Source organism: Mucilaginibacter sp. KACC 22063, from assembly GCF_028736115.1.
GTDB lineage: Bacteria > Bacteroidota > Bacteroidia > Sphingobacteriales > Sphingobacteriaceae > Mucilaginibacter.
In genome coordinates this window covers 115,343-230,685 of record NZ_CP117877.1, presented here as the reverse complement: position 1 = coordinate 230,685, position 115,343 = coordinate 115,343, and the positions used below count along the sequence as shown (strand labels likewise).

Annotated in this window: 113 protein-coding genes and 1 tRNA gene (2 of these 114 running past the window's edge); 70 read left to right on the top strand and 44 right to left on the bottom strand. The window is 42.7% G+C overall.

Annotated elements, in window-relative coordinates; all coding sequences use genetic code 11:
* The 6 genes in view from PQ461_RS01100 to PQ461_RS01075 are tightly spaced (at most 32 nt apart) and all read left to right on the top strand, a layout consistent with a single transcriptional unit that may run on beyond the window.
* On the top strand, window positions 1-256 hold the 3' portion of the coding sequence (locus PQ461_RS01100; RefSeq protein ID WP_274207774.1) for a (2Fe-2S)-binding protein. It extends 386 nt beyond the left edge of the window; only the last 256 of its 642 coding nucleotides appear in the window; its start codon lies off the left edge, out of view; the stop codon is at window positions 254-256.
* Complete coding sequence (locus PQ461_RS01095; RefSeq protein WP_274207773.1) at window positions 253-1,233, top strand: FAD binding domain-containing protein; 981 nt, start codon at window positions 253-255, stop codon at window positions 1,231-1,233. Before PQ461_RS01100 ends, PQ461_RS01095 begins: the two co-directional genes overlap by 4 nt.
* A gap of 9 nt (window positions 1,234-1,242) precedes the next feature.
* On the top strand, window positions 1,243-3,396 hold the full coding sequence (locus tag PQ461_RS01090; RefSeq protein ID WP_274207772.1) for a xanthine dehydrogenase family protein molybdopterin-binding subunit: 2,154 nt from the start codon (window positions 1,243-1,245) through the stop codon (window positions 3,394-3,396).
* A gap of 11 nt (window positions 3,397-3,407) precedes the next feature.
* Window positions 3,408-4,538, top strand: coding sequence for an XdhC family protein (locus PQ461_RS01085; RefSeq protein ID WP_274207771.1), 1,131 nt, complete (start codon window positions 3,408-3,410; stop codon window positions 4,536-4,538).
* A 2-nt stretch (window positions 4,539-4,540) separates the two neighbouring features.
* Window positions 4,541-5,128, top strand: a complete 588-nt coding sequence (locus PQ461_RS01080) for a nucleotidyltransferase family protein (protein WP_274207770.1) — start codon at window positions 4,541-4,543, stop codon at window positions 5,126-5,128.
* A gap of 32 nt (window positions 5,129-5,160) precedes the next feature.
* Window positions 5,161-5,715, top strand: a complete 555-nt coding sequence (locus PQ461_RS01075; RefSeq protein ID WP_274207769.1) for a histidine phosphatase family protein — start codon at window positions 5,161-5,163, stop codon at window positions 5,713-5,715.
* Here PQ461_RS01075 and PQ461_RS01070 read toward each other — a convergent pair.
* Window positions 5,712-6,935, bottom strand: coding sequence for an alkaline phosphatase family protein (locus PQ461_RS01070; RefSeq protein ID WP_274207768.1), 1,224 nt, complete (start codon window positions 6,933-6,935; stop codon window positions 5,712-5,714). The two genes, PQ461_RS01075 and PQ461_RS01070, sit on opposite strands and share 4 nt — an antisense overlap.
* Before the next feature lie 151 nt (window positions 6,936-7,086).
* Here PQ461_RS01070 and PQ461_RS01065 point away from each other — a divergent pair, with 151 nt between their 5' ends.
* Window positions 7,087-7,431: a TfoX/Sxy family protein gene (locus PQ461_RS01065; protein WP_274207767.1), complete on the top strand. Its 345-nt coding sequence runs from the start codon at window positions 7,087-7,089 to the stop codon at window positions 7,429-7,431.
* A 48-nt stretch (window positions 7,432-7,479) separates the two neighbouring features.
* Here PQ461_RS01065 and PQ461_RS01060 read toward each other — a convergent pair whose 3' ends face one another.
* Window positions 7,480-8,343, bottom strand: coding sequence for a sigma-70 family RNA polymerase sigma factor (locus PQ461_RS01060; protein ID WP_274207766.1), 864 nt, complete (start codon window positions 8,341-8,343; stop codon window positions 7,480-7,482).
* A gap of 418 nt (window positions 8,344-8,761) precedes the next feature.
* Between PQ461_RS01060 and PQ461_RS01055 the strand changes: the two genes are divergently transcribed.
* The 5 genes from PQ461_RS01055 to PQ461_RS01035 all read left to right on the top strand — a co-directional run bounded on the left by PQ461_RS01055 (window position 8,762) and on the right by PQ461_RS01035 (window position 12,798).
* Window positions 8,762-9,580 carry an alpha/beta fold hydrolase gene (locus PQ461_RS01055; RefSeq protein ID WP_274207765.1) on the top strand — a complete coding sequence of 273 codons (819 nt, stop codon included), beginning with the start codon at window positions 8,762-8,764 and terminating at the stop codon, window positions 9,578-9,580.
* 60 nt (window positions 9,581-9,640) lie between these two features.
* Window positions 9,641-9,928: a hypothetical protein gene (locus PQ461_RS01050; RefSeq protein WP_274207764.1), complete on the top strand. Its 288-nt coding sequence runs from the start codon at window positions 9,641-9,643 to the stop codon at window positions 9,926-9,928.
* Between the two features lie 35 nt (window positions 9,929-9,963).
* Window positions 9,964-11,229 (top strand): NAD(P)/FAD-dependent oxidoreductase, encoded by a 1,266-nt coding sequence (locus tag PQ461_RS01045; protein WP_274207763.1) that lies wholly within the window; start codon window positions 9,964-9,966, stop codon window positions 11,227-11,229.
* Window positions 11,230-11,232: 3 nt separating this feature from the next.
* Complete coding sequence (locus PQ461_RS01040) at window positions 11,233-11,502, top strand: UBP-type zinc finger domain-containing protein (protein WP_274207762.1); 270 nt, start codon at window positions 11,233-11,235, stop codon at window positions 11,500-11,502.
* A 420-nt stretch (window positions 11,503-11,922) separates the two neighbouring features.
* Window positions 11,923-12,798, top strand: a complete 876-nt coding sequence (locus tag PQ461_RS01035; protein WP_274207761.1) for a Cif family virulence factor — start codon at window positions 11,923-11,925, stop codon at window positions 12,796-12,798.
* 71 nt (window positions 12,799-12,869) lie between these two features.
* Here PQ461_RS01035 and PQ461_RS01030 read toward each other — a convergent pair whose 3' ends face one another.
* Together PQ461_RS01030 and PQ461_RS01025 are read right to left on the bottom strand one after the other, a co-directional pair.
* Window positions 12,870-13,838 carry an AAA family ATPase gene (locus PQ461_RS01030; protein WP_274207760.1) on the bottom strand — a complete coding sequence of 323 codons (969 nt, stop codon included), beginning with the start codon at window positions 13,836-13,838 and terminating at the stop codon, window positions 12,870-12,872.
* A gap of 1 nt (window position 13,839) precedes the next feature.
* The gene (locus tag PQ461_RS01025; protein ID WP_274207759.1) at window positions 13,840-15,243 is read right to left on the bottom strand and encodes a peptidylprolyl isomerase; all 1,404 of its coding nucleotides are present in this window, start codon (window positions 15,241-15,243) and stop codon (window positions 13,840-13,842) included.
* A 173-nt stretch (window positions 15,244-15,416) separates the two neighbouring features.
* Between PQ461_RS01025 and PQ461_RS01020 the strand changes: the two genes are divergently transcribed.
* Both PQ461_RS01020 and PQ461_RS01015 read left to right on the top strand, forming a co-directional pair.
* A complete protein-coding gene (locus tag PQ461_RS01020; protein ID WP_274207758.1) occupies window positions 15,417-15,920 on the top strand; it encodes a hypothetical protein in 504 nt (167 codons plus the stop codon).
* 1 nt (window position 15,921) lies between these two features.
* Window positions 15,922-16,503 (top strand): non-canonical purine NTP diphosphatase, encoded by a 582-nt coding sequence (locus PQ461_RS01015; protein WP_274207757.1) that lies wholly within the window; start codon window positions 15,922-15,924, stop codon window positions 16,501-16,503.
* A gap of 162 nt (window positions 16,504-16,665) precedes the next feature.
* Here the strand turns inward: PQ461_RS01015 and cydB are convergent, their stop codons facing one another.
* The 3 genes from cydB to PQ461_RS01000 all read right to left on the bottom strand — a co-directional run bounded on the left by cydB (window position 16,666) and on the right by PQ461_RS01000 (window position 20,970).
* Window positions 16,666-17,700, bottom strand: a complete 1,035-nt coding sequence (cydB, locus tag PQ461_RS01010; protein WP_274207756.1) for a cytochrome d ubiquinol oxidase subunit II — start codon at window positions 17,698-17,700, stop codon at window positions 16,666-16,668.
* 12 nt (window positions 17,701-17,712) lie between these two features.
* Window positions 17,713-19,086, bottom strand: a complete 1,374-nt coding sequence (locus PQ461_RS01005; RefSeq protein WP_274207755.1) for a cytochrome ubiquinol oxidase subunit I — start codon at window positions 19,084-19,086, stop codon at window positions 17,713-17,715.
* A 507-nt stretch (window positions 19,087-19,593) separates the two neighbouring features.
* The gene (locus tag PQ461_RS01000) at window positions 19,594-20,970 is read right to left on the bottom strand and encodes a pseudouridine synthase (RefSeq protein WP_274207754.1); all 1,377 of its coding nucleotides are present in this window, start codon (window positions 20,968-20,970) and stop codon (window positions 19,594-19,596) included.
* Between the two features lie 232 nt (window positions 20,971-21,202).
* Between PQ461_RS01000 and PQ461_RS00995 the strand changes: the two genes are divergently transcribed.
* The 3 genes from PQ461_RS00995 to PQ461_RS00985 all read left to right on the top strand — a co-directional run bounded on the left by PQ461_RS00995 (window position 21,203) and on the right by PQ461_RS00985 (window position 26,682).
* Window positions 21,203-21,964 (top strand): lytic transglycosylase domain-containing protein, encoded by a 762-nt coding sequence (locus tag PQ461_RS00995; RefSeq protein ID WP_274207753.1) that lies wholly within the window; start codon window positions 21,203-21,205, stop codon window positions 21,962-21,964.
* A 146-nt stretch (window positions 21,965-22,110) separates the two neighbouring features.
* Window positions 22,111-24,957 (top strand): excinuclease ABC subunit UvrA, encoded by a 2,847-nt coding sequence (uvrA, locus tag PQ461_RS00990; RefSeq protein ID WP_274207752.1) that lies wholly within the window; start codon window positions 22,111-22,113, stop codon window positions 24,955-24,957.
* A gap of 195 nt (window positions 24,958-25,152) precedes the next feature.
* On the top strand, window positions 25,153-26,682 hold the full coding sequence (locus PQ461_RS00985) for an NAD(P)H-hydrate dehydratase (protein WP_274207751.1): 1,530 nt from the start codon (window positions 25,153-25,155) through the stop codon (window positions 26,680-26,682).
* Between the two features lie 100 nt (window positions 26,683-26,782).
* Here the strand turns inward: PQ461_RS00985 and PQ461_RS00980 are convergent, their stop codons facing one another.
* The 6 genes from PQ461_RS00980 to PQ461_RS00955 all read right to left on the bottom strand — a co-directional run bounded on the left by PQ461_RS00980 (window position 26,783) and on the right by PQ461_RS00955 (window position 30,940).
* On the bottom strand, window positions 26,783-27,619 hold the full coding sequence (locus tag PQ461_RS00980; protein ID WP_274207750.1) for an anti-sigma factor: 837 nt from the start codon (window positions 27,617-27,619) through the stop codon (window positions 26,783-26,785).
* Between the two features lies 1 nt (window position 27,620).
* Window positions 27,621-28,172 (bottom strand): RNA polymerase sigma factor, encoded by a 552-nt coding sequence (locus PQ461_RS00975; RefSeq protein ID WP_274207749.1) that lies wholly within the window; start codon window positions 28,170-28,172, stop codon window positions 27,621-27,623.
* Window positions 28,173-28,196: 24 nt separating this feature from the next.
* Window positions 28,197-29,075, bottom strand: coding sequence for a lipoyl synthase (lipA, locus tag PQ461_RS00970; protein ID WP_274207748.1), 879 nt, complete (start codon window positions 29,073-29,075; stop codon window positions 28,197-28,199).
* 121 nt (window positions 29,076-29,196) lie between these two features.
* The gene (ytxJ, locus tag PQ461_RS00965) at window positions 29,197-29,526 is read right to left on the bottom strand and encodes a bacillithiol system redox-active protein YtxJ (RefSeq protein WP_274207747.1); all 330 of its coding nucleotides are present in this window, start codon (window positions 29,524-29,526) and stop codon (window positions 29,197-29,199) included.
* A 215-nt stretch (window positions 29,527-29,741) separates the two neighbouring features.
* Window positions 29,742-30,242 (bottom strand): 6,7-dimethyl-8-ribityllumazine synthase, encoded by a 501-nt coding sequence (gene ribH, locus PQ461_RS00960; RefSeq protein WP_274207746.1) that lies wholly within the window; start codon window positions 30,240-30,242, stop codon window positions 29,742-29,744.
* 11 nt (window positions 30,243-30,253) lie between these two features.
* Window positions 30,254-30,940 carry a tetratricopeptide repeat protein gene (locus PQ461_RS00955; RefSeq protein WP_274207745.1) on the bottom strand — a complete coding sequence of 229 codons (687 nt, stop codon included), beginning with the start codon at window positions 30,938-30,940 and terminating at the stop codon, window positions 30,254-30,256.
* A gap of 136 nt (window positions 30,941-31,076) precedes the next feature.
* Here PQ461_RS00955 and recF point away from each other — a divergent pair, with 136 nt between their 5' ends.
* Both recF and PQ461_RS00945 read left to right on the top strand, forming a co-directional pair.
* Entirely contained in the window at window positions 31,077-32,183 is a 1,107-nt protein-coding gene (gene recF, locus PQ461_RS00950; protein ID WP_274207744.1) for a DNA replication/repair protein RecF, read from the top strand.
* Entirely contained in the window at window positions 32,170-32,460 is a 291-nt protein-coding gene (locus PQ461_RS00945) for a DciA family protein (protein ID WP_274207743.1), read from the top strand. Before recF ends, PQ461_RS00945 begins: the two co-directional genes overlap by 14 nt.
* On the opposite strand, the gene PQ461_RS00940 is transcribed toward PQ461_RS00945, so the two are convergent.
* Window positions 32,457-32,678, bottom strand: coding sequence for a hypothetical protein (locus tag PQ461_RS00940; RefSeq protein ID WP_274207742.1), 222 nt, complete (start codon window positions 32,676-32,678; stop codon window positions 32,457-32,459). The genes PQ461_RS00945 and PQ461_RS00940 overlap by 4 nt on opposite strands.
* 153 nt (window positions 32,679-32,831) lie before the next feature.
* Window positions 32,832-33,251: a nucleoside-diphosphate kinase gene (locus tag PQ461_RS00935; RefSeq protein ID WP_274207741.1), complete on the bottom strand. Its 420-nt coding sequence runs from the start codon at window positions 33,249-33,251 to the stop codon at window positions 32,832-32,834.
* A 121-nt stretch (window positions 33,252-33,372) separates the two neighbouring features.
* On the opposite strand from PQ461_RS00935, the gene PQ461_RS00930 reads away from it, so the two are divergent.
* The 5 genes from PQ461_RS00930 (at window position 33,373) to PQ461_RS00910 (ending at window position 38,298) form a co-directional block, all read left to right on the top strand.
* Entirely contained in the window at window positions 33,373-34,383 is a 1,011-nt protein-coding gene (locus PQ461_RS00930; RefSeq protein ID WP_274207740.1) for a DHH family phosphoesterase, read from the top strand.
* A 7-nt stretch (window positions 34,384-34,390) separates the two neighbouring features.
* Window positions 34,391-35,362, top strand: coding sequence for an FKBP-type peptidyl-prolyl cis-trans isomerase (locus PQ461_RS00925; protein ID WP_274207739.1), 972 nt, complete (start codon window positions 34,391-34,393; stop codon window positions 35,360-35,362).
* 61 nt (window positions 35,363-35,423) lie between these two features.
* Window positions 35,424-36,404: an FKBP-type peptidyl-prolyl cis-trans isomerase gene (locus PQ461_RS00920; protein ID WP_274207738.1), complete on the top strand. Its 981-nt coding sequence runs from the start codon at window positions 35,424-35,426 to the stop codon at window positions 36,402-36,404.
* A 51-nt stretch (window positions 36,405-36,455) separates the two neighbouring features.
* A complete protein-coding gene (locus PQ461_RS00915; RefSeq protein ID WP_274207737.1) occupies window positions 36,456-37,223 on the top strand; it encodes a TatD family hydrolase in 768 nt (255 codons plus the stop codon).
* Between the two features lie 52 nt (window positions 37,224-37,275).
* Window positions 37,276-38,298, top strand: coding sequence for an asparaginase (locus tag PQ461_RS00910; protein WP_274207736.1), 1,023 nt, complete (start codon window positions 37,276-37,278; stop codon window positions 38,296-38,298).
* Between the two features lie 7 nt (window positions 38,299-38,305).
* On the opposite strand, the gene PQ461_RS00905 is transcribed toward PQ461_RS00910, so the two are convergent.
* The gene (locus PQ461_RS00905; protein ID WP_274207735.1) at window positions 38,306-38,662 is read right to left on the bottom strand and encodes a hypothetical protein; all 357 of its coding nucleotides are present in this window, start codon (window positions 38,660-38,662) and stop codon (window positions 38,306-38,308) included.
* Between the two features lie 230 nt (window positions 38,663-38,892).
* Here PQ461_RS00905 and PQ461_RS00900 point away from each other — a divergent pair, with 230 nt between their 5' ends.
* The 7 genes from PQ461_RS00900 to PQ461_RS00870 all read left to right on the top strand — a co-directional run bounded on the left by PQ461_RS00900 (window position 38,893) and on the right by PQ461_RS00870 (window position 44,955).
* Window positions 38,893-39,147 carry a GIY-YIG nuclease family protein gene (locus PQ461_RS00900; RefSeq protein WP_274207734.1) on the top strand — a complete coding sequence of 85 codons (255 nt, stop codon included), beginning with the start codon at window positions 38,893-38,895 and terminating at the stop codon, window positions 39,145-39,147.
* Window positions 39,134-39,221, top strand: a tRNA-Ser gene (locus PQ461_RS00895). Before PQ461_RS00900 ends, PQ461_RS00895 begins: the two co-directional genes overlap by 14 nt.
* A 726-nt stretch (window positions 39,222-39,947) precedes the next feature.
* Window positions 39,948-41,405: a rhomboid family intramembrane serine protease gene (locus PQ461_RS00890; RefSeq protein ID WP_274207733.1), complete on the top strand. Its 1,458-nt coding sequence runs from the start codon at window positions 39,948-39,950 to the stop codon at window positions 41,403-41,405.
* A gap of 94 nt (window positions 41,406-41,499) precedes the next feature.
* The gene (locus PQ461_RS00885; protein ID WP_274207732.1) at window positions 41,500-42,009 is read left to right on the top strand and encodes a hypothetical protein; all 510 of its coding nucleotides are present in this window, start codon (window positions 41,500-41,502) and stop codon (window positions 42,007-42,009) included.
* 698 nt (window positions 42,010-42,707) lie between these two features.
* A complete protein-coding gene (locus tag PQ461_RS00880) occupies window positions 42,708-43,325 on the top strand; it encodes a hypothetical protein (RefSeq protein WP_274207731.1) in 618 nt (205 codons plus the stop codon).
* A 3-nt stretch (window positions 43,326-43,328) separates the two neighbouring features.
* On the top strand, window positions 43,329-43,997 hold the full coding sequence (locus PQ461_RS00875) for a hypothetical protein (RefSeq protein WP_274207730.1): 669 nt from the start codon (window positions 43,329-43,331) through the stop codon (window positions 43,995-43,997).
* Window positions 43,998-44,058: 61 nt separating this feature from the next.
* The gene (locus PQ461_RS00870; RefSeq protein ID WP_274207729.1) at window positions 44,059-44,955 is read left to right on the top strand and encodes a hypothetical protein; all 897 of its coding nucleotides are present in this window, start codon (window positions 44,059-44,061) and stop codon (window positions 44,953-44,955) included.
* Window positions 44,956-45,435: 480 nt separating this feature from the next.
* Here PQ461_RS00870 and PQ461_RS00865 read toward each other — a convergent pair whose 3' ends face one another.
* The 4 genes from PQ461_RS00865 to PQ461_RS00850 form a co-directional block, all read right to left on the bottom strand.
* Window positions 45,436-45,642 (bottom strand): heavy-metal-associated domain-containing protein, encoded by a 207-nt coding sequence (locus PQ461_RS00865; protein ID WP_274207728.1) that lies wholly within the window; start codon window positions 45,640-45,642, stop codon window positions 45,436-45,438.
* Window positions 45,643-45,726: 84 nt separating this feature from the next.
* Complete coding sequence (locus PQ461_RS00860) at window positions 45,727-47,952, bottom strand: heavy metal translocating P-type ATPase (RefSeq protein ID WP_274207727.1); 2,226 nt, start codon at window positions 47,950-47,952, stop codon at window positions 45,727-45,729.
* A gap of 81 nt (window positions 47,953-48,033) precedes the next feature.
* The gene (locus tag PQ461_RS00855) at window positions 48,034-48,606 is read right to left on the bottom strand and encodes a helix-turn-helix domain-containing protein (RefSeq protein ID WP_274207726.1); all 573 of its coding nucleotides are present in this window, start codon (window positions 48,604-48,606) and stop codon (window positions 48,034-48,036) included.
* Window positions 48,607-48,683: 77 nt separating this feature from the next.
* Entirely contained in the window at window positions 48,684-49,145 is a 462-nt protein-coding gene (locus tag PQ461_RS00850; RefSeq protein ID WP_274207725.1) for a DUF3659 domain-containing protein, read from the bottom strand.
* A 167-nt stretch (window positions 49,146-49,312) separates the two neighbouring features.
* Here PQ461_RS00850 and PQ461_RS00845 point away from each other — a divergent pair, with 167 nt between their 5' ends.
* The 4 genes from PQ461_RS00845 to PQ461_RS00830 all read left to right on the top strand — a co-directional run bounded on the left by PQ461_RS00845 (window position 49,313) and on the right by PQ461_RS00830 (window position 54,691).
* The gene (locus PQ461_RS00845; protein WP_274207724.1) at window positions 49,313-49,714 is read left to right on the top strand and encodes an HYC_CC_PP family protein; all 402 of its coding nucleotides are present in this window, start codon (window positions 49,313-49,315) and stop codon (window positions 49,712-49,714) included.
* A gap of 128 nt (window positions 49,715-49,842) precedes the next feature.
* Window positions 49,843-50,325 carry a DUF3347 domain-containing protein gene (locus PQ461_RS00840; RefSeq protein ID WP_274207723.1) on the top strand — a complete coding sequence of 161 codons (483 nt, stop codon included), beginning with the start codon at window positions 49,843-49,845 and terminating at the stop codon, window positions 50,323-50,325.
* A gap of 236 nt (window positions 50,326-50,561) precedes the next feature.
* Window positions 50,562-52,631 carry a multicopper oxidase domain-containing protein gene (locus tag PQ461_RS00835; protein WP_274207722.1) on the top strand — a complete coding sequence of 690 codons (2,070 nt, stop codon included), beginning with the start codon at window positions 50,562-50,564 and terminating at the stop codon, window positions 52,629-52,631.
* 23 nt (window positions 52,632-52,654) lie between these two features.
* Complete coding sequence (locus PQ461_RS00830) at window positions 52,655-54,691, top strand: copper-translocating P-type ATPase (RefSeq protein WP_274207721.1); 2,037 nt, start codon at window positions 52,655-52,657, stop codon at window positions 54,689-54,691.
* Between the two features lie 643 nt (window positions 54,692-55,334).
* Here PQ461_RS00830 and PQ461_RS00825 read toward each other — a convergent pair.
* Window positions 55,335-56,117, bottom strand: coding sequence for a glycosyl hydrolase family 95 catalytic domain-containing protein (locus PQ461_RS00825; protein ID WP_274207720.1), 783 nt, complete (start codon window positions 56,115-56,117; stop codon window positions 55,335-55,337).
* Window positions 56,102-57,262 (bottom strand): ligand-binding sensor domain-containing protein, encoded by a 1,161-nt coding sequence (locus PQ461_RS00820; protein WP_274207719.1) that lies wholly within the window; start codon window positions 57,260-57,262, stop codon window positions 56,102-56,104. Before PQ461_RS00820 ends, PQ461_RS00825 begins: the two co-directional genes overlap by 16 nt.
* Window positions 57,263-57,889: 627 nt before the next feature.
* Here PQ461_RS00820 and PQ461_RS00815 point away from each other — a divergent pair.
* Window positions 57,890-58,816, top strand: coding sequence for an oxidoreductase (locus PQ461_RS00815; RefSeq protein WP_274207718.1), 927 nt, complete (start codon window positions 57,890-57,892; stop codon window positions 58,814-58,816).
* A gap of 45 nt (window positions 58,817-58,861) precedes the next feature.
* On the opposite strand, the gene PQ461_RS00810 is transcribed toward PQ461_RS00815, so the two are convergent.
* Entirely contained in the window at window positions 58,862-59,239 is a 378-nt protein-coding gene (locus PQ461_RS00810) for a winged helix-turn-helix transcriptional regulator (RefSeq protein WP_274207717.1), read from the bottom strand.
* Window positions 59,240-59,369: 130 nt separating this feature from the next.
* On the opposite strand from PQ461_RS00810, the gene PQ461_RS00805 reads away from it, so the two are divergent.
* Both PQ461_RS00805 and PQ461_RS00800 read left to right on the top strand, forming a co-directional pair.
* Complete coding sequence (locus PQ461_RS00805) at window positions 59,370-59,744, top strand: DoxX family protein (RefSeq protein WP_274207716.1); 375 nt, start codon at window positions 59,370-59,372, stop codon at window positions 59,742-59,744.
* A gap of 89 nt (window positions 59,745-59,833) precedes the next feature.
* Window positions 59,834-60,520, top strand: coding sequence for an SDR family NAD(P)-dependent oxidoreductase (locus PQ461_RS00800; protein ID WP_274207715.1), 687 nt, complete (start codon window positions 59,834-59,836; stop codon window positions 60,518-60,520).
* A 199-nt stretch (window positions 60,521-60,719) separates the two neighbouring features.
* Here the strand turns inward: PQ461_RS00800 and PQ461_RS00795 are convergent, their stop codons facing one another.
* Complete coding sequence (locus tag PQ461_RS00795) at window positions 60,720-61,157, bottom strand: nuclear transport factor 2 family protein (protein ID WP_274207714.1); 438 nt, start codon at window positions 61,155-61,157, stop codon at window positions 60,720-60,722.
* A 4-nt stretch (window positions 61,158-61,161) separates the two neighbouring features.
* Window positions 61,162-62,202, bottom strand: a complete 1,041-nt coding sequence (locus PQ461_RS00790; RefSeq protein WP_274207713.1) for an NADP-dependent oxidoreductase — start codon at window positions 62,200-62,202, stop codon at window positions 61,162-61,164.
* A gap of 167 nt (window positions 62,203-62,369) precedes the next feature.
* Here PQ461_RS00790 and PQ461_RS00785 point away from each other — a divergent pair, with 167 nt between their 5' ends.
* On the top strand, window positions 62,370-62,759 hold the full coding sequence (locus PQ461_RS00785; protein WP_274207712.1) for a winged helix-turn-helix transcriptional regulator: 390 nt from the start codon (window positions 62,370-62,372) through the stop codon (window positions 62,757-62,759).
* A 21-nt stretch (window positions 62,760-62,780) separates the two neighbouring features.
* Here the strand turns inward: PQ461_RS00785 and PQ461_RS00780 are convergent, their stop codons facing one another.
* The 3 genes from PQ461_RS00780 to PQ461_RS00770 all read right to left on the bottom strand — a co-directional run bounded on the left by PQ461_RS00780 (window position 62,781) and on the right by PQ461_RS00770 (window position 65,104).
* Window positions 62,781-63,668 carry a helix-turn-helix domain-containing protein gene (locus PQ461_RS00780; protein WP_274207711.1) on the bottom strand — a complete coding sequence of 296 codons (888 nt, stop codon included), beginning with the start codon at window positions 63,666-63,668 and terminating at the stop codon, window positions 62,781-62,783.
* A gap of 8 nt (window positions 63,669-63,676) precedes the next feature.
* On the bottom strand, window positions 63,677-64,681 hold the full coding sequence (locus PQ461_RS00775; protein ID WP_274207710.1) for an aldo/keto reductase: 1,005 nt from the start codon (window positions 64,679-64,681) through the stop codon (window positions 63,677-63,679).
* Between the two features lie 84 nt (window positions 64,682-64,765).
* Window positions 64,766-65,104 carry a winged helix-turn-helix transcriptional regulator gene (locus PQ461_RS00770; RefSeq protein ID WP_274207709.1) on the bottom strand — a complete coding sequence of 113 codons (339 nt, stop codon included), beginning with the start codon at window positions 65,102-65,104 and terminating at the stop codon, window positions 64,766-64,768.
* A gap of 106 nt (window positions 65,105-65,210) precedes the next feature.
* Between PQ461_RS00770 and PQ461_RS00765 the strand changes: the two genes are divergently transcribed.
* From PQ461_RS00765 to PQ461_RS00745, 5 genes are all read left to right on the top strand, one after another.
* The gene (locus PQ461_RS00765; RefSeq protein WP_274207708.1) at window positions 65,211-65,600 is read left to right on the top strand and encodes a DoxX family protein; all 390 of its coding nucleotides are present in this window, start codon (window positions 65,211-65,213) and stop codon (window positions 65,598-65,600) included.
* A gap of 190 nt (window positions 65,601-65,790) precedes the next feature.
* Complete coding sequence (locus PQ461_RS00760; protein ID WP_274207707.1) at window positions 65,791-66,405, top strand: 3-keto-alpha-glucoside-1,2-lyase-like domain-containing protein; 615 nt, start codon at window positions 65,791-65,793, stop codon at window positions 66,403-66,405.
* A 125-nt stretch (window positions 66,406-66,530) separates the two neighbouring features.
* Complete coding sequence (locus tag PQ461_RS00755) at window positions 66,531-66,887, top strand: nuclear transport factor 2 family protein (protein WP_274207705.1); 357 nt, start codon at window positions 66,531-66,533, stop codon at window positions 66,885-66,887.
* 3 nt (window positions 66,888-66,890) lie between these two features.
* Window positions 66,891-67,244, top strand: a complete 354-nt coding sequence (locus PQ461_RS00750; protein WP_274207704.1) for a DUF1330 domain-containing protein — start codon at window positions 66,891-66,893, stop codon at window positions 67,242-67,244.
* A gap of 15 nt (window positions 67,245-67,259) precedes the next feature.
* Window positions 67,260-67,835, top strand: a complete 576-nt coding sequence (locus PQ461_RS00745) for a Crp/Fnr family transcriptional regulator (protein WP_274207703.1) — start codon at window positions 67,260-67,262, stop codon at window positions 67,833-67,835.
* Between the two features lie 133 nt (window positions 67,836-67,968).
* On the opposite strand, the gene PQ461_RS00740 is transcribed toward PQ461_RS00745, so the two are convergent.
* Complete coding sequence (locus PQ461_RS00740; RefSeq protein ID WP_274207702.1) at window positions 67,969-68,193, bottom strand: hypothetical protein; 225 nt, start codon at window positions 68,191-68,193, stop codon at window positions 67,969-67,971.
* Between the two features lie 175 nt (window positions 68,194-68,368).
* Between PQ461_RS00740 and PQ461_RS00735 the strand changes: the two genes are divergently transcribed.
* The 3 genes from PQ461_RS00735 (at window position 68,369) to PQ461_RS00725 (ending at window position 72,009) form a co-directional block, all read left to right on the top strand.
* A complete protein-coding gene (locus PQ461_RS00735) occupies window positions 68,369-69,007 on the top strand; it encodes a hypothetical protein (protein WP_274207701.1) in 639 nt (212 codons plus the stop codon).
* Window positions 69,008-69,039: 32 nt separating this feature from the next.
* Window positions 69,040-69,474: a hypothetical protein gene (locus PQ461_RS00730; protein WP_274207700.1), complete on the top strand. Its 435-nt coding sequence runs from the start codon at window positions 69,040-69,042 to the stop codon at window positions 69,472-69,474.
* A gap of 93 nt (window positions 69,475-69,567) precedes the next feature.
* Window positions 69,568-72,009, top strand: a complete 2,442-nt coding sequence (locus PQ461_RS00725) for a TonB-dependent receptor (protein ID WP_274207699.1) — start codon at window positions 69,568-69,570, stop codon at window positions 72,007-72,009.
* 4 nt (window positions 72,010-72,013) lie between these two features.
* On the opposite strand, the gene PQ461_RS00720 is transcribed toward PQ461_RS00725, so the two are convergent.
* Window positions 72,014-73,033: a YncE family protein gene (locus PQ461_RS00720; protein ID WP_274207698.1), complete on the bottom strand. Its 1,020-nt coding sequence runs from the start codon at window positions 73,031-73,033 to the stop codon at window positions 72,014-72,016.
* A gap of 244 nt (window positions 73,034-73,277) precedes the next feature.
* Between PQ461_RS00720 and PQ461_RS00715 the strand changes: the two genes are divergently transcribed.
* The 3 genes from PQ461_RS00715 (at window position 73,278) to PQ461_RS00705 (ending at window position 75,267) form a co-directional block, all read left to right on the top strand.
* Window positions 73,278-74,162 carry an NAD(P)-dependent oxidoreductase gene (locus PQ461_RS00715; protein WP_274303967.1) on the top strand — a complete coding sequence of 295 codons (885 nt, stop codon included), beginning with the start codon at window positions 73,278-73,280 and terminating at the stop codon, window positions 74,160-74,162.
* 195 nt (window positions 74,163-74,357) lie between these two features.
* The gene (greA, locus tag PQ461_RS00710; RefSeq protein WP_274207697.1) at window positions 74,358-74,831 is read left to right on the top strand and encodes a transcription elongation factor GreA; all 474 of its coding nucleotides are present in this window, start codon (window positions 74,358-74,360) and stop codon (window positions 74,829-74,831) included.
* Between the two features lie 19 nt (window positions 74,832-74,850).
* Window positions 74,851-75,267: an HIT family protein gene (locus tag PQ461_RS00705; RefSeq protein ID WP_274207696.1), complete on the top strand. Its 417-nt coding sequence runs from the start codon at window positions 74,851-74,853 to the stop codon at window positions 75,265-75,267.
* A gap of 52 nt (window positions 75,268-75,319) precedes the next feature.
* Here PQ461_RS00705 and ruvC read toward each other — a convergent pair whose 3' ends face one another.
* Entirely contained in the window at window positions 75,320-75,931 is a 612-nt protein-coding gene (gene ruvC / locus PQ461_RS00700; RefSeq protein ID WP_274207695.1) for a crossover junction endodeoxyribonuclease RuvC, read from the bottom strand.
* 56 nt (window positions 75,932-75,987) lie between these two features.
* Window positions 75,988-77,910, bottom strand: coding sequence for a PAS domain S-box protein (locus tag PQ461_RS00695; RefSeq protein ID WP_274207694.1), 1,923 nt, complete (start codon window positions 77,908-77,910; stop codon window positions 75,988-75,990).
* Window positions 77,911-78,148: 238 nt separating this feature from the next.
* Here PQ461_RS00695 and proB point away from each other — a divergent pair, with 238 nt between their 5' ends.
* From proB to PQ461_RS00670, 5 genes are all read left to right on the top strand, one after another.
* Complete coding sequence (proB, locus tag PQ461_RS00690; RefSeq protein WP_274207693.1) at window positions 78,149-79,228, top strand: glutamate 5-kinase; 1,080 nt, start codon at window positions 78,149-78,151, stop codon at window positions 79,226-79,228.
* Window positions 79,225-80,481 carry a glutamate-5-semialdehyde dehydrogenase gene (locus PQ461_RS00685; protein WP_274207692.1) on the top strand — a complete coding sequence of 419 codons (1,257 nt, stop codon included), beginning with the start codon at window positions 79,225-79,227 and terminating at the stop codon, window positions 80,479-80,481. The genes proB and PQ461_RS00685 overlap by 4 nt, the downstream gene beginning before the upstream one ends.
* Before the next feature lie 90 nt (window positions 80,482-80,571).
* Entirely contained in the window at window positions 80,572-81,417 is an 846-nt protein-coding gene (locus tag PQ461_RS00680) for a metallophosphoesterase family protein (RefSeq protein WP_274207691.1), read from the top strand.
* A 14-nt stretch (window positions 81,418-81,431) separates the two neighbouring features.
* Entirely contained in the window at window positions 81,432-82,271 is an 840-nt protein-coding gene (locus tag PQ461_RS00675; protein WP_274207690.1) for a hypothetical protein, read from the top strand.
* A gap of 25 nt (window positions 82,272-82,296) precedes the next feature.
* Complete coding sequence (locus PQ461_RS00670; RefSeq protein ID WP_274207689.1) at window positions 82,297-84,750, top strand: bifunctional YncE family protein/alkaline phosphatase family protein; 2,454 nt, start codon at window positions 82,297-82,299, stop codon at window positions 84,748-84,750.
* 73 nt (window positions 84,751-84,823) lie between these two features.
* On the opposite strand, the gene PQ461_RS00665 is transcribed toward PQ461_RS00670, so the two are convergent.
* A complete protein-coding gene (locus PQ461_RS00665) occupies window positions 84,824-85,252 on the bottom strand; it encodes a single-stranded DNA-binding protein (protein WP_274207688.1) in 429 nt (142 codons plus the stop codon).
* A gap of 2 nt (window positions 85,253-85,254) precedes the next feature.
* The gene (gene mutY / locus PQ461_RS00660) at window positions 85,255-86,325 is read right to left on the bottom strand and encodes an A/G-specific adenine glycosylase (protein ID WP_274207687.1); all 1,071 of its coding nucleotides are present in this window, start codon (window positions 86,323-86,325) and stop codon (window positions 85,255-85,257) included.
* 161 nt (window positions 86,326-86,486) lie between these two features.
* Between mutY and PQ461_RS00655 the strand changes: the two genes are divergently transcribed.
* The 6 genes from PQ461_RS00655 to radA all read left to right on the top strand — a co-directional run bounded on the left by PQ461_RS00655 (window position 86,487) and on the right by radA (window position 92,885).
* Window positions 86,487-86,783 (top strand): HU family DNA-binding protein, encoded by a 297-nt coding sequence (locus tag PQ461_RS00655; RefSeq protein WP_274207686.1) that lies wholly within the window; start codon window positions 86,487-86,489, stop codon window positions 86,781-86,783.
* Between the two features lie 20 nt (window positions 86,784-86,803).
* Window positions 86,804-87,661 carry a tetratricopeptide repeat protein gene (locus PQ461_RS00650; RefSeq protein WP_274207685.1) on the top strand — a complete coding sequence of 286 codons (858 nt, stop codon included), beginning with the start codon at window positions 86,804-86,806 and terminating at the stop codon, window positions 87,659-87,661.
* 218 nt (window positions 87,662-87,879) lie between these two features.
* Entirely contained in the window at window positions 87,880-89,430 is a 1,551-nt protein-coding gene (locus PQ461_RS00640; protein ID WP_274207684.1) for an Rne/Rng family ribonuclease, read from the top strand.
* A 115-nt stretch (window positions 89,431-89,545) separates the two neighbouring features.
* Window positions 89,546-90,370: a hypothetical protein gene (locus PQ461_RS00635; protein ID WP_274207683.1), complete on the top strand. Its 825-nt coding sequence runs from the start codon at window positions 89,546-89,548 to the stop codon at window positions 90,368-90,370.
* 56 nt (window positions 90,371-90,426) lie between these two features.
* Window positions 90,427-91,326: a hypothetical protein gene (locus tag PQ461_RS00630; protein WP_274207682.1), complete on the top strand. Its 900-nt coding sequence runs from the start codon at window positions 90,427-90,429 to the stop codon at window positions 91,324-91,326.
* A gap of 92 nt (window positions 91,327-91,418) precedes the next feature.
* A complete protein-coding gene (gene radA / locus PQ461_RS00625) occupies window positions 91,419-92,885 on the top strand; it encodes a DNA repair protein RadA (protein WP_274207681.1) in 1,467 nt (488 codons plus the stop codon).
* Window positions 92,886-92,937: 52 nt separating this feature from the next.
* Here the strand turns inward: radA and carB are convergent, their stop codons facing one another.
* On the bottom strand, window positions 92,938-95,757 hold the full coding sequence (carB, locus tag PQ461_RS00620) for a carbamoyl-phosphate synthase large subunit (protein WP_274207680.1): 2,820 nt from the start codon (window positions 95,755-95,757) through the stop codon (window positions 92,938-92,940).
* A gap of 313 nt (window positions 95,758-96,070) precedes the next feature.
* Between carB and PQ461_RS00615 the strand changes: the two genes are divergently transcribed.
* On the top strand, window positions 96,071-96,595 hold the full coding sequence (locus tag PQ461_RS00615; RefSeq protein WP_274207679.1) for a hypothetical protein: 525 nt from the start codon (window positions 96,071-96,073) through the stop codon (window positions 96,593-96,595).
* Window positions 96,596-96,606: 11 nt separating this feature from the next.
* Here PQ461_RS00615 and PQ461_RS00610 read toward each other — a convergent pair whose 3' ends face one another.
* From PQ461_RS00610 to panC, 4 genes are read right to left on the bottom strand one after another with little or no spacing between them, the layout of a single operon-like run.
* Window positions 96,607-97,116: a hypothetical protein gene (locus PQ461_RS00610; protein WP_274207678.1), complete on the bottom strand. Its 510-nt coding sequence runs from the start codon at window positions 97,114-97,116 to the stop codon at window positions 96,607-96,609.
* 41 nt (window positions 97,117-97,157) lie between these two features.
* Window positions 97,158-98,162: an energy transducer TonB gene (locus PQ461_RS00605; protein ID WP_274207677.1), complete on the bottom strand. Its 1,005-nt coding sequence runs from the start codon at window positions 98,160-98,162 to the stop codon at window positions 97,158-97,160.
* Window positions 98,163-98,189: 27 nt separating this feature from the next.
* Window positions 98,190-98,540 carry an aspartate 1-decarboxylase gene (gene panD, locus PQ461_RS00600; RefSeq protein ID WP_274207676.1) on the bottom strand — a complete coding sequence of 117 codons (351 nt, stop codon included), beginning with the start codon at window positions 98,538-98,540 and terminating at the stop codon, window positions 98,190-98,192.
* A 46-nt stretch (window positions 98,541-98,586) separates the two neighbouring features.
* Window positions 98,587-99,423, bottom strand: a complete 837-nt coding sequence (gene panC / locus PQ461_RS00595; protein WP_274207675.1) for a pantoate--beta-alanine ligase — start codon at window positions 99,421-99,423, stop codon at window positions 98,587-98,589.
* Window positions 99,424-99,577: 154 nt separating this feature from the next.
* On the opposite strand from panC, the gene PQ461_RS00590 reads away from it, so the two are divergent.
* From PQ461_RS00590 to PQ461_RS00570, 5 genes are all read left to right on the top strand, one after another.
* Complete coding sequence (locus PQ461_RS00590; protein WP_274207674.1) at window positions 99,578-100,402, top strand: glycogen/starch synthase; 825 nt, start codon at window positions 99,578-99,580, stop codon at window positions 100,400-100,402.
* Window positions 100,403-100,418: 16 nt separating this feature from the next.
* Window positions 100,419-101,828: a DUF4270 family protein gene (locus PQ461_RS00585; protein ID WP_274207673.1), complete on the top strand. Its 1,410-nt coding sequence runs from the start codon at window positions 100,419-100,421 to the stop codon at window positions 101,826-101,828.
* Between the two features lie 92 nt (window positions 101,829-101,920).
* Window positions 101,921-103,759 carry a glutamine--fructose-6-phosphate transaminase (isomerizing) gene (glmS, locus tag PQ461_RS00580; RefSeq protein WP_274207672.1) on the top strand — a complete coding sequence of 613 codons (1,839 nt, stop codon included), beginning with the start codon at window positions 101,921-101,923 and terminating at the stop codon, window positions 103,757-103,759.
* 390 nt (window positions 103,760-104,149) lie between these two features.
* Window positions 104,150-104,932: a mechanosensitive ion channel family protein gene (locus tag PQ461_RS00575; protein WP_274207671.1), complete on the top strand. Its 783-nt coding sequence runs from the start codon at window positions 104,150-104,152 to the stop codon at window positions 104,930-104,932.
* Between the two features lie 38 nt (window positions 104,933-104,970).
* Window positions 104,971-106,398: an L-serine ammonia-lyase gene (locus tag PQ461_RS00570; protein WP_274303965.1), complete on the top strand. Its 1,428-nt coding sequence runs from the start codon at window positions 104,971-104,973 to the stop codon at window positions 106,396-106,398.
* A gap of 77 nt (window positions 106,399-106,475) precedes the next feature.
* Here the strand turns inward: PQ461_RS00570 and PQ461_RS00565 are convergent, their stop codons facing one another.
* From PQ461_RS00565 to PQ461_RS00555, 3 genes are read right to left on the bottom strand one after another with little or no spacing between them, the layout of a single operon-like run.
* Window positions 106,476-107,117 carry an SGNH/GDSL hydrolase family protein gene (locus PQ461_RS00565; RefSeq protein ID WP_274207670.1) on the bottom strand — a complete coding sequence of 214 codons (642 nt, stop codon included), beginning with the start codon at window positions 107,115-107,117 and terminating at the stop codon, window positions 106,476-106,478.
* A gap of 56 nt (window positions 107,118-107,173) precedes the next feature.
* A complete protein-coding gene (lipB, locus tag PQ461_RS00560; RefSeq protein ID WP_274207669.1) occupies window positions 107,174-107,902 on the bottom strand; it encodes a lipoyl(octanoyl) transferase LipB in 729 nt (242 codons plus the stop codon).
* Between the two features lies 1 nt (window position 107,903).
* Window positions 107,904-108,542, bottom strand: a complete 639-nt coding sequence (locus PQ461_RS00555; protein ID WP_274207668.1) for a 4'-phosphopantetheinyl transferase family protein — start codon at window positions 108,540-108,542, stop codon at window positions 107,904-107,906.
* 77 nt (window positions 108,543-108,619) lie between these two features.
* Here PQ461_RS00555 and dcd point away from each other — a divergent pair, with 77 nt between their 5' ends.
* Together dcd and PQ461_RS00545 are read left to right on the top strand one after the other, a co-directional pair.
* The gene (gene dcd / locus PQ461_RS00550; protein ID WP_274207667.1) at window positions 108,620-109,156 is read left to right on the top strand and encodes a dCTP deaminase; all 537 of its coding nucleotides are present in this window, start codon (window positions 108,620-108,622) and stop codon (window positions 109,154-109,156) included.
* A 44-nt stretch (window positions 109,157-109,200) separates the two neighbouring features.
* The gene (locus tag PQ461_RS00545) at window positions 109,201-111,927 is read left to right on the top strand and encodes a carboxypeptidase-like regulatory domain-containing protein (RefSeq protein WP_274207666.1); all 2,727 of its coding nucleotides are present in this window, start codon (window positions 109,201-109,203) and stop codon (window positions 111,925-111,927) included.
* Between the two features lie 73 nt (window positions 111,928-112,000).
* Here the strand turns inward: PQ461_RS00545 and PQ461_RS00540 are convergent, their stop codons facing one another.
* On the bottom strand, window positions 112,001-112,918 hold the full coding sequence (locus PQ461_RS00540; RefSeq protein WP_274207665.1) for a DUF8428 domain-containing protein: 918 nt from the start codon (window positions 112,916-112,918) through the stop codon (window positions 112,001-112,003).
* 289 nt (window positions 112,919-113,207) lie between these two features.
* Here PQ461_RS00540 and PQ461_RS00535 point away from each other — a divergent pair, with 289 nt between their 5' ends.
* Entirely contained in the window at window positions 113,208-114,758 is a 1,551-nt protein-coding gene (locus PQ461_RS00535) for a glycoside hydrolase family 10-like protein (protein ID WP_274207664.1), read from the top strand.
* Here PQ461_RS00535 and PQ461_RS00530 read toward each other — a convergent pair whose 3' ends face one another.
* Window positions 114,759-115,343, bottom strand: partial view of a YifB family Mg chelatase-like AAA ATPase gene (locus tag PQ461_RS00530; protein WP_274207663.1) — the final stretch only. Its footprint extends 954 nt past the window's final position; the window shows 585 of its 1,539 coding nt (coding positions 955-1,539); its start codon lies off the right edge, out of view; it ends in the stop codon at window positions 114,759-114,761.

Here is a 115,343-nt window from a genome sequence, read left to right as displayed (position 1 = left end):
GACTACTATTGAGGGCCTTGCCAAAGGCGAGGAGCTACACCCTATGCAAGAAGCCTTTATTAAACACGATGGTTTTCAGTGCGGTTATTGCACACCAGGTCAGATTATGTCGGCAGTAGCATGTGTACGCGAAGGCCATGCCGGTTCTGAAGCAGAGATACGAGAGTACATGAGCGGGAATATTTGCCGTTGCGGTGCTTATCCTAATATTGTGAATGCTATTATGGAAGTTAAAGCCGGAGGACAGCAGGTATGAAACAGTTTCAGTACGTCCGCCCGTCAACACAACAAAATGTGATTGCCGCAATAGCGCAACCGGGTACAAAAATTATTGCAGGTGGCAGTAACCTTGTCGACCTGATGAAACACGGCGTAATGTCGCCGGATAAGCTGGTTGATATCAACAAACTTCCTTTAAAGCACATTACACAGGGGAAAAATGGTGTACATATCGGCGCATTAGCTTTAAACAGCCAGGTTGCCGAAGATCAAATCATAAAAGATCATTTCCCTTTATTGTCCATGGCGCTCAACGCAGGTGCATCTGCACAATTGCGCAACATGGCAACCGTAGGCGGTAATATGATGCAGCGCACACGCTGCCCTTATTTTTATGATGTGGCAATGCCTTGTAATAAACGCAATCCGGGTTCGGGATGTGGTGCGTTAGAAGGCTTTAACCGCATGCATGCCATCTTTGGGCAAAGTGATAAATGTATTGCCGTGCACCCATCAGATATGGCGGTAGCTATGGCTGCGCTTGATGCCACAGTAACCGTTGTCGGGCGCAAAGGCGAAAGGCGCATCGCTTTTACCGATTTTCACCGGCTCCCGGGCGATCATCCTGAATTAGATAACAACCTGGCAAAAGATGAGCTGATACTTGGCGTTGATATCCCTGCTAATAATTTTGCTAAACATAGCTACTATCTTAAAGTGCGCGACAGGGCATCGTATGCTTTTGCGCTGGTATCAGTAGCTGCTGCACTTGATATTGATAATGGCATTATCCGTTCGGCGCGTTTGGCTATGGGCGGCGTGGCGCATAAACCATGGCGACTAACCAATGCAGAAAAGGCATTGGCAGGCAAACCCGCCACTACGGCCAACTTTGAGCAGGCGGCACAAATAGCTATGCAAGGTGCCAGGGCTTATAAAGAAAACGAGTTTAAATTGAAACTTGCCCCGGCATCAATTATCGAGGCATTAAATCATGCAGCTGGCTTAGTTTAGTTATCATCTATGAAAACACAAGAATCCTTAAACAGAGCACCTTTTACAGAAGGGATCAGCCGTGTAGACGGCCGGTTAAAAGTAACCGGGGCTGCAAAATATTCGGCAGAATACAATATGCCAAACATGGTGTATGCGGTATTTGCTGTAAGTAATATAACCAAAGGCACCATAAAGGCGATTGATACCAAACCGGCCGAACGTGCCCCGGGTGTAGTACAGATAATTACTTATCTCAATGCACCCAAAGTGCCGGGCTATCAAACAGGCAAAGACCCTTCTAAGCCAGCCAATGGCAGCGGACCGCTTCGATTGTTTGTTGACAATACGATTAAATATAACGGGCAGCCCATAGCTATGGTGATTGCCGATACCTTTGAAAGGGCAACATTTGCGGCATCACTGATTAAAGCTACCTATAGCCAGGAAGCTTTTGATACCGATGCTGCCAAAAATATGGATAAGGCTTTTAAGCCTCATAGATCTGAAGATTATAAGCGCGGCAATCCGGACGATTGGAAAAATTCGGCAGTAACGCTGGAAGAAGAATACATTGTTCCGATTGAAGTGCATAACCCAATGGAGCTGCACGCCATTATTGCCAACTGGACAGCAGACGATAAAGTTGAAGTTTTTGCAAAAACGCAGGGGGTAAAGTCTACACAAAACAACATCGCACAGGCATTTAGTATACCGAAGGAAAATGTGCAGGTAACTACCAAGTTTGTAGGTGGTGCATTTGGCAATGCCTTGCGCACCTGGCCGCATGAGATTGCCGCAGTAATGGCAGCTAAAGTGGTAAAGCGCCCTTTAAAACTGGTGCTTACCCGCGAATTGCAATTTAACTCGGTAGGTTACCGCCCTTATACCTGGCAAAAAATTACGATGGGCGCTACTAACGATGGTAAACTAACCGCATTGATACACGAGGCCACAGGACAAACTTCAAGCTTTGAAGAATTTACCGAAGGCAGCGTAAACATGTCGCGTTTTATGTATGCCTGCCCCAACGTAAGCACGGTTTATAAAATTGTAGCTGTTGACATGAATACGCCAACGTGGATGCGTGGGCCCGGAGAAGCAACCGGTGCTTTCGCATTGGAATCAGCGGTTGATGAGATGGCTTACAAGCTAAACATGGATCCTATCGAATTGCGCATTCGTAACCATGCGGATACCGATCCTGAAACCAATAAACCATTCAGCACTAAATACCTGAAAGAAGCTTATCAGTTAGGTGCTGATAAAATTGGATGGAAAGACCGTCCATCAAAACCGGGCAGCCTTAAAGAAGATGGCTGGCTGGTAGGTTACGGTATGGCATCCGGTGTTTTTGGCGCATTCCGTGGTCAGGCAACGGTTAAAGCTACTATGCAGTCCAATGGCATGTTGTTATTGCAAACCGCCGTAACAGATATAGGCGTAGGTACCGGCACCGCCATGACGGCTATTGCTTCAGATACCTTCGGCATCCCATCATCAAAAATTAAGTTTGAACTTGGCGATTCCTCCCTGCCGCCATCACCAACACAGGGTGGTTCTTCTATTACGGCTACCGTGGGTTCGGCTGTGCATGATGCCTGCAGGGCGTTGAAAGAGAAATTTCAGCAGGTTGCAGGCAATGGTGGTACCGATCATCCTGATTATACAAAAATTTTAAAAGATAAAGGCCTCGACAAACTCGATGTGACCATTACGTCGTCTGCCAGTTCAGATTCGCGCAAATACTCGAGCTACTCTTATTCTGTACATTTTATAAAGGTGAAAGTAAACCCGCTTACAGGCGTAGTGAGGGTAGTAAATGTGGCTTCGGTTGCAGATTCGGGAACTATTGCCAGTCCTAAAACTGCACGCAGCCAGATTGTAGGCGGTGCTATAGGTGGCATTGGTATGGCATTAATGGAAGAAGCTGTGGTAGACCACCGCTTCGGTCGTTATGTAAATGCTGACCTGGCTGGTTACCATGTACCTGTACATGCAGATATCCCGCAGATTGATACCGTTTTTGTCAACAAACCCGATTATGTTGTGAACCCGATGGGTGTGAAAGGTATGGGCGAAATTGCACTGATTGGCATGTCGGCAGCGGTGGCTAATGCCATTTATAATGCCACCGGCAAACGCATCAGGGAACTTCCGATTACACCTGATAAACTGATCTAACCCAAAAAGCATTGAAAGAGCTGCAGGATATAGTAAGGGCTTTTGAACAGGCGCGGCTGGCGAACAAGCAAGCGGCTTTGGCAACGGTGGTGCATGTGGAAGGCTCGTCGTACAGGCGGTCGGGGGCACGTATGCTGGTTACCGAAGATGGGCAGTTAACGGGTGCCATCAGCGGCGGTTGCCTGGAAGGTGATACTTTGAGAAAGGCACGGTTGGTGATTATGCAGCAACAGCCTATGCTGGTTACTTATGATACTACTGATGATGACGATGCCAAACTGGGTGTAGGCTTAGGATGCAACGGTATTATCCATGTACTTATCGAGCCTATTAATACTGCCGATGATTATCACCCCATTAAGCTATTCCAGCTTTTTCTTAACAAAAGGGAGCCGGTTGTATTGATAACTATTTTCAACATAGTTAACAGGCATGCACCGCAGCATGGCACCTGTATGCTGATAGAACAACAAGGTGTAGCTTACGGATTTATCCCTGTTAAAGACTTAGAAAGTGATATTAAAACAACAGCAGATCAATTATTAGCAGGAAACGAAACATCATCTAAAAGCTACCTCACCGATGGTGAATATCAGTGCTTTGTAGAGCTGCTACAACCTGCCTTGTCTTTAGTTATAGTGGGCGCTGGCAATGATGCTATTCCGCTGATGCAGATAGCAAAGGTTTTAGGATGGCAGATCACCATTGCAGATGGCAGGGCGAACTATATCTCAACCGAACGGTTTCCATTAGCCGACCGTTTGCTTGTTGCAAGGCCTAATGAGGTTGTTGACCAATTATCAGTTGATAAGCGCACAGTGTTTATGCTGATGACGCACAACTATAATTACGACAGCGCTTTATTAGCCGATCTGCTTTCGCTTGATGTTCCATACATTGGCGTACTTGGGCCTAAGAAAAGGTTAGTGCGCATGCTTGACGAAATATCTGCTGAATTGTCAGAAAATATACCCACCCAATTACACGGGCCTGCGGGTTTAGATATCGGTTCGGAGAATGCAGAGGAAATTGCATTAGCTATTGTTGCCGAAATACAATCAGTCATTAACAAGCGCGATGGGTTATCGTTAAAAAGAAAGGTGTTTGTGCATATGCGCGAAAGCGATAACATTACAGCCTAAGTATGACGGCTATTGTGATACTGGCAGCCGGAGCTTCTACCAGGTTAGGTCGGCCAAAACAAAACCTGATCTACAAGAGCGAAACTTTATTAAATAAGGTTTTAACAGCTGCAAAAGCGGTTGCGGATAATATTTATATCGTGGTGGGCGCTCATAGTGATGTTGTCCGTTCAGGAATTGCAGAAGATAATGTTACAGTATTAAACAACCCCGACTGGGCAACTGGGATGGCATCATCTATCCATGTGGCTGTAAATCACATGATGCAAAATCAGCCCTCAATAACAGCAATTTTATTTTTGGTTTGCGATCAACCCCATGTAAACGCAGAATTATTAAAGCACATTATTGAAAGGGCTAAAGCATCAGAGAAAGGCATTATAGCCTGCAATTACAGTAATACACTTGGGGTGCCTGCCTTGTTTAAACAGCAATATTTTAATGACCTGTTAAAACTAAAAGGGCAGGAAGGCGCAAAAAAACTTTTGATTGCCCATCAGGCAGATGTTGAAGCTGCTCCATTTGCGCTTGGCAATATTGACATTGACACGGAAGAGGATTATAAAAAATTAACCAGCCAGTATAACTAAACAATTTTGATGCTATCGCACTTTCTATACCTATGAAAACCATAATCTTTAAAATACTTTCCGTTACCCTGTTAGTCTTACTTGCAACCGGGTTTTCTTTCGCACAAAAACCTTTAAAGGTGATCATTTTGCGCCATGCCGAGAAGCCGGCAGAAGGTGATAACTTATCATGCGAGGGCTTTAACCGTGCCATGAAATTACCGTCAGTACTTATTGCGAAGTTTGGTGTACCTGATTATGTGTACGTGCCATCGCCATCTACAGGCAAGGCAACCAAAAGCGGCCGCATGATGCAAACCATATGGCCGTTAGCGGTGAAGTATAACCTCACCGTCAACTCAAAATATGATGTCGAAAAAACAGAACAACTGGCAGCCAACATACTGAAACGTTCGGGCACTGTTATAGTAGTTTGGGAACACGGCAATATTCCTGATATTATTGATGCGCTTGGTGTAAAAACAGATAAACTTAAATGGAAAGGCGACGATTTCGACAGCCTTTGGATTGTTACCTTCAAGGGTAAAAAAAGTTATCTGACTACCGAAGCACAAGGCATTAAACCATCAGCAAACTGTGCATTTTAAGGGATAACCAGCCACCTGTTTGCTGTATTATAAGGTGCTTGTAATACCACTTTATAAAATTTGGATGGCATGTCTTTCACATTGATCAAGGCATGGCCATCTTTCACATCTGCTTCCTGTAATAGTTTATACTCGTCCGTTCCACTAGTTTTAACATTGTTAGTGGTCGTAACATATATTTTTACTTTGCCTTCGGGCTTAAAGGGCTTCCAGCTTACGCTGATGGTGCCCTGTATGTAATTAAGTTTTACATCTGCTACAGACACCGGGCCTATTAAGCTTGTTCCGTCTACCTCCCGTGTTACATTTTCCGGAATGTTCACTTTTAAATAATTAGCCAGTGTCGGCATAATATCAACTATTGCCGGGTTGCCCAGCCTTGCATAATTGTTCAGGTTCTTATAGTTTGTAATCATCCAGGTATCACGCTGACGTTCGCTTTGTCCGCCGTGGTTCCTCCCGGTCTGTTCATCGCGGCCATGGTCGGTAGTTACTACTAATAGCCATTTCTCTTTAGTGTGTGCTTCCCTGTATTTTATGGCATTATAAAGCTTTGTAAGTTGGGCATCGAGATACTTAACCGCAGTCTCCATTTCGGGGCTATCGCCGTGCATGTGGCCCATATCGTCAGTGTATTCTAAATATACCCATGATAAATCCGGCGCTTTAGTTTTTATAGCATCACTTGCCTTATCAACCACTTGCTCATCTATGCGGTGCATAAAATCGCGCTTTTTGTCGTGTTTAAAATTTACAGTATCCAGCTCGAAGCCATCAGCATAATAGTCAACTTTTAAATTGCGGGTTTGCGGCAGGTTGTCGCCTACCAATTTAGTGCGGTTATCCTGCCAGCTCGAAAACACGGCAATCTTTTTGTTCGGATATTGATCTTTAAACAACCTGAAGATGGTTGGGTAATTATAATTGGGATCCTTAATATCATTATCGGGTACATTATGTTTGTTTACCCATGTGCCAGTAAGCAAACTATTGTAGCCCACAGCCGAAATAGTGGGTGTTTGGTTATAAGTTCCCTTATCTCCCCCAACATGCATCCTGATATATGCACCATCATTAATAATTGCCTGCATACCCGGTAATTTTAAACGTTCAATCACATCGGCCGGGATACCATCTGCTATAACAAATACCGCTTTTGGTGTTTGTGCAGATGCCTGTATGCCGATCAGTAAAAAGATGTATATCAGTAATTTTTTCATGTTAGTATAAGAGTGTATTTTATCAGCAATACTAAACTTTGTTTATTATTTATAAATAAAATTTAGGTTAAGATGTGCTTATAATCTATGACCTCTTGTTATGCAACGCAATGTATAAATTCTTAAATTTATCATGCTTATCGCGCAAGTTATGGCCCACAATCAGCAGTTAATAAACAGGGTAAGAGAATACCTGGCCAACTATCCTGAACTGCATATCATACAAAAGGAGATGTTCAAATGCCTGGCTTTTATGGTTAACAACAAATTATGTGTTGGCGTAAGTGGAGATGAAATACTGGTAAGGTTTGACGCGGCGCTTCATGACGAATTTGCTGAAAGGACCGGCTTCCGCCCAATGCAAAGCAAAAGCAGGGTATATAAAGGCTACGGTTATATAGATGCTGCTGTGCTAAACAAAAATGAGGATTTCGATTTCTGGCTGCAGCAATGTCTTGCATTTAATCCGCGGGCAAAGGCAAGTAAAAAGAAATAATAGCGAATAAAAAAACCGCCTCAATTTATACTGAGGCGGTTTTTTAGTTTAGTCTCCTAAATATGCTCTTAAAGACCGGGTTCGTCTGCTGTCGCGCAAACGGGCTAAAGCCCTGTCTTTAATTTGCCTTACACGCTCGCGTGTCAAATGTATCTTATCGCCAATTTCTTCAAGGCTATGTGCATGCTGATTCTTTAAACCGAAGAACAGCTCAACCACTTCTTTTTCTTTTTCGCTGAGTATTTTCATACTGTCGGCTACGTCAACACTAAGCGATTCGTTCATCATTTCCTTATCAGTTCCAGGCTCAACGCTTTTTAAGACATCAAGCAACGTATTATCTTCTTCGCTTGAAAAAGGGCTGTCATAAGAAATGTGCTTACCCGAGTTAGCCAGAGAAGTAGTTACCTTATCAACTGTTGTTTCAAGGTCTTCTGCTAATTCTTCGGCAGTAGGTTGTCTTTCATACACCTGCTCCAATCTTGATGACGATTTAGCAATCTTAGATAGCTCGCCCACCTGGTTTGCAGGTAAACGCACCATACGCGATTGCTCGGCAATGGCAGCCAAGATAGACTGGCGAATCCACCATACTGCATACGATATAAATTTAAAGCCTTTAGTCTCGTCAAAGCGTTTTGCAGCTTTAACCAGGCCAACATTGCCCTCGTTAATCAGATCGCCCAGGGTTAAGCCTGAACTTTGATATTGCTTTGCTACTGATACCACAAATCGCAGGTTTGCAGTTGTTAAACGTTGCAAAGCTGCCTCATCACCTTCCCGTATCTTTTGAGCTAAGATCACCTCTTCCTGTGCAGTAACCATCGGAATCTTGGCAATGTCTGACAAATATTGATTCAACGACGCTGTCTCACGATTGGTGATCGACTCACTAATTTTAAGTTGCCTCATTTATAAATATATTTTTTAAATGTGAAAGCTAAAGATTCAGATGCCTTATAAGCGCTGTAAGCAGAAGAGTTCTCTTTGAGAAATAACAGCATATTGCTGATGCCTGCGGAAGAAAGGATTAGAAAATCTTTAACGAACAAAAGTACGCAAAAAGCACAAAAATGATGTCTCCTGAATGTCAAGATGTTAGACTTTAACTTTACCTCTAATTAAATAGGTTATATGGATTTAGTACAACCGCAGCAAAATGCCCATTTACGAAAAACAGCCTGTACAAAAACATGAATTCACGAAATACCGTAATAATTAAACTTAAAACTTTAATATAACTACATGATTTTCAATACATTGAATACATGGCATACTTGTGGTACTAAACCCGCCAAACAACAATTACATAAAAACTAAAACTACAATTATGAAATTCACAGTTAAAGACGGAACAGAGATTTATTACAAAGATTGGGGCACCGGACAACCAATTGTATTCCACCATGGCTGGCCGTTATCAAGCGATGATTGGGACGCACAAATGATGTTTTTTGTACAACATGGTTATAGAGTAGTTGCGCATGACCGCCGGGGCCACGGCAGATCAACACAAGCAGCTACCGGCCATAACATGGAAACTTATGTTAATGATGCTGCTGAACTTTACGATTACTTAGGTTTGCAGGATGCTATCCACGTAGGACACTCTACCGGCGGCGGCGAGGTGATCAGCTATGTGGCTAAGTATGGTAAAGGCCGTGTTGCAAAAGCGGTACTGATCAGCGCAGTTACTCCATTAATGCTACAAACAGAAAACAATCCAGAAGGCGTTCCAATGAGTGTATTTGACGAGATTCGCCAGGGAACGGCTTTTAACAGGCCGCAGTACTTTCAGGACTTTACCATTCCGTTTTATGGCTATAACCGCGAAGGCGCAAAGGTATCACAAGGTATCCGCGACAACTGGTGGCGCCAGGGCATGATGGGTAGCATACTTGCACATCATGACGGTATCAAAGCTTTTTCTGAAACAGACTTTACCGAGGATTTGAAAAGCGTAGACCTTCCGGTACTGGTGCTGCATGGCGAAGATGACCAGATCGTGCCATTTGCAATATCAGCTCCTAAAGCTGTAAAGCTGCTGAAAAACGGTAAACTGATCTCATATCCAGGTTTCCCTCATGGTATGCCAACAACAGAGGCGGCTACTATAAATGCAGATATATTGGCATTTATCCAATCGTAATAATCGATAGTAAACTGAAAGGGCGCCTGCAAAGGTGCCCTTTTTGCTAATAAGACAGTAATGCTAAAGAGCGCTAACAATGTGATTAACCGGCTATTGACCAAGCGGCTAAATCAATTGCACAATGAAGGCTATATTTATGATTTTGCCTTGAATAACGACAAAGCTATTTTATGTATTCAGAACAATTGCCGCGTTGCTAAAAATTCATTTAGTGTTAAACTGATTGATCAGGTATATGATCAGCTTTTTAACAATTACAAATACATTCATACTATTGAAACAGATGCCGGTGAAAAGGGCATACTGCTGTTACCGGAGATTTACTTTCATAAAACGGTTAATTAGTAAAAAGCAATTGCCCTTGTTAAGTATGATCAGTTATGGAAAAGAATAAAATGACAGACCAGAGGCTAATGGTTTATGGGCCGCCGAACTCTTCCTCTGCCTATGTGATCAGGGATTTCTTAAAACGCAGCCTGGTAAGTTTTGACTGGATACCTGTCGAAACTATCGATAGCCTGAAGCTTTTAATCCCCGGCCAGATAAGCAGCAAAGCGCAGCTACCTGTTGTAAGGCTGCCTGAAGGTGACCTTTTGTATAACCCAACGGTTGAAAATATTGCCTGCAAGCTGGGATGGATCTCCAAACCAAAATATACCGAATATGATGTTTCCATATTTGGCGCTGGACCGGCCGGTTTAAGCGCAGCCGTTTATGCAGCATCAGAAGGATTGCGGACAGTGTTAGTAGAACGCGAAGCTATTGGCGGCCAGGCAGGCACCAGTTCGCGTATCGAAAACTATCTCGGTTTCCCTAATGGAATATCGGGGTCAGAACTTGCTGAAAGGGCAAAAAACCAGGCGGTTAAATTTGGCGCTGATATTTTACTGATACGTAAGGGTATTAAAGCAGAATTTATAGACCGCAAACTGCACGTAGACCTGATAGATGGCAATAAGATTATTGCAAAAGCCAATATATCGGCAACAGGAGTTGAATATGCACGACTGAACCTGCCCGAGGAAGATCACTTTCTAAACCTTGGTATTTATTACGGCGCAGGGGCAAGCGAAGCGTTGCTTTGTGCTAATCAGCACGTTTTTATAGTTGGCGGCGGCAACTCTGCCGGGCAGGCGGCGCTTAATTTTTGCAAGCATGCCAAAAAAGTTACCATGATCATCCGCGGCAGTAACCTGTCAGATTCTCTTTCATATTACCTGCTATCGCGAATAAAGGATAAAAAGAAAATTGAAGTACTTTATAATTCTGCTATCACCCAACTGCATGGTAACGGAACGCTTGATGGTATCAGTATTTCAAATTCTGTAACTAAACAGGTATCCAACTATGATACTAAATTTGTATTTGTTTGCATAGGCGGAAAGCCTAATACCATTTGGGCAAAAGATACTGCTATTGTGCGGGATGATGCAGGTTACCTGGTTACCGGTAATGACCTTTTTATGCCGCAGTTTTCACAACGCTGGGATAAAAGCTTTACCCCGGCATTTTTAGAAACCAGTGTTGCAGGCTGTTTTGCAGCGGGCGACGTGCGTTTTAATTCTATAAAAAGAGTAGCATCGGCTGTTGGCGAAGGAGCCATGGCCGTAACATTTGTACACCGATATTTACACGAAAATTATTAAATAATGGATCAATCTGTTTGTAAGCATCTGCAGGAATTTAAAGAGATACCCGCAGATAAATATTATTGCGAAGAATGTGTTAAAACCGGTGGTAACTGGTTGCACCTGCGCGTTTGTCAAACCTGTGGTGTAGTGCTATGCTGTGATTCATCTCCTAACCGCCATGCATCAAAACATGCGGCGCAAAAGCATCACCCTGTAATTACCTCTGCCGAGCCTGGCGAAAGATGGGCTTATTGCTTTATTGATGATATAGGCATCGAGCTGGAATAAGCCTCGATGCCAATCAAAGCAGCATTTAATAAGATCGAATGGGAGAGGTTTGAATACCTATCGTTTTAGCAATAACTTCTCTTTGGATTTTTCCTCATTCGGTCAGCATAGCGATGGGGTGCTTTTATATGACTACCTTACACAATTAGCTTATACCCACTGTAGCAGGCCGGGCACTTAAATTTAGAATTGAAGTGTTATGGTATTGTACTAAATTAGTTGTTAGACTAATAACAAAAACCAAATACTTTTACTTTTGTATATAAACAGGCTTAGATCAGCCTGTATATATACATTAATAGTGATAGTAGATGATAGTGTCCTTCTTCAACAATAATTTATGATAATTTAAGTTATTCTGTAATATTGCAAATAAGTAAACGCTCTGCTATTCACTATATTTACCTTTCAATCGAACAAATGAACTTCAAAAAACTATCGCTGCTTTTTATATTAGGAGCATCTGCACTCGCCACTCAGGCACAAACACCATCCAAAGCAAAAGTACAAACCGTTATAGACGCCGAAGAGAACTTCAATAAACTTGTTGCCAGAAAAGGTATTAAAGAAGGCTTTTTAAGCGTTGCTGATCCTGAAGGCATTGTTTTTAAGCCGGAGGCTGTTAAAATAAACGACTTTTATACCAACATAGACAAGCAGCCCGGTACATTATCATGGACCCCAAAAGTTGCTCGTATTTCTGCCGCAGGCGACCTGGCTTTTACGGCCGGCCCTTACGTTTATCAAAACGGCAAGTCTGATGATGATAAGGTTTATGGCGATTATGTATCTATCTGGCGCACTGATGCCGACAATAAATTAAAATTGTTGGTTGATTTAGGCATTCAGCATCCTGAAGCTAACCAGGATCCGATGACGGACATTAAAGATCCTGATCCGGATGCTAAGACCACCATCAGCAAAGATCCGTTTATGGGTAAAAGTATTATCGTAAATACCGATAAAACAGCTAACCATACACTTACCATTTCTACTTTAGCAACTTATAAAGAGTTTTTTGCCCCTGAAGGTAAATTTTATTTCCCTGGTTTCCCGCCAATGAATGGTATCGACCGTACCATGAAGTTTATTAACAATGAAGGAATAAACATTACAGCAGAAACAGTGAACGCAGGCCGCTCAACCAGTGGCGATCTTGCTTACAGCTATGGTCGTGCACGCATTAAAAAAGGGAACATTGTAAGCAATTACAATTATGTACGTATATGGGAGCGTGATGCCAAAAACCGTTGGAACATTACGCTTGAGATATTCTCGGCAATTGAAAATGAATAATAGATTTTCTTAGATATAAACAGAAAGGGCTGCCAAATGGCAGCCCTTTCTGTTTTGTGAATATTTTGATTTTAAAATAGCTGTTCAATGATTTGATCGGCAGACAAGCCTTCTGCCTCAGCCTGATAGCTGCGCACAATACGGTGCCTTAAAATAGCTTTTGCTACAGCCTGTACGTCCTCAACATCCGGCGAATATTTACCGCTGATCACGGCATGACATTTAGCCCCTAAAACAAGAAATTGCGAAGCACGCGGGCCAGCACCCCAATTTAATAAACGCTTTACCAGCGGCGTAGCCAATTCGCCTTGCGGGCGCGTTTTGGCAGCCAGTTTAACGGCATATTCAAGCACATGATCGGTTACAGGTATATTGCGAACCAATTGCTGAAAATAAATAATCTGTTCGGCATTCAGTACCTTATGCAATTCTGCTACCTGAGTACCTGTGGTATTTTTTACCACCTGTAACTCTTCGGCAAATGTTGGATAGGTAAGCGACACGTTAAACATAAAACGGTCTAACTGCGCCTCTGGCAGTGGATAAGTACCTTCCTGTTCAATAGGGTTTTGGGTAGCTAATACAAAAAATGGCTGTGCGAGTTTATAAGTAACTCCCGAAGCTGTAACCGCTTTTTCCTGCATGGCTTCTAATAATGCAGCCTGCGTTTTTGGTGGCGTACGGTTAATCTCGTCAGCCAATATGATATTAGAAAATACTGGTCCGTGTATAAATTTAAAGTTCCTGTCTTCGCCCAGTACCTCAGAACCTATAATGTCCGAAGGCATCAGGTCGGGCGTAAACTGTATACGGTTAAAGTTAAGATCGAGTACACGTGCTACCGTTTGTACCAGTAAAGTTTTTGCTAAGCCAGGTACACCTACCAAAAGGCAATGCCCATTGCTGAACACGGCAATAAGTACAGACTTAACCACATCCTCCTGGCCAACTATAACTTTGGCAATTTCAGATCGGGCCTTATCATATACTTGCTTTAAGGCGTCGGCTGCCTCAACTTCTGACCGGTATAACGAATGCATATTACTGTTTTGGCGTATCGGTTGTAGTAGTAGTGGCAGCTACTGCTTTAGGCGCGCTGTCCATCCACCTTTTCACCATAGCGCAACCCTGGTATTCAGGGTCAACACGTATAAATGTTTGCTTACGTTTTTTCTCAAACCACTCGCTCACGGTACGGTTTACTTTTTCATTGTAAGCGGCATCTTTAATTTTTGGAAAATCCTGCGCAAGGTTAGCTTTATGCGCATCGGTAACAGATTTCAATAAAAATATACGATAGCTTTTTTTGCCATCCTGTGCAGTATACAGTATAGGTTTAGAAATTTCACCTACCTTCATGGTATCAGTTACCAGCGCCACCTGCGGATCAAGCTTATCCGTTGGTATGTAAGTAGAGCGGGTTTGTACGTTATCTGCGTTAAGCATCATACCGCCGTTGTACTTGGTATCCTTATCGTCTGAGTAATAGGCAGCCGCACTTGAGAAATCAATCTTTTTATTCTTGGTCAGCAGGTCGTAAACGCTGTCTGCCTTCATTTTAGCCCGGTCAACACTTGCCTGGGTAATTTGAGGCATAATCAGGATATGGCGCACATGCACCTGCTCACCGCGGCGCTCAATCACTTGTAAAAAGTGAAAACCATAATCGGTTTCAAATACCGGAGACAATTCACCAGCCTTTAATCTGAAAGCCATTGCACTAAATTCTTTTACAAATGTACCACGTTCGTTAAAACCAAGGTCGCCACCTTGAGGTGCAGAACCAGGATCTTGCGAATAAAGCCTTGCCAAAGTGGCAAAGTCTTCTCCTTTTTTAACACGGGCACGTAGCTCTTCTGCTTTCTCTTTCGACATTTCCTTCTCTTCCTTGTTCAGTGTTGGGTTAAAACTGATCACCCCCACCTCAACTTCTTTGTTGAAGGATGGCAAGCTGTCTTTAGGAATTTTGTCGTAATAGTTTTTTACATCAAGCGGGGTAACGCTGATCTTTTCAGTGATCTTGCCGCGCATACGATCGGCAACCATGCTTTCGCGGATTTCGTTGCGGATCTCGTCTTTGTACTGGATAATAGAACGTCCTAAGAATTGCTCCAGGCGCTCCTCGCCACCGGCACGTTGCACCATTGAACGCATACGGCGATCAAGCTCGGCATCAACCTCATCGTCTTTTACGCTAACGCTATCGATAACGGCCTGCTGAGCTAATATTTTCTGAGTAAGCTGGTTTTGTAATATCTCACATTTAAAGTTTGGTGGTAATGTTGCACCCTGAGCCAGGTATTGGGCATAAAGCTGTTCAATGTCTGACTGTAGAATGATGCTGCTGCCCACAACACCGGCAATTTTGTCAACCGAGCGTTGCTGCGCTTTTGAAACTGAAATTACCAGCAATAAGCCTAAAATGGCTAATCCGAATTTTCTCATCTAATTTTTAATATTCCTTACGATACCCTGCGGCACTAATAATCAACAAATTTCGCAATTTTTATTGAACTGCAGGCGTTTAAAATGTTATTTAGCCATAATAGCCAATATTTTACGAATATGCTGATTATGGCTCAGTTGCTTTAAGTATTTTTGGTTAAAATTTGTTAAATATGCCAACGGACGACACCGCCTTTCTTCAGTTTTTTTTGCAGGACGAATTATACCTGCTTAAAGAAGATAAGGCTTTTTATGCTGAAGGCCCCGCAGCTGCACCCACAGAAGAAAAAACGCCCGAACCGCAATTTAATTGCCTGGGAAATAACAACAAGCAGTTTCTGATATTAGTACATTACAGCGACCATGAACACATGGACCCGGCGCATCAGAAAGCGCTGGAAAGTACGCTTGGCAGAAAAGAACTTACTTTGGCTGATGTAGCTATTTTAAACGTTGCTAAAGTTGATCCGCAAGTTCAGCAGCATATCGTTTCATTTTATAAGCCTACAAAGCTGGTTGTACTGGGTTCCACAGCAGTTATTAGCGGATTACCATCAATAAATATAAACACCATTGCCGAAGGCGATATCAAACAGCTGCATACTTATAGTTTTACCGAAATGCTGGCCGACCGTGAAAAGGCAAAGTCATTTTGGGAACAAATGAAGAATTTTTAATATGCCTCACCAATTAGTTTTTGCCACAAATAACCGCCATAAGCTGGATGAAGTTGCTGATAAAATTGGCGACAAGTTTAAACTATTAACTCTTAATGATATTGGCTGTACGGATGATATTGAAGAGAACGGCGCAACTTTTCATGCAAATGCCTCGATAAAAAGCCATCATATTTTTAATAAGTATCGCCTCGATTGCTTTGGCGACGACAGCGGACTGGAGATAGAAGCACTGAATGGGGAGCCTGGCGTTTACTCTGCACGTTATGCCGGGAAACATGGCAACCATGCTGCCAACATAAAAAAGGTGCTTGATAATTTGCAGGGCATTGAAAACCGCAGGGCACGTTTCATCACTGTGATTTCATTGATATGGAATGGTGAGGAGCACTTTTTTGAAGGTACGGTTGAAGGCACTATCCGAAATGAACTGTCAGGATCAGAAGGTTTTGGGTATGACCCCATCTTCCAGCCAGAAGGATATGACGTTACCTTTGCCGAAATGACTATGGAAGAAAAGAACCGCATTAGCCACCGTGCAAAAGCCATGGAAAAGCTGATGGCGTTTTTGAAGGAGCAGTAACCCCTTGCTGCTCTCTAAATGCAATGAAAATTTAAGCTAATTACTTTTAAAGCAGGGGATTTATTCGTCGCTAACACTCTTCGCCAAGACGGTGTCTGCTTCTATTATAAAGTTTTTATATCTGACCTCTGGCTTCTCGTCTCTGAGCTCTTATCTTCAAATCTAATAACTCATTTCATCCAGCTTTACTTTTCCCTTAAAGGTGAAAAATACAAAAGTGGTATAGCCTACAACCAACGGTACGCCTATGGCTGCAAAGATCAGCATAATGCCCAACGTCTTTTCCGATGAGGATGCGTTGTAAACAGTAAGGTGATAAGCCGGATTTACTTTTGAAAGCAGCATGTTAGGGTAAAGTTCTATGGCTACCAACACCATTAACAGGCTGATGGTTACCGCCGAAGATATAAAGGCAAACAAATATTTACGCTTGGTGATTTGCCGGGTTACGTTAGCTATAGCTAATACCATCATTACCGGGATAACAAACATTACAGGGTACCTGCGCATGGTGATAGCCATGTGCGGCAGGTAAAGCAGTGTGTAAAAAGAGGTTAGCAGTATCATAATCACAAAAAAGATGGTGGTATCCCGCACCATAATGGTAAGCTTGGTATACAGTCTGTTCTCTGTTTTCATTACCAGGTAAATAGCACCGTGCATCATCATTAAAGCCAGAGTAGTGATCCCCATCAGTATAGAATATGGGTTAACAAAATCAAGCACATTGCCACGGAATACATGGTCGGCCCCCATGTTTATCCCTTGTATTACATTGCCCAATATTACCCCTAATAAAAAGGCAATCAGCGAGCTTGAGCAGGCATAACAGATATCCCACATTCTGCGCCACCATTTCATTGGTTCCTTGCTCCTAAATTCAATAGATATGGCCCTGAATATTATGCCGGTAAGAAAAAGCATAAAAGGCACATAAAACGCAGATAGCAGCGAAGCGTAAACCTCCGGGAAACCAGCAAATAACGAACCGCCGCCTATCACTATCCAAACTTCATTGCCGTCCCAAACCGGGCCAATTGCATTAAGCGCAATACGCCGGCTATCCTCCTTGTTAAAAAACAGGTGCAGTGCACCGGCGCCCAAGTCAAATCCATCTAAAATTATATAGCCTGTAAACACTGCTCCAATTAGCAGGAACCACCATGTTTGATAATCGATACCTAAAAATGTTGCCATGTGTATTACTGTTTATGATAATGAATCTGCCATTTCTATATGACGCGGACTATGGTCAAGGTTCTCTTCGTCGAACGGCCCATGTTTAATTTTCTTGTTAAGCAGGTAAATAAACAAGCTGAACAAGATGATATAAACAAATGTGAAAAGGATAAGCGAAAACACAACGGCTTCTGCCTTTACAGCTTGTGAGAGCGCATGCGATGTGCGGAGCAGCCCATACACTACCCAGGGCTGGCGGCCAACTTCGGCTGTGTACCAGCCTACCTGGTTAGCCAGCTGCGGCAGCAATACCGAAAAAGCGAAGATGTACATCAGCCACCTTTTATTAAATAGTTTGCCACGCCACCATAAAAAGCATGCATACAGGGTAAGTGCTATCATAAACATGCCGATAGCTACCATGAGGTGATACGTTTGGAACACAAAATTCAAAGCATGCGGCCGGTCGTCCGGTTTGAAATTATTTAATCCGGTAACCGGCTTTTTGAAGTCGCCTTTGGTAATAAAACTTAAGCCACCCGGAATACCAATACCCTTTGTCTCGTTTTTCTTTTGATCGATATATCCAATCAGGTACATATCAGCCGGTTTTGAGCCATCAAAGTGTCCCTCAATAGCAGCCAGCTTAGCAGGCTGGTAATCGGCCACTACCTTTGCCGACTCATGGCCTGCGAATAGTTGCGCCAGTGAACAAATGGTGGCCAGTACCAAGGATATTTTGAATGACTTTCTTGAAAAACTGACATAACGGTTTTTAAGCAGGTAATAGGCGCTGATACTTAACACCAAAAACGTACCTGATAAAAATGCCCCCAGCCATACATGCGTTATGCGCTGCACGGATGACGGGTTAAAAACCATTGCCCAAAAATCGGTGATCTGTGCCCGGGCATTGAAGCCGGTACCCACTATGTGATAACCTGCAGGGGTTTGCTGCCATGAATTAGCAACCACTATCCATATGGCCGAAAACATTGACCCTAATGTGACCAGCAATGTTGAAATGAAATGCACTTTAGGACTAACCTTATTCCAGCCGAAAAGTAATATACCCAGGAAACCAGATTCGAGCGCAAAGGCAAAGATACCTTCAGCGGCCAATGCGCTGCCAAAAACATCGCCCACATAACGGGAATAGGTAGCCCAGTTGGTACCAAACTCAAATTCCATTACAATACCGGTAGCCACACCGATACCAAATATTAAGGCGAAAATGCGCACAAAAAATTTGGTCATCTTTTCATAGATCTTCTCTCCGGTTTTCAGATACATGGCTTCCATAATGACCATGTTTAATCCAAGGCCAATGCTAAGCGGCGGATAGATGTAATGGAAAGCAATTGTAAACGCGAATTGGACACGGGCTAATATTTCAACGTTCATAACTATTTAATTTTAAGGCAGTCGCTGCAATTCAAATGTCGTAACGGAAGCGTTACAATGTGTGCAACTACAAGCTAAAAATGCAATTTAGAAAAGATATGAATTAAAGTATTAGTTGTACCAGCTTTTGAGGAGTGGGGATAATTTATTATAAAAGAGAAGCGTTACCTAAATCCTACCCGGCCAAAGTGATTTATATATAGTAGATAAGACTCAAAAATATTATCAGATACGTCATTGCGATCCGCTTTCGGCGGAGAAGCAATCACCAGGATGCAAATTAATTGCTAGTGATTGCATCGTTCCTCGCAAAGACGATCTTGATAATAAAACGCCCTTTCCTTTTGAGGAGGGCTGGGGTGAGGTCAAACATGCCTCTCGGGGATTGCTTCGTCGTTTACACTCCTCGCAAAGACGATTTCGATAGTATAAACTCCCTCTCCTTTTGGAGAGGGTTGCGGTGAGGCTTCAACAAAAAAGCCCTTTGCTTTCACAAAGGGCTTCGTTTTATTTTACAAGGTTCTTTAATTGTATCACCTCTTTTTCGTCTAAAAATCTCCATCGGCCACGCGGAAGGTCCTTTTTGGTAAGGTTGGCATAAACCGAACGGTCAAGCTTTTCTACTTCATAACCTAAATGTTCAAATATACGGCGAACGATGCGGTTACGTCCGCTATGGATCTGGATACCTACTTCGCGTTTTGTTCCGCCCTGTACATAAGATACTGCATCTGGCTTAATAAAGCCGTCTTCCAGCTCAACACCAAATTGTATTTTATTTAAATCTCCCTGGGTTAAGCTTTTGCTTAACTCAACCTGGTATATCTTGGTAATGCTATTACGTGGGTGCGAAAGTTTATCTGCCAGGTCGCCATCATTGGTCATCAGCAGTAAACCTGTTGTATTACGGTCTAAACGGCCTACAGGATAAATGCGTTCTTTGCTGGCTTTATCAACCAACTGCATTACTGTGCGACGTTCCTGCGGATCGTCGGTTGTAGTAATATAATCCTTTGGTTTATTTAATAACACGTAAACCATTTTTTCGCGCTTCAATGTTTCCCCATTGTAACGGATCAAATCTTTCGAGGGATCAACCTTATAGCCAAGTTCTGAAACAACCTCGCCATTAACACTAACAACGCCGGCTTGTATCAACTCATCAGCTTTACGGCGTGAGCAAATACCTGCGTTTGAAATATAACGGTTCAACCTGATCAGGCCGTCGTCTTTACTTTCTGTAGTGGTGGTTGATTTTTTTGCACGCATGGTACGTGCAGGTTTTTTGTCGGCATCAAAGTCGCGTGAACGCTCTGGCTTGTCGTATGATTTTTTGAACGGTCTACCAAAGTTCTCTGTACGTTTTTCATAACGTCCTTCTGAACTACGATTGCCGAATGATTCGCCTTCTGATCTGTTAAAACCAGATTTATTACCGAATTTCTTTTCGCCATAAGGCTTATCGCTGCTGCGGTTGCCAAACGACCTTCCTTCTGACTTGCCAAAGCCCGACTTATTGCCAAACTTTTTATCGCCGAATGAACGGTCACTGCTTTTGCCACCAAATGGCTTATCGCCTGTTTTGCGGGCAGGTTTATCACCAAAAGATTTTCCGGTACTTTTGTAAGGGCGGTCGCCACCACTTGAACGGCCAAAACTACGCTCGCCGCTTTTGCTGTCAGCTGACTTGCTAAAGCTACGTTCTCCGTCTTCCGATGTAGTACGGGGACGTCTTGGTGAATCGTTAAAATCTTTGTTGAATTTTGAGGATGAACGCGGACCCGATGAAGCTCTGCTTCCTGAACCTTCTGCGCTTTTTGCGCTTCTTCCTGTTGATCTTGATGGCTTGTCGTCGCGACTGTTGCCTGGTTTTCTAAATACCATACTTTTGGGGGTTAACGCTTCTCAGCGAGGGGTGTAAAGTTACGAAATTTAATGAAATTTGGAATTTATTTTTTCACAAAAAAACTATGCATACATAGTTAAAAACAAGTGTTTTTAAAAGTTATCAACATGTTGATAAACACTAAGGGGTGGCTAACTATTTGATATTCTGACCTGTTTTTTTACCTTTGCCGACACATCAACCTACTATTGTTGAACTAAAATACATTGAATGATTAAAAAACATCTAATTACGTGCTCCGTAATATTGGTGTCGGTTGTCATTTTCAAACTGTTTATTTGCAGTACAACTGAAAAGAGAAGTCAGGTAAAAATAACACGCTTTGCACCTTACCTGACGCCGCGTATTGAACCAAACAAAGGCTACAATTTTGCCGATGAGTCTATGCCGGTAGCTAATAAAAAAGCCAACAGAAAAATCAAAGTTTCGTTATGGCGCCATAGCTACGCAAGGGTAGGTTCGCAATTATTGCAAAAGAAAGCTGCCAAACTATTTCCGATCATTGAGCCGATTTTGCTTGCATACGGCATTCCGGAAGATTTTAAGTACATGCCATTGGTAGAGTCGGGCCTTAAAGAAGGCACCTCACCTAAAGGCGCGCGTGGATTATGGCAGTTTATGCCACAAACCGCCCGCGACTATGGGCTAAAGGTAAACAGCAGTAAAGACGAGCGTTTAAATGTCCGCAAATCAACTATTGCTGCCTGCAAATACCTTAAAGAACTTTATGGACAGTTTAACAGCTGGACATTGGCCGCTGCTGCTTATAATGCAGGGTCGCCACGTGTGGCACGTGCCATTAACCGCCATAACCAGGGCAACTATTACCGCATGAGCCTTAACAAAGAAACAGGCTCATATATTTACAAGCTCATTGCCATGAAAGAGGTGATTGAGAAACCGCGTAAATACGGGTATAAAACGGTAACCACAGAGTTTACCCCGCCAGCAGAGTTATTGGTTGCTAATTAAAATATTACGGAGCATGTAGAGGCCGTTTTGTCCAGCTGACAGAACGGCCTTTTTTTGTTATATTTGTGCCTCTTTTTCTGCTATTTAAACTATGGCACAAACATAGCTGTGTAAGCAGGGTTACATTAGTTTTCCGATAGTAATTTATGAATAAAAATAACGTTGATCTGGGCGAGCAAAGTGAAGTTGAAGTTTATGGAGCCCGGGTTCACAACTTAAAAAATATAGATGTTTCTTTCCCACGTAACAAGCTGGTAGTAATTACCGGTTTAAGCGGCAGCGGCAAGTCATCATTGGCATTTGATACCATCTATGCCGAAGGCCAGCGCCGTTATATGGAAACATTTTCTGCCTACTCGCGCCAGTTTATGGGCGGCATGGAGCGCCCGGATGTGGATAAGGTATCGGGCCTTAGCCCGGTGATTGCCATTGAGCAAAAAACCACCAGCAAAAACCCACGTTCAACAGTAGGCACCATTACCGAGATCTACGACTTTATGCGCCTGCTTTATGCACGTGCAGGTGACGCCTATTCTTATGTTACCGGCGAGAAAATGGAACGTATGTCTGAAGACCAGATCTACAAAGCCATTTTAAGCAAGTTCGATGGGCAGCCGGTTAATATCCTTGCTCCTGTTGTTAAAGGACGTAAAGGGCACTACCGCGAGTTGTTTGAGCAAATCCGCAAACAGGGCTATCTTAAAGTTTGGGTCGACGGCGAGATTATGGACGTTGAGCCCAAAATGCAGGTTGACCGCTATAAGATCCACGATATTGATATTGTGGTTGACCGTTTGGTGATTAGCGATAAAGACAGTAAACGTTTGTACACCTCCTTACAGTCGGCGCTAAAAACAGCAAAAGGTATTATTCGTGTTGCTGATAAGGATAACAACATTTCTTACTTCAGTAAATACCTGATGGACCCGGTTTCGGGGATTTCTTATGATGAACCGCAGCCTAATACTTTCTCGTTTAACTCACCTTATGGCGCCTGCGATAAGTGCGACGGTTTAGGATACATTTTTGAGGTTGACGAAAATTCAGTTATTCCCAACCCGAAGCTGAGTATTATTAACGGCGGTTTAGCACCAATTGGTGAATACCGTGAAACCTGGATTTTCCATGTACTGAAAGCGCTTGCCAAAAAGTATGAGTTTTCTTTATCTGTACCGATTGAAAAAATCCCGCGCGATAAGCTGGAGATCATCTTGAATGGATCGCATGAGTTGATCACGGTGGCAGTTGAGTATAACAAATGGAACGTTCAAAGCTACCAGATCACGTTTGATGGCATCATCCGCATGCTTGAAGAGCAGCAGGAACGCCGCAGTGAAGATGCCGTGGACGACATGGAAGCCTATCGTGTACTTAAAACCTGCCCGGTTTGTGGTGGCGCACGATTGAAGAAAGAATCGCTGCATTTTAAGGTGGATAATAAAAATATTTTTGAACTGGCTTGTATGGATATTAATACCCTGCAAGACTGGTTCACTGGATTAGAAGAACGCCTTAATGACCGTCAGAATATAATCGCTAAGGAGATATTAAAGGAAATACGTGCCCGCATAGGCTTTTTGCTTGATGTAGGCTTAAGCTATTTAACGCTCGACCGTACTGCACGTACGCTATCTGGTGGTGAAGCACAGCGTATCCGCCTGGCTACTCAGATTGGTTCGCAGCTGATGAATGTAATGTACATTCTGGATGAGCCGAGCATCGGTTTGCACCAGCGCGATAACGACCGCCTGATTAAAGCATTAAAGAACCTGCGCGATCTGGGTAATACCGTTTTAGTGGTTGAGCACGATAAGGACATGATCCTTGAAGCCGACCATGTGATTGACATGGGACCGGCTGCAGGCGTACACGGCGGAACAGTAGTTGCCGAAGGCACACCTGCCCAGTTAATGGAAGCACATACACTTACCACCTCCTATTTAAATGGCGAGCGCGAAATTGCTATACCTAAAAAGCGCAGGGCAGGCAACGGCAAAAAGCTTTCATTAAAAAACGCGACTGGCCATAACCTTAAAAACGTATCTGTCGACTTTCCTTTGGGTAAGCTGATCGGTGTAACCGGTGTATCTGGCAGCGGCAAGTCGAGCTTAATTACCGAAACACTATACCCGATACTTAATCATCACTTTTTCCGCGCTAAGAAACATCCTTTAACTTATAAAAAGATTGATGGGTTAGAGCATATCGACAAGGTAATTGAGATTGACCAAACGCCTATTGGCCGTACGCCGCGCTCAAATCCGGCTACCTATACTGGTGTGTTCTCTGATATTAGAAACCTTTACGTTCAGTTGCCCGAGTCAAAGATCAGGGGTTATAAGCCAGGCCGTTTCTCCTTCAACGTAAAAGGTGGCCGCTGCGAAACTTGCCAGGGTGCGGGCATGAAGCTGATTGAAATGAACTTTTTGCCTGATGTACACGTACCATGTGAAGAGTGCGGCGGCAAACGCTACAACCGCGAAACACTGGAGGTAAGATACCGTGGTAAATCTATCAGTGATGTACTGGACATGAGCATTGAAGAGGCCGTGCCTTTCTTTGAGCATATCCCGGCTATATACCGAAAGGTAAAAACACTGAATGATGTTGGCTTGGGCTATATCACACTGGGGCAATCATCTTTAACCCTGTCAGGCGGCGAAGCGCAGCGTGTAAAACTGGCTACCGAGCTTTCTAAAAAGGATACAGGTAATACCTTCTATATACTTGACGAGCCAACAACAGGCCTGCACTTTGAGGACATTAATGTATTGCTTGGTGTATTAAACCAGTTGGTTGATAAAGGCAATACGGTGTTAGTAATTGAACATAACCTTGATGTAATTAAAGTGGTAGATCATGTGATTGATCTGGGCCCTGAAGGTGGTTCAGGCGGTGGTACTATTGTTTTTACCGGTTCACCCGAAGGCTTAGCCAAATCAAAAGATAGTTTTACAGGCAAGTTTCTGGCTAAGGAAATGGGCATTAAGTAAAGATATCGGAGACGAGATGCCAGAGGCTCTGAGGTGAGAGACCAATAGCAACAGACTATATATAGGAGGAGAAGTAATTATTAAAACGCATCTTGCGATCTGCCGGCTGACGGAGAAGCAATCCCCACCTATCAGTTCTTGCAATGACGTATTGTCATTTTGTAAACAAAATCAGCCTGAGTAACTTTATACATCATGCAACCCTTATTAACCGCAGCGCAGATAAAAGAAGCTGATGCGTATACCATCGCCCACGAACCAGTATCATCTATAGATCTAATGGAACGTGCTTCAAAGGCATTCGTTAATCTTTTCGTTAGTGAATATCCCGATAAGCAAAAAAGTGTAGCTGTTTATTGTGGTACGGGTAATAACGGTGGCGATGGTTTAGCTATTGCGCGTATTTTAAAGCATGAGGGCTATTCAAATATTACTGTTAAAACCGCCCGCTTCTCTGAGAAATCAACCAGCGATTTCAATACCAATTTACAAAGGTTACAAGATACAGGTATTGAAGTTGTGGAGTTTACTTCTCCAGAGCAGTTAAGTAATGAACCAGCCAATATTATTATAGATGCCTTATTGGGGAATGGCTTGAACAAACCATTAGAAGGGGCTTATAAGCGACTTGTTGAATACATTAACAGCCTGAATAAAACAGTAGTTGCCGTTGATGTGCCTACCGGCTTTTATGGCGACCAGGAATTGAACCCCGAGGCTACAGTTATAAAAGCCGACCTTGCTGTTACCTTTCAGCAGCCAAAAATTAATTTTCTGCTACTAGATAGTAAAGCCTGGATCAAAAGATGGTTGGTGGCTGATATCGGAATTGATCGAGCTTTTCTACAAAACATTGATTCGCCTTACCAATATTTACAGGAAGAAGATATCATTAAAATGCTGAAGCCCCGCGAAGCATTTAGTAATAAAGGGACTTATGGCCATGCACTGATAGTGGCTGGGCAGGCGCAAACTATGGGCGCTGCGCTGCTTTGCTCATCTGCCTGTGTGCAGGCCGGGGCGGGCTTAACTACTGCTTGCATACCGCAAAGCGGCTTAACCGCGCTCAACAGTTACATGCCCGAAATTATGGCTGCGATACGCGAGGGCGACAATTTGCCCGACGTTGAGTGGAACAGATTCAGCACAATGGGTATTGGACCAGGTTTGGGTAAAGATGATAGCACTTTGGCGCTGTTGAGTGAGATTTTTACCAATTACACCAGCCCGGTAGTGGTGGATGCCGATGCGCTGAACATGCTTTCGATGCATAAAGAGCTTTGGGCTTGTTTACCTAAAGGCAGTGTGCTTACCCCACACATGAAAGAGTTTGACCGTTTATTCGGCGATCATACTACCTGGTGGCAGCGTTTGCAAACTGCCATGCACAAAGCCAAAGAATTAGAAATTTGCATTGTGCTTAAAAACGATTATACGATCATCGCATCGCCTGAAGGGAAATTATATTTTAATTCTACCAGTAACGCGGCTATGGCAAGCGGTGGAATGGGTGATGTACTTACCGGGATCATCACTGCACTGCTGGCGCAAAGATATCCGGCTTTAGAAGCATGCTTAATTGGTGTTTATGTGCATGGCCTGGCTGGGGATCAGTTGGCTCTATCTTACAAATTGCATGTGGTTACTCCTGAAAAAGTAGCTGCGCAGGTACCTGTTACTATTGCGGGTCTGTTAAATAAAAAAGCGGCATTAAGTATTAAATAGCCGCTTTTTTCTAACTAACTGACCTATAAAGAACAAAATACTGTATATAAGATGCAGTATAGGCAGCAATAGTTACAGAAAATACAAATTATTTTTTATTTTATAAGGAAGCGAGGGTTTTACCAACAGCCATCATCTGGTCAAGTGTTGGAGAAGCACTGCCGCCGCGTGGCTCAAGCGTTACTGCAAATGCCTGTGCATCAGCAATTGGCTTCATTTCTTTCATGCCTGTAGAATCTGCAGAAGCATCAAAGACACCAAGATCAACCGGCTTGCCTTTAACAATTGCCCAAAGCTGATAGGAGTGCTGATCGTCATTGGCAGGCATTTTAGCGCGACCCATATCAATCATCACCTCTTTCATGGCAGGGCTATAGGCAACCATCAGCTTAGCCTTAGGTGTTTTAGAAGTACCGTCAAGTTTAACCATTTGGAAAGCAGGGTCGCGGAACAACGCAATCTGTTTATCCATTAGGTTTACCCGGTTGGCGTACTTTTGGTTTTGTGTTTGTAGAGCCAGCAATTGCCCCGTAGTATTCTGCAGGCGGTTATAAACGCTGAACAATGCTGCTAAACTGAGTATAAGTAATGCCAAACAGGCAGCAAAAGCATACTTATAAATACTATTTGATTTTTGCTTACGTAATGTAACTACTTTAGCTTCATGTGCTGATACCGTTTTTGTAGGGAAATTACGATCATCGCCTAAGTTTACCAGTAAGCTGTTTAAAACACGGTCGCGTAAATGTTCTGGAGGGTCTATGGCTGCTGCACCTGCATATTTTTCAAGTGAAAGTTCAATTTCAATAAGTTCGGCCTTCACTTCAGGGTGTTGTAAAGACATAGCCTCTACCTTCAGCTTTTCTTCCGGGGTAACATCCCCCAAAACGTAAGCTTCAAGTATGCCTGATTCGATATATGTCTTTATGTCTTCCAACTTAATTAAAACTTTTTCTTAGTTCCTGAATTGCCATTCGCAGCCTTGTTTTAACGGTTCCAAGCGGCAGGCCAAGTTCATCAGCTGCCTCTACGTGTGTATAACCTTTAAAGTATACCAGGTCAAGCACCAGTTTCTGATCTGGCTTCAAAGTCTGCACTAAATCTTTTATCCCAAGTAGTTCGGGTTTGTATACCGTATTTTTTTGCTCGTCAATAAAAGTTACGTTATTTTCGAGTTCCTGGTTTTTTGTTTGATTTTTAAAATCTTTAGACCGCACCTTATCTATTGATAAATTTCGTGCAATATTAATCATCCAGGTAAAAAGGCGGCCTTTTTCGGCGCTGTAACTGGAGAACGAATTCCAGATTTTGACAAAAGTCTCCTGAAGCACATCCTCGGCAATGGCTTCGTCGGTAATTATTCTTGATATTACGCCGAATAATGACGCTGAGTACATATCATACAATGCCTCAATGGCAATCTTTTCCCGATTGCGCATGGCATGCACCAGCTCTTCTTCAGATAATGATATTTTGGTTCTGCGGCTCAATGGGTTGAAGATATGAAGGAAGTATCATATTTCAAATAAATGTTTTTCAGCATGGTAAGATGAGCGCACAAGCGGCCCGCTCTCTACGTATCTGAAACCCATTTCTAATCCTATTTCCTTGTAACGTTTAAACTGATCCGGATGTATCCAGTCAATCACCGGGTGATGGCTGCGTGTTGGCTGCAGGTACTGCCCCAGGGTAAGGATATGCACACCGGCCTGCAGTAAATCTCCCATTGCTTCCACAACATCTTCTTCTGTTTCGCCTAAACCAAGCATAATGCCTGACTTGGTACGCAAACCAGCTTCAGAGATGTGGCGCAGGCATTCCAAACTGCGGTCGTATTTTGCCTGTATACGTACCTCGCGGGTAAGGCGGCGTACAGTTTCCAGGTTATGCGAAACAACTTCAGGACGCACATCAGTTACACGTTTCAGGTTGTCCCAGTTGCCTTTAAAATCAGGCAATAAAGTTTCTAAAGTAGTTTCAGGGCTTTCGCGGCGAATAGCGTTAATGGTTTCTGCCCAGATGATGGAACCGCCATCCTTAAGGTCGTCGCGGTCAACAGAGGTAATAACGCAGTGTTTAACCTGCATTAGTTTTACAGAGTTGGCCACACGGTTAGGCTCGTCCATGTCAACAGCCAACGGGCGGCCTGTTGCTACAGCACAAAAAGAACACGATCGGGTACAGATGTTGCCAAGTATCATAAACGTGGCAGTACCTGCTCCCCAGCATTCGCCCATGTTAGGGCAATTACCGCTTTCACAAATGGTATGCAGCTTATGGGTATCCACCAGGCTGCGTACATGCGCGTATTCTTTTCCAACCGGAAGTTTCACCCGCAGCCAGTCTGGCTTGCGTTGGGTTTGGCTTGCCGGTATAACCGGTAAATCAATCATTATACAAATGTAAATAAAAAAGAAAAGCCCTCAACACCTTAAAAGTTGCACCTGCACAAAACTTACAGGTAAATGACCTCTGCTAAGGCCAGATATTATCTAATCTTTTAAGAAGCTGGTATTATTGTACCATTACCAGTGCTTCCTCTACCGAAATGCCACCGTGCGATTGGTCAAGTATGCACTCGCCCTCTTTGATCAGCAACAGTTGAGGTGATTCGTGATGTACATGGAAATCTTCTGCAACCTGGTTTGAGATAGGGCGATATTTGATCAGGTCAAGAAAATACAGCGGAATGTTATCGGGCATCTGATCCCAGTCCATTTCAAAACGCCTGCGGGCCATCATGCTGATAGAGCAACGCGTACTATGTTTAAAAATAATGCTGTAGCCTGCATGCGCTTTAATCTCATTCAACTGGTCGGCAGACTCCAAGGGTATCCATTTCATAATTTTCCCAATAACTTTATGCAAAAATAAACGGAAAACCGCGAAAAGGTTTGAATTGGATTGTAAAAAGATAGTAAAGCTTTTGGCTTAGCGCCTGTGATAGCTGCCGTAAGCCGGGCAAAGCTTGTTTGAGCATGAAGATATGGTGCAACCTAAAGCTACTGCCACTAATGCTATGTAGATGATTTTTTTCATATCGCTCTTAATACCTGAGTTTAAAATCTGTTAAAGCTTTCGGCAAGGTCAGCCATTTTAATTGCTGTAATGGCAGCTTCGTCTCCTTTGTTGCCATGCTTGCCACCAGCGCGGTCAATAGCCTGCTGCTGGTTATCAGTAGTAAGTACACCAAAAATTACCGGCTTGCTATGTTTAAGGCCTACGTTGCTTAATCCGTTTGCCACTGCATCGCAAATAAAATCAAAGTGCCTTGTTTCGCCTTGTATTACACAGCCAAGGCAAATCACTGCATCTAAGTTAGCAATATTTCTAAACAAAATATCGGCTCCGGCTATTAATTCAAAACTGCCCGGAACGGCGTATGAAAATATGTGATCGGGGTTTGCACCATTATTTACCAGGCTTTGGTAAGCGCCTTGGTACAGTGCATTAGTGATTTCTGCATTCCATTCGGCCGTAACAATACCAAACCGGTATGGCGCTGCCGATGGAATTTCGGTTTCAGAAAAATCTGACAGGTTTTTTAACTGTGTAGCCATCTGGGCTGCAATTATTGGTTAAGCTTTGCTTCTGCACGTGCAATATACTCGTCGATATTTTGTGCTTCAGCGCTGTCGCTATAGTCTGATTTAATTTTTTTGTACGCATCAACAGCCGATTTGTTATCGTTCTGCGCTTCGTAAACCAAACCTAATTTCTTTAAGTATAATGGAGATAAAAACTTGTTATTCGCTTTGTCAGCAGCCTTTTTAAAGTAAGAAGCTGCTTTATCAAGATCTTTCAGTTCAACATAAGCATCGCCGGTACCGCCAAGCGCTTCTGCCGATACCATGCTGTCGTCACCATGATAATTGCTCAGGTAATCAATCGCTTTGCGGTACTCGCCTTTGTTAAGGTAAGCAATACCGCCATAGTAGTAAGCAAGGTTAGCTGCTTTGGTGTTGCTGTAATCGCTGATGATTTTTTCAAAACCAGGGTATGAGGCATCGCCTTTAAGTGCCTTGTCCCAGTCTTTTTTAGCCCAGTTTTCCTGTGCAACATGCATTTGATCCTGTGCCTCGCTTTCGCGTGGGCCTAAGTATATTTTTTGATAAGCAAAATAGATCACAACCAACGCAACAATAGCCGCAATGATAAAGGTTAGGCTTTTTCTGTTCTCTTGCACAAAATTGCCGTTATGCCCAAAATCTTTCTTTGGCGATGTTTCGACTTTGGTGTTTGCCTGAGTATTTGACATTTCTATTTAAAATTAGGAGTGCAAAAATACGGTTTTCATAAATTTATACAATAGCTTTTAAGTTAAATAGTTATACTTAATTTAAATATCCTTTTATAATAAGCGTTTGTTATGTGCTAACTTTGAAACCTGATTTATGTATCTGCAGCAATTATCCGTTATCAATTTTAAAAATTATGCCGAGGCCAGGCTTGAACTAAGCCCCGGTGTTAATGCGTTTACAGGCAATAACGGGGCTGGAAAAACCAATCTGCTGGACGCTATTCACTACCTGTCGTTATGCAAAAGTTATTTTAACCCTATCGATAGCCAGCAGATTAAACAGGATGCAGATTTTTTTATCATTAACGGTCTATTTGAAAGAAACGGGCATACAGAAAGTGTTGCCTGCTCGGTAAAACGGAATCAGAAAAAGCAGTTTAAGCGCAATAAGAAAGATTATCAGCGCCTGGCAGATCATATCGGCTTGTTTCCGCTGGTAATGGTATCGCCATATGATGTAAGCATTATTATTGAAGGCAGCGAAGAACGCCGCAGGTTCATTGATAACGTAATATCCCAAACCGACAACCAGTACCTTGACGAGCTGATTGCCTATAATAAGATCGTGCTTAACCGCAACGCAGTATTAAAACGCATGAGCGAGAATGGCCGTTTTGATGTAAGCCTGCTGGAGGTTTATAACGAGCAGATGGTAACGCTCGGAATTAAGATATTTGAAAAACGTAAAGCATTTATGGATGCCTTTACACCAATATTTAATGAGCACTACCGCTTTATCAGTAACGGAGCTGAACAGGTAGAACTGATCTATCAATCACAACTGATAGATGGCGATTTTAACGAACTGCTTTTAAAAAATGCAGACCGGGACAGGATATTGCAGCGCACATCGGTAGGTATCCACCGAGATGATCTGCTATTCAGCATACATGGTATGCCTATGAAAAAATTTGGGTCGCAGGGGCAGCAAAAGTCGTTTTTAATTGCGCTGAAGTTGGCGCAGTATAGCTTTTTATACCAGCAAAAAGGATTTAAACCCTTGCTGCTGCTTGATGATATTTTTGATAAACTGGATAATCTGCGGGTTACCAAGTTGATGCAAATGGTATCAGACCATAATTTTGGCCAGGTATTTATCACAGACACCAGCGATAAGCGTGTAGCCGAAGTTTTTAATGCCATTGATGTAAGCCTGAAACTATTTAACGTAACCGGAGGAGAAGTATATGCGGAAAGCTAACGACAAAACTTTAAAAGATGCCATTGCGCAAATGCTGCAGGTTTATAAAATTAAACGCCGCTTTGACGAAACAGGTATTGTTGCCGCATGGCCCGATATTGTTGGCAAAGCTGTTGCTAACCGCACAAAGGAATTGTTTATCCGCGATAAGAAATTGTTTTTACGGATTGAATCGTCAGTTGTTAAAAATGAACTGATGCTGATCCGTTCGCAAATCATAGAAAAGCTCAATGAGCATGCAAGTGCTGATGTAGTAGAAGAACTGATCTTTCTTTAAGCGTGTTTGTCTTTAAGCCTTACTTTAAACATGCGTAAGTTATGCGAATAAAGATCATCGTGAATAACTGAGAAAATAATCAGAACAATACCCGGCACCCAAAACGCCAGTTGTACTTCGGGGTGGTTGATGAACAGATCAAAGCTGCCGATTAAAATTAACGGGAGAGAAACTACATATAAAATGTATTTTATCGCGGTCTTTAATCTAAGGTTCATCGCTTTTAGTTTTAATATTTATAGGTAGTAATAATTGTGATTTATTTAAGGTATTGGTAAAAATATCAAACAAATGTTATAAACCAAACTATTACCACAATTAACGGGCGAAATTGTTCGCCCGTTAATTAATTACCTATTAAGTAACCGGTATTATATTATCTCGAAAGCTGAAAAGAAAAAGCTACCTTCTATAGCTGCATTCTCGTCAGAATCTGAACCGTGTACTGCGTTAGCCTCAATTGATTCGGCAAAGCGGTTACGGATGGTTCCTTCTTCTGCTTTTTTAGGGTCTGTTGCGCCAATAAGCTTACGAAATTCTTCAACAGCATTGTCTTTCTCAAGGATAGCAGCTACAATAGGGCCGCTTGACATAAACTGAACAAGGTCATTATAAAAAGGACGTTCTTTATGTACAGCATAAAACTGGCCTGCTTTTTCAGGAGTAAGTGCAGTTAATTTCATTGCTTTTATACTGAAACCTGCTTTGATAATCTGATCAAGTATACCACCGATGTGCCCGTTAGCAACAGCATCAGGTTTGATCATTGTAAATGTTTTGTTATTTTCCATCTTTCTTCACAAAATTGCCGCAAAGGTAGCTTATTTACCCCGTAAGCTAAAGCCTTTAAATCAAATATATAAGTGCTATTTAATTAATTTAATTAGCTTTGCGGTTCGTTTCAAATTATTGATGTTGGATATTACTGCCTTAAAAGCCCTGCTTGCACAACCTAAAAGAATTGTGATCACAACCCACCACAAACCCGATGGCGATGCTATTGGCTCTTCTTTAGGTTTGTATAATTATCTGATACAACACGGGCACCATGCTAAGGTAATTACCCCAACAGATTATCCGCAGTTTTTTGACTGGATGCCAGGTAACGAACAGGTAATTATTTATACCGAACATATCGCGCAATCAAACCAGCTTGTTGCCGAAGCCGAACTGATCTTTTGCCTTGATTTTAATGCTCTTAGCCGCATCAACGAGCTTGGCGCAGAGGTGGAGAAAAGCACGGCCGTTAAAATCATGATCGACCATCATCTGGAGCCCCAGGATTTTGATGATTACCGTTACTGGAATATCAACGCATGCGCTACCGCACAGTTGATTTATGAGTTTATCGTAAACGAACTTCATGACAAAGCTTTAATTAATAAAGATGTGGCCAGCTGCCTGTACACAGGCATCATGACAGATTCGGGATCTTTCCGTTTTCCGAACACCACATCGGCAGTACACCGCATCGTAGCCGATCTTATTGATGCCGGTGCCGTGAACTGGCACATTCACGAGCTGGTTTATAATAGCGCAACAGAAGCACGCTTACGCTTTTTAGGCCATTGCCTCGCCGATAAGCTTGAAGTGTTACCCGAGTATAATACCGCATTAATTACAGTAACACAGGCCGAGCTTGAACGATACCATATTATTACCGGCGATACCGAAGGCATCGTAAATTATGCTTTATCAATAATAGGTATCAAACTGGCTGCGTTTATCGTAGAAAGGAAAGACAGGGTAAAACTATCTTTACGCTCAAAAGGTGACTTTCCGGCTAATGACATTTGCAAAAAATACTTTAACGGCGGCGGCCACCGCAATGCCGCGGGCGGCCACTCTGATGAAAGCCTTGAACAGGTTATTGCCCAATTCAAATCTATATTGCCTAACTATAAAACTCTTTTAATACAATAAGAACAAGATGAAAAAAAACTTAGTTTTTTTAGCTGTTGCAGCTATCGGCTTTGCCGGATGTAACGGTGGATTTAAGAAAAGCGATGGCGGGTTGCTTTACAACATCGTCGACGATAAATCGGGTACCAACATTACCAACAACGATTTTGTAAGCGCAAACGTAATTGCTAAAACAGATGCCGATTCTGTATTATTCAGTACTTATGATACAGGGCACCCTGCATTTTTAACCATCCCTGCTAAATTGCAATCAAAAGGCGATATTTATTCTGCCATGATGCTTTTAAGCGAAGGTGACAGCGCCGAAGTTAAAGTTAACGCCGATTCGCTGTTTAAAAAAGGCATGCCTAAGCCACCGGGCTTCAAAGGTAAATTTGTTATTTATGAGATCAAGATCAATAAAGTGATCTCTAAAGGTAAACTAAGCGACCAGGTATTTGGCGGCCGTATTCAGGATTACTTCAAAACAGAAGCTGCTAAAATGAAAGCTGCTGAGCCTGGTAAAATCCAAAAGTATATCGCGGATCATAAGATCAATGCTACCAAATCAGATTCGGGCTTATACTACCAGATCACCAAACAAGGAAGCGGCGCGCTACCTGCAAAAGGCGATACTGTAGTAGTTAATTATACTGGCCGCTTTGTAACTAACGGCAAAGTATTTGAAACCAGCGACAAGGCTGTAGCACAAAAAGAAAAAGTGTTTAACCCAATGGCTCCTTATAAGCCAATTCACATCCCGGTTGGTATCAATGCTGTAATTAAAGGTTGGGACCAGGGCTTAATGATGCTTAATAAAGGCGCTCAGGCTACATTAGTTATTCCATCAAACTTAGCTTATGGCGAACAAGGTTTCCAGGCAATTGGCCCATACACGCCGCTTGCTTTTGATGTTGAGGTTATTGATATTATCCATCCAAACCCTAACGCACCTAAGCCGGTAATGCCGCAGTTACCAGGCCAGCCGTCTGCAAAATAATAAAGACCATATTTAAACGCTTATGCACCCACAAGTCATAAGCGTTTATTTTTATACAGATATGAAGAAATTAATTTTCTCGCTGCTTGCTTTATCAGCTGTTACAATGGCAAAAGCACAAATGCAGCAAACTTCGCAGGGGGCGCAGTACCAGATCTTTACACAAAGTACCGGGCCTAAAATTAAGGTTGGCGATATCGTTACTTTAAACCTGATCAATAAAACCGAAAAGGATTCGGTATTATTCAGCACTTATACTGCCGGTGCGCCTACGCAGGTACAGGTACAGCCTACACAAAACATTGCCGACCTGATGGCTATCTTCCCATTGCTTAGCAATAAGGATAGTGTGCTGGTTAAAATTCCTGCCGACTCTGTTTTTAAAAACCAGGAAGACAAACGTCCGCCGTTTTTCCCGGCAAAAAGTAATATCGTTTTTGTAATTAAGATTGAAAAAATTCAATCGTTAAACGAAGCAATTGCTGAGCGTAATGCATCAATGGCTAAATTACAGGCAGCAGAACCATTAGCAATTACCAAATACATCACCGCTAATAAGCTAATGCCAAAGACAACCGCTTCTGGCTTAAAGTATGTCATCCTTTCTCTTCCGGAAAAAGGATCAGGCCGTAAACCTTTACCGGGCGATACCGTAATGGTAAACTATGTTGGCCGTACGCTTGAAGGCAAAGTATTTGACTCGAGTGTGCAGATGGTAGCTAAAGAAGCCGGACTTGATCAGCCTGGCCGTAATTACGAGCCAATACGTTTTGTAGTTGGCGCAGGCCAGATGATACCGGGCTGGGACGAAGGTTTCCAGTACATTCCTGAAGGTGCTGCAGCTAAATTGATATTACCATCGAAACTGGCTTATGGCGAGCGTGGCGCGCCGCCGACAATTGCGCCTTACAGCCCGCTGGTGTTCGACGTAAATTTGTTACGCATATACCCTACCAAACATCCGGTTGTTGCAGCAAAGCCGGCAGCAAAAAAAACAACTGCTAAAAAGACCACCACGACGAAAAAAGTCACACATAAATAAAGTTATCAAAAAGCCTTCTGCAACAAACAGAAGGCTTTTTACATTTGCAGCATGGTACTAACAGACACGCACACCCACATTTATTACGAACGCGATACAGCTAAACGCGAACAGATGATGCAGCGCTGCCTGGACAACAACATCAGCCGGTTATTTTTACCTAATGTGGATGCAGCCTCGGTACCATTAGTACATGAAATGGTGGATGCCTATCCTGATCAATGCTTTGCGATGCTTGGCCTGCATCCATGCGATGTTAAACCGGGTTGGGAACAGGAGCTTGACAAGATCAAAGCCGCGTGGGGGCAGCAGAAAACATACGCTATTGGAGAAATAGGTATTGATCTTTATTGGGATAAAACATTCCTTCATGGTCAGGTTGCAGCATTTGAAGCTCAGATTAACTGGGCGAAATCTGTTGATCTGCCTATAGTGATCCACTGCCGGGATGCGTTTAACGAAGTTTTTGAAGTGCTTGAGCGTAATAAGGACAGTAAGCTGAGGGGTATATTTCATTGCTTTACCGGGAACCTGGAACAGGCGCACCGCACAATCGATCTGGGCTTTCACCTGGGTATTGGCGGTGTGGTTACCTATAAAAACAGCGGGTTAGATAAGGTGGTGGAGCAGATAGAGCTGCAGCATATTGTTTTAGAAACAGATGCCCCTTACCTGACACCCGTACCGTACCGGGGCAAACCGAACGAAAGCGCTTATTTAAAATACGTAGCCGAAAAAGTTGCTTTGCTGCATCATACTGATATCGAGCAGATTGCAGCCGTTACTACCGAAAACTCGAAACGCATATTCGGTATTTAACATTCGTTTTTGACATATTTTACTACTTTTATAGCAAACCTGAAATAGATACATGTGCCAGATAATGATCATCTATACCGGCGGGACAATCGGTATGATGAGTGATCCGAAGACAAATGTGCTTAAACCCATTAACTTTGAGCAGATAATGGACAATGTTCCTGAACTGGAACGGCTTAACTGTCGTATCAAGGTCCACTCATTTGATCAGGTGATTGATTCATCAAATATGAACCCTGCCATCTGGAGCCAGCTTGCAGGTTTAATTGAGGATAACTATGATGATGTTGACGGTTTTGTGATTCTTCACGGCTCTGACACCATGGCTTTTACAGCTTCAGCTTTAAGCTTTATGCTGGAAGACCTGAACAAACCAGTGATCTTCACAGGCTCGCAGTTACCCATCAGCGCCATACGTACAGACGCCAAGGAAAACCTGATGACCGCCATTGAGATTGCAAAGGCTAAAAAGAATGGCCAGGTACGCGTTCCGGAGGTATGTATCTATTTCGATTATAAATTATTCCGCGGCAATAGGGCCTTCAAGTACAACTCGTCAAAGTTTGAGGCATTCCGTTCGCCTAATTACCCTATACTTGCCGAATCTGGCGTACACCTGCGGTTCAGCGTTAATGATATACGCCATCCGCAAACCGACGGTAAATTAAAGATCCATAAAAAGCTGGTAAGCGATGTTGCCGTACTTAAGCTATACCCGGGTATAAGCGCTAAAGTGGTAGAAAACATCCTTTCGGCTGATGCACGCGGTATCGTAATGGAAACCTTTGGCGCGGGTAATACCAGTACCGACCAATGGTTCACCGACCTGCTTAAAAACGCTATCGACAGCGGTAAAGTCATCATAGATATATCGCAGTGCAAAGTAGGCACGGTTGAGCTTGGCCGTTATGAAACCAGTAAACAGCTGAAAGATATTGGAGTAGCTAACGGCTACGACATGACTTATGAGGCAGCCATCACCAAAGCCATGTACCTGCTTGGCCAGTATGACGATCCAAAGCTGATTAAAGAGCTGATGGAAACAGACCTGCGCGGTGAGCTTACTGTATCATAGTCTGCGGCTATTTACCTGCTGCGTAGTGTCCGTTACGTACCATATCCTTTACGGCTAAAGCCAGGAAATTTTTGCCCTGCTCGTCAAGTTCCTTAACCGGGCCCTGATGGTTAAAGTCGTATAAGATATCTCCATGGTCATCGGTTTCGGCAATCAGTTCATTTTCATCAAGGTTATACTTTGCGTAACCGCTTGGGCTGATATGCACAATAGCCGTTTGCTCTTTATTAAAAGCAACATTACCCCTGTATTCAATTTTTACTTTTTTACCGTTGCCGTTAGAAGTAATAACAGTATGCCTTCCTCCAAATCTGCATGCAGCAGCAATTAATGCGATGAATAGAATTGCGATTGATTTTTTCATGATATGCTTATTTATTAAACAAACATAAAACAAAACATAGTAATATGCAATACATAGTACTGTATTATTTTAAATTTATTACTGCTTCATCGTTATATCACAGATTATTATATTTTTGCAAACCTTTTAGGAGAGATGTCTGAGTGGTCGAAAGAGCACGCCTGGTCCAAAGGACTCCTTTGGAGAAAGTGAGTATACGTCAAAAGCGTTTAATGTATAAATTGTAACAAATGTTTTTCAGCTATATTTTAAAAAGCTTAAAAGATGAAAAATATTATTATGGCAGTACAAATGACGTTGATAAACGCTTAACGAAACACAATAAGGGCGAGGTTAAAGCTACCAAGCACAGAAGACCATTGAAATTGCATTATAAGGAAGAGCATTCAACTCGAAGTGAAGCATTCAAAAGAGAAATGTTTTATAAATCAATAGAAGGGTATAGATTTTTAAAAGATAATAATATAATCAGGAGAGATGTCTGAGTGGTCGAAAGAGCACGCCTGGAAAGTGTGTATACGTCAAAAGCGTATCGAGGGTTCGAATCCCTCTCTCTCCGCTGATTTTCATACCAAAAAAGAGTAAAAGCCCGCATTTCGCATGAAAACGGGCTTTTAATTTTCCGTTGAGCTGTTTTATACGCCAATTCGTAAGTTTTGGTGCGTAATTCGGTGAGTCATTTCGATTTTCGGCCTGACTCACCAGAAAGGGGTTAATTTACTGACTGACAGCCAGTCGAAAAATTGTCTCATGGGTGCCCTAACGTGGCCCTTATAGTATAAGCGGTCAGGATACTTAGATTTACGGCTCTGAAAAGAGAAGAAATAAACTGGTGAGTCATGCGGTGAGCCAATTTCGAAAACGAGCGTAATTAACTGAAAATCAAATGAATAACTTACAGGGTTCTGAACTCCGTTTTTATGGCAATTATTCAGGGAGAGAAAACTTCTGAATAGGGGTTTCTTTCTCAACCTGCAAGACTTCAGGGCGCAGCCCTTAGCGGTGTGATCAGGTCATTCGACCCGTCAGGCAACAAAAAATTACCCGGCGGGCTCTGCCATGCGGAGCCCCTTTTCGCCCCCTGTAACTATTGGAAATAAATCAGCTGATACAGGGGGGGCTTGCATATTAGTGATCGCTTCATTAACGGAGATCAATCTGGCTTTCTGATACGAACTCATGTGTTCAATTGCTTTGGTAACCAACACCGGAACAAAACAGTTTTTGATTGTTTATAAAAGCAAATGATTACGGGTGATATGCTAATGATTTTATACTTCAATTAATGGATAAAGCAGCGCAAACCATTTCTACTACGGGTCTTAGCCAAAAACATTGCCTGGTCACAGCATTTGAGTCGGTTAAGTCGTTAGGCTGGCGGATTCGTTTTGTTTCTGACGCAGGTGTCATCGCTTACACAGGTAACAGTGGGTTCTCATGGAACGGAGAAGTTACGGTTAGAGTTGAAGAAGACCAGTTGCGTGTTGAATGTGTTTCAACGTCAGCCATGCCCATTGATGATGGACGGAATGAAAGCGCTGTCAGGCAGTATGTTGGGGTTTTTGAAAAGTTAAGGACCGTGATAACGGAAGAAGAAGTGCGCCAGAAGTATAGATTATATGAGCAAGACTTTGTACCACCATATGAGGATACACTAAAGCCGGACATCCGGCCAAAGTTTAATCTGATCACCAGCTTCTGGGGGTTTTTCCGTCCGGCTAAAAACTATTTTTTTACGCCTGTGCTCGTGAGTTTGAACATCCTGATCTTCCTGACTATGGTTGGAAGCGGAATTTCATTCATAGATCCGAATGGACAAAGCTTACTAGCCTGGGGTGCCAATTCAACCGTCGCCACACTTAACGGACAGTGGTGGCGTTTGCTGACCAATTGTTTCCTTCACTTCGGCATCATACACCTGGCGTTAAATATGTATGCGCTCGTTTTCGTTGGCATGCTGCTGGAGCCTTTTTTAGGGAAAGCAAAGTTTTTGATTGCCTATCTGTTAACGGGGATAGCAGCAAGTGTGGTCAGTTTATGGTGGCATGATTACACCATCAGCGCTGGCGCTTCCGGTGCCATATTCGGGTTATATGGGGTATTCTTAGCTATTCTGAGCACCAATCATATTGAGCGCAGCATACGCAATGGTTTATTGAGCAGCATCGGCATGTTCGTTATTTACAATCTGGTGTATGGCAGTTTAAAAAGCGGTATTGATAACGCAGCACATTTAGGCGGACTGGTAAGCGGATTACTAATCGGCTATTTATATTGGCCAGCTTTGAGAAGGCCTGATGACACCAGAGTAAACCGGCTGGTAATAGGGGGGGCCATGATACTCATCCTTTCGCTTTCGGCATTCACTTACATCGTCCTCTCGCGCAGCGACCGCGTTATTTATTTTAAGCGAATGGAAAGCTTTTATCAGTTGGAAGAGAAAGCTCTTAAGGTAGTTGGACAGGAAGACAATAAAAATTCTGATGCCTTGCTGCCTGATCTGCAGCAAGGCATCAGCTATTGGCAGGAAGGAATTAGTTTGATAAATGAGTCGGATAAGCTCAATGTGTCATCCAGTATTCATAGCAAAAATCGTCAATTGATTAAATACTGTCAGCTAAGGATCAAAAGCTATCAGATCACTTACTATGCCTATCAAAACGGAACTTATCCTGATCAGAAGCAAGTCTTCGAGATCAACCAGCAGATTAAAGAAGTTATGAATGAATTATCATCAAGATAAATCAGATAGCCGAACTATACGATGGACTAAAGCTCGAGATGCTTAGGTAAATTCAACAAAACATTTGCTGGTTGCCAACGATTGTATTATTTCCATGGAAAGAAACAGTTTTTGGAGACTTTTTACGCTATTTATTGTAGCTGTTATGACTTGTTTTGCCTGTAACCATCGTGAAGCATCCCGTCAGCAGGTTGATAAAAACGCCTTGTTGGAATTGATTAAACAATTGTCCAAAACAGAAGGTAAAAATACATCGAATGCCAGCCGGGACGTATTACGAGATTATGCCAAACGGTATGAGTTGATTGTGGTTGACAGCATATTTAAGGCGGCGGATTCCAGCATGGTGCAGGTACGTGTGGTGCATGATAAGCAGTTTCCGCACATTGACATTCAGCTACCATCACAGTTAGAAAGACAGCTGACCTTTGCAGACTTTGCTCAACTTTTTGGTACAGGTGTAGAATCGCCGCGACCGAAGGAGCCCATTGGCTTCAGCGTCATGTATATTGCGTCTAAAGTTGGCGATATTCGCGTGATGGTTCAAAGTCATCAACCGCCGGATGTGCCTCATCCTCAAATTTATCAAATTTTGATACTGTAAATACCAATAGTCATAATGAAGTATTTGTTTCTCGTAATACAAATAGCCACAGTTGTACTGGGATGCTATTTTAACTCCAACATGGGTTCCGGCGCCGGCAATACTCATAAAATTGCATAAGTTCCTTCAGGCTATACCGGATCTTTTGATCTGTCCAGGTTACTGTTAAAAGAAAATGCTACGGAACTTTTGAAAGCCTATAAGATAAACACTGAAGCCGTAACAGATTCGGATGCAATCATGCTGGGCTCGACCGTCTAATAAGCCGAGCATCGGAAGCGTATCGATCAGGTTGATGACTTGTCCTTCGCAATCCGGTCTGCCACAATTAGCACTTAAGTGCCATAGAACAGCGATTCCTTGAAGTTCGGGTCAAAAAAATAAAACCATCAGTTTGTTATTCAGTTATTTAATATGCTATGTCGAGACTTTACTTGTCATTTATTCTTGTTTTATGTTCAGCTTTTTGTTCGGCCCAAAAACCAAGTGCTTTTCGTGGCGTCTTGTTAACTAAAATCACCTATCAAATTAAAAGTTCTGACACCACCCAAATTTTATATTGCAAAAACACTGTCGGCGATCAAATTGCTGTATACACTACTGAAGGAGGTGTAATTTCAGAGGCGAATGCTTACCGGTTTAGTGAAGGCTCGCACGGTTTGTTTCTTTACCGCCAGCCACTCCTGTCTAACCAACAAATGAAAGATAGCTTAGAGGTAGCATTTAAAGATAACTCACATACGGTAGTGATTAACAGAACCGATCGTTATGTGCTTTTTCCGGCATATTATTCGCGCTTTAAAAAGGAAGTTTACAGAAGACATTCCATCAGGGCCCTTGTTGACCTGCTTGCTGATGCTATTGGCAATTATTCTGTTTCGGACCTTCTCTATTTAATCAATTACACCCCGCATTTCAATAAGCGAATTCGTAGTACCACCATAACCACTCAACGCAGCCAGGCCGATATGACAGACACGTGGACCGGAAAATATTACTATAATACTCAAGGTCTGCTGGATTCAGTGATAGCCTACAGCGGCAAAGAGGTGCGCTTTAGCAAAAAGGTAAAATATAATGGCAGTAAGAATGCGCGAAGCCACGCTTTTTACAACATAGAAAGCAGGCAAATAGTTAACCGTTATATCACCCATGATATACCTAACCGTTCAGTGCTGAAATGGGAAGAAGACGTATACGAGACCGGCAAGGATCTTGAAACACATTTATCCATAACCCTAAAATTAAAGGATCTGGGTGTAATGCATAACCCTAACCTGTCAACTGCTGAAGTTTTGAAAATTGTAAAGAAATAAGTAATGAATATGAAAGTAAATATATCCGCTGTTTTAGCCCTGATTATCTTGCTATTCTCCTGCAAGGATAAACCGAGAACCGATCTGGCTAAAATAACTTTTAAAGAGCCAGCAGCAGATCTCATTAACTATGACGATAAATATGTAGGGGGAATTGACAATTTCGAGGCGCCGATGTCATTTGCCCTCCAGGGCACAGCGCCAAATTCTTTTGCCTTTAATGGCGTTAAACTGGATAGCGCTGATATTACCTTTCAGTTACGGTCAGACAAGATCAGAAAAGATACGCTGCTTTATCAAGGAGGGGCAACGATAGATCAGGAGCATATAAAAAATTCAGCCGATCTGAAAAAATTACTGAATAAGTACCAGGCGGATAGTGTGATCTACGCCTACCGTGTCAGGTTAAAAACACCGGAGATAAAATCGTCAATCTTAACGCAATTGATTAAATTATACGGCCCTGGTATAAAGAACCCAAACACGGACAATGGACTGTACTGGAACCTGAAAAATCAGCACCGCTTTATTTTTTTTAACCCTGATTACAGATCGCTGATTGTGGTTGACAACACGAATCTTTCTAAGACCTGCTATTGGGATCCTACTACCGGAAATATAGATATGGGTGGCTGTGATATAGAACAGTATAAAGCAAATATTTTGAAATAGACCGAATTGCATGCTGATATGGCAACTGAAGTCACCTGGCGAAATCCTCAATCAATTAAAAATGAATAAAAACCTATTGCTGCTACTTACAGGCTTGTTTATTTACAGCGGATGTAATTCAGAAAATAACATGGCCTCAGCTCCTACGCCCATCATCATTAAAAAAAAGGCAGACTACAACACGAATCAACCCTATTACCAATTAGACTTTAAAGCGGCATTTTGCAGATTCGAAGTTGCGGTTAATGATGTCACAGTGTTCAACATGAGCATTGCCGGACAAACTTCATCATTCATTCCTATCAACGCCGCAATTTCACAGAGTGGCAAACAGGCAATCGTTGTAAAAGTGTATCCGCTTAATGGTGAAAAGGCGCTACATCGAAGCGCCGAATTCAGCTATAACATCAAGGTTTTTGATGCCTTAAAACAACTGGAGTTTAAAGAGCAACTTTCAGGAGAATATGCCATTCCTAAAATTGACCCGGCAAAAAAAATACCTTTCCTTACCCAGAGTGCTTTTTTTGTAGCTAATGTACCCTACAACATAATAAGCTACCAGGACGGCGCTGACCTCAGACGCATTACTAACTTAAAAGACAAATTACAGGGCGCTTACCAACAATTAGCCAGGATTATTGCTAATAAAGAGATGGGAAAATTACAAAAGCTGATTGCTAACCGTGAGCACGTTGTCGGGGTAACAATGTATTTAAACAAGGAGGAAACAGAAGCTAGAATCAAGGGCTTAACCCGGGACTTGGGGGCTGGCTTTAAATTGTTACCGATACCATCAGATGCTATTATTAAAATATCTGGTAACGGCAAGTTGGCATCTTTGGTCAAACCCAACGGTGACGCTGCCATAACATTGATAAACACCCAAACCGAAGAAGAAATGAACCTGGAGTTTTCCTTTTACATACCAAAGGGAAAAACAGAACTGGAGATCATCTGATAAAAAATAATAATTGACAGTTTTTCAATTGACGATAAGGGTTTGTCAAGATTAGCTAATGAACTTTTTGTAATCTTTTCAAACATATAAACCTTTTATTTACAAAGGGGATTTCCACTTCACAAACCACCTTTTCTATACTGACATAAATCGTTTTATACACTTTGTTAGCGGTCTTTCGCAGCTTTTTTCCGGCAGCTTTAATAACTTCAGCAACTGATGATAAGCAAATTCACTTCCTGGGTGCAAAAGTAAATTTTCTATTATAGATGTGGATTAACAAATACTTGTAGTTGGTTTAAGATGGATCACCTGACGTTATTGAGCCACCCTAATTTTCCATTATGACATCACGTGGCTTTCGCTGAAATTTGAAGGTGTTATATAGTAAAAAGCCCTTGCGGTATTGCTAAAGGGCTTTTTACGCTATCAGTGATTGATGATAACAAAGGTGCATATCTGCTTGTGCACTCATTTTATTTACAATTGTTCTATCTTAAATCCGGCCGCTTGTACTTTGCTGACGATTTCATCAAGAGTGACGTTACTTTCAACTGTCAGGATCTTTTCGGGTACGCCGGTTTCTACCTGCCAGTTTCCTTCACCTACAGCTTCATTTAATGCTGGAGTTACCTTGGCGATACAGCCACCACAATTGATATTTGTCTTAAATTTTATAGTTCCCATTTTATATAATTTATAATTCAAAATTAGTCTATATCAAGGTTTTAGATTTACAGGATAAGCGCGATTTGTTATAAAATAATCGGGCTAAATTTTGATTGTTTTTAAACGCAGGCTGTTACTCACCACCGATACTGAACTCAAAGCCATCGCTGCACCGGCGATCATGGGGTTCAACAGAAAACCGTTGTATGGGTATAGTATCCCGGCAGCCAGCGGTATCCCGATCACATTATAGATAAATGCCCAAAAGAGGTTTTGTCTTATCGTGCTTACCGTCTTCTTAGAAAGCAGGAGCGCTTTGGGTATCGACTGAAGATCGGATGTGATGAGCGTGATTTTGGCCACCTCCATCGCAATATCTGATCCTTTCCCCATGGCAATACTCACATCTGCCTGTGCCAGCGCTTCACTGTCATTAATACCATCGCCGACCATGGCCACCACTTTGCCTTTTGCCTGCAACGCTTTTATAAATTCCGCTTTATCATGCGACATGACCTCAGCTTTGAAGTTTTTAATACCCACCTCGCCAGCTATTGCCGCGGCTGTCTGCACATTATCTCCCGTCAGCATAAACACCTCCACGCCATTTTGCTGCAACTGTTGGATGGCGTTTTTAGAATTGCTTTTTACATTGTCAGCTATAGCTACAATAGCCAGGCAGTGACGGTCATCACTGAAGTACACCACCGTTTTGGCGGATGCCTGTAATTCATCTGCTCGTTGTTTTAATAACGGATCAACTGCAATGGCATTCTCTTCCATTAGCTTGCCATTGCCAAACAGGTACCGGCGACCCGAATATTCCGCTTTAACGCCCCTTCCGGTCAGACTTTCAAAGTTCTGCAATGCAAGGTCCTTGGTAGCTTCTACCGCTACTACTACAGCTTCTGCTAGAGGATGTTCAGAACGGGATTCCAAACTGTAAAGAATTTGACGCAACAAAAGATCATCAGCCAGTCCGTTCAGCCAAGCTATTTCTGTAACCCGGGGCTTGCCTTCGGTGATCGTTCCGGTCTTGTCCAGGACTACGGCGTTAACCTTATACCCCAATTCCAGGCTCTCAGCATCTTTAATTAAAATATGGTTCTCCGCACCTTTACCTACACCTACCATAATAGCCGTCGGCGTTGCCAGGCCCAGAGCGCAGGGACAGGCAATAACCAAAACAGTTATCGAAGTAAGCAATGCATGGGTAAATGCACTATCGCCACCAAACAGCATCCAAATAGTAAATGTCAAGACGGAGATCACTAGGACTACAGGTACAAAAATGCCGGCGGTCTTGTCGACTAACTTCTGCACCGGTGCTTTGCTACCCTGTGCTTCCTGTACCATCTTAATGATATGTGCGAGCAAAGTATCGCTGCCGATCTTTTCTGCTGCAAACTGAAAACTTCCTTTCTGATTGATCGTACCTGCAAATACCTTTTCTCCGGCCGTTTTTTCCACCGGTACAGGTTCACCGGTGATCATGCTTTCGTCTACAAAGGAAGTACCTATGCTTACCGTACCATCTACAGCGATCTTTTCGCCTGGGCGTACAAGAATGACATCACCCGGCACGACCGATTCAATCGGCATTACCTGCTCTGCGCCGTCGACAATCACGTGAACCGTTTTCGGTTGGAGGCCGATGAGCTTTTTAATAGCCGTCGACGTGTTAGACTTCGCTTTTTCCTCCAATAACTTCCCCAGGGAGATAAAGGCGATAACGACCGCAGCAGCTTCGAAATAAACATGTGGGTGAATACCTCTGCGGTGCCAAAATTCAGGATCGATCGTATTGAAGGCGCTAAAAATGAAAGCAATTCCCGTGCTTAGGGCGACGAGCGTATCCATGTTCGCTTTACCATGGCAGGCTTGTTTCCACGCACCGATAAAGAAGTTCCTGCCAAACCAAAATACTACAGGTATGGTCAGCAACATCGAGATCCATTCGGCGTGGGGTATATCCATAAAAAACATGCCGATTAGGAAAACAGGAAGAGCAAATACGGAAGACCATACAGTTCGTGCTTTTACCTCCAGGTATTTATTGTGCTGTGCTTCTTCCTGAGCTTTAGCAGGATCTTCAGCGTCTACAATCAGGTCGTAACCAACCGCCTGCACCGCTTGTTGGAGTGCCTTGGGGTTAGTTAGGGTATCATCATAGGAAGCCCAGGCCGTACTGTTAGCGAAGTTAACACCAGCGTTGTTAACGCCCGGCGCGGATTTAAGTATCGATTCCACACTCACCGCGCAACCAGCACAGGTCATGCCGGTAACGGGAAATGATCTCTTTTGATTATGAGTTGTTAGGGTTGTCATTGTTCAGTACTTTAATTAAACAAAGATCTGAAGTGTGAGCCCTTGAGCTTTATAGAATTGGCTAAGTGATTTATATCTTTTTCAGATAGCATCCAGCGAGCGGCGTGCGCTACCGGCAGATCTTGCTGCTTTAAACTGTGAGGGCGTTTGCCCGGTCACTTTTTTAAACTGCGCAGAAAGATGGGCAACGCTGCTATAGCCCAATTTATAAGAGATCTCGCTCAGGTTCATTTCATCGTAAAACAGCAGTTCCTTCACCCGTTCGATCTTTTGCTGAATGATATATTGCTCCAGGGTGATGCCTTCCACACCCGAAAATAAGCCGCTGAGGTGCTTATAGTCTTGGTTAAGTTCATCTGAAAGCAAAGCCGACCAGTTCACTTTGATATCCAGGTAGTCGCTATGATGTATTTTTTGAATGATACTGTTTTTGATCTGCTCTACTGTTTTTGACTTAACGTCATCCAACAATTCAAAGCCCAGTTTATTTAATCCCTCCGCCAATTCCAGGCGTTGTCTTTTATCGATGTCATTCCGTAAATGCACAAGGCCCAGATGAACATCGTCCACCTGGAGCCCGTGTTTGTTGAGTTCCTGTTCGACCACCATTTTACAGCGGTCGCATACCATATTTTTAATGAAGAGTTCGGTCATATAGCAAACCTAAAGGTCGCTATTTAATCTCAAAGGCATTTATACAATTATGCCCGATCTTTATAAAATAAGTGGCGTTAATGTACCGGATGTTGATTGGCTTGCTTTTTTAGAAACAAACAATGCGCGGCGCAGGCATGCAGTTTATAGTTCTTGTGTGTAGTGCCCAGATTGTGCCCGGCAGGATCCAGTATCTCACATTCCCCGGCATCTTTATCTTTTACTTTCAAAACCTGCTGTCCTTCGTTGTTGAAATAAAAGCCGTTCTTCGCTGCTTTTCCTAATTTGTTGCCCTTGGCATCGATCACGTTGCCATCGCGGTCAATAAAATAGACTTTATTGCCCTTGGTATCCCTTACGATATCGTCCTTGCTGATATAGCCTAATAAGGTTCCGCCATGGTCGTGTATCTCGCCTTTCTTGTTGATATGAATTTCATTGGCTGGCACCGCTTTCGGTTCGGTTTGCGCAGACGCAGGTGCAAAACCATCAATGATCAGGGTGGTTATGGCCCATATTAAATGGATCGCTTTTTTCATGATTGTTTTTAAGTCAAAGTAAAGCAGGCGGATAAGCAATCATATTGATCATCGTCAATTATTGAAATGATTGACAACATTATCGGGACTTCATAAATTTGGTTATTTTGTAAATACTATAGAAAATTATATAAATCGCTTTCCGTTATGTTGATGATATTTGTATCGTGATCAAAAAGCTGTTCATAACCTTTTTAGCCGTGCTGTACCTGGGCGTTTCTTCCGGGGCAACGCTGCATTACCAGTACTGTATGGGCAGGCTGGTCAAGGTATCGCTATGGCACAGTCACACCGAAAAATGCCATACCTGCGGTATGGACCTTAAGGCAAAATCAACTAAAAACTGCTGTACGGACAAGCACCAGCAGCTCAAATCGGATAAAAGCGGTTCGGTCACTTATAGCCAGTTTACTTTGGGCACTGGCGCGGTTGTCCTGCCGTCATTTCCTTTCTTCGGATCACTGCCTTATCCTACTGTACCTCTAACGGTGCAGCACCCGGTAAGCCAGGCACCGCCTTCCGTCCCGGCTGTCCCTGTATTTTTACGTAACTGCGTTTTTCGTATCTGATCCCCATTCTATTTCTTCGACCCTCAAGAAACTGATGATCCTTTGGATCATCTATTCCTATGCAAACTTATTCGAAACAATAATTTCCTGTTAACAGGAATTAATATTCATTTATAAAATTTAAGAACATGAAAAAGCTTCAAATTCTCGCATGCGCCTTTGTGGTGCTATTATCCTTTACCCAAGCAAAAGCACAAATTAATACTTCCAAAGACGCGGTATTGACCGCCTATTACGGCGTAAAAAACGCCCTGATCAATAGTAATGCGGCTACTGCAAATGCCAAGGCAAAGGAATTTCAAAGCGCGGTCAGCGCTCTTACTGCCGATCAATTAGCCGAGGCTCAAAAAGATAAATTATTGTTTGATGCCCGTCACATCGGCGAAAGCAACGATATCGCCCATCAGCGCGAACATTTTGCCAAACTATCGGAGAATATGTACGCGCTGGTAAAAGCCGGTAAGTTCAACAGCGCGCCGGTTTACCGCGACTATTGCCCGATGAAAAAGTCTTATTGGCTGAGCGAATCGGCAGCCATCAAAAACCCTTATTACGGTAATCAAATGTTAACCTGCGGCGAGGTCAAAGAAACTTTACCCGCAGCACAATAAAATATACGGGCCGGAGTGAAAACTTCGGCCTGTTTTATACCATGAAAAAATTAATTTTAGTTATCGTTCCATTTTTGCTTTTTGGAGTAGCCTATGCGCAGCACTCCATGATGGGGATGGGCGGCCCTACTGAAAGCAAACATCTTCCGCTGCATACCAGGATCGACAATCGGGACGTCTATCACCTATACATTAATGATACAACGGTCAATTACACTGGCAGGCAAACATCGGCGATGGCGATTAACGGCAGCATACCTGCGCCGACGCTGGAGTTTACCGAGGGTGATACGGCGGAGATCTATGTGCACAATGAAATGATGATGGAAACTTCCATCCATTGGCACGGTTTGATCTTGCCTAACCGTTACGATGGCGTGTCGTATCTCACCACAACGCCCATTCTTGCCGGGCAAACACATTTGTTTAAATTTCCATTAGTGCAGCATGGCACCTATTGGTATCACTCGCATACCATGACACAGGAACAAAGCGGACTGTACGGTGCTTTTATTATCCATGAGCGTAAGCCTCAGCCAATGAAAAAATATACTTTATTGCTGAGCGACTGGACGGACGAGAACCCGGTGCAGGTGCAGCGTCGCTTGCATAATGCTACCGACTGGTATGCCATTCGTAAAGGGAGTACCCAAGATTATCTTGCTGCTTTGAAAACAGGGCACCTGAAAACCAAGCTGACCAACGAGTGGAAGCGTATGAACGCCATGGATGTAAGCGATGTTTATTACGACAGGTTTTTGAGCAATGGTAAAGTTGAGGCCAAAGCCCCGCAGTTCAAGGCAGGCGAAAAGGTTCGTTTACGGATAGTCAACGGCAGTTCGTCTACCTATTTCTGGCTGAAATGGGCCGGTGGAAAGATACAGGTGGTAGCCAATGATGGCGAAGATGTGCAGCCCGTAGACGTTGACCGAATGATAATAGGTGTGGCGGAAACCTATGATGTGGTGGTTACCATTCCGGCAGATGGCAGCTATGAATTTCTGGCGACGCCAGAGGACCGCACAAAGTATACTTCACTTTGGTTAGGAAATGGTTCTAAGCATCCGGCTAAAAAGATGGCACGTTTGAAGTACTTTGAAGGCATGAACATGATGAACGACATGATGGACATGCAGGGAAATATGAAAGAGATGAAAGGTATGGTGATGACAAACCAGGCCATGGACATGAATACCGTGATGTATCCTGAAATATCCGGCGAAGATGAAAGTAGGGTAAAGGACACGTCTAAACCTATGCAACCTATGGCGGGCATGGATATGGGCGCAGGCAGCGGCGATATCGTTACCTTAAATTATAACATGCTCAAGTCTCCCCACGTTACTACTCTCCCGAAGGGGCCCACTAAAACGCTCAACTTTGAATTGACCGGCAACATGAACCGTTATGTCTGGTCGATCAATAACAAAACCGTTTCTGAATCGGATAAAATCCTGATCAAACAGGGTGAGAACGTCCGCATCGTCCTGTACAACAATACCATGATGCGGCACCCCATGCACCTGCACGGCCATTATTTCCGTGTATTGAACGGACAGGGCGACTATGCCCCGCTTAAGAACACGCTGGATATTATGCCGATGGAACGGGATACCATCGAGTTCCGGGCGACGGAAAGTGGCGATTGGTTCTTTCACTGTCATATCCTGTACCACATGATGAGCGGTATGGGACGGATCTTTAGCTATGAGAATTCACCGCCGAATCCGGAAGTTCCCGATCCTGTAGCCGGTTTTAAAAAGGTAGCTGCCGATGATCGCCAATTTTACGCTTCCGTAAAATTAGGGTTGGAAAGTAACGGCAGCGACGGCAACGCAGCATTGGCCAACACCCGCTGGAAGTTTTCGACGATGTGGCACCTGGGAATTAACGACACCAAAGGCTATGAAAACGAGACCATGTTCGGGCGTTACTTCGGCCGGATGCAGTGGCTTTATGGATATGCCGGCTTTGACTATCATTACAAACGCACAGATGAAGTGGAGAAAAACATGTTTGGCCAGGTTAGCAATAAGAACAACCGGCACACAGCTGTAGTCGGTTTAGCCTATACACTGCCCATGTTATTTGTAGCAGATTTCCGTGTAGATGGCGATGGTAAATTTAGGTTTCAGCTTGGGCGGGAAGATATCCCCCTAACCAACCGGTTGCGTATGACGCTGATGGGTAATACCGACAAAGAATACACCGCCGGATTACGCTATATCGTGAATAAAACCTTTTCCGTATCCAGCCATTACGACAGCGATATGGGACTGGGGGCAGGATTAACATTGACCTATTAAAAGAATCATTAAAAACAAGCATTATGGAACATCAGCACCATGTGACCGAAAACTCAGCTCATAAAAACAAGCATCATGATATGCATCACCAGCAAATGGGGCATGGCGGCCATGACCACAACGCCATGATCGCTGATTTCCGTAAGCGTTTTTATCTCGTACTGGTATTGACGGTTCCGATCCTGCTTTTGTCACACATGATCCAGCAGTGGCTGCACTTGCCGATTAATTTCCCCGGCAGCCAGTATCTTCTTTTTTTATTGTCCACTGTAGTCTTTGTTTATGGAGGATGGCCGTTCCTGACCGGCTGGTTTTCGGAAATGAAATCGAAAAATCCGGGGATGATGACCCTGATCGGCTTCGCCATAACCGTAGCCTACGGCTACAGCACCGCAACGGTATTTGGATTGAAAGGCATGGATTTCTTTTGGGAACTGGCCACACTCATCCTCATTATGCTGCTTGGTCACTGGATCGAGATGAGGTCGGTCGCCGGCGCTTCGCGCGAATTGGAACTACTCGTCCAACTGATGCCCTCTACTGCTCACCTGATCAAAGACGATGTCACAACGCAGGTACAAACAGAAATATTGAAAGAAGGCGATCTTATCCTCGTCAAACCCGGTGAAAAAATCGCGGCAGACGGTCTGGTTGAAGAAGGTGACAGCTACCTGAATGAATCGATGCTGACGGGCGAATCTCAGCCCGTTCAAAAAACAAGGGGACAAAAAGTGATCGCTGGTTCGGTAAACGGCAACGGTTCATTAAAAGTTCGGGTGACTCATAGCGGTAAGGATTCCTATCTCTTCAAAGTCGTTGACCTGGTGCGAAGCGCACAGGAGTCTAAATCCAATACACAACTCTTAGCGGACAAAGCCGCACGTTGGCTGACCATCATTGCGCTCTTGGCGGGTATTGCTACGTTTATTGTATGGATAAGTCTGGGCCGCGATATTGCCTTTGCCATGGAGCGCATGGTTACCGTCATTGTGATCTGCTGTCCCCATGCGCTTGGCCTGGCTGTACCGCTGGTAGTGGCCAGATCAACTGCTATATCGGCACAGCATGGCCTGCTGATTAAGAATCGGACCGCTTTTGAAAACTCCCGCAAGATCACCTCCGTGGTATTTGATAAAACCGGAACTTTAACCAAGGGGAAGTTCGAGGTATCGCGGATTGTTATCATAGGTCAACAGGCTAAAAATGAAGATGAACTCATTCGTTTTGCCGGGACCCTCGAAGCTAACTCTGAGCACCCCATTGCAACCGGGATCATAAGCGAAGTAAAGAAACGAAATCTGACCCTGCCGCAGGTTTCAGATTTCAGGGCGATCACAGGTAAAGGTGTAGAAGGAGTGGTAGATGGAAAACAGGTTAGGATCGTTAGTCCCGGCTATCTTAAAGAAAATAATTTGCAGCTGCCTTCGGATTACAGTGCGGCTGGTAATGAGACGGTGGTATTTGTGTTGATCAATGATCAGCTGGCCGGTTTTGTGGCCATGGCTGATGCGATCAGGCCGGAATCGGCAAGCGCTGTGACCACATTACACGATAACAATATCCGGTCAATTCTGCTCACCGGGGACAACAAGCAGGTGGCCGAAAGTGTCAGTAAACAACTGAAAATGGACGGTTTTTTTGCGGAAGTGCTGCCTCATGAGAAATTAGAAAAGATCAAGGAACTTCAGAGAAAAGGCGAATTTGTGGCGATGACTGGCGACGGGGTAAATGATGCCCCGGCGCTTGCCCAGGCCGATATTGGCATCGCCGTAGGATCCGGCAGCGATATTGCTGCGGAAACCGCCGGGATCGTTTTGGTGAACAGTAACCCTCAGGACATTGTGAACCTGATCTTGTTTGGTAAATCCACTTATCGGAAAATGATCCAGAACCTGGCTTGGGCGACCGGTTACAATGTAATAACCATACCGCTTGCCGCTGGCGTATTGTACAATCAGGGCATCTTGTTAAGCCCGGCAATTGGCGCTGTGCTGATGACCGTGAGCACGGTAGTGGTAGCCATCAATGCTAGATTATTGAAAGTAAAAATACCACAATAGAAGGTCTCTGATGACGGCCTTCTATTATGATATTTTTCAAATGTCAGCCGGTTTCATAGTAACTGCAAAAGGAATTGGATAAAAAGCACCTCCAACACACATCCATATTGATCCAAACTTACCAAAGTGGAGTCATAGAATTAGGCTTCGCGACAGAATTTTGATAGTGAGGGTAATATTATTTTATAAGCTAGAGTTTTCCAAGAGATCTTTGGATTGACCAGCACGCGATTGCTCTTAGGGATCGCTGAAAAGCCGGTATTACCGGGATCATAAGCTCCGTTGTAATTATAGCTGCTAAATATCGTAGTCCCGACTTTGCTCCATTGCCGGCTGTAAAAGCCGCTGGCATCGGTTTCTTGCCCGGCGTTTTGCTAATCAGGTTCACCAAACCTGCTATGGCCCCGCCGCCATACAGGATGGATGCGGAACCCTTGATGATCACGACCTGTTTAAGGTTGAGCGGTGAAACCTGCACCAGGCCTGATCAATACAGTACAGAGATGGGTTCTGAACCCTCTCTCTCCGCTGATTTTCATACTAAAAAAGAGTTAAAGCCTGTATTTCGCATGAAAACGGGCTTTTTTTATTTTTCGTTAAGCTGTTTTATACGCCATTTCGTAAGTTTTATCAAGGCATCTTTTCATTTAGTCAGACTATATGAGCATCCCTTTTCTGCATAAAATTGAACCAAATAACCTGTTGGAGTTTTGAAAGAACGGCATTGGGCGTTAATTACACGGGTGGGAGTTGTTGTCTTGATCGTACATGACTGATTGAATTTCGACTTTATGATTCCCTTGTCAAATTGATTATTGGCCCATTGAATGCTAACTTCGTAACCACCCCTTGCGCGCAACCCGCTGATCGTTCCACTGCTCCAGGTTGAGGGCAATGCAGGTAACAAATTAATAAATCCTTCATGGCTTTGCAGTAACATCTCCGTCATGCCTGCGGTGCCGGCAAAATTGCCGTCAATTTGAAATGGGGGATGCGCGTCAAATAAATTAGGATAGGTGCCACCACTGTCGTTCATTTCAATTTCGTTAGTAGTGGTATAATGCAAAAGATTTCTGATGAGACTATACGCGTGGTCACCATCGCCCAACCTGGCCCATAGATTAATTTTCCATCCTCTGCTCCACCCTGTACCTCCGTCACCACGTATTTCAAGCGTCCTTTTGGCTGCTTTAAAAAGTGAAGGAGTGGTAGTAAGGGTGATCTCATTGCCGGGATATAGCCCGAACAAATGCGAAACGTGGCGGTGTTGCGGGTCTGTTTCCGCAAAATCTTTGTACCATTCCATTAACTGGCCTTCTTTACCGACCTGCTTGGGGAATAACAACGCTTTTTTCGACAAAATGTTATCCCTGAAACGACTATCAGTGTTGAGTACCTTTGCTGCCTCTGCTATGTTCGTAAACAAGTCCCAGTTTTTCTATCCCAAATGCTTAATCCGCTGCCATCTGTGCCTATCCAGACGCGGCCATCCCCGGCCTCACAGGCAGTGATACAAAAGTTACTCACCAAACTGTTTTGCTGATTAGGATAATGCCTGATCGATTGGAAATGGGAGATTTTTTGGTCTAAAATATCTATCCCCCCGCGAAAGGTTCCTATCCATACCCGGTTTAATTCGTCCGGGAAAACAGTGTACACAGAATTACTTGCGAGAATCCTGGTATCAAGATGACCACTAACTTTCACACTTCCATTGGCTTCCGATAATTTAATGACGCCATTTCCGTCAGTAGCAACGTATATATCATTACCCAACCTGGTCAAACCATCAATTTTTGAATTGCTGTATTCGAGCATATTCACCTTTGATATTTGGTTTTCCGATTTATCATAAGAAAAAAGACCAGATTCAGATCCCAATAAGAGTGCGCCGCTGCCAATACTGGTGATACTTGAACAATATAAACTGTGCCGTTTTACAACCATTAAACGATCGCTGAGCGCATCATATTTACACAAGCCGACATTATCTACAGACACCCAAAGCTCTCCGGATTGGGAAAGAAAGATACAGGCGGCAGAATAATTACCCGCTAAAAGCCGGTTATTAAGTTTAAGCGGAACAACGACAGTTCCTCCTGCAGCATTTGCCTTAAGTAAGCCGTTTTCTGCTGTGGCCAGGAAAATATGGCCGTCTGTATTTCGGCATATTGATGGGACCTGCCCTTTGATCAGCCTTTTTTTGCCACCTGGATCTCTATAGTATATCTGGATAAATTTAAGGTTCCGTTTGTCCAACAGGGCAACGCCATCTTGCGTACCTACCCAAATATGACCTGCGTGGTCACCTGCTACAGACATTACGTTATCATTAGGAAGCGTTGTGGTATCACCATAGATATTCCCGAATTTTCGGAATGTGTAGCCGTCATACTGGTTAAGCCCATCCAACGTACCGAACCACATTAACCCTGTATCATCTTTATAAATAGATGTAACCGTGTTATTGGAAAGCCCGTCGCGGATATCCAAATTCCTGGTCGTCTGTGCATTCGATGTCAGGCATAGCAGAATAAACCAAAAAACACAGATATACTTAGACGGGTTCATATCTTTTAAACTTCAGGTAATTGGGATACGCGGAGTTCTAACGGTCGCGTAAATAAAATATTAAGGTAACGCAAAATTGCGACTAACGCCATTAAGAGGGTATTTTTTTGCGTTTACTTAATTATTCAACTGAAAACAGCAAAGATCCAGGAATCAATTGAAGCGGCTTCGCTACTAAATATTCATTGAGGAAGAGAAGGATGAAGTGGAGAAAGCACTTATTAGTCAGTCATATTTTGCAGTGAGTTAATTTTTGGTGAGATCATAATAATTTGAAAATCAACGAAATACAGAGATGGGTTCTGAACCCTCTCTCTCCGCTGTATCAAATAAAACCCGATTACATCGGGTTTTATTTGATGATTAAGCGCTCTAATTTAGTTCTACAATTACCTTTCAAAGTAAAGCATGATGGAAGTAATTCTCAAGAGCTTCCATATTTCACTAGTTACATCAAGGGCACCTCGCAAGGTTAATATTTTGCAAAACATTCATTTTCAGTTGTTTCAGCAGTTCTTTACCTTGTTGATTTCCTTCAGGATACCGGTTTCGCCGGGGTAACTGCTTACCATTTGTAAGCAAACGCAGCTAAGTTTGTATCTATTAAAAATACTTAACGATAAAAAAATGGCTACGCAAAAATGGACAGAAGCAAATATTTCTTCACAAGAAAGCAAAACAGTTCTCATTACCGGTGCTAACAGCGGACTTGGTTTGCAAGCTGCAATGGTTTTAAGTGCAAAAGGCGCTCACGTTATTATGACAGCCCGAAATATAGAAAAAGGACAAGAGGCTATAGCGGGAATTAAACGCAAATTCCCGAATGCAAAAATTGAATTGATGCACATGGACTTGGCCGATTTCGATTCCATCAGGAAGTTTTCAGTAGAATTTCATCATCAATATTCGCAGCTGGATATCTTAATCAATAATGCGGGGATCATGAGCCCTAAGCACAGAGAAGCGACCAAACAAAATATGGAGGTTCAATTTGGCGTCAACCACTTAGGGCATTTTTTGCTTACGGGGCTATTGTTAGATGTCCTTAAAAATACGCCCCATTCCCGTGTAGTTGTTCAAAGTAGTAATGCCCATCATGAAAAGTTTATGAAACCGGCTATCCATTTTGATGATCTGAATTGGGAGAAATCCTATAATCGTTTTCAATCCTATTCGCAAAGCAAATTAGCCAATCTGCTTTTTGCTTATGAATTAGACAGAAAATTAAAAGCCAACCAACTTGACATGATCGTTACGGCGGCACACCCGGGCTGGACAAAGACAAATCTTCAAAATTCAATGGGCTTTTTTGTAACCAGAATTTTGAACAATATCATAGGGCAAGATCTGCCAACAGGCACTTTACCTATTTTAAGGGCAGCCACAGAAGAAAATTTAAAAGGCAAGGAATATTTCGGTCCAACCAGGATGAACGGTCTTCGTGGTAATCCCGAACTCGTAAAGTCAAGTAACCTGTCTTATGATCAAGCATTAGCAAAAAAACTCTGGGAAGTTTCTGAAAAAATCACGGGTATTACCTACAAGTTTAATTAACAGATTGATTCCATGAATCCAATTTAGTTGGCGTTACCATGCACATTAGAATTTCTGTTTAGATTCTTTTTTAAACAGGAATTTACGATGTGTAACTCCCCAGGTCGAAATGGCGGTAATTACCCCGCTTAAAGTTTTACCGTGTTCTGTTAACTCGTATTCTACCGTTATTGGTTTGGTAGGCATCACGGTTCGGGCCACAATTTGATTTTGCTCCAATTCCTGTAATTCTTTAGACAGCATTTTAGCGGCAATCCCCTCTATTCCGCGCAGCATATCCATAAAACGCACTTTTCCGTACAGGAGCAGCCATCCAATGATTTGAATTTTCCATTTTCCAGATAGCAAGATCATCGTATCCTTTATCGCAATCAGTTGCTCCTTACATTCAGGCGCTTCCACGGCCTGCTTCTTTGCATTCATAGTATACAAAATTACAGTAAACACTACATCAATAGCCACTTGGTTTCATAAAGGAAACCAGTTTCTAAAAGGTAACAGATAACAATAGTAAAGTTGTATCGAAATAATTTTGTGCCATAATATTTTAATCATGCAGAAAGAAAAAAGAATTTATTGGATAGTTACCATTATCGCAATGGCGTTAATTGTGCTGCCATCCTATTTTGTACCGCGGGAATACCTGGTAGAAGCCATACGAAGGATGGGCTTCCCCGCTTATTTTGGTCTCGAACTGGACATCTGTAAGATCATTGGTGCAGTAATTATCCTCATCCCGTTTATACCCAGCATGTTTAAAGAATGGGCTTATGTTGCTTTTGGCATATTGCTCCTTTCCGCAAGCCTGGGACACTGGCTTGCTGATGGCCCTTCAAAAGGCATAGCACCACTGGTTCCGTTTGCCATACTATGTGTATCCTATTATTATTTCAGAAAACTAAATTATGCTGCCACTGGAAGATTATAAATATTCATGTTTTTAAAACGCAATCCACCTATTCGCCCGGTGACAATTGTACAAACTAATTGATCAATACAAACACAAAAAGAACATATATGAAAAAAACAATAGCCATTGTTGGTGCCGGTCCGGGTGTAGGATTTGCCGTGGCTGAAAAATTCGGAAAAGAGGGGTACAATGTGGCGCTGCTTGCAAGAAACATGGAGAAGCTAAATGCGCTGAAAGACGATCTGCTGAACAAAGGCATTGAGGCTACGTCTTTCCAGGCCAACATATTAGACCGTGAGCAATTATCCCGCTCGCTACAGGAAGTTATCAATCATTACGGTACCATTGATGTATTGGAATTCAGCCCGACCCCTACCTGGGATAGTATGCGGACCGCAAGAAACATCGATGTAGTAAATGAACAGCATCATCTGGACTATCAGGTACTTGCTGCCATAACTGCAGTACAGGCCGTGCTCCCACAAATGCTGGCAAGAAAAGACGGCAGCATCCTGTTTACCACAGCATCGTCTGCACAGCATCCAGTAAATAGAACCGCAAGTTTCGGCGTTGCCGCGGGGGCATTATTAAATTATGCACGGCTGCTCAATATGGATCTGAAGGATGATAACATATATGCAGGTATTGTATCTATTGGTGCACTGGTTGTAAGTGAAGGTAAACATAAGGGAGATTTTCCGGAAGGAATGCCAACGATAACAGCAGCTGAGGTTGCAGAAGCCCACTGGAAACTTCATCAACAACGTGCAGTTGCAGAGATCATGTTACCGTAATTTAGTGAAAAAGGTTGATACGGGACTTGATCAAAGAAGCATCCTGCTGATAATTTTTAATGAGTAAAATAATGCTGCAACATATTTAAATTGATAATTGGTCGGCGTATTGCAATGCTTGCTATACGTTTCTCAAATTTAAATATGTTGCAGCATTATTTTGTTTTCCTATTGAATCGGCCGCTTTCATCCAGGAACATCAGTCCAAAGCCTTTTTGTCTTGCCAAACAAAATTTCCCCGCCTTGCACTTAATAACCATTTGCCATTTACCCGTGCATAATTATCATGATAAATAGCCCCGATAGTCGACTTTATCTTAACTCCGTTTTCAATACTAATGATGGTTATTTGACTGTACAACGTACCTTCAGCATCGTTATTCTTTATTAAAACTGTATGCTGCCCGTTGAGATGAAAAGCAACTTCAAAATTACTGTTGAATTCTTTGAACGCCTCGGCCATGGCTTGCCGCCCCTGTAGCTTCATGATGATTTTTCCGTCCACGGTGATCTCCGTAGTCGCATCTTCAGTAAATTGCTGAACCTGCGAAGAAAAATCCTTTTGATCTGCCAGTATAGAAACCTGATCAACCAATGCCCTAAGCTCCAGGCGATCTGATAATTCTTGTGTATTCATGATTTTAGGCTACGGTAAGTACAATCTTTCCCTGAATATGACCTTTAGCGGCACGTTCATGCGCTTTGCGAGCATCTGACAATGGAAATGTGCTGTCTATAAGAACTTTAATGCTTCCATCGTTAAGCAATTTAGCCAGTTGCGCAAGTTGTACCCCGCTGGAGCGGACCTGTACTGAGGATACGGTGATGCCGAGTCTTTCTGCTTCATCATAATCTGCAAAACCTAAAGGATAAACCGGAAACAATGCGCCCCCACGTTTTAACGTTTTTAAAAATCGGCCCGACGATGCCCCGCCGATGGCATCTACCACCAAATCTATATTCCGTACAACTTCGTCAGCAGAGGTTTGCGTATAGTCAATGAATTCGTCTGCACCCAGGTTTCGTAAAATTGCTTCATGTTGCCCGGCCGCTACACCAATTACCTTAGCTCCGTGAAGCCTGGCCACCTGAACTGCAAAGTGCCCTACGCCGCCTGCTGCGCCATTTACCAATACCGTCTTGCCTTTTAACGGCACCGGAACATGCGGATAAGGTTGTAATGGGTTTGGATGATTATGGCCAACCTCCACTAAAAATTGCCAGGCAGTCAATAGCGACATTGGTGCTCCGGCAGCGTGTACGTGGTCAATACCGGCAGGTCTAATTGCAAGGTCAGATATGGGTACGCTCACATATTCAGCATATCCCTTACTTTCTCCGATGCTGAAAAATCGGACCATAGCATAAACTTCATCGCCCACTTTAAAGTCCTTTACGTCATCTGCAACCTCAACTACAACCCCTGATATATCCGTGCCGAGAATCATTGGAAATTCACCTTTGGGTTGCCACTCTGGCGGCAGCGAACGATAGCCATCGCGCAGATACCAGTCGGGCGGGTTAAGGGCAGATGCATAAACTTTTACCAAGACTTCTCCGGTTTTAAGCGTAGGCATTGGTGCATCCTCGTAGCGTAGTACTTCCGGGCCGCCAAATTCATGTAACCTTACTGCTTTCATTACACCACTGGTAGGATCTTTTATATTTACTAACTCTTCCATTATAATTTATTTTATGCTTATTAATGACTTGTTAATGATGATACAATTGTCGGACAAATAGGTACTTTTGGCAAGTATGTACTTTTTAGTATCTTATATACTAAAAAGTATGTATTGTTAATTACCAGCGTTTTACATAATTCATGGAAATGAAAAATGATCAAATTGTGACGAATAATACTCAGCTGTGTGCTGTGGATTATGCATTCAAGCGGATAGGTGGAAAGTACAAGGCACGTATCTTATGGTACCTGGATATGAAAAAGGTACTTCGCTATGGGGAATTAACCCGGACGCTTCCTGACATTACTACCAAAATGCTTACGCAGACCTTACGGGAGTTGGAGCAGGACAAACTGATCGTCCGGCAGATGTACCATGAAGTTCCTCCTAAAGTGGAGTATTCGCTTAGCGAGACCGGACAGGAATTGATACCTTTCATCGCTCATTTGCATAATTGGGGGAAAAAGCAAATTGAGCTGGAGTTACTTAATAGCGGTAAACAAATAGACGAACGAACAGCAAGTGTTTGTCGTACGGTATGTGACACAGATTAATGAATCGCGCTTTCTGACAATTTAATTAAAAGCCTGCCTAAATTCAAGCGGAGATAAATTAGTCTTCTTTTTAAAAAGCGTACTGAATGATTGTGCATGCTCAAAGCCCAGCGCATAAGCAATCTCACTAACCGACAGATTAGTTGTAGATAACTTCTCTTTGGCTTTTGCGATCAATTTTTCGTGGATGTGCTGCTGTGTGTTTTGCCCGGTATGGATCCGCAGCAGGTCACTCAGGTAGTTTGGCGACAGGTTCATTTGCGCAGCAATGTATTGTACCGTCAGTAAACCCTGTATCTCGCGCTTAAAGTAATCATCTATCAACTGCTCAAACCTTGTCAGCAATGCCGAATTATTGTTTTTGCGGGTCAAAAACTGCCGCTCATAAAAACGGTTGCTGTATTTCAGCAGGCTCTCAATGTGGGTCAGGATGATCTCTTGCGTGTACTTATCAATATGCTGGCACTCCTTATCAATTTTATGCATTATAGTGATCAGGTCTTCTTCTTCCTCAGCCGACAGGTGCAACGCTTCGTTAACCGCGTAATCGAAAAAACCATACTGATGAATGGTGTTCGCCAGCGGATGCTGCAACAGAAAATCCGGGTGAAAAATCAGGAGATAACCAGACCCGCATTCCATGTTATGCAGGTCCAGTTGATGCACCTGGTTAGGTGCCGTAAAACTCAATACCCCTTTATCATAATCGTAATGCCGTTGCCCGTACCTGATCTTGCCCTTAGCTTCGCGTTTCAGCGCTACGCAATAGAAGCGGTTAACAAAACCTTTCCAGATCTCATCTTCTAAGAAAACAGATTCTGCCAGGTTAATCACGCTCACCAGCGGATGGCGGGGCTCCGGTAACGACAGTAAACGATGAAATTCGGATATTGAGTTAATGGCGTTCATAATCAAATTTAATCAATTAAGCCCATACTAAACTCATCATAAGGCGCGCCGGTATCTGTACCTAAAGGAACAATGCTTTCCAACTGCGACAGATCAGCCTTAGTCAGCTCAATGCTGGTTGCCGCAATGTTTTGCTCCAGATATTTTCTGCGTTTGGTTCCGGGGATAGGTACAATACCCTTACTGATGATCCATGCTAAAGCCAGCTGCGATGATGTTACGTTCTTTTCTTCAGCCATAGCTTCAATTGCCTTAACCAATTCAATATTCTTATTAAACATTTCGCCCTGAAAACGCGGAATTCCCCTGCGGAAATCATTCTCCGGCAGGTCGTCACTACTTTTGATCTGTCCCGACAAAAATCCGCGGCCCAATGGCGAGTAAGCTACAAAGCCAATCCCCAGTTCCTTTAATGTTGCTAATACACCGCGTTCTTCTACAGTTCGCTCAAATAAAGAGTACTCGCTTTGTACAGCGGTAACTGGATGCACAGCATGCGCCCGTTTAACCGTTTCAGACGAAACTTCCGACAGTCCGATATAACCCACTTTACCTTCTTTTACCAGTTCGGCCATTGCGCCAACCGTTTCTTCAATTGGCGTATTTTTATCAAGGCGGTGCATATAATACAGATCAATGTAATCCGTATTCAGGTTTTTGAGCGAACGCTCAATAGATTTCTTAACATAGTCCTTTTTACCATTGATGGCCCAGGTCACTTTGTTGTTATCATCAATTTCCCATCCAAACTTGGTAGCTAAAATGTACTGATCGCGTTTACCGCTGATGGCTTTGGCAATCAGCTGCTCATTTTTCAGCGGTCCGTATAAATCTGCAGTATCCAAAAAATTACCACCTAACTCAAGCGAACGGTGAATAGTCGCAATGGCTTCCTGCTCATCTGAGGGGCCATATACATGTCCTTCTTCAAAACCCGTCATGCCCATACAGCCCAACCCTATTACCGGTACAACCAATCCCTGGCTGCCCAGCGCAATCTGTTTTATTTCCATAATCCAAAGGTCGGGAAGCCTAGTCGCGCGCATGTATGCAAATCCCTGAAGCTTGTAAGCAAATCAAGGAATGAATCAGATTACTTATTTACCGATCACTTCTTTGCGATGTGCCAAACCCCAGAAATGAAGTTCATCTAAAACCTTTTCAAGCGATAAACCATGTGATGTTATAGCATATTCGACGGTTGGTGGGAAGGTATCGTAAACCGTTCTGAGGACGAGTTTATTGGCTTCAAGGCTTTTTAACTCTTTAGACAGGGTTTTATCGGTAATTCCCTGCACTTCTTTTGCAATCTGCTTGAATCTTTTGGGCTTTTCGGCCAATGCAAATAAGATCAGCAGCTTCCATCTTCCTTCTACGGCATCCAGCGCGTCTTTAATGGAAAGCATGGTTTTGGGGCAACCACCATTTGATAACATAGCTTTTGTTTAGCGTTACTTTCCCAACGGATAGTGCTTTCCAAATGGATAGTACTATCTATTGGATAGCGAATGTAAATATTTTTGCTCAAAAAAATTTAAACTCATGACAGCTCAACGCAAAATTTCAAAAACAATTAACATCCTCCTGTGGGTAGCACAGGGCGTTTTAGCCATTATCTTGCTATGGGTAGGCTCCATGAAACTCTTTAAACCTGAAGGCCTGCCGTTTCCCTGGATCAAAGAAAACCCTGAACTGGTTATAATTACAGGCATCGTTGATCTGTTAGGCGGGCTTGGTATTGTATTACCAGTGGCGCTGCGTATCAGGTCAGGATTGACCGTTTGGGCCGCTTACGGAATTATAGCGTTAATGATTGTGGCCATGATCTTTCATATTTCCAGAGGTGAGGCCCAAAACATCGGTGTTAATATCTTCTTTTTATTGCTCGCGGTTTTCGTTGCCTGGGGCAGGCGCAGCGGGTCTGTTGTATAAAAGTCTGTTATCTGGCAGCTACTGAAGGCCGGCCAAACAGACTGCGCTGGTGTATGCGAACCCTGAAGCTTGTAAGCAAATCAAGGAATGATTATTTTTATAATCAGGATAGCTCTTTTTACAAGCGGGACTCTAATAATAACATCCCCGCTGGATACGTTAAAAAGAAGATCCTAATAACCTATCTATCATGAAGATCTTTTCAATTACGCTTTTACTGTCTGTCGCGTTTGCAGTTGCACTGGCGCAAAACAAAACCAGTTTTACTACTTACAATAGAAAAGCGACCGAGGAAAATGGCGTTATAAAAATAGCGGCAAATGAGAACCCGGGCCTTGCGTGGCTAAACGATAAAAGCTTTAATTATGGAACGATCAGCTTTGAAGTAAAAGGCAGGGACGTTTTCCAGGAAAGTTTTGTAGGTATTGCTTTTCATGGATTGAACGACACTACCTATGAAGCTGTTTATTTCCGTCCTTTCAATTTCAAGGCGAAAGACCCTGAACGTAAGGCCCATGCCGTGCAATATATTGCGGTACCGCAATTCGACTGGCCATTTTTAAGGAAAACCTATCATAACCAGTATGAAAAACCGCTGGCGAACGCACCTGATCCAAATGATTGGTTTAGGGTTAAGATAGTAGTTAGTCCCAATGAAATTAATGTATTCGTGAATGATCAACCCAAAGCTGACCTGATGATTAAGCCGCTGGTATCAGCGAGAGGGCAAAAGATCGGCTTCTGGACCGGTCACATTTCGTCAGGGGAGTTCCGCAACTTAAAGCTTGAACCAGATAAGCAATAGGTGTAAGCAACAGTAATCTCTTTAGCTTTAATTCTCATAATATCAATTGGCTTTTTCCAGATCACTTTTTTAAAATCTTCAACTACTTAAACTTTTTTGCAACCTGGCCCGGCGACCTTTGTGTTATGGAAAACACAAAAAGCATAGAAGAAACCATTCTGATGTATACCAGTGCATGGAATGAGACCGAACGTGATAAGATCCGTGAAAAAATTGACCAATGCTGGTCGCCCGAAGGGACATATACCGATAAGCTAACTGATACGATCACCGGACGTGATGCTATAACAAATCTCGTTATCAGTTCATATCAAACAATGGGTCCGCGTACCTTTAAGGTATTGGAACAACCTGTTAACCACCACCGCAGCGGCCGGTTCCGCTGGATGGCAATATTTCCCGAAGGCTATCCGGCAGAGGGAATGGATTATTTTGAGTTTGACGAACAAAACCGAATTACCCGAATTGTAGGCTTCTTTTAAAATATGACAGTAGTAACAATCCCGGAGAATGTGCCAGGCACAGGACCGGTGCTGATGCTGAACATGCTTAAATTTGCCGACCGCCGTCTTTACTTTGGAGAATACATTCCCGCTTTTAACAGGGTGATGAAAATGTTAGGCCTGGAGGCAAAAGTAAATGTGGTAAGCAATGTATTAGCCAGTGTGATAGCTGACGAAGGTGAAGAATGGGATGCCATTGCCTTGATAGAATATACAAGCGCAGAAGCATTTTTAACCGTAGCGCAAAGTGATGAATACCGCGAATTTGCGGAACCACTGCGGCTGGCTGCTCTTAAAGACCTGAAATTATACATGACGCGCCCCTTTGACTTGTAATAATTACCTTAGTGCATGCACCAGCTTATACTGAACAATTTTGCCATGCACATAGCGCTTGCCCCTCATGAACAGGAGCAAGCGCTTGCCATGTTTCAACTAAAGCAAGTAAAAAAGCGAACATGGCTGCTGCACCCTGGTGAAATTGACCGGCATATTTATTTTGTAAATCGCGGTTGCCTCCGCATGCTACACACCGATAAAAATGGCGAAGAACATAACATTGGCTTTTATCCCGAAAACTGGTGGGTATGCGATATTGTGAGTTTTTTTAAAGAAGCAGCTTCATCAAATGCCATTCAGGCGCTGGAAGACAGCGAGGTTTACTACACCTCGCTATCCAAGCTGGAAGAACTTTTTTTGAAGGTGCCGAAATTTGAGCGCTTCTTCCGCATCCTGATACAAAATGGCTTTGACCTTTACCAAAAGCGTATCACATCTAATCTTTCTAAAACGGCCGAAGAACGCTATCTTGAATTCCGCAAACGTTATCCCGGGCTTGAGCAACGTATCGCTCAAAAACACATCGCCAGCTATTTAGGCATTACACCGGCATTCTTAAGCATGATGCGAAAGGCAAGCGAGATATGATTTAGGTAAGCAGGAATCATACAGGCTTACAAATATTTTATCATGTCTTCAATAAGCCTTTTTATTTCCGGCTCTATGTAACCATATCTATCTTCGGGGCTGCTTGTCAACGGCAAAACCACTTTATTGCGATCTATCTTTCCATCCGTTGCTTTATAAACCCTACGCCATCATTATAATCCAGATGGTGTGTGCTAAAAGATAAAATATAGTCATTCGCATTTCTTTGCAGTTTCATCTCCAGATAGTAGTCATCTAAATTGGAAATCAATTGATAAGAGATGCCGGCAGATTGAAGCTTTTCTTTTCCAAGCGTTTCAAAAATCTCCCAAAATTCTGCAATAGTTGTGCTAATCATTGACAATGAACATACTTAAAATAAAAATGTTGATTAAGTATAAATGCTGTTATCTTATTTTGCCTTACCTATTAGTTAACATGTTAGCCGAATGAATAAACTAATAAAACCAGTCGCAATCTTTATAATAACCGGGCTATACGCATGCGGTCCGAAAACACCTAAACAATCCAAATTGGCAAAGCCAGCTTCTAAGCCAGCAAAACAAATTGTTAAACACCAGCAAGAGGTTGAACATACTGATCAAATGGCTTTTGTAAAGTATCTTGATGATGGCGATTACTTTCAGTTACTGGCGAAAAAAAATGATACTACAGACGTTTTTATTAACGAAACAGATACCACAAGAAACTTGAACTGGGGAGATCTGATTAAAGTTACCTGGAAAAACGGCACTGTTACTGTTCCTGGCGACAACGATTCTGAAATGCCAGCCAAATTATTGCTTTCCGTAAAAAGGATAGGTGATGGCTCGGTGTCAAAGCTCAGGGAAAGCTATGGTAAAAAGCTTAAGTATACTTTTTCGCCCGGTGATAACTTTACATCATCTTACCTTGACAAGGTTTATTTATCCGTTGAGTATTATTTAGCTACTACCAAAAACCCTTTATTGCAAATTGCAATAAAAGACAGGCAGGAAGTGACTTACTCCATAGAATCGAGAGATAGAGATAACCGTAGCTATAGGGTTATTGGCATTGCCGCTGTTGGGCCAAACGGCAGTAACGTAGTTCAATGGCTTTATATAGACGAAGAACGCGATCAAATTTATGAGTATGATTTACCAGCGGACAAACTGGTGCCGTATGATTAAAGCAGCTGATTTATGATCCAAACTTGTGGTATATGAAAAAACTTATATTAAAATATTGGCTCATCTATCTGTTAATAAGCATAGTATTGTTTGTTGCTTACAGAATTGCGATAATAAAAACTATATATAACGGTAGCGGATTATTAGGCAATATCTTAGATATCCTGGATATACTTTTAAATATCGGATTCTCTTTTATTTACTTAGCTGCGATGATGCTATGCTCATTTGCAGTTTTCTTAAATCATTTCAAAAAGATAAGAGATAAAAGTCTCTATTCATGGCTTACCTTTTCAGGTGCAGCAGTGATCATAGTAATTACATTAATTATCAACTTATTCATCGAGGGTGCCTCCAGGGATAGTATTACGTTGAAGCTTGTACTTTTCTCCATACTATACCTGTTTCTTACTGTCATGCTGTTTTTTATGTTCAGAAAAGCTATGCTCGCTACTGCCTTTAATTAAGACGCGGCAAAGCTTTATTGGTGTTATTACCATCTTATGCTTTGCTTTACATAAAAATTCTCTACCTTATAAGGCTAATACCTTACCAACTAAATGAGAAAGATCAAGCTTAAGCCGTTCTGTATTTTAATATTGCTTATCTGTATTTTTCAAAATCTACTTGCTCAAAATAATGGTGGCTATTACTTAAAAGGAGTTGTACAAAGCACGAGTAATGAAGCTTTGGTAGGTGCTACTATCCTATTAAAAGATGGCTTAACTGGTAAAACATTAAAGCAAACACAAGGCAATCAGGACGGAGCGTTTTCTTTCGATATTAATGCCGGTAACTACATCCTCGCAGTGAGTTACCTGGGTTCACTGTCTTATCAAAGCGAACTGATAAAATTAACAGGCAGCACAGATCTTGGTGTGTTGAAAATTAACACAGCTACTGTCAATCTTAAAGAGGTTGTGATCAAAAGTTCGGTAAATAAGCCTGCTATAAAAATTGAAGGCAGAAAAATGATCTATAATGTCCAGAGCAGCATAACGGCACAGGGCAATAATGTTTTAGAAGCGCTAAAGAAAACTCCCGGGGTTATTGTTAGCCAGGATAATTCGGTTACTATAAATGGCGCCAGCGGTGCTTTGATTATGATTAACGGAAGGCAAACTTATTTGCAGCCAGAAGATCTGGCGCAATTAATGAAGTCAATGTCTGCATCTGATTTAAAATCTATTGAAATCATTAAAAATCCCTCGGCCGAGTATGATGCAGCAGGCACAGGAGGTATCATTAATCTTGTATTAAAAAAGTCAGTTAACCAGGGCTTCAACGGGAGTATAAATAACGGCATTGCTTACGGCAAAACATTAAAGCAAAATACCAATTTAAGCCTCACTTACCGGAAGGACAAACTGAACTTGTTTGCAAACTATAATCACGCTTTTGGCTATTACGCCATGGACTATGATAATGACAGAACAACAAATGGCAAGATTTATTTAAACGCTAATCATGATATTGATAAGAAACATTATATAGGCACTAACATAGGTGCCGATTACGAAATTGATACAACTAAAACGATCGGTTTTGTAGCTGGCGGCAATTTTTCCAGCGGCGGAGGCCTGATTACTCCGATTACAAATATCTTTGAACAGCCAACCGGCCAGCTTATTCAGACTTTAAGAAGCCAGAGCAGCTATCCTAAACAGTTGGCCAATCGTTACAATTTTAATCTGAACTATCGTTATAAAGGCAGAAACAACACTAATCTTAATATAGATGCCGACTATGGCATTTTTGATGCATCCACCAATAACTTAAGCACCAATACTTATTTTACTCCCGATGGGCAGTTTCAGTCTGCCAATAACTTTCTGGTAGCTAATAGCCGAAATATTAAGCTATATGCCATAAAAGCTGATTATGGTTTTCCTATAGGAAAAGGAAAAATGTCGGCAGGGGGTAAATACTCTAATGTAGATGCGAATAATGTGTTTGATCAGTATGATGCAAACGGGCCTGTTAATGTAATTGACATTAATTTGTCCAATACCTTCAGATACAGAGAGGGGATCACTGCAGGATACCTGAGATACGAAACTCCGTTAAATGATAAATTAAGTTTGGATCTTGGTGTAAGGGCAGAGAATACGCATTCGGAAGGTGACCTACAGCCGAGGCAAGGCAGCAGCCAGCAGCCAACGTCAGTAATTAGAAACTATCTTAACCTGTTTCCGACGGCTTCCGTCAATTATAAGACAGAAAAGTCGGGTTCCTATAATTTAAGCTTCGCCCGTCGTGTTGACCGCCCGGCTTATAATAATCTCAACCCGTTTTCATACCCCGTTGACGAACTTTCTTACTGGAAAGGAAACCCCTTCCTTCAACCCCAGTATGCCAACAGCATTGCGCTTCAGTACAGTTATAGTAACACGACAATAGCCGCTGGTTACACCCATACCAGTGATCTGACCAGTACTGTTTCAGAAGTTTTCGGAAACAACCTGATCAATATGATACCCAGGAACATCGGTGAGCAAAGTAATTTTAATTTGACAGTAACCCAGCAACTGAAACTTGCGGAGTGGTGGAACATGAGCATCACCGGTATGGGGTACCGCCTGCAGAACAATGTAGGAACCGATGAATATGGGAATTACCGCTTCAACCGTTTTTCCGGCACCGTCAATGTTCAGCAAAGCTTCAAACTGCCATACCATATTACCGGCGAAATAGCCAGCGTGGTAAACTCTAAAACCATCAGCGGTTTGAATACCTATGTAAAAGGAAATTCACAGGTTGACCTTGGCCTGCAAAAAAGTATCATAAATGATAAGGCTGCGATAAGACTGGCAGTTACCGATCTGTTTTGGACAAACCGGTATAATACAGATACAGAGCTACGTAACTTAATACTTCATACTACCTATAGAGGCGAAAGCCGCCAGGTAAGACTGAACTTTACGTATAAATTCGGCAGTAATAAGATTAAAGCGCGGGAGAGCCGCGAAACAGGATTACAAAATGAAACACAGCGGCTGTAATCTTCTACTTGCTGATCTCAATGATATGAAATGAACCCGGTAATGATTTTGCACGCGGTTTTGGATTAGCAGCAGTAGGTACCCCTGGTTCGGTTTTAGCGGCTGGGAGATATATTTTATGGGTTAATATATCTAAACCAATAGTTCGCGCACTTGGCTCTGTTTTCACATCTTCAAATTGCTCAAACTTATTAGCTGAAACTTCTTTGATTACAGATAGAGTACCCTCGTTATTTGATGTATAGATCATTTTGGTTGATGGATCGAAAGCAACACCATCACAGTCGCCAATTTTATACTTTGCCAGGTTTTTACCGTTTGCAGCATCCATTACTACCAGCGTTTGATTGCCACCACATCCTATAAACAGCCGGTTAGTTACGCGATCTATAGCTAAGCCAGATGGTTCATCGCCCTCCTGTATCTTGTATCGTGCTATAGCCTTGTAAGTGTTCGCATTAATAACAACCACCTCATTTGTGGTTTCTGAATTTACATAAACCTTTCCTTTCCCATCTGACACGCCGGTTTCCGGCTTCCTACCCAACGGTATTGTTGCAACTACCTTATCTGTTACAGGGTCAATTACCGAAGCATCTTTGCTTTTGCCATTAAATACAAACACCTTCTTTGAATAGTCATCATAAAATATAGCGTCGGGATTAGTGCCTACAGCAATGGTATTTAATAGTTTATAACTTGTAAGATCAAAAACAGTACAGCTATTATTACGCCCATCACTGGTGTACCCTTTATTCAATGATTTTACAAGCGCTATACCATGTACGCCGTTGGTATTAGGGATTACGCCTACAGAATCACCGCTGGTAGTAAGTATATTAACCTGTGTACCATGTGATACAAAAATGCGTTTGCTTTTGCCGTCTACCGTAATATAATCCCAGCCTCCGGCGCTTTTAATCGGAAATTTACCTGTAATGTGTAAGTGTGAACTTTGCTGAGCAAAGCCAGCAGTAGTAATTATAAGGCCACAAATAAGCAGGGGTATTCTTTTAAATGACATAATCATATTATTAACAGGGGTAATTTATTGATGCAGTAAATATAAGTTAGAGTATTTAATACGTGGGAATTATAACTGTAATAAAAGCATGATTAGCGATATAACATAATTAGGTGACCGCTTTAATTCCAAGTTAGACAGATTGCATATGCAGTCAACGCTTGTGTATATTTGAATTCTGTTAAAAACTACAAAATTGAACAATAAAAATATCCTTATAGTTGACGATCTGCACCCTGCCTTTATGGAAGGTGCGGAAGCCTTGGGTTATACTTGCAACTATCAGCCAACCATAACGGTTGACGAAGCGTTGAGAATTTTGCCTGATTATCAGGGTTTAACTATCCGCTCAAAATTCCAGGTGAGCAAAGCAGTAATTGACCTTGCTACCAATCTTAAATTTATTGCTCGTGCAGGTGCAGGGATGGATAACATTGACGAAGCTTACGCTTTGCAAAAAGGCCTTCAACTGTTAAATGCCCCCGAAGGAAATATGGATGCAGTAGGCGAACATGCCGTGGGTTTATTGCTGGCGCTGATCAATAACTTTCGCCGGGCAGATATGGAAGTACGCAATGGCCAATGGCACCGTGAGGCTAACCGCGGTTATGAGCTTAAAGGTAAAACGGTTGGTATTATCGGTTATGGCTTTATGGGCAAAAGCTTTGCAAAAAAACTGTCGGGCTTTGAGGTAAATATAATTGCCTACGATAAATATAAAACCGGGTTCAGTGATCAATATGTGCGCGAGGTAAGCATGGAAGAAATTGTTAAGCACAGTGATGCACTTAGCCTGCACATTCCGCTTACCAATGAAACCCGGGGCTTAGTGAACGACGAATACCTGTTTCATTTTCGCAAGCCTATATTCTTCTTAAACACTGCACGCGGCCCTATTGTACAAACTCAAGCCATTTTAAACGGATTAAAACAAGGCAAGATACTTGGTGCGGGGCTTGATGTACTGGAAGTTGAGAAGTTCCCGGCGCTTGGGGAACAGCTCTGGTATCCTGAACTTGCACAAACAGAAAATGTGATTTTAACTCCTCATATTGCCGGCTGGACGTTTGACAGTTATCGTAAAATAAGCGAGGTTTTAGTTGAAAAATTGCAGCACGTATCATACTAAGTATCAAAATTTAACACATATTTAAAAGCCAAAAATTTGGAATTTAATATTTAATTCTCTTATCTTCGTTTTACACCAAACAAGACTATAACGGTTCGCCGGCATAGTCTTGTTTGTTTTTAAAGCCCTTGGGTGCCATGCACAAAGGGCAGTTTTATTTAACGACTTTAAGGAAAACATTAATAATTGTGAGTTATGGCAGAAGTTGCTTATTACACCAAAGAAGGATTAGAAAACTTAAAACAAGAACTACAGTATTTAAAAACTGAAGGCCGTTCGCAAATAGCCAAGGCTATTGCGGAAGCGCGTGATAAAGGCGACTTATCTGAAAATGCAGAGTATGATGCGGCTAAAGAAGCACAAGGCCATCATGAAACAAAAATTGCAAAAATGGAAGAGCTGCTGGCAAATGCCCGCCTGCTTGATGAGTCAAAACTGGATACATCAAAGGTGCTTGCACTTTCAAAAGTGAAAATTAAAAATGTAAAGAACGGCGCTACCATGAGCTATCAACTGGTGTCTGAAAGCGAAGCCGATCTTAAAGCAGGTAAGATCTCAGTATCATCACCTATTGCAAAGGGCCTTTTAGGTAAAAAAGTAGGCGACCGTACCGAAATCATGGTACCTGCCGGTACTATGGAATTTGAGATACTGGAAATTTCACGTTAACAACTAAACAACACTACCTATGTCTACCATTTTCTCAAAAATCATATCCGGAGAAATACCTGCTCACAAAGTTGCCGAAAGTATCGACTTCCTGGCGTTTCTTGACATTAGCCCCCTGGCAGAAGGCCATGTACTGGTCATCCCTAAAAAAGAAGTGGATAACCTGTTTGATCTTGATGACGAGACTTATACCGGTTTGCAGCTATTTGCTAAAATTATTGCCCACGGCATTGCAAGGGCAATACCTTGTAAAAAAGTAGGCGTAGCCGTAATTGGACTGGAAGTTCCGCATGCGCACATCCACCTTATCCCGGTAAACAATGTTGATGACATGAATTTTGCCCGCCCCAAACTAAATCCGTCTGCAGAAGAACTACAGGCAACTGCACAGAAAATCAAAGCAGCATTACACCAGGATTTTGAAGAAGGCGTTTAAAAGATACCCAATAAACAAAAAAGGAGCTGATGAGCTCCTTTTTTGTTTATTATTATTTCCCGGATGATTTTGGCGGCGCTTTAAATTTGATAGGCCCGCTTACCCGCGCCGTATTGTCTTTAACAAATGAAGCCCAGCCCGAGTAGGTGATCTTGCTTCCGCGGCCGGTTGATATTTTTTGAAAGCTATGACAAACAGCAACGGCCAGCCCATCTGTTGCATCTAAAAACTCGGGCGTTTCTTTAAACACCAGCAATTGCTGCAGCATCGATGCCACCTGTTCTTTGGCGGCATTTCCGTTACCGGTAATAGATTGCTTGATCTTTCGAGGTGAATATTCGTTTACCGGGATATTGCGCGAGAGGGCGGCAGCGATGGCCATTCCCTGTGCACGGCCAAGTTTAAGCATTACCTGAATGTTTTTACCATAAAAAGGAGCTTCAATAGCTAATGCATCGGGATGGTAATTATCAATTAACGCAACGGTTTTTTCAAATATCCGCTGCAGTTTAACCATATGATCGTCCCCGCCCGGAATCTTCACCACGCCCATCGCCAATAATTCTATCTTCGAACCTGTTTCTTTAATAATACCATACCCCATTACAACCGTCCCGGGGTCAATCCCTAAAATTATCCGCTCTTTACTGCCTGGTAATCCCATTGGGTAAATATACGCTTAGCATTGTATATGTTGCAGCATGTTATAAATGCCGGCCCTTAATTAAGGTTGACATCATCATAAACTTTGTTGTTTATGGTACGCACAATTACATCCAGTTCTTTGGCGCATGCATTTATTAGGTTTATCAGCTCTTCCTTTTCCTCTAAAGTGCCACTAAGCTCTAAAAGATGGATGAGCCCTAAAATAGAAGCCACCGGCCGCCTTACCTCATGCGAACTGATCCAAACTACCTCACGTAGTAAATCGTTTTGCTTTAATAAGGCTTCGTAAATCTTTTTCCGCTGAGTGATATTTTGGTAAATGCCAATATAGCCGGTATAATTTTTATCCTCATCAAAAGTTGGCGTAAACTCTACATTAACCCAAAATTCTTCACCAGCCTTGGTATATTTTAAAAGGTCAATAGCGAACGCCTCTTTTGAAGCCTGTTTTTTATTGAGATATTTAATAGATTCTGCCGATGTTTTAGGCCCCCGCATAAAACTGCCATGAGAAGCGCCTTTAATCTCAGAAAGATAATAACCTGTAAACTCTTCAAATGCTTTATTCACCCATTCTATCTGATTTTTCGCATTTAATACAATAACCATATTGTTAACGCGGGTAATTATACCTGCCAGTCGCTTCAGCTCTAAGTCTTTACGTTTTTCTTCAGATACATCGGCAAGATATACGGCGGCGCCTTTTTCAGTTGGGTAGGCTGCTATCCTGAACCATTTTTGCCTTAGTTTTGAAAACACATCCAGCTTTGCAATCTCCTTGTTTTGAAGCACCCGCAAATATGCTTTATGAAATTCAGAATTTTCTGCCCCGGGAAATACATCAAGCAACTTAATATCTATGGTTTCGCTTCTTTTAAGATGATACTCTTTTAAAAACTTGTCATTCGCATTAACAATTTCCAGATCATGGTTTAATGCAAAAAACATTTCGTTAATCGTATTAATCGTATTATCCAGATCAAGCAGGTAAGCGTTCCTTTCCTGTTCCAACTGTTTTAATTCAGTTACATCCTGCATAGATCCTATTGCCCGGTATGGCTTACTGTCCTTATACTCTAACCTGCCTAACTGGCGTATAAATCTTATTTCGCCATTATCCATTGTTATGCGGTGTACCCTGTCAAGAGGCTTGCCTTCCGTGATTAATTTATGAAACGCTTCACGCGCCCAGTCGCGGTCTTCCGGGTATATATAATCAAAATAGTTTTCAAGCGGCGACTTATCTTCATCGTGCTTTATATTGATAATGGTATAAAAATCATCCGACCACTCTACCTTTTTGGTATCTACATAATATTCCCACCCTGCAATTTTGGCTATCTGCTGCGTTTCGCGCAGTTTTAATTTTTCTTCCTCCATTTCATGGTTAACATTTTCAAGCTGCCGCTCAAATAATACCTTATCTGTGAGATCCTGTATTAATGTCATCACACAACTGTTCCCATTAAAATCAAGCGGGTGCGAGGTCAGGCTTACATAAAACTCGGCTCCGTTCTTTTTAATATGCCGCCACACACCGCTTTTAACAGCCCCTTCACGCATTTCGCCAACCGCCTGCTTAATGTACTCACGGTCCTCAACAGGCCTTATCTCCAGAATGGACATTTCCAGAAATTCTTCGCGTGTATAGCCGTATTTTTCAACCGCAGCATCATTAACAGAGATAAATTTCAATGTATCTATATCATATATCCACATAGGGTTAGGGTTGCCTTCGTAAATGCCACGGTACTGTTTTTCGCTTTCAGCTATTTTTTTATTGTCGCGCCTCATCAGCTGATAAAGCAACAGTCCGTTGATCAATACAAATACAAAACCTTTTATACTGCCCAGCAAAACAACGGTTTTAGGGCTCAATACTCCCATAAAACCATATAAGGCCTTATCGCTCAATGCAATCCACAGTAAGCTGACTAAGATATAAATGATAGTTATCTTTAATGCTCCTTGCCTCATTTCTTAAAGACTACGGTTTAATTGGTTATAAAATTTTAATTGAGGTAGATAGCGATGCAACTTTTCACTTTAAGTAAAATGCTTTTTGTTCTACGAAAAGCACCAATAAAAAGTTTAAAATTCATTTATTAACAAGATATAAAGTTTAGTCAGTTTTTACACAAACTATTTACTGATATGCCTTTACGTTTGCAACATGCCGTAAAATCAATTACTTTGGGAAGATCATTTTACTGTTATGTCCTACAAATACCAGCGTATTGTTATTAAAATTGGCTCAAACGTATTAACACAAGCCAATGGATTGCCCGATGTTGAGCGGATAACAAACCTGGTAGCGCAAATAGCAGCCATACAAAGTTCGGGTACCGAAGTGATACTGGTATCATCGGGTGCGGTGGCATCGGGCCGCAGCCTGATTAAGCTTCCCGAAAAAACAGACCAGATAGCTGCACGCCAGTTACTGGCATCTGTTGGCCAGGTAAAACTAATCAATACCTATGCACAGCTATTTGAAACCTACGAGATATTATGCTCGCAGGTGTTGGTAACACGCGAGGATTTCAGGGACCGTACGCATTACCTGAATATGAAGAACTGCCTTGAAATTTTACTACAGCATAAGGTGTTGCCTATTGTAAACGAGAACGACGTGGTATCGGTAACAGAATTAATGTTTACCGATAACGACGAGCTGGCAGGGCTATTGGCATCTATGCTTAATGCACAGGCGCTAATCATTTTAACCAATGTCGACGGTATTTTTACCGGCGACCCTAAACTGCCCTCTTCGTCACTTATTGAAGAGATTGGCCAATCGGGTATTGATTTTTCATCATTTGTAAGTACCGGTAAATCGCAGTTTGGCAGGGGCGGCATGATTACCAAATCAACCATGGCGCAAAAGGTGGCGCATTTGGGCATAGCCGTACATATTGCTAATGGCACAACAGATAGCATCTTAACCGATGTATTAAGCGGTGCTGTAAAACACACGCGCTTTATACCCGACCGTTCTGCATCGGGTAAGAAAAAATGGATTGCCCATTCTGCAAATTATGCTGTTGGCGAAGTAAAGATTAACGAAGGGGCAAGCCTGGCGCTAAACTCTGCAAGGGCTAATAGTTTATTACCAGTAGGTATTACCCAAATTAGCCATGAATTTAAAAAGGGTGATATTATAAAAGTAGTGGATGAGCATGGCAAACTCATTGGACAAGGCATTGCCGAATACGGCTCTGACAAAGCGCGCGAACGCATGGGCAAAAAGAACGAAAAGGCACTGATACATTACGATTACCTTTACCTACAATCATGATGGAGCAATACAACCACTATTTCGAAAGCGCAGCAAAAGCCAGTCGTGACATTGCAGGTTTAGATGCAGATCTGATTAACCGAGTGCTTATAGCGCTCGCCGATAAAGCTGTTGAGCATACTGATTTTCTATTGGCAGAAAATCAGAAAGACCTTGACCGAATGGATAAAGCCGACCCTAAATATGACCGGCTTAAACTTACAGCAGAGCGTATTGAATCTATTGCTGCCGAAATGCGAAATGTGGCTGCCTTGCCTACGCCGCTTGGCCATGTACTTAGCGGAACTAACCGACCGAATGGACTGCACCTTTTAAAGGTAGCTGTACCGCTTGGTGTGGTGGGCATTATATACGAAGCCCGTCCCAACGTTACGTTTGATGTTTTTGCCCTATGCTTTAAAACAGGCAATGTGTGCATTTTGAAAGGCGGCAGCGATGCCGACTTCTCTAACCGGGCCATTCTATCACTAATACATGAAGTACTCAAAGCATTTGACATTACTACCGATGCTGCTATATTATTACCCGCCGAACGAGAAGCTACGGAAGCCCTGCTTAAAGCAACAGGCTTTGTAGATGTGCTAATTCCGCGGGGCAGCCAGGGGCTGATCAATTTTGTGCGTGAGAATAGCAAAGTACCTGTAATTGAAACAGGGGCGGGTATTGTACATACCTACGTTGATGAATCTGCCGACGTAGAAATGGCTGCTGCCATTATCTTTAATGCAAAAACAAGGCGGGTAAGTGTATGTAATGCTTTGGATTGCCTCATTCTGCATTCATCTCAGTTAATCCACCTTCCTGCATTGACAGACCAGCTTGGCAAAGCAGGAGTAGAGGTGTTTGCCGACGAACGCTCTTACAGTCATATAAAAGAAAGCTATCCCGCAAACTTATTACAACACGCCACAGAAGAACATTTTGGCACCGAGTTTTTATCCATGAAAATAGCCATTAAGACTGTAGATAATATTAACGAAGCGCTTACGCATATCGCTCAACATAGTTCAAAACACAGTGAAGCTATTATTTCTGAAAATACAGATCACGTCGCATTATTTCTGAATAAGGTAGACGCGGCGGCGGTTTATGTCAATGCCTCTACCGCATTTACTGATGGTGCACAGTTTGGCTTAGGTGCAGAGATCGGTATCAGTACACAAAAGCTGCATGCACGGGGACCAATGGGACTTGCCGAGCTTACCAGCTATAAATGGATAGTTAAGGGTACGGGGCAGGTAAGAAATACTTAATATACTATGCCACATATTTTTTACAAGAACTTATCATAAAGTTAACCTTGCTTTAATGCCGTATATAAACCCGATTTGCAGTTTTGGAGCATGTCAAACCGCCGCAAATTTATTAAATCGGGCATTGCCGGAATTGCTGGCATTAGCCTGCTGCCTGCTGTAAACTCGTTTGCTTCGCCTTCAGGTATATACAAGGCTGAGGGGAATTTTAAGCTGAGGTTCGCTATTGCATCCGACGGGCATTATGCACAGCCTGACACAGACTCGGATAAATTTTACAGCGATCTGATCGGCTGGCTTAACAATGAGCATCAGCACAATCACCTGGACCTGGTGATTATCAACGGCGACCTGGTGCATAACCGCCCTGATTTACTGCCAAAGGTAAAAGAGACTTACCTGGATAAACTGCCAGTACCATACCATACGCTGCCCGGCAATCATGATTTTGCCGATGCGGCCATCTGGAAAAAGGTATTTGGTTATGAAGATAATTACAGCTTCGATTTTGGCGACATTGGTTTTGTGCTGGCCAATACAGCGACTACCAAGGGCGAGTACGTATGCCCCAACAATGCATTTTTAAAATTTGCGCTTGATCAGTATGCGCAAAAACGTATTGTGTTTGTAATTCTGCATATTCCGCCGCATCAGTGGATGGAAGAAGAAAAAACCATTTTTGTGGACTGCCCCGGAACTGTAGAACTATTGCACAAATATCCTAATGTAAAAGCAGCATTTCATGGGCACGATCATTCATTAGACAGTGTGAGATATACCGGCAAGCTACCGCACTTTTTCGATTCACACTTCGGCGGCAACTGGGGAACGGCTTACAAAGGCTATCGTATTGTTGAGGTAGGTAACGATTATGCAATAACTACGTATCAAGTAAATGCCAGCATGAACCCACAACTTAACCTCAATAAGTTTTAATCAGGATATAGCATATGAAAAACAAATACTTAATTACCGCCCTGCTTGTTGGGTTGAGTACTTTTGCAAAGGCACAAATCGGTTTTGGCGGGTCAACACCTGTGTATAGTGCAGCTTCGCCACAGCCATTTCTATTTTCGGTTAATACATTAACGGCATCTACGCCTTTCTGGAGCGTCAATTACTCGGGCAGTTACGGCGAACGTGTTGCCGGGCCTTTCGGGTTCGATGGTGTAGACCAGCAACTTGCCGTAAAGGGTTACATGGGCAACCGTTTCACTTTATATGGTAATGCGGCTATTGGTTTCGGGCGATCTGGCGGCGTAACCAGTGCTCAGCAAATAGAAGTTTTGCGTGATGTATTCGGCGGCAAACAGCTATTCGGCCCACGTTTGGGTATCAGTTTAGGCGCAGGGCGCGACTGGTCGAACGTTAAATCTATTTTCAGCCGTGTAACTGCATCGTTTGATAAAGCATCATGGCGGGTTATAGGTAATGCCCGTTTCGAAAAAGCATTCTCAAGCAAACGCGACGATATCGACCTCATCAGCAGTGTTGGGTTTCAGCATCGCCTTACTGGCAACTTTTACGCAGGTATAGAAGCTGTAGGTGAAGATTTGGAAGGCTTTTGGGAAGCAGACGAAGCAGAGGGCGGCGCAAAGTTATTAGTAGGCCCATCATTAAATCTCATTCCATCAAACTCACGCCTGGCATTTTCTTTATGCGGCGGTCCTGTTTTTTATGCTACACACAGCAATGTAATACCTTCAGAAGCCATCAGGGATGTTGGAACTATTGGCGCACAAAATGGTTTTACTGTACGTGCATCTGTTTCTTTCAATTTACATCAATGATTTACTTTTTATAATCCCCTATTCGATGAACCGTTCTTCAATTATCATTAAAGCGTTTATTATCGTAGCCGCATTTTACAGCACGCAAAGCTTTGCACAACTACCCGGTAAAGACAAGCAAACCGAACAAATCTTACTCCCTAACGGATGGAAACTAAGCCCGGTAGGCCGGTCATTGCCATTAGGCGATTTACCGTTGAATATGCAGTTAAGCAAGTCGGGTAAACTGCTGGCCGTAACTAACAATGGCCAAAGCACGCAGACCATTCAGCTGATCGACCCTAAAAAGGAGAAAGTACTTGATGAAAAAGAGATTGGCAAGTCATGGTATGGTTTAGCTTTCAGTAATGACGAAAAGCATCTTTATGCATCGGGTGGTAACGACAACTGGATATTCGACTACGAGATAAAAAACAACAAATTACGCCAGCCCGATACCATCAGCATGGGTATGCAGTGGCCAAAGGATAAGATCAGCCCGGCAGGTATGCTGGTTACGCATGACGATAGCCGCATGTACACCGTAACCAAAGAGGACAGCAGCGTTTATACCATTGATCTGGCCAACCGCAAAATATTGAGCCGTGTGCAGCTATCAACCATCGCTTATGGCTGCGCCTTATCTCCAGATGAGCAAACACTTTATGTATCACTTTGGGGCGGTAATGAAGTTGCGGTTTACAATACTGCCAGTCAAACCGTTACAACCACTATCAAAACAGGCAGCCACCCTAACGAGCTTTTATTAAATAAAAAAGGCACCTTGCTTTATGTAGCCAATGCTAATGACAACACGGTATCTGTAATTAACACGGCCAATAACCAGGTGATTGAAACCTTATCTACCACTTTATATCCCACAACGCTTACAGGCTCAACCACCAATGGTTTAGCGTTATCAGATAACGAAAAAACGCTTTACATTGCCAATGCAGATAACAACTGCCTGGCTGTTTTTGATGTTTCGGTACGTGGCAACAGTAAAAGCCAGGGCTTTATACCCGTGGGTTGGTACCCAACAAATGTTAAAGTATTGGGTGATAAAATACTGGTAAGTAATGGCAAAGGATTTTCTTCATTACCCAACCCGCATGGCCCGCAGCCTCTTTCAAAGGCAGATAACAGCGGCTACCAAACCGGCAGTTCCGCAAACAGCGATTTACAGTATATAGCAGGTTTATTTAAAGGCACATTATCCATAATTGATGCGCCCAATGCAGATCAATTAAAGGCATATACTAAGCAGGTTTATGCCAATACACCTTTCAATGATAAAAAAGCAGCCACTGCCGATGGCGAGCAGGGCAATCCTATCCCTCGTCGCCAGGGCGAAAAATCACCCATAAAGCATGTGTTTTATATCATTAAAGAAAACCGTACTTATGACCAGGTATTGGGCGATATGCCTAAAGGAAACGGCGACAGGTCGCTTTGCTTGTTCGGCAGCCGGATAACCCCTAACCACCATGCAATTGCCGATGAGTTTGTACTTTTAGATAACTTTTATGTAGATGCCGAAGTAAGCGCCGACGGCCACAACTGGAGCATGGCGGCCTATGCCACAGATGTGGTTGAAAAAACTTGGCCTACCAGCTATGGCAAACGTGGTGGTACTACTAATTACGAAGGTGGACGACCAGCCACTTATCCTAAAGATGGTTTTATCTGGGATTATTGCCAGCGGGCAGGGGTTACCTACCGCAGCTATGGCGAGTTTGGTGAATTTAATAATGCGCACTTAAAGTCGTTAAAAGGGCACATGGGCCCGCATTCGCCAGGTTTTGACCTCGACGTTACCGACCAGGTAAGGGCCGATGCCTGGGAGCATGATTTCGACTCATTATTAACCATAAACGCAGTGCCGCAGCTTAGCGTACTGCGCATCTCTAACGACCATACCAGCGGGCAGCGCAAAGGCAAAATATCGCCAATGGCAGCCGTGGCTGATAATGACCTAGCTATAGGCCGTATCATTGAGCATCTGTCAAACAGTCCGGTGTGGAAAGAATCTGTTGTATTTATTTTAGAAGATGACGCCCAGAACGGCCCCGACCATATCGACGCCCACCGCTCACCTGCCTTTATTGCCGGTCCATATGTGAAGCGCGATGCCGTGGTACATAGCATGTACTCAACATCGGGTATGCTACGCACCATTGAACTTATTTTAGGCTTGCCGCCTATGAGCCAGTATGATGCTGCTGCCAAGCCTTTTTATGAATGCTTTACCAGCAAAGCCGACCTTACCCCTTACAAATGCAAACCCGCTCTTTACAACTTAAATCAGCGCAACGTTGCAGAAAACAAGAGCAGCAAACTGTCTGAAAAATTTGATTTCAGTAAAGAAGATGCCGCACCCGACCTTGCATTGAACCAGATAATATGGAAATCTGTAAAAGGTGAAGATGCTGTAATGCCTGCGCCAAAACGCAGCGCATTTGTGATACTTGAAAAAAAGAAAAAAGACGACGACGATTAACCCAACCGGGACATATAAGCACAAAAAAGCCCTTCCTGAAAAAGTGAAGGGCTTTGTGTTTATAGCCGGTTAGTTAAAATGGCAAATCATTATCAATATCGGCGCTATAGTCTTCGCTTACAGTGCTTGTTTTAGCGTTTGTGCCATTCCGGGGAGTTTCTGCTTCAAAATCGCTTTTGCGGCCAAGCATGGTAAAGTTTTCGGCCACAATCTCTGTAGTATATTTCTTTATCCCCTCCTTATCCTCAAAAGAGCGTGTACGCAATTTTCCTTCTATATAAACCAGCTTGCCCTTTTGCAGATATTTAGCCGCAACATCAGCCAGACCACGCCACATTACAATATTATGCCATTCGGTTTGCTCCACCTTTTTCCCGTCTTTGGTATACGTTTCAGATGTAGCCAGCGGAAAACTCGCTACAGCAACACCTCCTTCCAAATGACGGATTTCAGGATCTTTACCTAAATGGCCTACCAATATTACTTTATTTATTCCAGACATATTTAATCGTGTACAGGGAAATTATTTTTGAATTTAAAAAAATTAGTTAAAAATATAAAAATGATTTGAGGCATACCTAAATTTTTTAAATTTTCTACTTCTATGAAAAACCACTCTTTCTTTAAACTAATAGGATTATCCTTTAAAACGATAAAATTAACTGTTAATCGCTGATGAGTTAGTACATGCTTAATTGGGCCAGCTACCTGAAGCAATACCGGGCTATTACCAAAATACCTTACACTTTCTGGTTGTTTCAACACTTCATACGGTTCAAGATATTCCAAGGTTTCAACAGATGGTAAATCATGTAAATTTGTCCAGATATCTCCCGTACCGCGCTTATTAATCAGTATTTGCTCACCATCGGTATATAAAAAGTAGTTGAGGTAACGCTCGCGCACCTTTAATTTTTTCAGCTTAACGGGCAGTTGTGCAGTAGCATTATGCAAAAAAGCATGGCAACCTTCACGAACCGGACAAATCCCGCAGGCGGGATTTTTAGGTTTGCAAATCATGGCCCCTAATTCCATCATAGCCTGGTTATGTAGCCCTGCATGCTGCTGGTTAAGTAATTTGTCGGCCGTTTCCTGAAACAGCTTTTTCCCTTTGGTCGAATTAATCGGCTCATCAATGCCAAAGTACCGAGCCAGTACACGGTATACATTACCATCAACCACCGCTCTGGCCTCGTTAGCGGCAAATGATGATATGGCAGCAGCAGTATATTCGCCTATGCCTTTTAACCGGATTAGGTCCTCATACTTATTGGGGAAGCGGCCCTGGTACTTTTCATTAACCAGCCTGGCGGTGGCAAGCATATTACGCCCGCGCGAATAATAACCCAGGCCCTGCCATAAACGCAGGATATCATCTTCATCCGCAGCTGCAAAATCAGCAACAGCAGGGTAGTTTTCCAGAAACCTATAAAAGTAGGGCATACCCTGCTCAACACGGGTTTGCTGCAGTATTATTTCAGACAGCCAAATGGTGTAAGCATCAGTAGTATTACGCCATGGCAGGTCACGTTTATTTTGGTTATACCAGTTTATAATTTGGTCAGAAAAATTCATGTAATGCAAAGTTAATGTATTGTCATATTAACGCTTATACCGTTGTATAAAAGCGGGCGGTAAAAAAATACATGGTTTTATTTCGATGTTTCGCGATATATCCATACTTTTGCAACCCCAAAACAATTAAGTAGTTACATATAATTAAAGGAAAATAAGGTATGACCAAGGCAGAGATTATAGCTGAGATCTCAACAAAAACAGGCATTGAGAAAGTAGACGTTCAGGAAACTGTTGAGGCATTTTTCAAAGTGGTAAAAACCTCTATGGTGGGCGGCGAAAATGTATATGTAAGAGGGTTCGGAAGCTTCGTAGTTAAAAAACGCGCTAAGAAAACAGCACGTAACATTTCAAAAAACACTGCCATCATTATACCAGAGCACTTTGTGCCAAGCTTTAAGCCGGCTAAAACTTTTGTTGAAAAAGTAAAAAGCGGTAACAAAACTAAAAGCAAATAATTTTTCGTAGCAATAAAGAGATGAAGGTAAAACAAATAGTCGCTGCCGGTGCAATTGTTGCCCTAATGGGCTATTTGTATACTTTGCCGCCAAAGGGCCTTAAACCTAAAGATAACGAATCGGGCCATAGCAATGGCGTTGTTGCCGGCAGACCCAGCTGCCCGGTTAAACAGGTTTCTGTAGAGGCTGTATCCGCAAGCGCCAAAGCAGTAATTGCACCGTCGCTTACCACCAAGATAGCAAGCCTTGAAGATCAATTGAGCAAAACGCCCGAGGGCGAAGCTAAGTTTGATGTTAAAAGAAAGCTGGCCCAGCAATGGGACGATGTTAACCAACCAGCCCCTGCCGCATTTTATTACCTTGATCTTGCACGCCACGATAATAAATTTGAAGACTGGCTTAACGCCGGTAACAGGTTTAATGATGCTTACAAATTTACACAGGATACCAACGTGCAGCCGGCTTACATAGCCAATGCTGTTGAAGCCTTTGAACATGCCACTAAACTTAAACCTACTAACCTTGATGCTAAAACAGGTTTAGGTGTTGCCTACGTAAACGGCGGCGCCCCAAGCCCAATGCAAGGTATCGGTTTATTGCTTGATGTGGTTAAGCAAGACCCCAACAACCACAGCGCCAACCTTAACTTAGGCCAGTTCGCCATGAAATCTGGCCAGTATGATAAGGCGGTAGCAAGGTTTAAATCCATCATTGCACAAAAACCCGATGTTGAGGCTTACTTTTATCTTGCCGAAAGCTATAAGCAGTTAGGCATGAAAAAAGAAGCTATAGCAGCTTATAAAAAGTGCAAAGAAATGATGCCCGACCCGGCCTTCGGCGAGCGCATCGATCAGTTTATAAAAGAATTACAAGATTAATTAACACATTTAAAAAATTAAATTATGCCAAGCGGTAAAAAACGTAAGCGCCATAAAATGGCTACTCACAAACGCAAAAAACGTTTAAGAAAAAACAGACATAAAAAGAAATAAGCTTACATAGCTGAATTACCTGCCTGGTAGGCAGGTAAACTTTTTTTGTTTTTGTTTTACTTGTTGCGGCACAACGGTGCCGCATTTAAGAAATGGAGTAGCAGTTGGTAAAAGAATTAATTATCGATTCATCCCCAAACGGGGCTACTATTGCTTTATTACAGGATAAACAACTTGTAGAACTTCATAAAGAGCAGGTTACCAACAATTATACTGTTGGAGACATTTATTTAGGGCGTATTAAAAAAATTATGCCCGGCTTAAATGCTGCCTTTGTGGATGTTGGTTACGAGAAGGATGCTTTTTTGCATTACCTTGACCTGGGGCCGCAAGTACAAAGCCTGCTTAAATTAACCAAGCAGGTACGCGGTGGAAGCTACCAATCTAAACTGCTCGACATTTTTAAACCCGAGGCTGATATCAGCAAATCAGGAAAAATTTCTGAGGTGCTGGCAAAAAATCAGCTGATACCGGTACAGATTGCCAAAGAACCCATTTCAACAAAGGGGCCGCGCTTAAGCTCAGACCTGTCAATTGCAGGGCGCTATGTAGTGCTGGTACCGTTCTCTGAAGCTATTTCTATCTCTAAAAAGATAAAAAGCAATACAGAACGTACCCGACTGCGTAAAATAGTTGAAGGCATTAAGCCACAGCACTTTGGTGTTATCATCCGTACCGTATCTGAGGATAAAGGTGTAACTGAACTGCAAAAGGACCTGTTGGACCTGATAGCCAAGTGGGAAACATTTGTTACCCGCCTGCCGGCCACAGAGCCTTCGAAAAAAGTACTGGGTGAGATTGACCGCACATCAACACTGCTGCGCGATATTTTAAACCCCGACTTTCAGCACATTTATGTGAATGATTCTTCGATATATGAAGAAGTAAAATCATATGTGCATGAGATTTCGCCCGACCTGGAAAATATCGTTCGCCTGCATAAGCATCGCGAACCGATATTTGAACATCACGGCGTAGAAAAGCAGATCAAATCGGCATTTGGAAAAACAGTTAATCTTGCGGGCGGCGCTTACCTGGTTATTGAGCATACAGAAGCCCTGCACGTTGTTGACGTGAACAGCGGTAACCGTACTGCCAACAAAGAGAACCAGGAAGAGAACGCACTGCAGGTTAATAAAGAGGCAGCACGCGAAATAGCACGCCAGTTAAGGCTGCGCGATATGGGTGGCATTGTGGTTATCGACTTTATAGATATGCACAAACCGGCCAATCGTAAAGAGCTTTTTGATTATCTCAGGGAAGAGATGGCACATGACAGGGCCAAGCATACGATACTGCCGCCAAGCAAATTTGGCCTGGTGCAGATCACCCGTCAGCGTGTACGCCCCGAGATGAACATTGTAACCAGCGAAGTTTGCCCTACCTGTCATGGTACAGGTGTGATCAGGCCAAGTATCTTATTGCTCGATGATATTGAAAATAATTTCAATTATATATTAGTTGAGCAAAACGAAAAGAACATTACCCTGTGTGTACACCCTTACATTGAGGCGTACATTAAAAAAGGAATAGTAACACGCCAGTTTAAATGGTATTTTAAATATGGCCAGTGGATAAAGGTTAAAAGTAACCCATCCTATCAAATTACAGAGTTTCATTTCTTCTCAGAAAAAGACGAAGAGATCAAGCTTTAAAGGCAACTTGTTTAACAACATTTTGCAAAATAATTTCTAAGGCTTCCTGAAAAGGGAGCCTTTTTTTGTTTAGCTACTTTAGTGGTAACTTTCGCCAGCAAAACCTATCAAAAACATGAACGGAACTTTAGCACAGCTCATAGCCATTGTATCTTACGGCAATGAGTACCTGGTAAATGATAACCTGGCCAGCGATTTTTACGATACAAACTCAACTTTTCAGTTCTGTAATCGAGTACAATTTTGGGATACGGTCCTGAAAAAATCCTTTTTCAAAAAGTCTGTGGAGCCTGGAGTTGTAGCCGGCGATCCGGTTAAATGGTTTGAAAACCTGAAACAGGATGGCTTCAAAAAACTGAAACTGGTTTATAAGCCATCAGACGATCAATCTTTTGCCAAAGATTATAAACTTGCAGGCTTTGTTGGCGGAGGCGGGAAGTGGTTTATTGAAGCCATTAACTCAAATAATTCTTCCACCTTTTGGGAGTCAGACTGGCAGGTCACCAATCAAAATGCAAGCGACAGAAAAATATGGACTGTTAATTACCTGAACAGGTTTACGGCAGAGTCAACAGGTGATATTAAGGATGATGTAGCCGAAATACAACAAACACTTAAAAAGGTACTATCTGATATTGCTGAATTTGCTTACAAGAATGAATTAACCAACTGGGGCGATTGGTTTACGAAGGCTTATGATGCATTAAATGCCGGGGAGCCTGAAAAGGATTTTTATCATACAGATATTATCATCAATAAAAATTACAGTTTACAAGCCCGCCAGGTTTTCTTCAGCAGTGCAAAGGCGTGGGTATTTGGCGGTATGGGATCATGGAATGATCTGGGGTTCAGCAAACCTGAAGATCAAACAAAATATGAAACCTTGAGCGACCTGCTGTATCAAACGATCATCAGATCAATAGTGGCTGTGTTTGGATAAGGATTACTTGTAAAACATTTCTGTTGCATACCAGTTACCAATTTTAAGTTGACTTTATGCAAGCCGATACAAGTATTTCTATAAATGAAGCCATTAAACGCGGACGCCGCATGTTGCTTTTGCCCCGTATATTACTTGTTTTAGGCGCTTTCCATTGGCTTTTTTCAGGTTGGATATATTTTGAGATGTGGATTAACTCGCCGCCGGATAGTATTAAGTTACTGACTATATCCGGCGCGGTTTGGATTGTTGCCTTTTTTCCAATGATATGGCTTCCATTCTGGTTTTGGAGCAAGCGGACAACGAAATGGAAGTTATGGGCTTTTGATCAAGTGGCCGATGTGCATGAACTTAAACGCCAGGCTATGAGGGCTGCACTGTATGCAGACAATGGCACCTTTTTAAACCGATTACAGATCCGTTCGGCTGACGAAGATGAGCGTTGGGCAGCTTTGCAATATAAGCTCAGGCAGAAGCCACTATTTACCGATGATGATCGCATTCCTTTAGAAACGGTGATCCGCATATCTCCCTACAAAACCGCTTTTAGTGTAATCGCATGTTTAATACCCTGTGTGCTGGGTGTAGGAGCCATTTACCTGAGCTTCCATGTCCAGAAATCACCATGGATAAGTTTTGTAATTGGTATAGCGTTAACTGTTTATGGCTCCGTATTTATCTATCAGCTTATACGGGATCTGATAGCAAATAAGCCACAAATCATCATCAACAATAAAGGCATTGCAACCATAACCAACGGCTTCCATAGCTGGGATACCATCAGAAATGAATCAATCAGGTATGGCAATTCGGTTAAAGGCAATCGCAGGACGTTTCTGCATTACGATTATTGGGGAGGAACAACTGATTTTGAGATCGCATCTCTTGCTATTTCTAACAGGCAACTCGAGAATCTGCTGGTTATCTACCGGGGCAGGTATGAGGCTTTTAAATAAATCAGATTACAATCTGTCTGCTAATATTGTTAGCAAATACTTATCTTTACAATCGCTGACAATCAAATTGTCAAATCAATAAATCAAACATTGTGGCTAAAACCAAAACAACATATTTCTGCCAGAGCTGCGGATACGAGTCGCCCAAGTGGCTGGGTAAATGCCCATCGTGCATGCAATGGAACACCTTTGTAGAAGAAATTATAGAGAAACCCAATGCTGCCATTCCCGACTGGAAAAACACTGGCGGCAGCGGAAGTTCATCTACGCTGCAACGGGCTAACAAAGCCATTGAAGTAGCTAACATTAAAGTTGAGGAAGAGCACCGTTACATTACACCCGACCAGGAATTTAACCGTGTGTTAGGTGGTGGTATTGTTGATGGTTCATTGATACTTATCGGCGGGGAGCCTGGTATTGGTAAATCAACGCTGATGCTTCAACTGGCACTTAATATGCCTAACCTGCGCGTGCTTTATGTATCGGGAGAAGAAAGCGAGAAGCAGATTAAAATGCGCGCGGAGCGCTTAACCCCTCAATCCCCTAAAGGGGAAGCTCCTGTAAGTGTTACAATTCCCCCTTCAGGGGGAAGGGGGGCTGGCTGCTTCATCCTTACCGAAACTTCAACGCAAAACATCTTTAAACAGATAGAACAGCTGGAACCGGAGCTGGTGGTTATCGACTCGATACAGACGCTTTACTCGTCGCATATCGAATCAACTCCGGGTAGCGTATCGCAGGTGCGCGAATGTACTGCCGAGCTTTTACGCTTTGCCAAAGAGAGCGGAACACCTGTAATCCTGATAGGCCATATTACTAAAGACGGCATGATTGCAGGGCCTAAGATACTGGAGCACATGGTTGATACTGTTTTGCAGTTTGAAGGCGACAGGCACCACGTATACCGCATTATAAGGGCTATTAAAAACCGCTTTGGTTCCGCAGCAGAACTGGGCATTTATGAAATGCTCGGCGCTGGCCTGCGCGAGGTATCTAATCCGTCAGAGATCTTACTATCACAGCGCGACGAACCATTGAGCGGCATTACCATATCGGCCACGCTGGAAGGTATGCGCCCTATGCTGATAGAAACACAAGCGCTGGTAAGCCCATCACCATATGGTACGCCTCAACGTTCGGCAACCGGTTTTGACACTAAACGCATGAATATGCTACTGGCTGTGTTAGAGAAACGCTGTGGCTTTAAGCTTGGCGCTAAAGACGTTTTTCTGAACATTACGGGCGGTATACGTGTAGAAGACCCGGCTATTGACTTAGGATTGGCCGCTGCCATTATATCATCGCATGAGGATATGCCTATACCTGTTAAAACCTGCTTTGCGGGCGAATTAGGTTTATCCGGCGAGGTACGTGCCGTTAACCGGGTAGAGCAGCGTATTGCCGAAGCCCAAAAACTTGGCTTCGAAAAGATCTTTATCTCCAAATATAACCTGCCATCGGCTAAGAACGATAAAAGGCAGATCGACCTTTCTCGTTTTAGTATTGAAATTGTGCCGGTAGCCAATATCGAAGAGGTATTCGGCTTATTATTTGGATAACAAAAATGCCCGGCAAAAACCGGGCATTTCTTATTTAATTTATACGTTGAACTTACTTGCTCAAGTACATTGATTTTTCTTTGTATAATTTAACAAAGTATGGGTCGTGCAGATCAGGAATAAAGCGGATAGCTTCACCTGTTGATTTCATTTCTGGGCCAAGCTCTTTATTTACCTCAGGGAACTTATCAAAAGAGAACACCGGTTCTTTAATGGCATAACCCTTCAATTTACGTTCGATTGTGAAGTCTTTAAGCTTGTTAACACCCATCATTACTTTTGCAGCAATGTTTATATAAGGCACATCGTATGCTTTGGCGATGAAAGGCACCGTACGCGATGCACGAGGGTTAGCCTCAATTACATACACCTTATCATTTTTGATAGCGAATTGTATGTTTAACAAGCCGCGTACATTTAATGCCTTAGCCAGTTTAATGGTGTATTCTTCCATTTGCTGAATCACGCTTTCGCTCAGGTCGAACGGAGGTAATACAGCAGACGAGTCGCCGGAGTGGATACCCGCAGGTTCAATGTGCTCCATCATACCGATGATATGTACATCCTCACCGTCACAGATCGAGTCAGACTCGGCCTCTGCAGCACGGTCAAGGAAGTGGTCAATCAGTACACGGTTTCCCGGAAGGTTACGTAGCAGGTTAACTACGGCTTTCTCCAGGTCTTCATCGTTGATTACAATGCTCATGCCCTGTCCGCCTAATACATAACTTGGGCGAACAAGCACCGGGTAACCAACTTCGTGTGCTACTTCAATTGCTTCTTCAGCACTTTCGGCAACACCATATTTAGGGTAAGGGATGCCTAAGTCTTTTAGCAAGTCAGAGAAACGGCCACGGTCTTCGGCAATATCCATGCTATCGAACGAAGTTCCGATGATCTTAATGCCATGCTCATGCAGCTTTTCTGCCATTTTAAGGGCAGTCTGGCCACCTAATTGAACGATAACACCTTCAGGTTTTTCAAGTTCGATAATCTCACGTACATGTTCCCAGAAGATTGGCTCGAAGTATAACTTATCGGCCATGTTAAAGTCGGTCGATACGGTTTCAGGGTTACAGTTAACCATGATCGCTTCGTAACCAGCTTCTTTGGCAGCTAATAGGCCGTGTACACAGCTATAGTCAAACTCGATACCCTGGCCGATACGGTTAGGCCCTGATCCTAATACCAGGATCTTTTTCTTATCGCTAACTATAGACTCATTCTCACCTTCGTAAGTTGAGTAATAGTAAGGCGTTTGTGCCTGGAACTCTGCTGCGCAGGTATCAACCATTTTGTAAACGCGGTTGATATTTAATTCTTTACGGCGTTTGTATACATCCTCTTCGGTAGTGTTACCGCCTAAAATCCAGGCGATCTGTACGTCAGAGAAACCTTTCTGCTTTAAAGTAAAGAAGAATTCTTCAGGGATGTTGCTAACCGAGTAACGGCGTAATTCTGTTTCCAGGCTTACCAGCTCTTGTATCTGGTTCAGGAACCAGCGGTCGATTTTAGTTGCTTTACGCACCGACTCAATTGGCACACCCAGGCTCAGGGCATCATAAATGTGGAACAACCTGTCCCAACTTGGATGCTCAAGGCTTTGCATAATCTCGTCCAGGTTACGGTTCTGGCGGCCATCGGCACCTAAACCGGCCCGGCCTATTTCAAGGCTCTGGCAGGCTTTCTGTAAAGCTTCGGTAAAGCTGCGGCCAATACCCATTACCTCACCTACAGATTTCATTTGCAGGCCAAGCTCTTTATTGGCGCCTTTAAATTTATCAAAGTTCCAGCGAGGGATCTTAACGATCACATAATCTAAAGTAGGCTCAAAGTAAGCCGATGTTGTTTTGGTGATCTGGTTTTCTATTTCGTCAAGGTTGTAACCTATCGCCAGTTTAGCGGCAATTTTTGCAATCGGGTAACCTGTAGCTTTTGACGCTAATGCTGATGAACGTGATACACGCGGGTTAATCTCGATAGCAATGATTGACTCGTCAGCCGGGTTAACCGAAAACTGCACGTTACAGCCACCTGCAAAGTTACCGATGGCTCGCATCATGCGGATAGCCTGGTTACGCATCTCCTGATAGCAACGGTCGCTCAGTGTCATGGCTGGCGCCACGGTGATCGAGTCGCCGGTATGGATACCCATTGGGTCAAAGTTTTCGATAGAGCAGATGATGATTACGTTATCATTGTTGTCACGTAATAACTCCAGCTCGTATTCTTTCCAGCCTAATACCGCTTGCTCAACCAAAACCTCGTGGGTTGGCGATGCTTGTAAACCGCGGCTCAGTGCTGCATCGAAATCTTCTTTTTTATGTACGAAACCTGCACCTTTACCACCCAGGGTATAGCTTGGGCGGATAACCAGCGGAAAGCCGATCAGCTGTGCAGCTTCTTTTCCTTCTAAAAATGAATTTGCAATTTTTGATTTGGCAACGCCTACATTAATGTCGACCATCAACTGGCGGAAAGCCTCGCGGTTTTCGGTCTTTTCAATGGCATCAACGTCAACACCTACTACCTTAACATTATACTTTTGCCAGATGCCGCGTTCTTCGGCTTCTTTACAAAGGTTTAAGGCAGTTTGGCCACCCATGGTTGGCAGTACAGCGTCAATGTGCTGTTCCTGCAAAATCTGCTCAATACTTTCGCAGGTTAGGGGTAGCAGGTAAACATGGTCGCCGATAACTTTATCGGTCATGATGGTAGCCGGGTTGCTGTTGATGATAGACACCTCGATGCCTTCTTCTTTCAGCGATAAAGCTGCCTGTGATCCCGAGTAGTCAAACTCGCATGCTTGTCCGATAATAATAGGACCGGAACCAATAATTAAAACTGATTTGATGGAGGTGTCTTTTGGCATAGTTCTTTTTAAAGAGTCTTTAGCTTATAGCTTGTGGCCTGTGTTTTAAACCCATAAGTTGTTGACTTTGAGCTTTCGACTACAGACTGTAGGCTGATTAATACTATGCGCTGGAAGTAATAAACCGACTTCAGCGTTCGGGATGCAAAGATAGAAATTAATAGGTATGCTAAGGGACTTATTTTTAATTTAATATCAGCAATTTTTAATGCCTGTATTTTACAGCATTTACAACCACAATTTGACATTACAGAAACGCGCCAATTTGCGTAGGGATAGGATATTTGAATATCTTGCGCACAATTTCTGTACAATGATGAAAAAGCTAATTTACAGTGCTGTTTTAGGATTAATTTTAGCAGGCTGCGGCACGGTGCAAAAGGTAATAAAAAGCAGCTTTCCGTATACCACAACTTTAAACATCCCGACAACTGCAAAGGCGGGTATCATGGCATCATCGGTAAGCCTGGCAAGCAGCTTTGATCAAAACTTTAAGAAAGACGGCAACAATGCCAGCCGTTTAGGCAATGTACGCATGGCTTCGGCAAAAATGCAGGCATCAAACCCTTCTGATTATAACATCGGTAATATCGAATCACTAAAACTGTATATGGCTAAGCCCGATGGCAGCGGCGAAGTATTAATAGCCAGCCGCAATGATATTGGGAACAATGCGGGCAGCTCTTTAATTTTAGATATCGACAACGCTAATAACCTGAGCGAACTGGTGCGCCAGCCAAACGTACGCGTTAAAATGGTTTACAAACTGCGTAAATCCATCGACCTTGATGTGAACCTGAAAGTAAAGCTGGATTTAAAAGCTGATGCAGGGAATTAGTAATGATCATGCTAATGTAACGGCTTATACAGTGTGTTTATAATGGGCTTTAAAGTATAGGCTTCTTTATTTAACTGATGGCCATCAAAAGAATAGTAATTTTCAGATAAATAACCCGGTGCTTCAAAGCTATTTACACAGTAATCTGACTGATAAACATAAAAAACAGGAAGTATATAATAATGCGCTTTATTATCCTTTAATATTGAGTTAAGCAACTCGAACTTTAAAGACACTTTTATTTTTTCAAACTCGTCCTTAAATAATTGAGGAGCACTGTCTGACACAGACAAAGACACGACTTTTCCTCCATCACCCATTTCAATCAAAATATTTGTGTAAGTGGAAACACATGATTGTTTTAGCGCGTCCGGATATTTAAAGGTTTTAACAAAGTTTTTTTGAAAATCAAAGTCTTTTTCCTGCGCGTAAGATTTCCCAGCCAATGGGAGTAAACTAAAAACGATTAGCAGTTTAACCCAAAACTTATTGGCATCGCTTTCCTTTTGTACCTGTTGCATTTTTATATTGTGAATTTATACTAATAATATCGTGCAGGGAACTAATAGTACATCTCTACTTTAAATGTGATTGGCAAAGTATAAACGAAACTGGCCGGCTTTCCGTAAGCTGTTCCAGGTATCCAGTCGGGCATTTGCTGCACCACCCTAATAGCTTCCTGATCAATTGATGGCACTACCGAATTTATCACCTTAACATCCTTAAGCTTTCCGTTATGCTGAATAACTATTTTAAGCAAGACAGTACCATGCTGCTTAAGTAAACGTGCTTGTTGAGGGTACCTGATATTTCTACCTAAGAATTTACCCATTTCCATTACACCACCCGGATATTCTGGCCGGATAAATCTTTTTGTATAATTTGTTGATACACCTGCCGAATCTATAGATGTGCCCGAAACTAATACTCCATTTTGATATTGTTCTGTAAAGCTAATTTTACGAGATAAATCTTTCCCTTTCACAGTACCATCAAGTTTCCCATTTTTAATGGTGTCTTGTTCTATTATCTGGTCAAAGGCACTATTATACCTTAAAAGATATCCGTTACCATTTTCAACCACCGCTTTGCCGCTGGTATCATAAGCAGATATGATTAATGAATCCTGATCTGACAGTTTTCTATAGTCCGGAGTACGGGTTTCTTTACCATCCTTAAAAACAAATTTCTTTGTGATATAGGGCTTACCGTTAGGAAAAAACTGTGTTAACTCGCCGTGCCAAAAATTACTCAGATAAGCAGCCACCATTTTTCGGTTACCGTTTTCATAAAACCATGTTGCCTGCCCAACCAGCTGCAAGGGATTAATATTTGAAGTTTTACCAGTGAATCGCAGTTGTCCCTTTTTGTAGTATTCATCTACATCATAGATGCTCGAGCCATCGTTTGGCTCAAATACAAACCGGATATAATCCGCACTGTCAACATTTTCTACAATGCTGCCGTCGTTCTTAACAAAGAAATTATAGTGTGGATTTTTAATAGGCTGTTGTGCAAAACAAATGCACACAAACAGTAATAAGGCAGGAGTAAGTATAAATTTCATAATTGCGCTAAGGTTAGCGCAACTAAATTACTTAATCAATTTGTTATCTGTATCAGGGAAAACCAAAATTGGCTCGTATTTGCGGGCCTCTTCCATTTCCATTGATGCATAAGAGATAATGATCACTATATCGCCTACCTGTGCAAGGCGCGCTGCTGCACCATTAAGGCATACAATACCGCTGCCGCGCTCGCCTTTTATCACATAAGTTTCAAAGCGTGCACCATTGTTGTTGTTAACAATCTGCACCTTTTCGTTAGGGATAATATTAGCTGCTTCTATCAGGTCTTCGTCAATAGTAATACTCCCAACATAATTTAGTTCGGCCTGTGTTACTTTAACGCGATGTATTTTTGACTTTAAAACCTCAATAATCATGGGTGCAAAGGTACTATAAACATTGTGTAAAACCGATACTCCACAATCAGCGGATTATCATATTATCTATCAGCCTTGTTTTGCCTACCTGAGCAGCCGTAAGTGCAACTAAATGAGCGCTTTCATCAGTTGCAGGCTGTAAGGTTTCGCCATCGGCAATCTCCAGATATTCGAGCGTAACGCCTTGTTGATTCCTTACCATTTCACCAGCACTATGGGTTACTTCGCTCAAATTACTGCCGTTAAAATTATCTTTAATATAAGCCAGCGCTTTGGAAAGCACCAAGGCATGGGCATGGTCATCAGCCGTCAAATGAATATTGCGCGAGCTCATGGCCAGGCCATCTGCTTCACGTTCTATAGGGCACATCACCAATTTAACCGGCAGGTTGAGCAACTGCACCATCTTATCAATTACCAGGTATTGCTGATAATCCTTTTGCCCAAAAAATGCATAATCAGGCTTTACAATATCAAACAGCTTATAAACCACCTGTGTAACGCCCTGGTAGTGCCCCGGTCTGAATTTGCCTTCCAGCAGGTGCTCCAGTTGGCCAAGGTCAATATGCCATTGCTCATTAGCGGCATACATTTCGGTTACTTCCGGATTAAACAATATATCACAATTTACCGACTCAAGTTTAGTGATATCAGCTTCAATAGGGCGGGGATAATTTTTAAGGTCGTCGGCATTTGTAAACTGGGTAGGGTTTACAAATATGCTGCAAACTGTAACGTCGCATTTTTGCTGCGCTTGCTTAATCAACGATAAATGTCCGTTATGAAGCGCACCCATAGTGGGCACAAGCCCAATGGTTTTACCGTTCTGCCGGCATTGCAATAGGTACTGCTGCAGCGCCTGTTTGGTGTTGAAAATTTTCAAGCCCGTTATTTAAAAAGTTGGCAAAGTTGTGTAATAGATTTACAAAAACCAAAACTTAGTTGCATAAATCATTGATAGTTTTTAACATAATGTGTATATTTGCAGACCCAAATTTTTGTTTGGGGCTTCGATAAAATTTTAATACTGATTAGAGATGGGTAAATCTAAGCTTCTGTTTATAACTCATGAAATGTCGCCTTTCCTCGAACTCACCAAAATTTCTGAAATAACCAGGCAGTTGCCACAAGCAATGCAGGACAAAGGATTTGAAATCCGCATCCTGATGCCACGTTTTGGAAATATTAATGAACGCAGGAACCGTCTTCATGAGGTTATACGCTTGTCGGGTATGAACATTATAATTAATGACAACGATAATCCGTTGATCATTAAAGTGGCTTCAATACCCTCGGCGCGTATGCAGGTATACTTTTTAGATAATGAAGAGTATTTTCAGCGTAAGCATGTGTTTAATGATAAGGATGGGAAGTTTTATGCAGACAATGATGAGCGCATGATTTTCTTCTGTAAAGGTGCTTTGGAAACTGTGAAAAAATTAGGCTGGTCGCCTGATATTGTACATTGCCACGGCTGGATGAGCTCTTTAGTACCGGCTTATCTTAAAAACACCTACAAAGACGATCCTACTTTTAAAAATGCAAAAATCGTTTATTCGATTTACGAAAACGGCTTTAAAGAAAAATTAGCCGACGATTTTGCACAAAAAGCAGTGATGAACGATATGAACGAATCTCATACCGAGCTTTACAAGCCAGGTAACGAAGCTGACCTGTATGCAGGTGCTGTTCATTACAGTGATGCCGTAGTTTTAGCGAGTGAAAATATCGACGCTGATGTGTTAAATAATGTTAAAAAGAGCCAAAAACCGGTTCTTGAATTTGAATCTACTTCAGATTTCGAAAATTATTACAATTTTTACGACGAAATTACTAATGATGAATTAGTAAACGTTGCTTAAAGATTTAAGATTATATATGAAATTTTTCCGATTAGACTTATTGACCCTGTTAATAAGTCTTTTTCTTTTAAATAGTTGTAAAAACGAAGATACGCTTGGCCTGGCTATTGATCCAACCCAGCAAATCAGCGGTACCTTAGTGGATACAGCTACCTTAGTAACTACCACTGCTTTAGAAGACAGCGTTGTTACCTCATCTATTAGCAACACGCCGTTTGCTTATTTTAAAGACCCTGTGTTTGGACAGTCTGAAGCTAACATTGCTACAGCGCTAAACCTTCCGACCACATACACTGCACCTACCGGTACAGTAACTATCGACTCGGCTGTTGTTGTATTGCGCTATGCCAATAAGTTTTACGGCGATTCGCTTACATCAAAATATAAGGCTAATATTTATCAGCTTACAGAGCGCCCTAATGCCGGTTTAACTTATTATAATACCAAAGCGTGGTCGCATCAGTCTGCACTATTAGGCTCGGCTACTTTTAATGCGCGCAGCAACACACGCTTTAAAATAACTGATATTGTAAGCGGCAAACCCGATACACTTAAAAGTGTACCAGCACAGATCCGTGTTAAAATTGACCCTTCATTTATACAGGCCAATCTTTTTAATGCATCAAGCACAGTTACAGGTAACGTAAACTTATTTCAGGAAGCCACAAAAGGACTATACATTACCCTGGATAAAAACCAAACTGGTAACGGCGGCAGAATGTACCTTCAGCTCGACTCGAGCAGTGTTGATGTTTATTATCGCAATACAACTACATCAGCAATTGATACAACTGTCATATCATTACCTTTTGGCCATCATGCTGCTGAAATCAAACATACTTTCAGCACAACTGTACAAACTGCGCTTAACACCACCACTAACCAGGAAACTGTTTACCTTGATGGTTTAGCGGGTACGCGTACAAAAATCAGCTTCCCTTATCTTAAAAACTTTCTGGCAAATGCCGGTAGCGATATTGTGTTAAACCGCGCAGAATTGGTAATTACCCCATTGCCGGGTAGTGGTATACCATTTAATCCACTGGGCCAGCTTACACTTTACAGGTTTGATATAGCACATCAAAGGGTATTAGTACCCGATGCTGTTGGTGGTTCAGGAAGTTCTGTGCAAGACCCGCGTTTTATCGACCTGACCTCATTCGGCGGTTATTATTCAAGCACCTTAAAAGAATATCATTTTGTAATTACAGGTTACATATCTGACCTGATGCGCGGTAAGTTAACTGATTATGGAACATACATTGCTCCAATAGCATATTCACCGACTGCTACCACAGCAACTATTGCAGCTACACCACAAGCCGAAGGGCGAACCGTAGCAGTAGGAGCTGTTACCAACAAAGCTTCAACCAACTACCCCTACCGGATGAAGCTCAATATTATCTACACAAAATCAAGCAAATAACAGAAATCCTCCTTGGAAAAGGGGGATTTTCTTTTTAAAGTTAAAAGGCTTTATATTAGCTTTTTTTCTGATAAATCTAAATACATCTATTTATGTGCGGAATTGTAGGATACATAGGGTATCGCGATGCATACCCTATTGTGATAAAAGGATTACACCGGCTGGAGTACCGCGGTTATGATAGCGCCGGCGTAGCCATATTCAACGAAAACAATCTTAAAGTTTATAAAAAAGCGGGTAAAGTAAGCGACCTGGAAAATTTTATTGCAGGAATTGACACAAAAAGCACCGTGGGCATGGGGCATACCCGCTGGGCAACACACGGCGCACCAAGCGACCGAAACTCGCACCCGCACTCCTCGGGCGACCGTAAGCTGACCATTATACACAATGGTATTATAGAAAACTACAGCAGTATAAAAGAGGCCTTGTTAGAAAAGGGGCATGTTTTCTCCAGCGATACAGATACCGAGGTACTTATCCATCTGATTGAAGACATCCAGAAAGAAACCGGGCTTGATCTGCACGAGTCTGTACGTGTGGCTTTAAACCGTGTGGTTGGAGCTTACGCGATCGTTATTATGAGTGCCGACGACCCAGATCAGTTAATTGCTGCACGTAAAGGCAGCCCGATGGTAATAGGTGTTGGCAAAGGCGAGTACTTTATCGCTTCTGACGCGACGCCTATTGTTGAATACACCAAAAATGTAATCTATCTCAACGATAATGAGATCGCTTACATCCGCCGTGATGACCTGCTGATAAAAACGATAGACAACACGGTACAAACCCCTTATATCCAAAAGCTGGAATTACAGTTAGAGATGCTGGAAAAAGGCGGTTACGATCACTTTATGTTAAAGGAGATCTATGAACAGCCACGCTCCATCCTTAACTGCCTTCGCGGCCGTATTTACCCTGAACAAGGGAAAGTACAATTAGGCGGTGTTAAGGAGTATACAGAGAAACTAAAAAATGTTGACCGCATTATTATTGTTGCCTGCGGTACATCCTGGCATGCAGGCCTGGTTGGCGAATATCTGATAGAGGAATATGCGCGTGTACCGGTAGAGGTTGAATATGCTTCAGAGTTCCGGTACCGCAATCCGATCATCACAGAAAAAGATCTGGTAATTGCTATATCGCAATCGGGTGAAACTGCCGATACCATGGCGGCTATCGAACTTGCGAAAGAAAAAGGCGCCACTATATTTGGTATCTGTAACGTAGTAGGCGCATCTATCCCACGTATCAGCCATGCGGGTGTTTATACACACGCAGGCCCTGAGATTGGCGTAGCGTCAACAAAAGCATTTACCGCACAGGTAACAGCGCTTACTTTAATGGCATTTTATATTGCACAGCAACGTGGCGCTATTACAGAAAGCAAGTTGATTGAACACCTTACAGAACTAAACACCATTCCTTCACTGATTGAAGAAACGCTTAAAACCAACGAGCATATCAAGCGCATTTCAGAGGAATATAAAAGCGCATCAAACTGCCTATTCTTAGGTCGTGGCAGCTCGTTCCCTGTTGCACTTGAAGGCGCACTTAAGCTAAAGGAGATTTCCTATATCCACGCCGAAGGTTACCCTGCTGCTGAAATGAAACACGGCCCGATTGCTTTGATTGACGAAGATATGCCGGTTGTTTTCATTGCTACGCAAAATTCGTCATACGAAAAAGTGATCAGCAATATACAGGAAGTACGTGCCCGCGGCGGTAATGTAATTGCTATTGTTACCGAAGGTGATGTTACTGTTAAAAACATGGTAGAGCATGTCATTGAAATACCACAGGTGTCAGAAGCATTTGTGCCATTGCTGGCTACTATACCATTGCAATTATTATCATACCATATTGCAGTAATGCGTGGTTGCAATGTAGATCAGCCTCGTAACCTGGCTAAATCTGTAACGGTAGAATAAATAAGACTTAATCTTTCTGAAGCCCCCGGTTGTTTGCTCAGCCGGGGCTTTTTGTTTTATGGGATCGCGCTTAAATTATTTAACTGGGTGTATAATTTTGCAAACAGATTTTTCGAGTGTCTGAAATAGACTACTTACATAAACGGTTCAAAACTTAACACACGCTATGCTATTGTTAAGCATTTGTTTGTTTTTTATCATTTATCTGCACAAATTTATATTTCGTAAAAGTTTTTATATCAAAGGCATATAGTTTGTTTAAGGTGGGTATATGAGAACCATTGCCCATAGAAGAAGACATTTGCAGACTAGGATTTTTGAGTGGATGGTATTAAAAGGTCCCGAGCTTTTAGCCAGTTTAATCTGATATTTCTATTTTCGTATCCTTAAATGGATATACACTTATTTTTACATCATGCCTACGAGTGGCTTTCATTAAAAGGGCCGCTATTTTTATTAGGAGCCATTGTATTTATCATTGGTTTATGGATAATTAAACTTATCCGCAATGGCTTAAAAAGACGCATGAGCAAAAGAGAGGTACATTCTTCTTTGCAGCCATTTTTCATGAGCTTATCAATCACAGCACTTTATGTTTTGCTCATTGTGCTGGTGCTACAAATCATCGACTATCCTTTAACATTCTTTACCACCATACTTGGCGCTGCTACTGTTGCTGCAGGTTTAGCGCTATCGGGCACGCTTCAAAACTTTGCAGGTGGAATACTCATTTTGCTTTTAAAGCCTTTTGAGCTGGGCGATAATATTGTGGCGCAGGGGCAGGATGGCGTTGTGGCTTCTATCCAGATATTTTATACGGTTGTAATTACTTTCGACAATAAAACGGTGATTATACCCAACGGCAAGCTGTTCAATGAGGTAATTGTAAACGTCACCCGCGAAGGCAAACGCAGGTTAGATATCGGTCTTAAATTGGGTTACGTTGCTGCACCCGAAGATGTGATCAGGATTATTGAAAATTCTATTAAATCTACACCTGATATATTACCATTACCAGAAACAGTTGGCGTTTCCGCCCTTGAACTGGATGGCATTAAGTATACCATAAGGGTATGGGTTGATCCGAAGAACTATACCAGGATCAAGCTTGGTTTACAGGCTTTAATTGTTAAAGATTTACGCGAAGCAGGCATAAAATTACCGGGCACCTGATCGCCATTTTACGCTATCAAATTGCTTAACTTTGTATGATGCAAAAAGAGCAAATCTCCGTTTTTCACATGTTTAAAATTGGTGTGGGGCCTTCCAGCTCGCACACCCTTGGCCCATGGCGCGCAGCACAGCAGTTTGTAACACTGCTTGAGGATAACCATGCGCTTGACGATGTGGTACAGGTGAAAATTCTGCTTTATGGCTCACTTGCAAAAACAGGTAAAGGCCACGGTACCGATATCGCTGTATTGCTTGGCCTAAGCGGCGATGACCCGGTTACATTTGATGTTACACAGATCAACAGCAAAATTGAGCGTATTAAAACCACGCACCAACTTCAACTGGGCAATAAAAAACAGATTAGTTTCTTTTTTGACGATGACCTGTTGTTCCTGTTTAACGAAAGCCTGCCCTTTCACCCCAATGCAGTTACCTTCCAGGCATTTTTAAGCACGGGTAAAGCTATATCAGAAACCTATTACTCTATAGGTGGTGGCTTTGTGGTAAAAGAAAACGAGCAAAGCGATGCCACAAAAGAAGTGGATCTTCCTTTCCCGGTTGATACCGCCAATGAGCTGTTGCATTGGTGCCGTAAAACAGGCCTCAAAATATCAGAGGTGGTAATGGAGAATGAGCTTGCCTGGCGCAACGAAGAAGAAACCAGATTTGGCGTGCTCGACATTTTCCGTGTCATAAAGGAATGTATTTATCGTGGCTGCCATACCATTGGTTATTTGCCGGGTGGTTTAAACGTAGCCCGTCGTGCTGCAAGCCTTAACCGCAGATTAATCGGCGACAGGGCTTATCATAATTTTGAAGAGTGGGTACAAGCTATCCGCAATACCGGCAATGGATTCCAGAATATTTTAGACTGGGTGAGCTGCTTTGCGCTTGCCGTTAATGAGGAAAACGCCTCATTTGGCAGGGTGGTAACTGCGCCAACCAACGGTGCAGCGGGGGTAATACCTGCCGTATTGCAATATTACATTGTTTTCTGCGATGGCTTTTCGGAGGAGAAGATCATTCAATTTATGTTAACAGCTTCTGAAATTGGCAGCATCTTTAAAAAAGGCGCCACTATTTCAGCAGCTATGGGCGGTTGCCAGGCAGAGATCGGCGTATCATCAGCTATGGCTGCAGCGGCGCTTACAGAATGCTTAGGCGGCTCGCAAAGGCAGTGTTTAATGGCTGCTGAAATTGCGATGGAGCATCACCTCGGCTTAACCTGCGACCCAATAGGTGGCCTTGTGCAGGTGCCTTGTATAGAACGTAATACAATGGGTGCCATTAAGGCAATAACGGCATCGCAACTGGCGCTGCAAAGTAACCCGGATAAAGCCAAAGTAAGCCTTGATGCCGTGGTACGCACTATGTGGCAAACGGCACAGGACATGAACTCGAAATACAAAGAAACTGCCGATGGCGGCCTGGCGATTAACATCCCATTAAGCTTGCCGGAATGTTAATATTTTAGAATCAAGAAACCAGAAACAAAAGTCAAGATCTTTTAAATTACGCAGTTTGCGCATTGCATATCTGCAAATTACTTCAGACTTTTAATAACCACAGGTAACAGCTTTTTTACCCATAAGCTGTACATTTTACCTGAAGGGTGCAATCCGTCTGATGCATTAAGTTCAGCATCGGTTTTTGCGTCCTTTGAAATACCGGTAATGTCTACATACTTAACACCTGCTCTTTCGCTTTCTTCCAGGTTGATGGCATTAAACAGATCGATCTGATCGCTGATCAGCTGCCTGTCGCGGCCTTCTGCAAATGGCGTAACCGACCAATCAGGAATGGATATTACAATTACATGCTTTTTGTTGCCGCCTGCAAAGTCGATAGCTGTATTTAATAGCTTAACAAACTCCTGTCGGTATTCTGTACGGCTTAACCCCCGGTATTGGTTATTAACACCAATCAGCAGCGTCACCAGGTCAAATTTTTGTTTGATATTTGCCTGGGCTATGCCATTGGCAAGTTCGCTGGTCGTCCAGCCGGTTGTTGCAATAACCTTTGGTTCGGCTACATTTACATTTTTCAGCTTCAGCTGCGCCGCCAGCTGATAAGGGTATGATTCTTTTGGCTCAACCTTTTCCCCAATAGTATAAGAATCACCAAGGGCAAGGTAAGTGATGGTTTTTGAAGTGTCGGTAACTGCCTGGTTATCGTTTGTTTCCATTGAAAATGCAGGCATAACAGCCAAGCCTGATAAAATTAGTAAACTGATTATTGCTTTCATATCATCTCCATACCAAACAATACGGAAATATGATGCTTTAGGATTTTTTTAACTTCTTCAATATTAACTTGCTGGCCTAATTCATACTGCATGCTGGTTACTGCCTTATCATCAATACCGCAGGGCACAATGTTTTTAAAGTAATCCAGATCGGTATTTACGTTAAATGCCAAACCATGCATGGTTACCCAGCGGCTACAGCGCACGCCCATTGCACAAATTTTTCGGGCCTTATCATTATCGGCATCCAGCCAAACACCGGTATATCCGGGATAGCGCTCGCCCTTTAAGCCATACTCGGCCATAGTCAAAATAACGGCCTCCTCAAGCGTACGGAGGTATAAATGGATATCGGTAAAAAAATTATCGAGATCGAGTATCGGGTAACTAACAATTTGGCCGGGACCATGATAGGTAATATCACCGCCGCGATTGATCGGATAGTAAACCGCCTGTTTATCCTTTAAGCCTTGCTCATCCAGCAGTAAATGCTCTTGCTTGCCGCTTTTACCTAAAGTATACACATGCGGATGCTCACAAAACACCAGGTAATTTTTGGTGCTTAGTTCTTCAACAGGGCCATCATTACCCGCAGCGGCCGTTTGCAGGTTACGCAAAGCAATTTTGGTATTAACAGTATCTGCAAACAGCGCTTCCTGCCTGTCCCATGCTTCTTTATAATCAATCAGGCCCCAGTCCTGAAATATCACATGCTTATTCTTCATATCATCCTTTAACGTAGCCTATCATGTAATCATCATACTTCAGGTAACTTACCTCGTATGGTATATGGATATCATCTTTTACAAGTGTTGCTTCAATTGTACCATGGTGTTCAAACTGAAAAGGTTTCAGCAGAATATGATCCGAAAAAGAAACCTCTTTTTGTCCATAGCATTTGTAAACCGCCTCTTTGGCACACCAGCAAACATAAAGCTGCTCTATTTTTGTCTGATCGCTGATAAACTCCAGCTCTTCCGGGCGCATAAACTTGTGGGCAATGCGCTCAACCTTTTGTTTGATCTGCTCAATATCAATACCTACCGGTCGGCTTTTACTCACCATTACGGCAGCATAATCAAAAGAATGGCTTAACGATATCTGGTACGGAAGATTAAAAAGATAAGGTTTACCATGGCTATCTACCCGGCAATCGATGTACTGATCAGTATGCAGCATTTCACGCAGCAATACCCGGGTGCCCAACCAATGTAAATGCCTTTTACCGCTGCTTAGCGCATCCACATAGGCCTTTTCGGCATCATTAAGTTGCAGCTTACTATATAATTCGTCAGCCTGTTCTTCTATTTTCCAGATCGCAAATTCGGTATCATCATCTACCTGCTGACGGTATGCTATAGCCATAAAGTAAAATTGCAAAAACAGCAGCAAACTTATGTCAAATAATTATAAATTAGACGGGTTATTCGCATTATTACACCATGATTTTATCAGACAAGCGCATATTGGAAGAAATTGAAAAAGGCCATATCATCATTGAACCTTTTTACCGCGAAAACTTAGGCACCAACTCTTACGACGTACATTTAGGCAAGCACCTAGCTACCTACAAAAACCGTGTATTGGATGCAAAAGCGCACAACGAGATAGATCATTTTGAAATACCTAAAGATGGCTTTGTATTACAGCCGAATACACTTTACCTGGGTGTAACTATGGAATATACGGAAACCCATCAGCATGTACCCTTTCTGGAAGGCAAATCAAGCACCGGCCGTTTAGGGATAGATATACATGCCACAGCCGGTAAAGGCGACGTTGGCTTTTGCAATACCTGGACGCTTGAAATTTCTGTTACTCAACCCGTGCGTATATATGCAGGTATGCCAATAGGACAGTTAATCTATTTTAGCGTTGAAGGGGAAATTGAAACATTTTACAACACAAAAGGTAACGCCAAGTACAATAAGCCAACAACAAGGCCTGTTGAAAGTATGATGTGGAAGAACAAATTTTGATCTTCTACGTAGTTCTTTAATACCCCCTATTAATCCCCTAAACCATGAAAAAATTAAAACTGCCATTGCTGTTGGTATCGGCGATGATTTGTGTTGTCTTAATGGCTTTTATAAAAGCCGATGATGACACTATTAAAAAAGCCGCAGCACAGTTAGATAAATGGCTGGACAACAATCCACAGGAAAAAGTTTACCTGCAAACAGATAAACCTTATTATTCTATTGGCGATGATATATGGTTTAAGGCCTATGTTACCGTTGGCCCAAGGCACCAGCTTTCGGCCATGAGCGGCACCTTAAACGTAGACCTTATTGCGCCAAATGATTCTGTCGCACGGTCTATCAAGCTCCCTTTAACCAATGGCGTTGCAGCCGGCGACTTTGCCCTGTCTGATACCTTGCAGGAGGGTAATTACCGCATCAGGGCTTATACACAATGGATGCGAAACTACGACCTGGATTACTTTTTTAACAAAACCATCTGGATAGGCAATGGTGTTACCAACAAAGTATTTACCCAAACATCTTATGCCTATAGCTCCCAGAATAACCAACCGCTGGTAACTGCCACAATTATTTATACAGATGCCAATGGCGCACCTTATGCAAATAAAGAGGTATCGTATCGTGTGCAATTAAATGCGCGTAATGCAGCCAAAGGGCATGGCACAACTGATAGCAAAGGCATGCTTAAGATAGCTTTTGTTAACAACATGCCTAACGTGCAAAAGACCGGGCGCATTACTACAGACATCCGCCTGGATGGCAAGACTGTTACCAAAATATTGCCAATAACTGCCGCATCAGATAAAATTGATGTTCAGTTCTTCCCTGAAAGCGGTAACATGGTGAATGGCTTGCCTGGCAAAGTAGCCTTTAAAGCTGTAGGAGCAGATGGACTGGGTAAAACCGTAACCGGAAAAATAGTTGACAATAATGGTAATCAAATTTCAGACATATCTACCCAGCATTTGGGTATGGGCTTATTTATGTTAACCCCCGATGCCGGAAAAACATACAAAGCACAGGTTAAATTCGAGGACGGCTCTGAAGGCATCTATAATCTGCCTAAAGCTTTAGATAGTGGTTACGCCCTGACAATAACACAGCACGAGAATGACATCTTTGTACGCATCAGCGCATCAAAAGATCTTACCGGAACTACACAAGGCTCTGTTAGTCTTGTTGCACAATCAGCAGGCGCAATGTGTTATGCGTCTAAAACAAGGTTAGAGAACCAGGTATCCAGCTCCAAGATCCCTAAAAGCAAATTCCCGAATGGTATTGTGCAGTTTACTTTGTTTGATGCTGCAGGTAACCCAGTTAACGAACGCGTTATTTTCGTAAATAATCCCGATAACCTGAAGCTTGACGTTAGTGCGCCAAAGCAAACATTTGCAACAAGGGAAAAAGTAAACCTACAAATCACAGCTAATGACCCACAAGATAAACCAGCTTTGTCGCTGCTTTCGGCTTCGGTGATTGATGAAACCAAAGTGCCATCAAACGAAGACGACGAGACCACCATTTTATCAACCATTCTGTTATCGTCAGATATTAAGGGCTATATCGAAAAACCCAACTATTATTTTGCACATAACGACGAGAAAACCCGCAGCGATCTTGATCTGCTGATGCTTACCCAAGGCTACCGTCGTTTCGAGTGGAAAAACATCCTTGCAGATACCTATACGCCTATTGTATTTAAGCCGGAGCAATCGCTTACGGTATCGGGCACTGTGCATACATCCAATAAAAAACCGGTTGTAAAAGGTAAAGTCACCTTGTTCACTACAGCAGGTGGTACGTTTATCATTGATACTTTAACCGATGACCAAGGCCATTTCTCATTCCCTAATCTTACTTTTAAAGACAGCATAAGGTTTGTGATACAGGCACGTACCGAAAAGGGTAAAAAAGATGTAGACATTGACTTGGACAATACCGCACAGCAGGCATTCACCGCTAACCCGAACGCGCCGGATGTTGAAGTAAACGTTGACAATAAAATCCTGCCTTACTTAAAAAGCAATAAAGAGTATTACCAGGAACAGATCAGGAGCGGAACAGGTAACCATAATATTGTACTGAAAGAAGTTGTAATCCGCGAAAAGAAACAAAATAAAGCGCCTAATTCTGCTAATTTAAATGGCGCGGGTAACGCCGATCAGATCATCACGGCTGATATGTTTGAAAACATGGGCTGCCCAACTTTATCACAGTGCTTGCAGGGTAGGTTAGTTGGTGTTATCTTCCAGAACGGCAGGGCTTACTCAACCCGCAGTATGTCGAGCAGTTTCAGGGGGCCTGTACCTATGGGCATTGTTCTGGATGGCATGCAGGTGGATGCTGATTTTCTGGACAATCTTAACCCGCATGATATATCATCTATAGAAGTGTTAAAAAGCGGAGCATACCTGGCTATTTATGGTTCAAGAGCCGGAGGCGGCTTATTGGTAATTACCACTAAGCGCGGCGGAGAAGTGACCTATCAAAAATATGCACCTGGCGTGGTTACTTATACCCCTAAAGGCTATTATCGCGCACGTACGTTCTATTCGCCGCAATACGATGATCCTAAAGTAAACACTGCCTTGGCTGATTTACGCAGTACCATTTACTGGAATCCAAACATAGTGACCGATAAAGACGGTAAATCAACCTTAACCTACTTTAACGCAGGCACAAAAGGCATTTACAAAGTGATTGTTGAGGGGATAGATGCAGACGGACACATTGGCCGTAAAGTTTACCGCTACACGGTCGAATAGATCATAAACACTTATAAAAAGCAAAAGCCGGGCTAATTAATCAGCCCGGCTTTTTTATGAGATATTAATTAGCTTATCGTAAAGCTATGGTTGTTTTACCCATGGTATAACCATCAGCATATAAGATCACGGTGTAAGTACCTTTTGTAAATGCGCCAGGGTTCATCCAATCAATGGTATAAGCGGTATCATCGGCTTTATATTCGATTGAAGTTTTGTAAGTGTACTGTAAGTCCTGGCCTTCAGCATTGAAGGTGCCTGAATCATCCTGGGTAATCAGGTTACCGGCAGGATCAATAATACGTACAAAAACATCATGCAACCCTTGCGTAGCAATCTGATTGTTGGCTACTGTAAATGTTATTTTAAACTTCTTTACATTTTTAGCTTTATCGTTATCAGATTCTTTGCCATTGCTTTTTACTTTAAAGCTGCCTACCACCAGGCTGGATGTTTTTAACGCAGAGCCTACCTGTACCTTAGTATTCAGGTCTTTGTTTTCAGTTTCAAGGCTTGCTGCCTTTGTACTAACGGTAGCCAGGTTGGTTTTAAGCGTATCCCGTTCTGTTGCTAATGCCGTATTCTGTTTTTTCAGTTCTTCGATATCGGCCGTGTACTTGGTTACGAAATACCGCAGCTGTTTAATATCCTCTTGTGCCTTGTTTAGTTCGGCTTGCGTAAGCTTGCCCTTAGCCAGTTGCGTACGCAGATATTTGATCTTAGTTTGCAGCGAATCGTTTTTCGCCTGCATTTCTGCACTTAATTTTGTCTTGCTCGAATTTACCTGTTGTACCTGTGCTTCAAGGCTGTCCAATTCGGTTTGCAGGCGGGTTTTCTCATCATTCTGATATACGACCTTTTCGTCAGACCCTCTTTTTTGATAGTACAGATATACATCTGTGCCTAAAAGGGCGATTACTACCACAATAAGAAAATAAATAACGTTAGAGTTTTTTCTGGAATTTTGATTTTGTCCCGTTTGGTTTTCCATAAGTAGTTCTTTAAGTGATAAATGTGCTTATGAAGCGTTAACTGGTATTTTAAATACGTTGTCAGCTGCAACAGCGGATGCGATTATACAAAAAAATTTATTAACTGATGGCTTAACAATATATAGTTTGTAGCTGCATAACGCCCTTTTGTCTCTGAAAATATACGATATGCCACTTAAAATTAAGTATATCTCTTTAAAACACAAAAAAGGTAAAATTATTGCTTAATACACTAAAACGGCGTTGGCTAAAGTTATATATCTTAGCCACTTCAAAAAAAGTTAAGGTATGTGCAAAGTTAAAGGGTTGATTTCTACATTATTTTTTGTTCTATTCGTTCTCAATCTTCATGCGCAATCTACGATCATAATACCACCGCAAAAAGCACCTAAGCGCGAATTCAGGGGAGTTTGGGTTGCTACCGTTGTTAATATCGACTGGCCAAGCGCCGTGGGTTTAAGCACCCAAAAGCAACAGCAACAACTGATACGCATACTTGACTTTCATCAGCAAACTAATATGAATGCGGTGATGTTTCAGGTGAGGCCTGCGGCAGATGCATTTTATTCAAGAGGGCGTGAGCCATGGTCGCGCTGGATTACAGGCCGCCAGGGAAAAGCACCCGAGCCTTTTTATGATCCGCTTGATTTTGCCATTACTGAAGCACATAAACGCGGCATGGAACTGCATGCCTGGGTTAACCCTTACCGTGCCACTTTTGATAATAATTACAGCAATATAGCACCTAATCATCCTACCAGGACCCACCCCGAGTGGTTTTTTGTTTATGGCGGTCAGAAACTGTTTAACCCCGGTTTGCCTGAAGTGCGCGAGTATATTATACAGGTGATACTTGACATCGTAAAGAATTATGACATCGACGGTATACATATGGACGATTACTTTTATCCATACCTCATTGCCGGGCAAACCATACACGATGAAGCTGCATTCAGGCAATATGGTGCCGACTTTACCGACATACGCGACTGGCGCCGGAATAATGTCGACCTCTTGATAAAAGCTTTAGGCGACAGTATCCATAAATACAAACCGAATATTAAATGGGGTGTAAGCCCGAGAGGTGTTTGGCGCAATCATGACGAAGATATTGAAGGATCAATGACACACGGAGGGCCTTCTTATTCAGAAAACTACGCTGATACCCGCAAATGGCTTAAAGAGGGATGGATAGATTACCTGGTACCACAGGTTTACTGGCAGATAGGCAACCGCTCGGCAGGGTTTGATGTACTTACCGACTGGTGGAGCCAGCAAACCAACGGCCATCACCTTTATATCGGTATGGCGCCATACCGCATGGCCGAAGCAAGATCGCCTGCATTTAAAAACCCTGCTGAACTTCCTAACCAGGTTAAATATGTCAGGGGTAACCCGCGCGTTCAGGGCAGCGTGTATTTCAGCTCTAATTCTTTAACAAGTAATCTATTAGGCTTTACAGATTCGTTACGTCGTAATTATTACCGCAAGCCTGCCTTACCGCCACCCATGTTATGGCGCGATTCTATCGCACCAAACACGCCAACACTGTTAACCGCAGTAAGCAATCCACGCGGGGTAATATTAAACTGGCAAACACCAGCAATGGCTAAAGACAATGAACCTGTATACGGTTATGTAGTTTACCGCTTTTCGGAGGCTGAGAAAATTGATATAGATGATGCTGAGCACATCTTATTTGTGAAATACAACCCGGAAACTTCGTTGCTTGATAATACCGCAGAAAAAGGTAAAAAGTATATTTACGTAGTCACGGCCATTGACCGCATGAAGAACGAAAGCGAACACTCGGAACCGGTGACTATTACGCTGGAATAGTTACCCGGCCCAGCCTTCACGGTCGAGGCTTCTGAAATGGATAGCTTCGGCCAAATGTTCAAGCTGTATTTCTTCGCTTGCCGCCAAGTCTGCAATTGTGCGGGCAACTTTCAGGATACGGTCATACGCACGCGCCGAAAGTCCCAGCTTTTCCATTGCTTTTTTAAGCAGGTTTTGGCCTGCGGCATTTATCGTACAAATGTCGCGCACCATTTGCGGGCTCATTTGCGCATTGGCATGCAGGTCCGGCTTTTCCCCAAATCGTTTAATCTGTATCTCGCGGGCATTGATCACACGCTCGCGTATCAGTTCACTTGCTTCGGCTTTGCGGTCTGACGATAACTCACTAAAGTTTACCGGAGTAACTTCCACGTGCAGGTCGATACGGTCGAGCAATGGGCCTGAGATCTTACTTAAATATTTTTGTACCACGCCCGGAGGGCACACACATTCCTTTTCGGGGTGGTTATAGTAACCGCAAGGGCAGGGGTTCATGCTGGCAACCAGCATAAAGCTGCTTGGATAGTCAACGGTAAACTTAGCACGAGATATAGTAACACGTCGCTCTTCCAGCGGCTGGCGCAT

Excerpts from the sequence above, each read along its gene's own strand:
- PQ461_RS00720 (WP_274207698.1), bottom strand. The coding sequence starts at position 73,033 with ATGTCATTTAAAAGAATACCCCTGCTTATTTGTGGCCTTATAATTACT.
- PQ461_RS00705 (WP_274207696.1), top strand. The coding sequence starts at position 74,851 with ATGTCTACCATTTTCTCAAAAATCATATCCGGAGAAATACCTGCTCAC.
- PQ461_RS00545 (WP_274207666.1), top strand. The coding sequence starts at position 109,201 with ATGAAAAAATTAAAACTGCCATTGCTGTTGGTATCGGCGATGATTTGT.
- PQ461_RS00890 (WP_274207733.1), top strand. The coding sequence starts at position 39,948 with ATGGATAAAGCAGCGCAAACCATTTCTACTACGGGTCTTAGCCAAAAA.
- PQ461_RS01000 (WP_274207754.1), bottom strand. The coding sequence starts at position 20,970 with ATGGTATTTAGAAAACCAGGCAACAGTCGCGACGACAAGCCATCAAGA.
- dcd (WP_274207667.1), top strand. The coding sequence starts at position 108,620 with ATGATTTTATCAGACAAGCGCATATTGGAAGAAATTGAAAAAGGCCAT.
- PQ461_RS01020 (WP_274207758.1), top strand. The coding sequence starts at position 15,417 with ATGCCAACGGACGACACCGCCTTTCTTCAGTTTTTTTTGCAGGACGAA.
- lipA (WP_274207748.1), bottom strand. The coding sequence starts at position 29,075 with ATGATTGATTTACCGGTTATACCGGCAAGCCAAACCCAACGCAAGCCA.
- recF (WP_274207744.1), top strand. The coding sequence starts at position 31,077 with ATGTATCTGCAGCAATTATCCGTTATCAATTTTAAAAATTATGCCGAG.
- PQ461_RS00995 (WP_274207753.1), top strand. The coding sequence starts at position 21,203 with ATGATTAAAAAACATCTAATTACGTGCTCCGTAATATTGGTGTCGGTT.
- PQ461_RS00830 (WP_274207721.1), top strand. The coding sequence starts at position 52,655 with ATGGAACATCAGCACCATGTGACCGAAAACTCAGCTCATAAAAACAAG.
- PQ461_RS00850 (WP_274207725.1), bottom strand. The coding sequence starts at position 49,145 with ATGAAAAAAGCGATCCATTTAATATGGGCCATAACCACCCTGATCATT.
- PQ461_RS00775 (WP_274207710.1), bottom strand. The coding sequence starts at position 64,681 with ATGGAAATAAAACAGATTGCGCTGGGCAGCCAGGGATTGGTTGTACCG.
- PQ461_RS01030 (WP_274207760.1), bottom strand. The coding sequence starts at position 13,838 with ATGCATTCGTTATACCGGTCAGAAGTTGAGGCAGCCGACGCCTTAAAG.
- PQ461_RS00920 (WP_274207738.1), top strand. The coding sequence starts at position 35,424 with ATGAAGAAATTAATTTTCTCGCTGCTTGCTTTATCAGCTGTTACAATG.
- PQ461_RS00800 (WP_274207715.1), top strand. The coding sequence starts at position 59,834 with ATGAAAAAAACAATAGCCATTGTTGGTGCCGGTCCGGGTGTAGGATTT.
- PQ461_RS00570 (WP_274303965.1), top strand. The coding sequence starts at position 104,971 with ATGCAAAAAGAGCAAATCTCCGTTTTTCACATGTTTAAAATTGGTGTG.
- PQ461_RS00840 (WP_274207723.1), top strand. The coding sequence starts at position 49,843 with ATGAAAAAGCTTCAAATTCTCGCATGCGCCTTTGTGGTGCTATTATCC.
- PQ461_RS01035 (WP_274207761.1), top strand. The coding sequence starts at position 11,923 with ATGAACTTCAAAAAACTATCGCTGCTTTTTATATTAGGAGCATCTGCA.
- PQ461_RS00865 (WP_274207728.1), bottom strand. The coding sequence starts at position 45,642 with ATGGGAACTATAAAATTTAAGACAAATATCAATTGTGGTGGCTGTATC.
- PQ461_RS00805 (WP_274207716.1), top strand. The coding sequence starts at position 59,370 with ATGCAGAAAGAAAAAAGAATTTATTGGATAGTTACCATTATCGCAATG.
- PQ461_RS00725 (WP_274207699.1), top strand. The coding sequence starts at position 69,568 with ATGAGAAAGATCAAGCTTAAGCCGTTCTGTATTTTAATATTGCTTATC.
- ribH (WP_274207746.1), bottom strand. The coding sequence starts at position 30,242 with ATGGCTACACAGTTAAAAAACCTGTCAGATTTTTCTGAAACCGAAATT.
- PQ461_RS00635 (WP_274207683.1), top strand. The coding sequence starts at position 89,546 with ATGAACGGAACTTTAGCACAGCTCATAGCCATTGTATCTTACGGCAAT.
- PQ461_RS00820 (WP_274207719.1), bottom strand. The coding sequence starts at position 57,262 with ATGAACCCGTCTAAGTATATCTGTGTTTTTTGGTTTATTCTGCTATGC.
- ytxJ (WP_274207747.1), bottom strand. The coding sequence starts at position 29,526 with ATGAAATGGATACCCTTGGAGTCTGCCGACCAGTTGAATGAGATTAAA.
- PQ461_RS00915 (WP_274207737.1), top strand. The coding sequence starts at position 36,456 with ATGGTACTAACAGACACGCACACCCACATTTATTACGAACGCGATACA.
- greA (WP_274207697.1), top strand. The coding sequence starts at position 74,358 with ATGGCAGAAGTTGCTTATTACACCAAAGAAGGATTAGAAAACTTAAAA.
- PQ461_RS01080 (WP_274207770.1), top strand. The coding sequence starts at position 4,541 with ATGACGGCTATTGTGATACTGGCAGCCGGAGCTTCTACCAGGTTAGGT.
- PQ461_RS00870 (WP_274207729.1), top strand. The coding sequence starts at position 44,059 with ATGAATAAAAACCTATTGCTGCTACTTACAGGCTTGTTTATTTACAGC.
- PQ461_RS01005 (WP_274207755.1), bottom strand. The coding sequence starts at position 19,086 with ATGAACGTTGAAATATTAGCCCGTGTCCAATTCGCGTTTACAATTGCT.
- PQ461_RS00940 (WP_274207742.1), bottom strand. The coding sequence starts at position 32,678 with ATGAACCTTAGATTAAAGACCGCGATAAAATACATTTTATATGTAGTT.
- PQ461_RS00590 (WP_274207674.1), top strand. The coding sequence starts at position 99,578 with ATGGGTAAATCTAAGCTTCTGTTTATAACTCATGAAATGTCGCCTTTC.
- PQ461_RS00930 (WP_274207740.1), top strand. The coding sequence starts at position 33,373 with ATGTTGGATATTACTGCCTTAAAAGCCCTGCTTGCACAACCTAAAAGA.
- PQ461_RS00810 (WP_274207717.1), bottom strand. The coding sequence starts at position 59,239 with ATGAATGCAAAGAAGCAGGCCGTGGAAGCGCCTGAATGTAAGGAGCAA.
- PQ461_RS01095 (WP_274207773.1), top strand. The coding sequence starts at position 253 with ATGAAACAGTTTCAGTACGTCCGCCCGTCAACACAACAAAATGTGATT.
- PQ461_RS00615 (WP_274207679.1), top strand. The coding sequence starts at position 96,071 with ATGATGAAAAAGCTAATTTACAGTGCTGTTTTAGGATTAATTTTAGCA.
- PQ461_RS00875 (WP_274207730.1), top strand. The coding sequence starts at position 43,329 with ATGAATATGAAAGTAAATATATCCGCTGTTTTAGCCCTGATTATCTTG.
- PQ461_RS00655 (WP_274207686.1), top strand. The coding sequence starts at position 86,487 with ATGACCAAGGCAGAGATTATAGCTGAGATCTCAACAAAAACAGGCATT.
- PQ461_RS00815 (WP_274207718.1), top strand. The coding sequence starts at position 57,890 with ATGGCTACGCAAAAATGGACAGAAGCAAATATTTCTTCACAAGAAAGC.
- PQ461_RS00605 (WP_274207677.1), bottom strand. The coding sequence starts at position 98,162 with ATGAAATTTATACTTACTCCTGCCTTATTACTGTTTGTGTGCATTTGT.
- PQ461_RS00610 (WP_274207678.1), bottom strand. The coding sequence starts at position 97,116 with ATGCAACAGGTACAAAAGGAAAGCGATGCCAATAAGTTTTGGGTTAAA.
- PQ461_RS00780 (WP_274207711.1), bottom strand. The coding sequence starts at position 63,668 with ATGAACGCCATTAACTCAATATCCGAATTTCATCGTTTACTGTCGTTA.
- PQ461_RS01045 (WP_274207763.1), top strand. The coding sequence starts at position 9,964 with ATGGAAAAGAATAAAATGACAGACCAGAGGCTAATGGTTTATGGGCCG.
- PQ461_RS01070 (WP_274207768.1), bottom strand. The coding sequence starts at position 6,935 with ATGAAAAAATTACTGATATACATCTTTTTACTGATCGGCATACAGGCA.
- PQ461_RS00755 (WP_274207705.1), top strand. The coding sequence starts at position 66,531 with ATGGAAAACACAAAAAGCATAGAAGAAACCATTCTGATGTATACCAGT.
- PQ461_RS00685 (WP_274207692.1), top strand. The coding sequence starts at position 79,225 with ATGATGGAGCAATACAACCACTATTTCGAAAGCGCAGCAAAAGCCAGT.
- uvrA (WP_274207752.1), top strand. The coding sequence starts at position 22,111 with ATGAATAAAAATAACGTTGATCTGGGCGAGCAAAGTGAAGTTGAAGTT.
- PQ461_RS01065 (WP_274207767.1), top strand. The coding sequence starts at position 7,087 with ATGGCCCACAATCAGCAGTTAATAAACAGGGTAAGAGAATACCTGGCC.
- PQ461_RS00715 (WP_274303967.1), top strand. The coding sequence starts at position 73,278 with ATGGAAGGTGCGGAAGCCTTGGGTTATACTTGCAACTATCAGCCAACC.
- PQ461_RS00770 (WP_274207709.1), bottom strand. The coding sequence starts at position 65,104 with ATGTTATCAAATGGTGGTTGCCCCAAAACCATGCTTTCCATTAAAGAC.
- PQ461_RS00790 (WP_274207713.1), bottom strand. The coding sequence starts at position 62,202 with ATGGAAGAGTTAGTAAATATAAAAGATCCTACCAGTGGTGTAATGAAA.
- PQ461_RS00665 (WP_274207688.1), bottom strand. The coding sequence starts at position 85,252 with ATGTCTGGAATAAATAAAGTAATATTGGTAGGCCATTTAGGTAAAGAT.
- PQ461_RS00675 (WP_274207690.1), top strand. The coding sequence starts at position 81,432 with ATGAAAAACAAATACTTAATTACCGCCCTGCTTGTTGGGTTGAGTACT.
- PQ461_RS00535 (WP_274207664.1), top strand. The coding sequence starts at position 113,208 with ATGTGCAAAGTTAAAGGGTTGATTTCTACATTATTTTTTGTTCTATTC.
- PQ461_RS01040 (WP_274207762.1), top strand. The coding sequence starts at position 11,233 with ATGGATCAATCTGTTTGTAAGCATCTGCAGGAATTTAAAGAGATACCC.
- PQ461_RS00885 (WP_274207732.1), top strand. The coding sequence starts at position 41,500 with ATGGAAAGAAACAGTTTTTGGAGACTTTTTACGCTATTTATTGTAGCT.
- PQ461_RS00765 (WP_274207708.1), top strand. The coding sequence starts at position 65,211 with ATGACAGCTCAACGCAAAATTTCAAAAACAATTAACATCCTCCTGTGG.
- mutY (WP_274207687.1), bottom strand. The coding sequence starts at position 86,325 with ATGAATTTTTCTGACCAAATTATAAACTGGTATAACCAAAATAAACGT.
- PQ461_RS00630 (WP_274207682.1), top strand. The coding sequence starts at position 90,427 with ATGCAAGCCGATACAAGTATTTCTATAAATGAAGCCATTAAACGCGGA.
- PQ461_RS00540 (WP_274207665.1), bottom strand. The coding sequence starts at position 112,918 with ATGGAAAACCAAACGGGACAAAATCAAAATTCCAGAAAAAACTCTAAC.
- PQ461_RS00955 (WP_274207745.1), bottom strand. The coding sequence starts at position 30,940 with ATGTCAAATACTCAGGCAAACACCAAAGTCGAAACATCGCCAAAGAAA.
- PQ461_RS01050 (WP_274207764.1), top strand. The coding sequence starts at position 9,641 with ATGCTAAAGAGCGCTAACAATGTGATTAACCGGCTATTGACCAAGCGG.
- PQ461_RS00745 (WP_274207703.1), top strand. The coding sequence starts at position 67,260 with ATGCACCAGCTTATACTGAACAATTTTGCCATGCACATAGCGCTTGCC.
- PQ461_RS00835 (WP_274207722.1), top strand. The coding sequence starts at position 50,562 with ATGGCGATTAACGGCAGCATACCTGCGCCGACGCTGGAGTTTACCGAG.
- panD (WP_274207676.1), bottom strand. The coding sequence starts at position 98,540 with ATGATTATTGAGGTTTTAAAGTCAAAAATACATCGCGTTAAAGTAACA.
- PQ461_RS01055 (WP_274207765.1), top strand. The coding sequence starts at position 8,762 with ATGAAATTCACAGTTAAAGACGGAACAGAGATTTATTACAAAGATTGG.
- PQ461_RS00680 (WP_274207691.1), top strand. The coding sequence starts at position 80,572 with ATGTCAAACCGCCGCAAATTTATTAAATCGGGCATTGCCGGAATTGCT.
- PQ461_RS01025 (WP_274207759.1), bottom strand. The coding sequence starts at position 15,243 with ATGAGAAAATTCGGATTAGCCATTTTAGGCTTATTGCTGGTAATTTCA.
- PQ461_RS00760 (WP_274207707.1), top strand. The coding sequence starts at position 65,791 with ATGAAGATCTTTTCAATTACGCTTTTACTGTCTGTCGCGTTTGCAGTT.
- proB (WP_274207693.1), top strand. The coding sequence starts at position 78,149 with ATGTCCTACAAATACCAGCGTATTGTTATTAAAATTGGCTCAAACGTA.
- glmS (WP_274207672.1), top strand. The coding sequence starts at position 101,921 with ATGTGCGGAATTGTAGGATACATAGGGTATCGCGATGCATACCCTATT.
- PQ461_RS01075 (WP_274207769.1), top strand. The coding sequence starts at position 5,161 with ATGAAAACCATAATCTTTAAAATACTTTCCGTTACCCTGTTAGTCTTA.
- PQ461_RS00650 (WP_274207685.1), top strand. The coding sequence starts at position 86,804 with ATGAAGGTAAAACAAATAGTCGCTGCCGGTGCAATTGTTGCCCTAATG.
- carB (WP_274207680.1), bottom strand. The coding sequence starts at position 95,757 with ATGCCAAAAGACACCTCCATCAAATCAGTTTTAATTATTGGTTCCGGT.
- cydB (WP_274207756.1), bottom strand. The coding sequence starts at position 17,700 with ATGGCAACATTTTTAGGTATCGATTATCAAACATGGTGGTTCCTGCTA.
- PQ461_RS00555 (WP_274207668.1), bottom strand. The coding sequence starts at position 108,542 with ATGGCTATAGCATACCGTCAGCAGGTAGATGATGATACCGAATTTGCG.
- PQ461_RS00795 (WP_274207714.1), bottom strand. The coding sequence starts at position 61,157 with ATGAATACACAAGAATTATCAGATCGCCTGGAGCTTAGGGCATTGGTT.
- PQ461_RS00730 (WP_274207700.1), top strand. The coding sequence starts at position 69,040 with ATGAAAAAACTTATATTAAAATATTGGCTCATCTATCTGTTAATAAGC.
- PQ461_RS00750 (WP_274207704.1), top strand. The coding sequence starts at position 66,891 with ATGACAGTAGTAACAATCCCGGAGAATGTGCCAGGCACAGGACCGGTG.
- PQ461_RS01015 (WP_274207757.1), top strand. The coding sequence starts at position 15,922 with ATGCCTCACCAATTAGTTTTTGCCACAAATAACCGCCATAAGCTGGAT.
- lipB (WP_274207669.1), bottom strand. The coding sequence starts at position 107,902 with ATGAAGAATAAGCATGTGATATTTCAGGACTGGGGCCTGATTGATTAT.
- PQ461_RS00575 (WP_274207671.1), top strand. The coding sequence starts at position 104,150 with ATGGATATACACTTATTTTTACATCATGCCTACGAGTGGCTTTCATTA.
- PQ461_RS01060 (WP_274207766.1), bottom strand. The coding sequence starts at position 8,343 with ATGAGGCAACTTAAAATTAGTGAGTCGATCACCAATCGTGAGACAGCG.
- PQ461_RS00880 (WP_274207731.1), top strand. The coding sequence starts at position 42,708 with ATGAAAGATAGCTTAGAGGTAGCATTTAAAGATAACTCACATACGGTA.
- PQ461_RS00935 (WP_274207741.1), bottom strand. The coding sequence starts at position 33,251 with ATGGAAAATAACAAAACATTTACAATGATCAAACCTGATGCTGTTGCT.
- PQ461_RS00945 (WP_274207743.1), top strand. The coding sequence starts at position 32,170 with ATGCGGAAAGCTAACGACAAAACTTTAAAAGATGCCATTGCGCAAATG.
- ruvC (WP_274207695.1), bottom strand. The coding sequence starts at position 75,931 with ATGGGATTACCAGGCAGTAAAGAGCGGATAATTTTAGGGATTGACCCC.
- PQ461_RS00740 (WP_274207702.1), bottom strand. The coding sequence starts at position 68,193 with ATGATTAGCACAACTATTGCAGAATTTTGGGAGATTTTTGAAACGCTT.
- PQ461_RS00925 (WP_274207739.1), top strand. The coding sequence starts at position 34,391 with ATGAAAAAAAACTTAGTTTTTTTAGCTGTTGCAGCTATCGGCTTTGCC.
- PQ461_RS00695 (WP_274207694.1), bottom strand. The coding sequence starts at position 77,910 with ATGAGGCAAGGAGCATTAAAGATAACTATCATTTATATCTTAGTCAGC.
- PQ461_RS00985 (WP_274207751.1), top strand. The coding sequence starts at position 25,153 with ATGCAACCCTTATTAACCGCAGCGCAGATAAAAGAAGCTGATGCGTAT.
- PQ461_RS00585 (WP_274207673.1), top strand. The coding sequence starts at position 100,419 with ATGAAATTTTTCCGATTAGACTTATTGACCCTGTTAATAAGTCTTTTT.
- PQ461_RS00565 (WP_274207670.1), bottom strand. The coding sequence starts at position 107,117 with ATGGAAACAAACGATAACCAGGCAGTTACCGACACTTCAAAAACCATC.
- PQ461_RS00905 (WP_274207735.1), bottom strand. The coding sequence starts at position 38,662 with ATGAAAAAATCAATCGCAATTCTATTCATCGCATTAATTGCTGCTGCA.
- PQ461_RS00670 (WP_274207689.1), top strand. The coding sequence starts at position 82,297 with ATGAACCGTTCTTCAATTATCATTAAAGCGTTTATTATCGTAGCCGCA.
- PQ461_RS01090 (WP_274207772.1), top strand. The coding sequence starts at position 1,243 with ATGAAAACACAAGAATCCTTAAACAGAGCACCTTTTACAGAAGGGATC.
- PQ461_RS00910 (WP_274207736.1), top strand. The coding sequence starts at position 37,276 with ATGTGCCAGATAATGATCATCTATACCGGCGGGACAATCGGTATGATG.
- PQ461_RS00900 (WP_274207734.1), top strand. The coding sequence starts at position 38,893 with ATGTTTTTCAGCTATATTTTAAAAAGCTTAAAAGATGAAAAATATTAT.
- PQ461_RS00855 (WP_274207726.1), bottom strand. The coding sequence starts at position 48,606 with ATGACCGAACTCTTCATTAAAAATATGGTATGCGACCGCTGTAAAATG.
- PQ461_RS00860 (WP_274207727.1), bottom strand. The coding sequence starts at position 47,952 with ATGACAACCCTAACAACTCATAATCAAAAGAGATCATTTCCCGTTACC.